This window comes from Bordetella ansorpii (assembly GCF_900078315.1).
Classification (GTDB): Bacteria; Pseudomonadota; Gammaproteobacteria; order Burkholderiales; family Burkholderiaceae_B; genus Bordetella; species Bordetella ansorpii.
Genome location: NZ_FKBS01000017.1, coordinates 55,649 through 167,336 on the forward strand (window position 1 = coordinate 55,649; position 111,688 = coordinate 167,336).

109 protein-coding genes and 1 tRNA gene are annotated in these 111,688 nt (G+C 68.2%); 57 read left to right on the top strand and 53 right to left on the bottom strand.

What is annotated here, in order from left to right:
- On the top strand, positions 1-495 hold a 495-nt coding region (locus tag A7W11_RS15210; protein ID WP_082887316.1), incomplete at its 5' end, for a chorismate--pyruvate lyase family protein.
- Between the two features lie 24 nt (positions 496-519).
- Positions 520-2,433 (top strand): B12-binding domain-containing radical SAM protein, encoded by a 1,914-nt coding sequence (locus A7W11_RS15215; protein ID WP_066414595.1) that lies wholly within the window; start codon positions 520-522, stop codon positions 2,431-2,433.
- A 40-nt stretch (positions 2,434-2,473) separates the two neighbouring features.
- On the opposite strand, the gene A7W11_RS15220 is transcribed toward A7W11_RS15215, so the two are convergent.
- Entirely contained in the window at positions 2,474-3,007 is a 534-nt protein-coding gene (locus A7W11_RS15220; protein WP_066129751.1) for a YaeQ family protein, read from the bottom strand.
- Positions 3,008-3,215: 208 nt separating this feature from the next.
- Here A7W11_RS15220 and A7W11_RS15225 point away from each other — a divergent pair, with 208 nt between their 5' ends.
- Positions 3,216-3,884, top strand: a complete 669-nt coding sequence (locus A7W11_RS15225) for a LysE family translocator (protein WP_066414598.1) — start codon at positions 3,216-3,218, stop codon at positions 3,882-3,884.
- 114 nt (positions 3,885-3,998) lie between these two features.
- On the opposite strand, the gene A7W11_RS15230 is transcribed toward A7W11_RS15225, so the two are convergent.
- From A7W11_RS15230 to A7W11_RS15250, 5 genes are all read right to left on the bottom strand, one after another.
- Positions 3,999-5,849, bottom strand: a complete 1,851-nt coding sequence (locus A7W11_RS15230) for a dipeptide ABC transporter ATP-binding protein (protein WP_066414601.1) — start codon at positions 5,847-5,849, stop codon at positions 3,999-4,001.
- Positions 5,850-5,866: 17 nt separating this feature from the next.
- On the bottom strand, positions 5,867-6,745 hold the full coding sequence (locus A7W11_RS15235) for an ABC transporter permease (RefSeq protein WP_066414604.1): 879 nt from the start codon (positions 6,743-6,745) through the stop codon (positions 5,867-5,869).
- A gap of 71 nt (positions 6,746-6,816) precedes the next feature.
- Positions 6,817-7,761 carry an ABC transporter permease gene (locus tag A7W11_RS15240; RefSeq protein ID WP_066414607.1) on the bottom strand — a complete coding sequence of 315 codons (945 nt, stop codon included), beginning with the start codon at positions 7,759-7,761 and terminating at the stop codon, positions 6,817-6,819.
- Between the two features lie 167 nt (positions 7,762-7,928).
- Positions 7,929-9,440: an ABC transporter substrate-binding protein gene (locus tag A7W11_RS15245; protein ID WP_066414609.1), complete on the bottom strand. Its 1,512-nt coding sequence runs from the start codon at positions 9,438-9,440 to the stop codon at positions 7,929-7,931.
- A 96-nt stretch (positions 9,441-9,536) separates the two neighbouring features.
- Positions 9,537-11,165, bottom strand: coding sequence for a gamma-glutamyltransferase family protein (locus A7W11_RS15250; protein ID WP_066414611.1), 1,629 nt, complete (start codon positions 11,163-11,165; stop codon positions 9,537-9,539).
- A 138-nt stretch (positions 11,166-11,303) separates the two neighbouring features.
- On the opposite strand from A7W11_RS15250, the gene A7W11_RS15255 reads away from it, so the two are divergent.
- A complete protein-coding gene (locus tag A7W11_RS15255) occupies positions 11,304-12,215 on the top strand; it encodes a LysR family transcriptional regulator (protein ID WP_066414612.1) in 912 nt (303 codons plus the stop codon).
- Between the two features lie 21 nt (positions 12,216-12,236).
- Here A7W11_RS15255 and A7W11_RS15260 read toward each other — a convergent pair whose 3' ends face one another.
- Genes A7W11_RS15260 through A7W11_RS15285 form a run of 6 tightly spaced genes read right to left on the bottom strand, consistent with a single transcriptional unit; the run spans position 12,237 to position 17,151 of the window.
- Positions 12,237-12,962: an amino acid ABC transporter ATP-binding protein gene (locus tag A7W11_RS15260; RefSeq protein WP_066414616.1), complete on the bottom strand. Its 726-nt coding sequence runs from the start codon at positions 12,960-12,962 to the stop codon at positions 12,237-12,239.
- Positions 12,959-13,669 carry an amino acid ABC transporter permease gene (locus tag A7W11_RS15265; RefSeq protein WP_066414618.1) on the bottom strand — a complete coding sequence of 237 codons (711 nt, stop codon included), beginning with the start codon at positions 13,667-13,669 and terminating at the stop codon, positions 12,959-12,961. Before A7W11_RS15265 ends, A7W11_RS15260 begins: the two co-directional genes overlap by 4 nt.
- A 1-nt stretch (position 13,670) precedes the next feature.
- Positions 13,671-14,372: an amino acid ABC transporter permease gene (locus A7W11_RS15270; RefSeq protein ID WP_066414622.1), complete on the bottom strand. Its 702-nt coding sequence runs from the start codon at positions 14,370-14,372 to the stop codon at positions 13,671-13,673.
- Between the two features lie 23 nt (positions 14,373-14,395).
- The gene (locus A7W11_RS15275) at positions 14,396-15,223 is read right to left on the bottom strand and encodes an ABC transporter substrate-binding protein (RefSeq protein WP_066414625.1); all 828 of its coding nucleotides are present in this window, start codon (positions 15,221-15,223) and stop codon (positions 14,396-14,398) included.
- Positions 15,224-15,265: 42 nt separating this feature from the next.
- Positions 15,266-16,480, bottom strand: a complete 1,215-nt coding sequence (locus tag A7W11_RS15280) for an aminotransferase class I/II-fold pyridoxal phosphate-dependent enzyme (RefSeq protein WP_066416011.1) — start codon at positions 16,478-16,480, stop codon at positions 15,266-15,268.
- Positions 16,477-17,151, bottom strand: coding sequence for an RraA family protein (locus A7W11_RS15285; RefSeq protein WP_066414628.1), 675 nt, complete (start codon positions 17,149-17,151; stop codon positions 16,477-16,479). Before A7W11_RS15285 ends, A7W11_RS15280 begins: the two co-directional genes overlap by 4 nt.
- A 120-nt stretch (positions 17,152-17,271) precedes the next feature.
- Here A7W11_RS15285 and A7W11_RS15290 point away from each other — a divergent pair, with 120 nt between their 5' ends.
- Positions 17,272-18,162, top strand: a complete 891-nt coding sequence (locus A7W11_RS15290; protein ID WP_066414629.1) for a LysR family transcriptional regulator — start codon at positions 17,272-17,274, stop codon at positions 18,160-18,162.
- 66 nt (positions 18,163-18,228) lie between these two features.
- Here A7W11_RS15290 and A7W11_RS15295 read toward each other — a convergent pair whose 3' ends face one another.
- The 3 genes from A7W11_RS15295 to A7W11_RS15305 are packed head-to-tail and all read right to left on the bottom strand — an operon-like array spanning position 18,229 to position 22,691.
- Positions 18,229-20,418 (bottom strand): phosphocholine-specific phospholipase C, encoded by a 2,190-nt coding sequence (locus tag A7W11_RS15295; RefSeq protein WP_066414637.1) that lies wholly within the window; start codon positions 20,416-20,418, stop codon positions 18,229-18,231.
- A 24-nt stretch (positions 20,419-20,442) separates the two neighbouring features.
- Positions 20,443-20,634, bottom strand: coding sequence for a hypothetical protein (locus A7W11_RS15300; RefSeq protein WP_066414641.1), 192 nt, complete (start codon positions 20,632-20,634; stop codon positions 20,443-20,445).
- Between the two features lie 38 nt (positions 20,635-20,672).
- Entirely contained in the window at positions 20,673-22,691 is a 2,019-nt protein-coding gene (locus A7W11_RS15305; protein WP_066414650.1) for a nucleotide pyrophosphatase, read from the bottom strand.
- A gap of 360 nt (positions 22,692-23,051) precedes the next feature.
- On the opposite strand from A7W11_RS15305, the gene A7W11_RS15310 reads away from it, so the two are divergent.
- From A7W11_RS15310 to gspN, 9 genes are all read left to right on the top strand, one after another.
- Entirely contained in the window at positions 23,052-23,495 is a 444-nt protein-coding gene (locus tag A7W11_RS15310) for a general secretion pathway protein GspC (protein ID WP_066414653.1), read from the top strand.
- A gap of 85 nt (positions 23,496-23,580) precedes the next feature.
- Complete coding sequence (gene gspG / locus A7W11_RS15315) at positions 23,581-24,045, top strand: type II secretion system major pseudopilin GspG (RefSeq protein WP_066414657.1); 465 nt, start codon at positions 23,581-23,583, stop codon at positions 24,043-24,045.
- Positions 24,017-24,508, top strand: a complete 492-nt coding sequence (locus A7W11_RS15320; RefSeq protein WP_066416017.1) for a GspH/FimT family pseudopilin — start codon at positions 24,017-24,019, stop codon at positions 24,506-24,508. Before gspG ends, A7W11_RS15320 begins: the two co-directional genes overlap by 29 nt.
- Entirely contained in the window at positions 24,495-24,878 is a 384-nt protein-coding gene (gene gspI / locus A7W11_RS15325; RefSeq protein WP_082887269.1) for a type II secretion system minor pseudopilin GspI, read from the top strand. Before A7W11_RS15320 ends, gspI begins: the two co-directional genes overlap by 14 nt.
- A complete protein-coding gene (locus A7W11_RS15330; RefSeq protein ID WP_066414667.1) occupies positions 24,875-25,489 on the top strand; it encodes a PulJ/GspJ family protein in 615 nt (204 codons plus the stop codon). Before gspI ends, A7W11_RS15330 begins: the two co-directional genes overlap by 4 nt.
- Entirely contained in the window at positions 25,486-26,478 is a 993-nt protein-coding gene (gene gspK / locus A7W11_RS15335) for a type II secretion system minor pseudopilin GspK (RefSeq protein ID WP_066414668.1), read from the top strand. The genes A7W11_RS15330 and gspK overlap by 4 nt, the downstream gene beginning before the upstream one ends.
- Positions 26,475-27,479, top strand: coding sequence for a type II secretion system protein GspL (gene gspL, locus A7W11_RS15340; RefSeq protein WP_066414675.1), 1,005 nt, complete (start codon positions 26,475-26,477; stop codon positions 27,477-27,479). The genes gspK and gspL overlap by 4 nt, the downstream gene beginning before the upstream one ends.
- A complete protein-coding gene (gspM, locus tag A7W11_RS15345; RefSeq protein ID WP_235816889.1) occupies positions 27,476-28,105 on the top strand; it encodes a type II secretion system protein GspM in 630 nt (209 codons plus the stop codon). Before gspL ends, gspM begins: the two co-directional genes overlap by 4 nt.
- Positions 28,102-28,848, top strand: a complete 747-nt coding sequence (gene gspN, locus A7W11_RS15350) for a type II secretion system protein N (RefSeq protein WP_066414677.1) — start codon at positions 28,102-28,104, stop codon at positions 28,846-28,848. The genes gspM and gspN overlap by 4 nt, the downstream gene beginning before the upstream one ends.
- A 106-nt stretch (positions 28,849-28,954) precedes the next feature.
- Here the strand turns inward: gspN and gspE are convergent, their stop codons facing one another.
- Both gspE and gspD read right to left on the bottom strand, forming a co-directional pair.
- On the bottom strand, positions 28,955-30,385 hold the full coding sequence (gene gspE, locus A7W11_RS15355; RefSeq protein WP_066414679.1) for a type II secretion system ATPase GspE: 1,431 nt from the start codon (positions 30,383-30,385) through the stop codon (positions 28,955-28,957).
- Between the two features lie 8 nt (positions 30,386-30,393).
- Entirely contained in the window at positions 30,394-33,033 is a 2,640-nt protein-coding gene (gspD, locus tag A7W11_RS15360) for a type II secretion system secretin GspD (RefSeq protein WP_066414681.1), read from the bottom strand.
- 125 nt (positions 33,034-33,158) lie between these two features.
- Here gspD and gspF point away from each other — a divergent pair, with 125 nt between their 5' ends.
- Positions 33,159-34,367: a type II secretion system inner membrane protein GspF gene (gene gspF / locus A7W11_RS15365; protein ID WP_066414697.1), complete on the top strand. Its 1,209-nt coding sequence runs from the start codon at positions 33,159-33,161 to the stop codon at positions 34,365-34,367.
- A 61-nt stretch (positions 34,368-34,428) separates the two neighbouring features.
- Here gspF and A7W11_RS15370 read toward each other — a convergent pair whose 3' ends face one another.
- Both A7W11_RS15370 and A7W11_RS15375 read right to left on the bottom strand, forming a co-directional pair.
- Positions 34,429-34,767 carry a P-II family nitrogen regulator gene (locus A7W11_RS15370; protein WP_066414701.1) on the bottom strand — a complete coding sequence of 113 codons (339 nt, stop codon included), beginning with the start codon at positions 34,765-34,767 and terminating at the stop codon, positions 34,429-34,431.
- 97 nt (positions 34,768-34,864) lie between these two features.
- Positions 34,865-36,505, bottom strand: a complete 1,641-nt coding sequence (locus A7W11_RS15375) for an NAD+ synthase (RefSeq protein WP_066414706.1) — start codon at positions 36,503-36,505, stop codon at positions 34,865-34,867.
- 199 nt (positions 36,506-36,704) lie between these two features.
- Here A7W11_RS15375 and argH point away from each other — a divergent pair, with 199 nt between their 5' ends.
- Positions 36,705-38,120 carry an argininosuccinate lyase gene (gene argH, locus A7W11_RS15380; RefSeq protein ID WP_066414710.1) on the top strand — a complete coding sequence of 472 codons (1,416 nt, stop codon included), beginning with the start codon at positions 36,705-36,707 and terminating at the stop codon, positions 38,118-38,120.
- Between the two features lie 181 nt (positions 38,121-38,301).
- On the opposite strand, the gene A7W11_RS15385 is transcribed toward argH, so the two are convergent.
- Positions 38,302-38,880, bottom strand: a complete 579-nt coding sequence (locus tag A7W11_RS15385; protein WP_066414717.1) for a nitroreductase family protein — start codon at positions 38,878-38,880, stop codon at positions 38,302-38,304.
- 161 nt (positions 38,881-39,041) lie between these two features.
- Positions 39,042-39,476, bottom strand: a complete 435-nt coding sequence (cadR, locus tag A7W11_RS15390) for a Cd(II)/Pb(II)-responsive transcriptional regulator (RefSeq protein ID WP_066414722.1) — start codon at positions 39,474-39,476, stop codon at positions 39,042-39,044.
- A gap of 118 nt (positions 39,477-39,594) precedes the next feature.
- Here cadR and A7W11_RS15395 point away from each other — a divergent pair, with 118 nt between their 5' ends.
- From A7W11_RS15395 to A7W11_RS15410, 4 genes are all read left to right on the top strand, one after another.
- A complete protein-coding gene (locus A7W11_RS15395; RefSeq protein WP_235816890.1) occupies positions 39,595-42,261 on the top strand; it encodes a heavy metal translocating P-type ATPase in 2,667 nt (888 codons plus the stop codon).
- Positions 42,262-42,397: 136 nt separating this feature from the next.
- Positions 42,398-43,183, top strand: a complete 786-nt coding sequence (locus A7W11_RS15400; protein ID WP_066414725.1) for an amino acid ABC transporter substrate-binding protein — start codon at positions 42,398-42,400, stop codon at positions 43,181-43,183.
- Positions 43,184-43,228: 45 nt separating this feature from the next.
- Positions 43,229-43,909, top strand: a complete 681-nt coding sequence (locus A7W11_RS15405) for an amino acid ABC transporter permease (protein ID WP_066416031.1) — start codon at positions 43,229-43,231, stop codon at positions 43,907-43,909.
- The gene (locus tag A7W11_RS15410) at positions 43,906-44,685 is read left to right on the top strand and encodes an amino acid ABC transporter ATP-binding protein (protein WP_066414728.1); all 780 of its coding nucleotides are present in this window, start codon (positions 43,906-43,908) and stop codon (positions 44,683-44,685) included. The genes A7W11_RS15405 and A7W11_RS15410 overlap by 4 nt, the downstream gene beginning before the upstream one ends.
- A gap of 23 nt (positions 44,686-44,708) precedes the next feature.
- On the opposite strand, the gene A7W11_RS15415 is transcribed toward A7W11_RS15410, so the two are convergent.
- A complete protein-coding gene (locus tag A7W11_RS15415; protein ID WP_066414731.1) occupies positions 44,709-45,038 on the bottom strand; it encodes an Rdx family protein in 330 nt (109 codons plus the stop codon).
- Positions 45,039-45,218: 180 nt separating this feature from the next.
- On the opposite strand from A7W11_RS15415, the gene A7W11_RS15420 reads away from it, so the two are divergent.
- Positions 45,219-46,124 carry a LysR substrate-binding domain-containing protein gene (locus A7W11_RS15420; protein WP_066416033.1) on the top strand — a complete coding sequence of 302 codons (906 nt, stop codon included), beginning with the start codon at positions 45,219-45,221 and terminating at the stop codon, positions 46,122-46,124.
- Between the two features lie 44 nt (positions 46,125-46,168).
- On the opposite strand, the gene A7W11_RS15425 is transcribed toward A7W11_RS15420, so the two are convergent.
- From A7W11_RS15425 to araD, 4 genes are all read right to left on the bottom strand, one after another.
- On the bottom strand, positions 46,169-47,659 hold the full coding sequence (locus tag A7W11_RS15425) for an EAL domain-containing protein (protein ID WP_218188603.1): 1,491 nt from the start codon (positions 47,657-47,659) through the stop codon (positions 46,169-46,171).
- A gap of 259 nt (positions 47,660-47,918) precedes the next feature.
- Entirely contained in the window at positions 47,919-48,905 is a 987-nt protein-coding gene (locus A7W11_RS15430; RefSeq protein ID WP_066414738.1) for a Bug family tripartite tricarboxylate transporter substrate binding protein, read from the bottom strand.
- Positions 48,906-49,031: 126 nt separating this feature from the next.
- Positions 49,032-49,751 (bottom strand): ribonuclease activity regulator RraA, encoded by a 720-nt coding sequence (locus A7W11_RS15435; RefSeq protein ID WP_066414743.1) that lies wholly within the window; start codon positions 49,749-49,751, stop codon positions 49,032-49,034.
- Between the two features lie 53 nt (positions 49,752-49,804).
- Positions 49,805-51,538 (bottom strand): L-arabinonate dehydratase, encoded by a 1,734-nt coding sequence (gene araD, locus A7W11_RS15440; RefSeq protein ID WP_066414751.1) that lies wholly within the window; start codon positions 51,536-51,538, stop codon positions 49,805-49,807.
- Positions 51,539-51,652: 114 nt separating this feature from the next.
- Between araD and A7W11_RS15445 the strand changes: the two genes are divergently transcribed.
- Positions 51,653-52,357: a GntR family transcriptional regulator gene (locus tag A7W11_RS15445; RefSeq protein WP_066416036.1), complete on the top strand. Its 705-nt coding sequence runs from the start codon at positions 51,653-51,655 to the stop codon at positions 52,355-52,357.
- A 12-nt stretch (positions 52,358-52,369) separates the two neighbouring features.
- Here the strand turns inward: A7W11_RS15445 and A7W11_RS15450 are convergent, their stop codons facing one another.
- Positions 52,370-53,923: a sensor domain-containing diguanylate cyclase gene (locus tag A7W11_RS15450; protein ID WP_066414755.1), complete on the bottom strand. Its 1,554-nt coding sequence runs from the start codon at positions 53,921-53,923 to the stop codon at positions 52,370-52,372.
- Positions 53,924-54,057: 134 nt separating this feature from the next.
- Between A7W11_RS15450 and A7W11_RS15455 the strand changes: the two genes are divergently transcribed.
- The gene (locus tag A7W11_RS15455) at positions 54,058-54,345 is read left to right on the top strand and encodes a diguanylate cyclase domain-containing protein (RefSeq protein ID WP_082887318.1); all 288 of its coding nucleotides are present in this window, start codon (positions 54,058-54,060) and stop codon (positions 54,343-54,345) included.
- Positions 54,346-54,399: 54 nt separating this feature from the next.
- Here A7W11_RS15455 and A7W11_RS15460 read toward each other — a convergent pair whose 3' ends face one another.
- Positions 54,400-54,714, bottom strand: a complete 315-nt coding sequence (locus A7W11_RS15460; RefSeq protein WP_066414763.1) for a DUF1488 family protein — start codon at positions 54,712-54,714, stop codon at positions 54,400-54,402.
- A gap of 235 nt (positions 54,715-54,949) precedes the next feature.
- On the opposite strand from A7W11_RS15460, the gene A7W11_RS15465 reads away from it, so the two are divergent.
- The 4 genes from A7W11_RS15465 to A7W11_RS15480 all read left to right on the top strand — a co-directional run bounded on the left by A7W11_RS15465 (position 54,950) and on the right by A7W11_RS15480 (position 57,161).
- Positions 54,950-55,459 carry a hypothetical protein gene (locus A7W11_RS15465; RefSeq protein ID WP_066414765.1) on the top strand — a complete coding sequence of 170 codons (510 nt, stop codon included), beginning with the start codon at positions 54,950-54,952 and terminating at the stop codon, positions 55,457-55,459.
- Positions 55,456-56,070, top strand: coding sequence for a TetR/AcrR family transcriptional regulator (locus A7W11_RS15470; protein ID WP_066414767.1), 615 nt, complete (start codon positions 55,456-55,458; stop codon positions 56,068-56,070). Before A7W11_RS15465 ends, A7W11_RS15470 begins: the two co-directional genes overlap by 4 nt.
- A 176-nt stretch (positions 56,071-56,246) precedes the next feature.
- Positions 56,247-57,035: an exodeoxyribonuclease III gene (xth, locus tag A7W11_RS15475; RefSeq protein ID WP_066414771.1), complete on the top strand. Its 789-nt coding sequence runs from the start codon at positions 56,247-56,249 to the stop codon at positions 57,033-57,035.
- 50 nt (positions 57,036-57,085) lie between these two features.
- Positions 57,086-57,161 (top strand) — tRNA-Ala (locus tag A7W11_RS15480).
- A 79-nt stretch (positions 57,162-57,240) separates the two neighbouring features.
- On the opposite strand, the gene A7W11_RS15485 is transcribed toward A7W11_RS15480, so the two are convergent.
- The 6 genes from A7W11_RS15485 to A7W11_RS15510 all read right to left on the bottom strand — a co-directional run bounded on the left by A7W11_RS15485 (position 57,241) and on the right by A7W11_RS15510 (position 64,639).
- Positions 57,241-59,433, bottom strand: a complete 2,193-nt coding sequence (locus A7W11_RS15485) for an acetate--CoA ligase family protein (protein ID WP_066414773.1) — start codon at positions 59,431-59,433, stop codon at positions 57,241-57,243.
- Positions 59,434-59,500: 67 nt separating this feature from the next.
- A complete protein-coding gene (locus tag A7W11_RS15490) occupies positions 59,501-60,592 on the bottom strand; it encodes an acyl-CoA dehydrogenase family protein (protein WP_066414776.1) in 1,092 nt (363 codons plus the stop codon).
- Between the two features lie 16 nt (positions 60,593-60,608).
- A complete protein-coding gene (locus tag A7W11_RS15495) occupies positions 60,609-61,820 on the bottom strand; it encodes an acyl-CoA dehydrogenase family protein (RefSeq protein ID WP_066414779.1) in 1,212 nt (403 codons plus the stop codon).
- Position 61,821: 1 nt separating this feature from the next.
- Positions 61,822-62,598, bottom strand: coding sequence for an enoyl-CoA hydratase/isomerase family protein (locus A7W11_RS15500; RefSeq protein ID WP_066414782.1), 777 nt, complete (start codon positions 62,596-62,598; stop codon positions 61,822-61,824).
- A gap of 66 nt (positions 62,599-62,664) precedes the next feature.
- The gene (locus A7W11_RS15505) at positions 62,665-63,627 is read right to left on the bottom strand and encodes a Bug family tripartite tricarboxylate transporter substrate binding protein (RefSeq protein ID WP_066414788.1); all 963 of its coding nucleotides are present in this window, start codon (positions 63,625-63,627) and stop codon (positions 62,665-62,667) included.
- Positions 63,628-63,658: 31 nt separating this feature from the next.
- Positions 63,659-64,639, bottom strand: coding sequence for a Bug family tripartite tricarboxylate transporter substrate binding protein (locus tag A7W11_RS15510; RefSeq protein WP_066414799.1), 981 nt, complete (start codon positions 64,637-64,639; stop codon positions 63,659-63,661).
- A gap of 185 nt (positions 64,640-64,824) precedes the next feature.
- Between A7W11_RS15510 and A7W11_RS15515 the strand changes: the two genes are divergently transcribed.
- Positions 64,825-65,421 (top strand): TetR/AcrR family transcriptional regulator, encoded by a 597-nt coding sequence (locus tag A7W11_RS15515; protein ID WP_066414801.1) that lies wholly within the window; start codon positions 64,825-64,827, stop codon positions 65,419-65,421.
- Positions 65,422-65,437: 16 nt separating this feature from the next.
- On the opposite strand, the gene A7W11_RS15520 is transcribed toward A7W11_RS15515, so the two are convergent.
- Both A7W11_RS15520 and A7W11_RS15525 read right to left on the bottom strand, forming a co-directional pair.
- Entirely contained in the window at positions 65,438-66,217 is a 780-nt protein-coding gene (locus A7W11_RS15520) for an SIR2 family NAD-dependent protein deacylase (protein WP_066414803.1), read from the bottom strand.
- A gap of 110 nt (positions 66,218-66,327) precedes the next feature.
- Complete coding sequence (locus A7W11_RS15525; protein ID WP_066414804.1) at positions 66,328-67,239, bottom strand: LysR family transcriptional regulator; 912 nt, start codon at positions 67,237-67,239, stop codon at positions 66,328-66,330.
- Between the two features lie 109 nt (positions 67,240-67,348).
- Here A7W11_RS15525 and A7W11_RS15530 point away from each other — a divergent pair, with 109 nt between their 5' ends.
- From A7W11_RS15530 to phnE, 6 genes are all read left to right on the top strand, one after another.
- Positions 67,349-68,791: a CoA transferase gene (locus A7W11_RS15530; RefSeq protein ID WP_066414805.1), complete on the top strand. Its 1,443-nt coding sequence runs from the start codon at positions 67,349-67,351 to the stop codon at positions 68,789-68,791.
- 68 nt (positions 68,792-68,859) lie between these two features.
- Positions 68,860-69,849 (top strand): Bug family tripartite tricarboxylate transporter substrate binding protein, encoded by a 990-nt coding sequence (locus A7W11_RS15535; RefSeq protein WP_066414806.1) that lies wholly within the window; start codon positions 68,860-68,862, stop codon positions 69,847-69,849.
- A gap of 284 nt (positions 69,850-70,133) precedes the next feature.
- A complete protein-coding gene (locus A7W11_RS15540) occupies positions 70,134-71,123 on the top strand; it encodes a Bug family tripartite tricarboxylate transporter substrate binding protein (RefSeq protein WP_066414809.1) in 990 nt (329 codons plus the stop codon).
- Between the two features lie 164 nt (positions 71,124-71,287).
- The gene (phnC, locus tag A7W11_RS15545; protein ID WP_066414816.1) at positions 71,288-72,127 is read left to right on the top strand and encodes a phosphonate ABC transporter ATP-binding protein; all 840 of its coding nucleotides are present in this window, start codon (positions 71,288-71,290) and stop codon (positions 72,125-72,127) included.
- Between the two features lie 46 nt (positions 72,128-72,173).
- The gene (gene phnD / locus A7W11_RS15550; RefSeq protein WP_066414819.1) at positions 72,174-73,160 is read left to right on the top strand and encodes a phosphonate ABC transporter substrate-binding protein; all 987 of its coding nucleotides are present in this window, start codon (positions 72,174-72,176) and stop codon (positions 73,158-73,160) included.
- 162 nt (positions 73,161-73,322) lie between these two features.
- Positions 73,323-74,078 carry a phosphonate ABC transporter, permease protein PhnE gene (phnE, locus tag A7W11_RS15555; RefSeq protein ID WP_066416041.1) on the top strand — a complete coding sequence of 252 codons (756 nt, stop codon included), beginning with the start codon at positions 73,323-73,325 and terminating at the stop codon, positions 74,076-74,078.
- A 429-nt stretch (positions 74,079-74,507) separates the two neighbouring features.
- On the opposite strand, the gene phnN is transcribed toward phnE, so the two are convergent.
- The 4 genes from phnN to phnF all read right to left on the bottom strand — a co-directional run bounded on the left by phnN (position 74,508) and on the right by phnF (position 77,874).
- Complete coding sequence (gene phnN, locus A7W11_RS15560) at positions 74,508-75,122, bottom strand: phosphonate metabolism protein/1,5-bisphosphokinase (PRPP-forming) PhnN (RefSeq protein WP_066414822.1); 615 nt, start codon at positions 75,120-75,122, stop codon at positions 74,508-74,510.
- Positions 75,119-75,859, bottom strand: coding sequence for a DUF1045 domain-containing protein (locus A7W11_RS15565; RefSeq protein ID WP_066414824.1), 741 nt, complete (start codon positions 75,857-75,859; stop codon positions 75,119-75,121). The genes phnN and A7W11_RS15565 overlap by 4 nt, the downstream gene beginning before the upstream one ends.
- Before the next feature lie 4 nt (positions 75,860-75,863).
- Complete coding sequence (locus A7W11_RS15570; RefSeq protein WP_066414826.1) at positions 75,864-77,057, bottom strand: alpha-D-ribose 1-methylphosphonate 5-triphosphate diphosphatase; 1,194 nt, start codon at positions 77,055-77,057, stop codon at positions 75,864-75,866.
- Positions 77,058-77,148: 91 nt separating this feature from the next.
- Positions 77,149-77,874 carry a phosphonate metabolism transcriptional regulator PhnF gene (phnF, locus tag A7W11_RS15575; protein ID WP_066416044.1) on the bottom strand — a complete coding sequence of 242 codons (726 nt, stop codon included), beginning with the start codon at positions 77,872-77,874 and terminating at the stop codon, positions 77,149-77,151.
- Between the two features lie 256 nt (positions 77,875-78,130).
- Here phnF and phnG point away from each other — a divergent pair, with 256 nt between their 5' ends.
- The 9 genes from phnG (at position 78,131) to A7W11_RS15620 (ending at position 85,391) form a co-directional block, all read left to right on the top strand.
- A complete protein-coding gene (gene phnG / locus A7W11_RS15580) occupies positions 78,131-78,598 on the top strand; it encodes a phosphonate C-P lyase system protein PhnG (RefSeq protein ID WP_066414827.1) in 468 nt (155 codons plus the stop codon).
- Positions 78,598-79,203, top strand: coding sequence for a phosphonate C-P lyase system protein PhnH (gene phnH / locus A7W11_RS15585; RefSeq protein WP_066414829.1), 606 nt, complete (start codon positions 78,598-78,600; stop codon positions 79,201-79,203). The genes phnG and phnH overlap by 1 nt, the downstream gene beginning before the upstream one ends.
- A 4-nt stretch (positions 79,204-79,207) precedes the next feature.
- Complete coding sequence (locus A7W11_RS15590; protein ID WP_066414830.1) at positions 79,208-80,332, top strand: carbon-phosphorus lyase complex subunit; 1,125 nt, start codon at positions 79,208-79,210, stop codon at positions 80,330-80,332.
- On the top strand, positions 80,329-81,201 hold the full coding sequence (locus A7W11_RS15595; protein ID WP_066414831.1) for an alpha-D-ribose 1-methylphosphonate 5-phosphate C-P-lyase PhnJ: 873 nt from the start codon (positions 80,329-80,331) through the stop codon (positions 81,199-81,201). Before A7W11_RS15590 ends, A7W11_RS15595 begins: the two co-directional genes overlap by 4 nt.
- Entirely contained in the window at positions 81,201-81,977 is a 777-nt protein-coding gene (phnK, locus tag A7W11_RS15600; protein ID WP_066414832.1) for a phosphonate C-P lyase system protein PhnK, read from the top strand. The genes A7W11_RS15595 and phnK overlap by 1 nt, the downstream gene beginning before the upstream one ends.
- A gap of 2 nt (positions 81,978-81,979) precedes the next feature.
- Positions 81,980-82,702, top strand: coding sequence for a phosphonate C-P lyase system protein PhnL (gene phnL / locus A7W11_RS15605; protein WP_066414833.1), 723 nt, complete (start codon positions 81,980-81,982; stop codon positions 82,700-82,702).
- A gap of 5 nt (positions 82,703-82,707) precedes the next feature.
- The gene (locus A7W11_RS15610; RefSeq protein WP_066414835.1) at positions 82,708-83,898 is read left to right on the top strand and encodes an alpha-D-ribose 1-methylphosphonate 5-triphosphate diphosphatase; all 1,191 of its coding nucleotides are present in this window, start codon (positions 82,708-82,710) and stop codon (positions 83,896-83,898) included.
- A gap of 60 nt (positions 83,899-83,958) precedes the next feature.
- Positions 83,959-84,597, top strand: coding sequence for a TetR/AcrR family transcriptional regulator (locus tag A7W11_RS15615; protein ID WP_066414837.1), 639 nt, complete (start codon positions 83,959-83,961; stop codon positions 84,595-84,597).
- A gap of 89 nt (positions 84,598-84,686) precedes the next feature.
- Positions 84,687-85,391 carry an SDR family oxidoreductase gene (locus tag A7W11_RS15620; protein WP_066414840.1) on the top strand — a complete coding sequence of 235 codons (705 nt, stop codon included), beginning with the start codon at positions 84,687-84,689 and terminating at the stop codon, positions 85,389-85,391.
- A gap of 134 nt (positions 85,392-85,525) precedes the next feature.
- Here the strand turns inward: A7W11_RS15620 and A7W11_RS29135 are convergent, their stop codons facing one another.
- Positions 85,526-85,690, bottom strand: coding sequence for a hypothetical protein (locus tag A7W11_RS29135; protein WP_162270280.1), 165 nt, complete (start codon positions 85,688-85,690; stop codon positions 85,526-85,528).
- Here A7W11_RS29135 and A7W11_RS15625 point away from each other — a divergent pair.
- Positions 85,689-86,495 carry an urease accessory protein UreE gene (locus A7W11_RS15625; protein ID WP_235816907.1) on the top strand — a complete coding sequence of 269 codons (807 nt, stop codon included), beginning with the start codon at positions 85,689-85,691 and terminating at the stop codon, positions 86,493-86,495. The two genes, A7W11_RS29135 and A7W11_RS15625, sit on opposite strands and share 2 nt — an antisense overlap.
- Before the next feature lie 152 nt (positions 86,496-86,647).
- Here the strand turns inward: A7W11_RS15625 and A7W11_RS28355 are convergent, their stop codons facing one another.
- From A7W11_RS28355 to A7W11_RS15640, 4 genes are all read right to left on the bottom strand, one after another.
- On the bottom strand, positions 86,648-86,812 hold the full coding sequence (locus A7W11_RS28355) for a hypothetical protein (protein ID WP_173678822.1): 165 nt from the start codon (positions 86,810-86,812) through the stop codon (positions 86,648-86,650).
- Positions 86,813-87,146: 334 nt separating this feature from the next.
- Positions 87,147-88,637: a monocarboxylate uptake permease MctP gene (gene mctP, locus A7W11_RS15630; protein WP_066416051.1), complete on the bottom strand. Its 1,491-nt coding sequence runs from the start codon at positions 88,635-88,637 to the stop codon at positions 87,147-87,149.
- Entirely contained in the window at positions 88,637-88,816 is a 180-nt protein-coding gene (locus A7W11_RS15635) for a DUF3311 domain-containing protein (RefSeq protein WP_066414842.1), read from the bottom strand. The genes mctP and A7W11_RS15635 overlap by 1 nt, the downstream gene beginning before the upstream one ends.
- Positions 88,817-89,040: 224 nt before the next feature.
- Positions 89,041-89,652 (bottom strand): YceI family protein, encoded by a 612-nt coding sequence (locus A7W11_RS15640; RefSeq protein WP_066414845.1) that lies wholly within the window; start codon positions 89,650-89,652, stop codon positions 89,041-89,043.
- A gap of 223 nt (positions 89,653-89,875) precedes the next feature.
- Between A7W11_RS15640 and loiP the strand changes: the two genes are divergently transcribed.
- Positions 89,876-90,646 carry a metalloprotease LoiP gene (gene loiP, locus A7W11_RS15645; RefSeq protein ID WP_066414848.1) on the top strand — a complete coding sequence of 257 codons (771 nt, stop codon included), beginning with the start codon at positions 89,876-89,878 and terminating at the stop codon, positions 90,644-90,646.
- 163 nt (positions 90,647-90,809) lie between these two features.
- On the opposite strand, the gene A7W11_RS15650 is transcribed toward loiP, so the two are convergent.
- A complete protein-coding gene (locus A7W11_RS15650; RefSeq protein WP_066414851.1) occupies positions 90,810-91,826 on the bottom strand; it encodes a Bug family tripartite tricarboxylate transporter substrate binding protein in 1,017 nt (338 codons plus the stop codon).
- A gap of 239 nt (positions 91,827-92,065) precedes the next feature.
- On the opposite strand from A7W11_RS15650, the gene A7W11_RS15655 reads away from it, so the two are divergent.
- Entirely contained in the window at positions 92,066-93,811 is a 1,746-nt protein-coding gene (locus tag A7W11_RS15655) for an IlvD/Edd family dehydratase (RefSeq protein ID WP_066414859.1), read from the top strand.
- A gap of 24 nt (positions 93,812-93,835) precedes the next feature.
- Here the strand turns inward: A7W11_RS15655 and A7W11_RS15660 are convergent, their stop codons facing one another.
- Together A7W11_RS15660 and A7W11_RS15665 are read right to left on the bottom strand one after the other, a co-directional pair.
- Positions 93,836-94,657, bottom strand: coding sequence for a protein phosphatase 2C domain-containing protein (locus A7W11_RS15660; protein WP_066414862.1), 822 nt, complete (start codon positions 94,655-94,657; stop codon positions 93,836-93,838).
- 132 nt (positions 94,658-94,789) lie between these two features.
- The gene (locus A7W11_RS15665) at positions 94,790-95,689 is read right to left on the bottom strand and encodes a LysR family transcriptional regulator (protein WP_066414865.1); all 900 of its coding nucleotides are present in this window, start codon (positions 95,687-95,689) and stop codon (positions 94,790-94,792) included.
- 117 nt (positions 95,690-95,806) lie between these two features.
- Between A7W11_RS15665 and A7W11_RS15670 the strand changes: the two genes are divergently transcribed.
- Both A7W11_RS15670 and A7W11_RS15675 read left to right on the top strand, forming a co-directional pair.
- Positions 95,807-96,769: a 3-hydroxyacyl-CoA dehydrogenase family protein gene (locus A7W11_RS15670; RefSeq protein WP_066414868.1), complete on the top strand. Its 963-nt coding sequence runs from the start codon at positions 95,807-95,809 to the stop codon at positions 96,767-96,769.
- Positions 96,770-96,899: 130 nt separating this feature from the next.
- Positions 96,900-97,751, top strand: coding sequence for a beta-keto acid cleavage family enzyme (locus A7W11_RS15675; RefSeq protein WP_066414872.1), 852 nt, complete (start codon positions 96,900-96,902; stop codon positions 97,749-97,751).
- On the opposite strand, the gene A7W11_RS15680 is transcribed toward A7W11_RS15675, so the two are convergent.
- Together A7W11_RS15680 and A7W11_RS15685 are read right to left on the bottom strand one after the other, a co-directional pair.
- Positions 97,733-98,299, bottom strand: coding sequence for a DNA-deoxyinosine glycosylase (locus A7W11_RS15680; protein ID WP_082887275.1), 567 nt, complete (start codon positions 98,297-98,299; stop codon positions 97,733-97,735). The two genes, A7W11_RS15675 and A7W11_RS15680, sit on opposite strands and share 19 nt — an antisense overlap.
- Positions 98,300-98,441: 142 nt before the next feature.
- A complete protein-coding gene (locus tag A7W11_RS15685; protein ID WP_066416058.1) occupies positions 98,442-100,292 on the bottom strand; it encodes a phosphoenolpyruvate carboxykinase (GTP) in 1,851 nt (616 codons plus the stop codon).
- A gap of 219 nt (positions 100,293-100,511) precedes the next feature.
- Here A7W11_RS15685 and A7W11_RS15690 point away from each other — a divergent pair, with 219 nt between their 5' ends.
- Genes A7W11_RS15690 through A7W11_RS15700 form a run of 3 tightly spaced genes read left to right on the top strand, consistent with a single transcriptional unit; the run spans position 100,512 to position 103,071 of the window.
- Positions 100,512-101,792: a Zn-dependent hydrolase gene (locus A7W11_RS15690; RefSeq protein WP_066414876.1), complete on the top strand. Its 1,281-nt coding sequence runs from the start codon at positions 100,512-100,514 to the stop codon at positions 101,790-101,792.
- A 2-nt stretch (positions 101,793-101,794) separates the two neighbouring features.
- Positions 101,795-102,133, top strand: a complete 339-nt coding sequence (locus A7W11_RS15695) for a thioredoxin family protein (protein ID WP_412778732.1) — start codon at positions 101,795-101,797, stop codon at positions 102,131-102,133.
- A 5-nt stretch (positions 102,134-102,138) separates the two neighbouring features.
- Complete coding sequence (locus A7W11_RS15700) at positions 102,139-103,071, top strand: DMT family transporter (RefSeq protein ID WP_066414879.1); 933 nt, start codon at positions 102,139-102,141, stop codon at positions 103,069-103,071.
- A gap of 24 nt (positions 103,072-103,095) precedes the next feature.
- Here the strand turns inward: A7W11_RS15700 and A7W11_RS15705 are convergent, their stop codons facing one another.
- Positions 103,096-103,806 carry a GNAT family N-acetyltransferase gene (locus A7W11_RS15705; protein WP_066414880.1) on the bottom strand — a complete coding sequence of 237 codons (711 nt, stop codon included), beginning with the start codon at positions 103,804-103,806 and terminating at the stop codon, positions 103,096-103,098.
- A 107-nt stretch (positions 103,807-103,913) separates the two neighbouring features.
- Between A7W11_RS15705 and pdxR the strand changes: the two genes are divergently transcribed.
- Together pdxR and A7W11_RS15715 are read left to right on the top strand one after the other, a co-directional pair.
- On the top strand, positions 103,914-105,497 hold the full coding sequence (gene pdxR, locus A7W11_RS15710; protein WP_066414883.1) for a MocR-like pyridoxine biosynthesis transcription factor PdxR: 1,584 nt from the start codon (positions 103,914-103,916) through the stop codon (positions 105,495-105,497).
- 244 nt (positions 105,498-105,741) lie between these two features.
- Positions 105,742-106,743 (top strand): hypothetical protein, encoded by a 1,002-nt coding sequence (locus A7W11_RS15715; protein WP_066414885.1) that lies wholly within the window; start codon positions 105,742-105,744, stop codon positions 106,741-106,743.
- A gap of 26 nt (positions 106,744-106,769) precedes the next feature.
- Here A7W11_RS15715 and A7W11_RS15720 read toward each other — a convergent pair whose 3' ends face one another.
- Positions 106,770-107,135: a DUF2784 domain-containing protein gene (locus A7W11_RS15720; RefSeq protein ID WP_066414889.1), complete on the bottom strand. Its 366-nt coding sequence runs from the start codon at positions 107,133-107,135 to the stop codon at positions 106,770-106,772.
- A 28-nt stretch (positions 107,136-107,163) separates the two neighbouring features.
- Positions 107,164-107,466, bottom strand: coding sequence for a hypothetical protein (locus A7W11_RS15725; RefSeq protein ID WP_066414891.1), 303 nt, complete (start codon positions 107,464-107,466; stop codon positions 107,164-107,166).
- A gap of 156 nt (positions 107,467-107,622) precedes the next feature.
- Between A7W11_RS15725 and gorA the strand changes: the two genes are divergently transcribed.
- From gorA to A7W11_RS15745, 4 genes are all read left to right on the top strand, one after another.
- Positions 107,623-108,978, top strand: coding sequence for a glutathione-disulfide reductase (gorA, locus tag A7W11_RS15730; RefSeq protein ID WP_066414892.1), 1,356 nt, complete (start codon positions 107,623-107,625; stop codon positions 108,976-108,978).
- 180 nt (positions 108,979-109,158) lie between these two features.
- Positions 109,159-109,791: a LysE family translocator gene (locus tag A7W11_RS15735; RefSeq protein ID WP_066416073.1), complete on the top strand. Its 633-nt coding sequence runs from the start codon at positions 109,159-109,161 to the stop codon at positions 109,789-109,791.
- Between the two features lie 37 nt (positions 109,792-109,828).
- Positions 109,829-110,449 carry a LysE family translocator gene (locus A7W11_RS15740; protein WP_066414893.1) on the top strand — a complete coding sequence of 207 codons (621 nt, stop codon included), beginning with the start codon at positions 109,829-109,831 and terminating at the stop codon, positions 110,447-110,449.
- Positions 110,450-110,563: 114 nt separating this feature from the next.
- The gene (locus tag A7W11_RS15745) at positions 110,564-111,688 is read left to right on the top strand and encodes a 3-deoxy-7-phosphoheptulonate synthase (protein ID WP_066414896.1); all 1,125 of its coding nucleotides are present in this window, start codon (positions 110,564-110,566) and stop codon (positions 111,686-111,688) included.

Below are 111,688 nucleotides of genomic sequence, written 5' to 3' on the forward strand. Positions count from 1 at the left end.
GCAGGCCTGCGCGCGCTGGGCGCGTTCCGCCTGCGGGTGCTCGCCGAATACGCGCAAGGCGTGCCGCCCGACGAGGCCCACGCCATGCAGTTGCCACCGGGCGCGCCCGTCTGGGTGCGGGAAATCGTGATGTCGGTCGACGGCGTGGACGCCGTGATGGCGCGCAGCCTGACGCCGCTGCGGGCCTCGCACGGCGTCTGGCAAGGCATGCGCAAGCTTCGTACCCGGCCGCTGGCCGACATGCTGTATAACGACCGCAGCATCCACCGCTCGGCCTTCGCCTGCAGCTCCGTCGCGCGCGGCACTGCCCTGTACGCCCCGGCGCGCGACACCCTGCCCGCGCAGGTCCGCGGTACGGCCATGCTGTGGGCGCGCCGCTCGGTGTTCTGGCGCATGGGCCAGCCCCTGCTGGTGACCGAGTGCTTCATGCCCGGGTTCTGGGCGGCCGCGGCCGCACGGCCGCAGGCCATCCATCATCAACACTACCGCCCCTGATACGAGGGCATTCCAGCAAGCCTCATGTCTTCCTTGCCTTTGCGCGTGCTCTCCGTCATCCCGCCGATGACGCAACTGAACACGCCCTACCCCTCCACCGCCTATCTCACCGGTTTTCTGCGTTCGCGGGGGGTCACGTCGTTCCAGGAAGACCTGGCGCTCGCGCTGGTGCTGCGCCTGCTGTCGGCCGACGGCCTGCGCGCCGTGGCCGAACGGATCACCGCGCTGCCCGCCGCCCGGCATACGCCCGCGATCCAGGCCTTCGTGGCCCAGCAGGCCCGCTACCTGGCCACGATCGGCCCTGCGATCGCGTACCTGCAGGGCCGCGACTCCACGCTGGCGCACCGCATCGCCAGCCGCAACTACCTGCCCGAGGGGCCGCGCTTCCGCTCGCTGGACGTGTACATCGACGAAGACGGCGGCGATCCCCTGGCCTGGGCCTTCGGCGCGCTGGGCCTGAACGACCGCGCCAAGCACCTGGCCACCCTCTATCTGAACGACCTGGCCGACGTGCTGCGCGACGCGGTGGACGAGCGTTTCGAATTCGTGCGCTATGCCGAGTCACTGGCCGGCAGCCAGCCGACCTTCGACCCTCTGGCCGACGCGCTGGCGGCCCCGCTGAACCTGGTCGACGAGACCCTGCGCGAACTGACGGAACAGGCGCTGGAGCGCCACGCGCCGACGATGGTGCTGCTGTCGGTGCCCTTCCCCGGCGCCGTCTATGCCGCCTTCCGCATCGCCCAGGCCATCAAGGCGCGCAATCCCGCCATCGTCACCGTGCTGGGCGGCGGCTTCGTCAACACCGAACTGCGCGAACTGAAAGACCCGCGCGTGTTCGACTATTTCGACTACGTCTCGCTGGATGCCGGCGAGCGCCCCTTGCTGGCGCTGCTGGAGCACGTGCAGGGCAAGCGCTCGCGCCAGCGCCTGGTGCGCACCTTCCTGCGCGATGCCGAGTCCGGCTGCGTGCGGTACGTGAACCTGGTCGAGCCCGACGTGCCGTTCGAGGAAGTCGGCACGCCCACCTGGGACGGCCTGCCGCTGGACCGCTACCTGTCGCTGCTGGACATGCTGAACCCCATGCACCGGCTCTGGAGCGACGGCCGCTGGAACAAGCTGACGATCGCGCACGGCTGTTACTGGAAGAAATGCAGCTTCTGCGACGTCAGCCTGGACTACATCGGCCGTTACGAAGGCGCGTCGGCGAAGATCCTGGCGGACCGCATCGAGGCCATCGTGCAGGAGACCGGACAGACCGGTTTCCATTTCGTGGACGAGGCCGCGCCGCCCAAGTCGCTGAAGGCGCTGGCCAACGAGCTGATCGAGCGCAACACCGGCATTTCATGGTGGGGCAACATCCGCTTCGAGAAGACGTTCACCCCCGAGCTGTGCCAGTTGCTGGCCGACAGCGGCTGCATCGCGGTGTCCGGCGGGCTGGAGGTGGCCTCGGACCGGCTGTTGAACCTGATGAAGAAAGGCGTTTCGGTGGATCAGGTTGCGCGGGTCACGCGGGCTTTCACCGACGCGGGCGTGCTGGTGCATGCCTACCTGATGTATGGATTTCCCACGCAGACGGTGCAGGACACCGTGGACGCCCTGGAATACGTGCGGCAGCTGTTCGCCAACGATTGCATCCAGAGCGGCTTCTTCCACCGCTTCGCCTGTACGGTGCATTCACCGGTGGGCAAGAACCCCGAGGAATACGGGGTGACGCTGCGCCCCTTGCCGGACGTGACCTTCGCCAAGAACGACGTGGGTTTCCACGATCCCACGGGCGTGGACCATGACGCCCTGGGCCGCGCGCTGAAGAAGGCCATCTACAACTACATGCACGGCATCGGCCTGGACGAGGACGTGCGCAGCTGGTTTCCGTTCAAGGTGCCGCGCACCACGGTGGCGCGGCATCGCATCAGCCGGGCGCTGGAATACGACAGCTAGGCCCGGCGGCGCCACGGGAGAGCGGCCAGTTGGACATCGCCTAGCGCCAGCTTTCCGGCTGCACCGTCACCTGGCCCGCGTCGCACGACACATATGCCTCGCCGTCCTGCACGTTGACGTGCATGCTGAACGTGCGTTGCGCCAGCTCGCCCAGGGCCTGGGTCTGTTCGTACGGCAGGTAGACCACGCGCAGGTTGCGGGCGCGCTCCAGCTTGTTGCGGATGCCGTCCCACCACAGCTTGCTGGCATGGGCATAGCAATACACGATCACTTCGCGCGCCCGGCCGCAGGCCTTCAGGATGCGGCGCTCGTCGGGCTGGCCGACCTCGATCCACAGCTGGATGTCGCCGGTCAGGTCCTTGAGCCACACGTCGGGTTCGTCGGTGTCGCTCAGGCCCTTGGTGAAGGCCAGGTTTTCGTCGCCGTGCAGGGCGAAGGCCAACAGGCGCACCATCATGCGCTCGTCCGTCTCGGAGGGATGGCGGGCGATGGTGAGCGAGTGGCTGCCGTAATAGTGACGGTCGCTGTCGGCGACGTGCAGGTCGGCCTTGTAGATGGTTGCGCGCAGGGCCATGGAATGTCGAAGGGAAATAGAGGAGTCGGACGCCCAGGGCGTCCGGTAGGCGATCCGAATGATACCTGCCCGGGCGCCGGGACGTTCGCCGCCCGCCTGGTCGCGGCCAGGCCAGGAGGCAACGGTGTTGCGCGGCACGGCCGATATGAGGAAGCGGGTTTCGTCCGCTTGCGCTAAGCTGGCGCAGCCCGCCTGAACCCGCCCTGCCATGACTACGCTCGCCGCTTTGCTGGCCTTCACGGCCGCCGCCACCATCCTCACGCTCACCCCCGGCCTGGATACCGCGCTGGTGTTGCGCACCGCCATGCGCGAAGGCACGCGCCGCGCGCTGCTGGCGGGCATGGGCATTTGCGCGGGCTGCCTGGTGTGGGGCGTACTGGTGGCGGCCGGTCTGGGCTCCTTGCTGGCCGCGTCCCAATTGGCATACGACATCCTGCGCCTCTGCGGCGCGGCCTACCTTTGCTACATGGGTGCACAGTTGCTGTGGCGCAGTCGGACGCGCCGCAAGGCGTCCACGCAGGCAGGCGCCCAGGCCGCCAGCGACATGGCGGGCTCGCTGGCCTCGGCGCGCGACCTGACGCCCCTGCAGTGGTTCCTGCGCGGCGGCCTGACCAATCTGCTCAATCCCAAGATCGGCGTTTTCTACGTCACTTTCATGCCGCAGTTCGTGCCGGCGGGCGTGGATGTCTTCACGTTCACCGTGCTGCTGGCGACCATCCACGCGGCACTGGGCGTCGCCTGGTTCGCGGTGCTGGCGGCGGCCACCCAGCCGCTGAACCGCTGGCTGGCTCGGCCTTCGGTGGCCCGTGGGCTGGACAGGCTGACGGGAGTGGTATTCATCGCCTTCGGACTGAAGCTGGAGCTGGAGCGGCGCTGAGGCAAGCCCCTCGGGCGGCCTGCCGACCGCCCACAAAAAAGCGCCAACTGATACAAGACCGTGGGCGCTGCGATGTTGCCCGGAAGACCCCGCGGGGTTTGCGGGCACGGCGTATCAATACACCCCGATCGAATGCCTGGCCACGAAATGGCCCTCGCCCACCTGCACCAGCGGCTGCACCACGGGCTCGTCGCCCACGTTGCGCACCGGGCTGGGGATCTCGTCGACCAGCAGGGAACGCTGTCGGTGGCGGCGCTGCGGATCGGCGATGGGCACGGCGGCCATCAGCTTCCTGGTGTAGGGATGCTGGGGATTCTCGAAGATGGCCTGGCGCGGGCCGATCTCGACGATCTGCCCCAGGTACATCACCGCCACGCGGTGGCTGACGCGCTCGACCACGGCCATGTCGTGCGAGATGAACAGGAACGACACGCCCAGCTCGCGCTGCAGGTCCAGCAGCAGGTTGACGATCTGCGCCTGGATCGACACGTCCAGCGCCGACACGGATTCGTCGGCGATCACCACCTTGGGGTTCAGCGCCAGGGCGCGCGCGATGCTGATGCGCTGGCGCTGGCCGCCGGAGAACTCGTGCGGATAGCGGTCGATCATGTCGGGCATCAGGCCGCACTTGTCCATCAGCCAGCGCACGCGCTCCTCGGCCTGCCTGCCGCGCGCCACGCGGTGGATCAGCAGCGGCTCCATGATGGAATAGCCGACCGTCATGCGCGGATCCAGCGACGCGAACGGATCCTGGAAGATGAACTGGATGTGCCGGCGCAGCGACTGCATGGCCGAGCCGCGCAGCGAACCGATGTTCTGGCCGTCGAACTCGATGCTGCCGCCCTGGCTCTTGACCAGTTGCAGCAACGAACGGCCGGTGGTGGTCTTGCCGCAGCCCGACTCGCCCACCAGCGACAGCGTTTCGCCGGAATACAGGTCGAAGCTGACCTGCTCGACGGCGTGCACGCGCTTCTTCACGTTGCCGAAGATGCCGCTGGCGATGTCGAAGCGCGTGGTCAGCCCGCGCACCTTCAGCAGCGGGCCTTGCTCGTGGCGCACGGTGGTGGCGCCCTCGGCCACCGTGGCGGGCTGTTCGGTGACGCCATCGACGCGCAGCAGCGGGAACGGCGCGGGCTGGCTGGTGCCCTGCATCGCGCCCAGGCGCGGCACGGCCGACAGCAGCGCGCGCGTGTAATTGTGGCGCGGCTCGGCGAACACCGCGTCCGAAGTGCCCTCTTCCACCTTGTCGCCGCGATACATGACCAGCACCCGGTCGGCCACCTCGGCCACCACGCCCATGTCATGGGTGATGAAGATCACGCCCATGTCCATTTCTTCCTGCAACTGGCGGATCAGTTGCAGGATCTGGGCCTGGATGGTCACGTCCAGCGCGGTGGTGGGCTCGTCGGCGATCAGCAGTTGCGGCTTGCACGACAGCGCCATCGCGATCATCACGCGCTGGCGCATGCCGCCCGATAGCTGGTGCGGATAGCGGTCGAGGATGGCGCGGGCCTCGGGAATGCGCACGCGTTCCAGCATGCGCAGGGTCTCGGCGCGGGCGGCGGCGGCGTCCAGGCCCTGGTGCAGTTGCAGGGCCTCGGCGATCTGCACCCCGGCGGTGAAGCTGGGGTTCAGCGAGGTCATGGGCTCCTGGAAGATCATGGCGACGTCGGCGCCGCGCACGCGCTGCAGGCTGGATTCCTCGGCGCGCGCCAGGTCGAAGACCTCGCCGCTGCGGCGGCGCAGCTGCATGTTGCCCGAGACGATCCTGCCGCCGCCGTATTCGACCAGGCGCATCAGCGACAGCGAGGTCACCGACTTGCCCGAGCCCGACTCGCCCACGATGGCCAGGGTCTCGCCGCGATCGACGTGGAACGACAGGTCGCGCACGGCATCGACCGTGCGCGTGGGGGTGTTGAAACGCACGCTCAGGTTCTCGACCTGGACGACGCGCTTGTCGTTCATGCTTGTGGTCATGTTGCTTACTTCTCCTGGCGCGGATCGAGGGCGTCACGCAGCCCGTCGCCCAGCAGGTTGAATCCGAGCACCGCCAGGAAGATCGCCGAGCCGGGGAAGATCGACATCCAGGGCGCCTGCGTCATGAAGTTCTTGGCCGTGTTGAGCATCGAGCCCCACGACGGATTGGGCGGCTGCAGGCCCAGGCCCAGGAATGACAGGCTGGCCTCGGCGATGATGGCCGTGGCGATGGTGATGGTGGCCTGCACGATCAGCGGCGGCATCACGTTGGGAAACACGTGCCGGCCGATGATGCGCAGGTCGGACGCGCCCAGCGCCCGGGCGCTCTGCACGTAGTCCTCGCTCTTCACCGCCAGCACCTGGCCGCGCGTGATCCGGATGAACTTGGGCGCGGCCGACACGCCGATGGCGATCATCGCATTGATCAGGCTGGGCCCCAGAAAAGCGGCCAGCGCGATCGCCAGGATCAGGAACGGGATGGCCAGCAGCGCCTCGGTGCAGCGCGAGATGATGCTGTCCGTCCAGCCGCCGAAATAACCGGCGGCCAGGCCGAACGGCACGCCGACGATCAGCGCGATGACGACCGACACCAGGCCCGCCATCAGCGAGGCGCGCGCGCCGAACATCAGGCGCGAGTAGATGTCGCGGCCCAGCTCGTCGGTGCCCAGCCAGAACGATGCCGACGGCGCCTTGCGGATGGTCATGAAGCTGGTCTGGAAGGGATCGTGGTTGGCCAGCAGCGGCGCGAACAGCGCCATCGCCACGAACAGCAGCACGATGATCGCGCCCAGCATGGCGACGCGGTTGCGCCGGAACTTGCCCCAGGCGCGATTGCCGGCGCGAGGAGGAACCGCCGCGGCGGTCACGGTTGCGGAATTAGTCATGTGTGCTCCCTAGGCGCTGCGCGCCGTCCCTCCGAGAGGGAATTCGTTCTTGAGGCGGCTCTGCGAACTCATCATGCATGCCTCAGTCGGGGATTGACCAGGATGTACAGCACGTCGGCCAGCAGGTTCATGATGATGAAGCCCACGGCGACGCACAGGACCACGCCCTGCACCACCGCGTAATCACGGTTGAAGACGGCGTCGACGACCAGCTTGCCGAAGCCCGGAATGGTGAACACCTGCTCGGTCAGCACGGCGCCGGCCAGCAGTTCGCCGAACAGCAGCGTCACCAGCGTGACGATGGGCATCAGCGCGTTGCGCAGCGCGTGGCGCAGCACGACCCTGCGCGGCGACACGCCCTTGGCGCGCGCGGTGCGCACGTAGTCGGCGCTGAGCGCCTCCAGCATCGACGACCGGGTATGCCGCATCAGGTAGGCGGCGATGGCCGTGGACAGCACCAGCGACGGCATCAGCAGCGTCTTGATGGACAGCCACAGGTCTTCGCCGGGCGACACGTAGCCTGAAGCCGGCAACAATTGCCACTGCACGGACACCACCATGATCAGGATGATGCCCAGCCAGAAGTTGGGGATGGACATGCCGGACAGCGCCGCCACGTTGGCGCCCATCTCGACCGCCGTCCCTTTTCGCACCGCGGCGATGATGCCCATGGGGATGCCCACGAGCACCGCCCAGAACATGGCCATCACCGCCAGTTGCAGCGTGACGGGCAGCTTCTGGGCGATCAGTTGCGACACCGGCACGTCGGTGCGCAGCGACTTGCCCAGGTCGCCCTGCAGCACCTGGCCGACCCAGGCGCCGTACTGCACGGGCAGCGGATCGTTCAGGTGGTACTTGTCGCGCAGATAGTCGAGGACGGCCGGGTCGCGCTCTTCGCCCGCCAGCGTCAGCACCGGATCGCCGGGCAGGATCTTCTGCAGCATGAAGACGAGCATCGACACCAGCACCAGGGTCGGAATGGCCACGACCACGCGGCGCAATATGAGTCTTAGCATAGTTGAAACCGAGAAAAAAAGCGGGCCGGGCCGCGCTCGGCGGGACCGCGCTCGACACGAGGCGATACCGGTTCCGCCACACCACACACTACCGCGCCGCCGGCCGTGCCGCCCCTAGGCGAAAACACCTATTCCGGGGCGTTGAGCCGACAGCGCGGCGCGGGGCGTCATTTTGCCAGGGTCACGCCCTTCAGGCGGATCATGCCGTCGGCGTAGGGCTTGAAACCCTGCAGCTTCTTCGTCATGGCGAAGGGCCAGGGCTGGTAGTACAGGTAGAAGTTGCGCACGTCCTTGTCGAGGATGGCCTCGGCCTGGTCGTACAGGGCGCGGCGCTTGACCTGGTCGGGCACCTGGCGCGCCTCGTTCAGCAGCTTGTCCACCGCGGGGTTGTCGTACTTGCCGTCGTTCAGCGAACCCTTGGCCGTGACGAAGGTGTAGAGGTTGCCGTCCGGATCCACGCGGCCCGACCAGCCACGGATCGAGGCCTCGAAGTTACCCGCCGTGTTACCCGCCAGCAGCGCGGCATAGTCGGTGGGACGCAGGCTGAGCTGGATGCCCGCCTCGGCCGCCATGGCCTGCACCATCTCGGCGATGGCGGAGGTGGTGGTGTTGTTGCCGTAGGACAGCTCGGCCTTCACGGTGGTGAGGCCGGCTTCCTTCAGCAGGGCACGGGCCTTCGCCACGTCGCGCTGCGGCACGGGCTTGTCGCTGTGATAAGGACTGGCCGGCGGGAACGGCTGGTTGGCCGGGGTGTAGATGCCGCCGCCGATCACTTCGTTGATGGCGTTGCGGTCGATCGACAGTTCCAGCGCCTTGCGGACGCGGGCGTCCTTGAACGCGCTGGTCTTGGCGCGCTCGCCGTTGCCGATGTTGAAGTAGATTTCCTGGAAGCCCAGGCCGTCCACCGACTCGAACCTCAGGTTGGCATCGCCCTTGACCTGGGCCACGTCCGAGGGGTTCACGCGCTCGATCAGTTGCAGGCCACCGGCGCGCAGGTTCGACAGGCGCACCGTGGTGTCGGGCACCGGCAGGAATACCAGGCGCGAGAAATGGAAGTCCTTGGCGTCGTAGTACTTGTCGAACTTGTCCAGCACGATGCGGTCGTTCTGGATGCGCTCGACGAACTTGTACGGACCCGAGCAGATGGGCGTGCGGGCCACCGACGCCGGGTCGGCGAAGGACTTGGGCGACAGCATCATGCCGGCGCGGTCGGACAGGTTGGCCAGCAGCGTGGCGTCCGGCGTCTTCAGCGTCAGCACCAGGGTCTCGGCGTCGGGCGCGTCCACTTTCTCGACCGAGGCCAGCTCGCTCTTGCGCATGCTGTCCTGCAGGGTCAGCGCGCGGTCCAGGTTGGCCTTCGCCGCGGCGGCGTCGAACTTGGTGCCGTCATGGAAGGTGGCGTCGGTGCGCAGCTTGAACGTCAGCACCTTGTTGTCCGGACTCCAGCTCCAGGACGTGGCCAGTTGCGGCACGAACTGCAGCTTGGCGTCGAGGTCGATCAGTTTGTCGCACAGCGAGGTGAACACCAGGCGGCTGACATAGGTGCGGGCCCGGTGCGGGTCCAGCACGTCCACTTCTTCCTGCAGGCCGATGCGCAGCTCTTGCGCGACGGCGGCGCCGGAGGCGGCGGCCAGCAGCAGGCCGCCCAGGATGACGCTTGCGCGTGTACGTTTACTCATTGAGAACTCCCCTCGTTTATCCACTCGTTCTGGCGACGGCGCCACCCGCCCCCGCCATGAGGCGGCAAGGCCAGGGATGGCGCGGGCACTGCACTATCAGAAGCCGACCGCCTGGCCATCGCGACGCGGATCGCTGGCGGCGACGTAGCCCTGTTCGTTGTCGTTGGCCGACATGCGCCAGATGAACTGGCCGGCGCCGAAGTCCATGTACGGATCGTCCACCGACTTCAAGCCGTGGCCCAGGTCTTTCAGGCCGGCGACGGTCTGCGCGTTCATGGTCGATTCCACGTCCAGCGTGAAATCGCGGTTGACCTTCCAGCGCGGCGCGTCGCATGCGGCCTGCGGTTGTTGATCGTAATCGACCATGCGGATCACCGTCTGCAGGTGGCCCTGGGGCTGCATGTCGCCGCCCATCACGCCGAAGCTCATCACCGGACGGCCGCCCTGCGTCAGGAAGCCGGGAATGATGGTGTGGAAGGGGCGCTTGCCGCCTTCGACCACATTGGCCGAGGCCGGGTCCATCGAGAAGCCCACGCCGCGGTTCTGCATGCTGATGCCGGTGCCCGGCACCACGATGCCCGAGCCGAAGCCCATGTAGTTGGACTGGATGAACGAGATCATCATGCCGCGCTCGTCGGCGGCCGTCAGGTAGACGGTGCCGCCGGCATGCGGACGGCCGGCCTTGAACGGCGAGGCCTGGTCCAGGCTGATCAGCCTGGCGCGGCTGTCCAGGTAGGCGTCGTCCAGCATCTGCTCGGGCGTGACTTCCATGCTGCGCGGGTCGGCCACGTAACGGTACAGGTCGGCGAAGGCCAGCTTCATGGCCTCGATCTGCACGTGCTGGGACTGCACTGAATCCACCGGCATCGAGGCCAGGTCGAAGCGCTCGCAGATGCCCAGCGCGATCAGCGCGGCGATGCCCTGCCCGTTCGGGGGAATCTCGTGCAGCTCGTAGCCGCGGTACGACTTGGAGATGGGGTCGACCCAGTCGGGACGGTAGTTGCGCAGGTCGTCCAGCGTCATCGCGCCGCCGTGCTCCTTGGCGAAGGCGGCGATGCGCTCGGCCAGTTCGCCTTCGTAGAAGTCGCAGCCACGGCTTTCGGCGATGCGGCGCAGCGCGAAGGCGGCGTCCTTGAAGCGGAAATGCTCGCCCACCGCCGGCGCGTGGCCGTTCGGCATGAAGGCCTGGGCGTAGCCCGGCTGCCCCGACAGCTCGGCGGCGGCGGCGGCCCACTTGTGCGCCACCACCGGCGGCACGGCGTAGCCGCGCTCGGCGATCTCGATGGCGGGTTCGAACAGTTGCTCGAAGGGCAGCTTGCCCAGTTTTTCGTGCAGCGTGGCCCAGCCGGCCACCACGCCCGGCACCGTGGCCGAGTCCCAGCCGCGCTTGGGGCGGTTGGCCAGGCCGGCGGCGTCGGTGCCGTACTTGCGCTTGAAGTATTCGACGTTCCAGGCGGCGGGCGCCACGCCCGAGGAATTCAGGCCGTGCAGGCGCTGGCCGTCCCAGACGATGGCGAAGCAGTCGCCGCCCAGGCCGCAGGACACGGGTTCGACCAGCGTGATCGTGGCGGCGGCCGCGATGGCCGCGTCGACCGCGTTGCCGCCCTTCAACAGCATGCGCAGGCCGGCCTGTGCCGCCAGGGGATGCGACGTGGACACCACGTTGCGGGCGAACAGCGGAATACGGTGCGACGGATAGGGATTGGCCCAGTCGAAGGTTTTCATGCGGCGGCTCTGCGTCTAGTCGATAGGAAACAGGCGACGTTACTCTCGTGATTTAATTAAATCAATTTGAATCTTTGTTCCGTCATTAAAGAATTTTTTGTAGATGACCGACCCGCGCCCCGACATGAGTTTCCCGCGATGAGCACCATCCGTTTCATGCGTACTTTCCTGGCGGTCGCCCACCACGGCTCGTTCTCCGAAGCGGCCGAACAGGTGGCGCTGACCCAGGCCGCCGTCAGCTTCCAGATGCGCGCCCTGGAAACCGAGCTGGGCCGCGAACTGTTCGACCGCAGCGGCCGGCTGGCGCTGCTGAATGCCGCCGGGCGCGAACTGGTTCCCGAGATCAAGCACCTGCTGGATTTATACGACCGCCTGCGCCAGCCGCGCAATGCGCCGGACGAACTGGCCGGCTCGGTGTCGGTGGGCGCCATCGTGTCCTGCATGGGCACGCTGTCGAAGGTGGTGTCGCGCATGAAGCGCGACCATCCCGCGCTGGACGTGCGGCTGTTCTCGGGCAAGGCCAGCGAACTGGCCGGCAAGGTCGAGGCGGGCGAACTGGACGCCGCCTTCATCGTCGAGGCCGGCCGCAAGATGGCCAGCACGCGCTGGGTCACGCTATATGAAGAGCCGCTGGTCGTGGTGGCCCCCGCATCCGCGCGCGGCGACGATGCCCGCGCGGTGCTGGCAAGCCACCCTTTCCTGCGCTTTGACCGCACCCAGCGCACCGGCCTGCAGATCGAACGGGTGCTGCGCCGGCTGGGGGTGTCGGTCAACGAGTTCCTGGAACTGAACGCCATCGAGACTCTGGTGGAGCTGGTGCGCCAGGAGGTGGGCGTGACGCTGCTGCCGATGTTGATCGGCGCGAACTGGCAGCACAGCCCGGACTTGCGGGTGCTGCCGCTGCCCGACGATCTGGGGCCGATCGCGCGCGGCATCGGCATGCTGGAGCGGCGCGAGCATGCGCGGCAGGTGATTACCGGCGAGATCTGCGCGCTGGTGGCGGCAGCGGTCCGCCGCCGCCACGGCGAGCAAGCCGCCGCGCCCGGCTGACGCCGCGCCGATGCGTGGCGCTCAATGCCGGATGTCGGCCAGGAATTTCTGCGCGCGTGCGCTCTGCGGCGTCGTGAAGAACGCGTCGGGTGCGCCGGTTTCGATGATCTTTCCCGCATCCATGAACCACACCGTGTCGGCCACTTCGCGCGCGAACCCCATCTCGTGCGTAACGCAGACCATGGTCATGCCTTCGCTGGCCAGGGTTTTCATGACCTGCAGCACCTCGCCCACCATCTCGGGATCCAGCGCGCTGGTCGGTTCGTCGAACAGCATCACGGGAGGCTTCATGGCGAGCGCCCGCGCGATGGCCACGCGCTGCTGCTGACCGCCTGAAAGCTGCGCGGGATAGGCCTCGGCCTTGTGGGCCAGGCCCACCTTTTCCAGCAGAACCATGGCCTGGCTGCGCACCTCGGCCTTGCTGGCACGACGCAGCATCACGGGCGCCAGCGTGATGTTTTCCATGACGCTCAGGTGCGGGAACAGGTTGAACTGCTGGAAGACGAAACCGATGTGGCTGCGCTGTTCGTCGATATCGGCCCCCTTGCGGGTGATATCCTGTCCATTGACCTCGATGCGCCCGCGCTGGATCGGCTCGAGCCGGTTGATCGTGCGGATCAGCGTGGACTTTCCGGACCCGGACGGGCCGCACACAACCAGCACCTCCCCACGCCTGACAGTGGCGTTGATATCCGACAGCGCGTGATAATCGCCATACCATTTATTGACATCGATGAACGTAATCATGCGGGAGCAGCCTGTACGGGTTTGGCGTAGCGGCGTCGCGCCACGCGGATGTCGACCAGGCGCGCCAGGCCGGTCAGAATAAAATTGAGCGAGAAGTACGTCAGGGCCAGCAAGGCGAACACCTCGAACGGCCGCACCAGCAGCACGCTGTTCAACTGGTTCGCCGCATAGGTCAGCTCCTGAACGCTGATCACGTAGGCGAGCGACGTTTCCTTCACGGTCGAGACGAACTGGCTCATCATGCTGGGCAGCATGTTGTAGAGCGCCTGCGGCAGGATGATGCGGCGCATGGTCTGGCCGTACGACAGGCCCAACGCCCGGCCCGCCTCCATCTGCCCGGCGGGCAAGGCCTGGATGCCCGCGCGGATGATCTCGGCCAGATACGCGCTTTCATAGCACACCAGGGCAACCACCATCGTCGTGAACCCCGCCACCGGACGCCCGATCAGCAAGGGCACGAAAAAGTACGCCCAGAAAATGAACATCAGCAGCGGCAATCCGCGCACCATGTACACCAGGGCCGTGGCGGGATAGCGGAAGACGCGTCTCGAACTCAGGCGCCCCAGCGCCAACAGCAGCCCGCAAGGCAATGCCAGCAGCAGGCTGAACGCGGCCAGCGACAGCGTGGCCACCAGGCCGCCCATCGGGCCGTTCGGATACTGCCCGACCAGCAGCAGCAGCCAGTTATCGGAAAGAATGTCCCACATGTCAGCGCACTCCCGTCAATCGGCTGCGGCGCGCCAGGGTATCGCCGCCCCACATGATCAGCAGAGACAGCGCCAGGTAGATCAGCGTGACCACCGCGTAAGCCTCGAACACCTTGAACGTCACGTTCTCGATCTCGCGCGCGGCCTTGGTCAACTCGGCCACGCCGATCGCCATGGCCAGGCTCGTATTCTTGAACAGCAGCAGTGTCTGGTTGACCAGGGGAGGAATGGCGATCCGGAAGGCCTGGGGCATCATGACCCGGCGCATCGCCTGCAGATAGGACAGCCCCAGGGCGCGGGCCGCCTCCAGTTGCCCGGCGGGAATCGAACGCAAGGCGCTGCGCAGATCCTCCGCCACGTAGGCGGCCATGACCAGCGCGATGGCGATCATGGCCATCAGGAACTCACCGCCGATGGCATTGATCCGGTCACCCCAGGAAACGGGCAATATGGCCGGTACGCCGAAATACCAGAAAAGGATGTGAACCAGCATCGGCACATTGCGGTGAAAGGCAATGTAGGCCGAAATCAAGGTATTGAGGGGACGGACGCCGGCCAGACGCATGACGGCCAGCAGCGTCCCCACGAAGAACGCCAGCACCCAGGCCAGGCCGGTCAGCGCCAGGGTCGTCAACAGACCCTGGATCAGCCAATCGGCATACTGGCCCTGGAGGATGGCGCCGAAGTCAAAAACGTATTGCATCGACGTCTCGTGTCAGGCCGGGCTCAGCCCTTGATGGCTTCGATCTTGAAGTCACGCTTCATTTTGTAGGGCGATTGGTCGCCGAGCCATTTGCCGAAGATCTTGTCGATCTCGCCGCTGGCCTGCAGACCGTCGAGCACCTTGTTGACCTGGTCCAGCAAGGCCGTCTCGCCCTTGCGGACACCCACGCCCCAGGGCTCGACGAACAGGGCAGGCTCGAGGATCTTGACGGGCACCGGGCTGCTGGCCGCCTGCGTGCGGAATTTGGCCAGCATGAGCTCGGAAGCCACGAAGCCGTCGACCTTGCGCTGCTGCAGCGCCATGAAGGCACCCGGAGGGTCCTTGAACGAGATGGCGGTCACGTTCGGAATGTGCTCGCGCGCGCCCTGTTCGGAAGAGGATCCAGCGGTGGCGCTGACACGCTTGCCGGCCAGGTCGGCGGGCGACTTCAAGCCGGTGTCGGCCTCGCGCGCAAGCACTTTCTGAGGGCTGACGAAATGCTGATGCGAGAAGTCGATCTGCTGAGCCCGGGCGGGCGACCAGCCCAGGTTCGCGGCGACCACGTCGACACGGCCGGCTACCAGCTCGGGGATGCGAGCCTCGACGGCGATCAGTTTGAGTTCCATCGGCACACCCAGGCTGTCGGCGATCTTCTGGCACAGATCGACCTCATAGCCCACGACAGCGCGGGTCTTGGTGTCCTGGAAGCTGAACGGCTCGGCCGTGCCCAGCGTGCCGCAGATGAACTTTCCACGCGCCTTGATGTCCTGCAACTGGTCGGCGTGCGCCGTGCCGGGCATGACGCACGCCATGGCGATCAATACGGCAGGAGCGGTGAACAACGCTTTCATGGTTTCCCCTTATAAAGAACTACGGATGGTAGTGCCGGCGGCTCAGCGCAATGCTGCGCAAGCCTCGGCGATGCGATCGCACCCCGCGTCGATCTGCTGCATCGAGGTGGCGAAACTCAGGCGGACATAGGGCGACAGGCCATAGGCCGCGCCGTCGAGCACGGCCACGCCGGCCGCATCGAGCCAGTACATGACCACGTCCAGATCGGTCGACAACTTCGTGCCCGCCGGCGTCACGCGGCCCAGCAGCCCCGCGACGCAGGCATAAACGTAGAACGCGCCGTCCGGTACGCCGCAGCGGATCCCGTCCATGCCATTGAGGCGGCCGACGATCCGGTCACGGCGCTCGCGGTACACGTCGCGAGACTGCGCCACGCTTTGCTGGTCCCCAGTCAGTGCCACGACGGCGGCGGCCTGGCTGACCGCGCTGACGCAACTGGTGTTCTGCGAGATGAGCGTGCTCATGGCGCGAATCAGCGTCCGGGGGCCGCCAGCAAACCCGACACGCCACCCCGTCATGGCGTAGGCCTTCGAGACGCCGTTGACCGTGAGAACGCGACCGGCCAATTCCGGCGCGACCTGCGCCAGGCTGGCCATTGCGGTATCGCTATAGCACAAGTGCTCGTAGATTTCGTCCGTCAGCACTGCCACCTGGGGATGGCGAGCCAGCACCTCGGCCAGGGCCTTCAGTTCCGCAGCGCCGTACACAGCTCCCGTGGGATTCGACGGCGTGTTCAGGATGAGCCACTTGGTGCGCGGCGTGATCGCCGCTTCCAGCGACGACGGCGTCAGCTTGAAACCCTGGTCCTGCCCGCAGACCACCACCACGGGCGTGCCTTCGTTGGCCAGCACCATGTCGGGGTAGGACACCCAGAACGGCGCGGGCACGATGACTTCGTCGCCGGCCTGGACGGTGGCCGCCAGCGCGGTGAAGATCAACTGCTTGGCGCCGACGCCGGCGATCAGTTGGTCCAGGCCGTAGGCCAGGCCATTTTCCCTCTCGAACTTGGCCTGCACCGCCTTGAGCAGGGACTGCGTGCCTGCCGCGGCCGTGTAGCGGGTCTGCCCCTGGCGGATGGCCGTGATGGCTCCCTCCACGATGTGCGCCGGCGTGTCGAAGTCCGGCTCGCCCACGGTAAAGTCGACGATGTCCTTGCCTTGGGCGCGCAGTTGGTCGACGCGTTGCTTGGCCGCCATGCTGGGCGAGGGCTTGATGGCCAACGCCCGCGCGGCCAGGAATGCCTGATCGATGCTCATGCCATCCCCTTCGCCGCGAAAGCCGCCTGCATCCAACTCTGTTTCCGCTGGCCGGTGGCGATTTCCGCCATGATTCTTTCCTCTTTCGCCGCATGAGCGCGGGCAGCCTCGATCAGCGCACAAGCATGGTCCGGCGCGAAAGACACCAGCCCGTCCTCGTCGCCCACCACCCAGTCGCCGGGCTCGATGACCTGGCCGCCGATCGTGACGGGCACGTTGACTTCGCCTGGCCCGTCCTTGAAGGGCCCCCGATGCGTCACGCCGCGCGCATAGCAAGGAAAATCGTCCTGGGAAAAAGCGCCGACGTCGCGGATCGCGCCATCGACCACCACGCCTGCGCAACCGTGCCGCTGCAGGTAGCGCTTCATGATTTCGCCCAGCACGGCGTTGTTCAGCGCGCCGCCCGCGTCGATCACCAACACGTGGCCAGGTTGCACCTGCATCATGGCCTGGTAGATGAACAGGTTGTCGCCGGGACGCGTGCGCACCGTCAAGGCAGTGCCCACCAACTTGCCCGTGCGGTGATACGGCTGCAGACCCACGATGCCGACCTGGCGGCCCAGGTTGTCGCTCAGGTGCGCGGTCACGATGCCGGACAGCGCCTCACGGACCGAAGCATCGCCGGTGCAGGCCGCCGGAAGGATACGCGCGCCGGGAAGGGGTGTGTTCATGTGTGAAATCGGGTACGAAGTGTGAGTGGGCCCTCATCATCGGCGCAGCGAATCACAAAAAAAAGTGATTTATCCTCACGCCGCTATATTCCAAAAAATAATTAAAGGGATTACCCGAATATGTTCACGTTCAAGCAAATCGAGGCGTTGTACTGGACCGTGCGGCTGGGCACCCTGCATGCGGCGGCGCGCAAACTGCACACGTCGCAGTCCGCTATCACCAAGCGGATCCAGGACATGGAAGGAGAGTTCGACCTGGCCCTGTTCGACCGGACGGGGCACAAGGCCGTGCTGACCTCGCGAGGCCACGAGATCTTCGGCATGGCGCGGGACCTGCTCGCGCAACGCGACAAGATGCTGACGCGCATGCAGGGCCTGCACGTGCATACGGGCACGCTGCGTCTGGGCATCACGGAGATCACCGCGATGACGTGGCTGCCGGCCTTCATCCGCGAGCTGCGCAACCAGTATCCACGGGTGACGCTCGAACCGAGCATCGACATGGGGGCCGACCTGCTGCAGAAGCTGATCGCCGGCCGCATCGACCTGGCCATCGTCCATGAGGAACTCATCACGGCGGAACTGGACTCGGTGCGGCTGCGCCCGCTGGAATTCGTCTGGACAGGCGCCGCGGACCAGATCGACGACACGCGCATCCACACCCCGGCAGACATTGCCGCGATGCCGCTGCTGCGGCAGTCGCGCGAGTCCGGCCTCAATCGCATCTACGACCTGTGGTTGGACCCGCATGTCTCGACCAACAACATTTTCACGATCAACAGCCTGATCGCGATGGCGGGCCTGACGTCGGCGGGTTTCGGCATCTCCTGCCTGCCGCGCGACTTTTTCAGCGAGTGGATCCGGCACCGCCGGCTGAGCATTCTGCGCACCAGCATCGCCCCGCCGCAGTCGGTCTACCGCGCCGCTTATCGCCGCGATGCGGATGCGTCGTTCTATCACGACCTGGCGATGCTGGCGCAGCAATGCTGCGATTTTTCGGATCCGGTGTGACGGCGCTTGCGTTCGCGCGCCACCGCAGGCGGCGCGCTTCAGAACGGAACGAGGCGCGAGTGGGGCCTACCGCCCCATCGCCGGATCGCTGACGGACGGTTTGCCCGTCTCGATGCGGCCGGCGTAGCGGCGCTCGTAGTCGGGGTCTTCGCGCACGGTCACCGTGAAGTCGTACCAGCTGCCGCTGTTCTGCAGCGGCCAGTGCTGCTCTGCCCTGCCCTGCGCGTCGACCGCGACCGTCCAGCTCTGGCCCGCCGTGTAGTAGGCATTCGGCGTGATCTCGAACGTGCAGGCCGTGTCGCCGGTGTTCATGAAGGTGACGTACACGTCGCCGTTGGCCACGTCGTAGCAGACGCGGATCTCGGGCACGGCCGCGCTGGCGGCGCGCAGCGTGTTCACGTTGCCCTTGAAATGGCGATGGAAGCCGTTGGGGCCCAGCACCCACAGATCGTAGGCGCCGCTGTCGTCCACCACGTTCCAGCTGTCGTCCAATTGCTTGTCCGGCTCCACCGTGTAGCGACGCGGCTTGCGGTCCAGGTGCAGGCGGTCGTAGACGTGGAACACCGCGCCCGCCGTGCCGGTGTTGGAGAAGATCAGCCACATCTTCATGCCCGACACGTCGGCGCGGCCGCTGGTGTGCAGTTCGTAGGGCAGCGCGCGCGAGAAGCGCATGCCGGCGGCCTGGCGCGGCGCCGACTGGTCGGCCACGGCCGGCACCGCCACCTGGGCCAGCGCCTCCTGGGACGCGCGCACGCTGTCGGCCTGGGTCTTGGTCAGCAGCGTCAGGTCGGGCAGTGCCTCGTCGTTGGGATTGGCGAAATTGAAAGCCGAGGTCATGTCGCCCAGCACGGCACGGCGCCACGGGCTGATGTTCTCTTCCTTCACGCCGAAGCGGGCCTCCAGGAAACGCAGCACCGACGTGTGATCGAAGGCTTGCGAGTTGACCCACCCGCCGCGGCTCCACGGCGAGATCACGTACATCGGCACGCGCGGGCCGGGCCCGTACACGTCGTTGTCCGGAGGATCCACGGTGGTGGACTGCACGGTGTGGTGCTCGGCCAGCGTATCCACGGTGGACGCGCCCGCCATGCTGCCGTCGCTGTTGTACGAGGGCGCGCAAGGCGGCGGCAGGTGGTCGAAGTAACCGTCGTTCTCGTCGAAATTGACGAACAGCACGGTCTTGCTCCACACGTCCGGGTTGGCGGTGAGCGCATCCAGCACTTCCTGGATGTACCACGCGCCCTGGATGGGGCTGGACGGGCCCGGATGCTCGGAATACGTGGCGGGCGCCACGACCCACGACACCTGGGGCAGCGTGCCGGCGACCACGTCGTCGCGCAAGGCCTGCAGCATGCCGCCGTCGGGCATCGTGTTGCCCACGCCCTTGAACAGCGGCTGGGCCACGTCGATGGCGGGCGTCCAGGCCGGGTACGGCGAACCGTCGTTGCTGCCGGTGACCGCCGTGCTGACCGCGCGATACTGCTTGAAGCCGGCCAGCGGATTGTCGCCGAAGTTTTCAGGCAGGTTCTGGTAGACGCGCCAGGTGACATTGGCCTGTTGCAGGCGCTCGGGATACGTCGTCCACGACCAGCCCTGGGCGGGGTCGCCCAGGCTGTCCCAGCCGCCGTTGCGGGTGGACGGGCCGCCATGCGTGCCGGCCGGATCGTTGGTGCCGCTCCACAGGAACAGGCGATTGGTGTTGGTGCCGCCGTGGGTCGAACAGTGATAGGCGTCGCAGATCGTGAACGCATCGGCCAGGGCGAACTGGAAGCCGACCTCGGCCTCGCGGTAGAAACCCATCGAGGCGTTGTTCTTGTATTGCGGCCAATTGGTCATGCGGCCGCCATCCCAGGCCCGGTGGGCATCCACGTAGTCGTGCGGCGTGCCGCTGACGCGCTGGGCGTTGCCGGTACTGCTGTCCAGGTGGTAAGGCATCACCACGCGGGTGCCGTTGGACTGCTCCCACACGCTGCGGCCATCGGGCAGCGGAATGGTGAAGCGGTCGCCGAAGCCGCGCACGCCGTTCAGCGTACCGAAGTACTGGTCGAACGAGCGGTTCTCCTGCATCAGGATGATCACGTGCTCGACGTCGTTGATGGTGCCCGTGCGGTTGTTGGCGGGAATCGCCAGCGCGCGGCGGATGCTGGGCGGAAACAGCGACAGCGCGGTCATGCCGCCGGCGGCCAGCGCGGTGTTGCGCAGGAAGCGGCGCTTGCCGGCGTTGGCCGGGCCGAAGGAATCGTCGTGTTGGGACATGTCGGAGGGTTCCTCAGTGATCGGTCAGGGCGCGCAGCGCAGTTGCGGCTGCTGGGCGGGAGGCGTGCCGGGTTCGGTGGGCGTCTCGCCGCCACCGTCGCCGTTGTCCGAGTCGGAATCGTGGTCGCCGCCGCAGGCGGACAAGGCCAGGGTCGCAGCCAGCAGCAGGCCGGCGCCCAGGCGCCGCCAGAGTCGTGCATCGCGTTCGATAGGCATGGTTACTCTCTCGTATTGCGGGGGAAAATCCGTCGGGATCACTGCAGCAGCTCGGCCACGGAATGGCCGGACAGCGCCAGCGAGCGCACCTCGGTCTCGGTCAGGGCGCGATTCCAGAACGCCAGGTCGTCGAAGTCCATGGTGTAGGCGCGGCGGTCGTAGCTGCGCAGCTTGTTGTAGTTGCCCAGCGCGTCTTCATTGAGACCCAGGTGCGCGCCGATCACGCCCTCGATCCTGCTCAGGTCGACGCTGCCGGTGGACGTGCTGTTCTTCGAGAAGCCCTTTTCCAGGTCATAGACGTAGGCCGTCATGGTCTTGGCGGTTTTGTCGATGCTCAGGGCCACATAGACGGGCTGGTTGGCCGTATAGGGAATGCTGTTGATGTCCACGCGGCGCGAGCCATCGGCCAGGTTGAAGCGGAACTCGGCGCGCGCGGGGTCGTAGTTCGGACGCGTGGTGTTCCACTGCGCGATGGTGATGCCGGCGTAGGTGCCCGAGTTGTAGTCCTTGTTGGTCAGCACGGGTTTGTCGTCGGACATGCCGTCCGAGCGGAACCAGAAGCCGATGGTGAAGGCCGTGGGCGTGGCCAGCATGCCGGCCGGATGATCCAGCTTGAACGAACTGAAGTCCGCGGTGGTGCGCTGGGCCCGGAACATGCGGCCGAAGGGGCCATCGGTGAACTCGGGCGTCTGCGTGCCGTCGTACGGCGTGATGCCGGTGGTGCCCTGCGAGACGTCCTGCAACTGGTTCTCGAAGGTGTACAGCATGGTCAGGCCATTGCGCAGCGAGGACTCCAGCAGCACCGGCGGGGTGTACAGCACCTTGGCCTGCACCGCGCTGCCCGCGTCGCCGGCCTGCACCGTGTAGTTCAAGGTGTGCAGCCCGCCCTCCTCGAACGTGAAACCGGTGTCCTGGTACTGGGAGGCATCCCCCGGCAGGCGGGCGATTTCCGCGCCGTCGCGCAGCACGATCACCTGGGCCGGCGCCTGGCCGACGAGCGACCAGCTCAGCATCACGCTGGCGTTGTCGGCGGCAGTCACGGCGGCCAGGCGGCGCACGGCCACGGCGTGGGTCAGCGCGGCGCCCGCCATGCCGGTCTGGGCGCCGGCCTGCATGTGCGCCAGCGCGGTCGGCGCCACGTCGGCGGCGCTGGGCAGCGCATACCAGGCATCGTCCCAGGCGGCCGACAGGTCCACGGCGGCGCGGTCGGCGCCCAGCAGGTCGGCCCGGTTGGCCGCCACGAAGACCGTCTTGTTGGCGGTCAGCGGCAGGCCATCGCTGGCGCCGGTGGGCGACAGGCCGTGGCTGGCGGTCACCAGCACCAGCCAATCTTCCTCGGGGTGCGCCTGGCGTCGCGTGGCCACGGCGGCCAGCAATTGGCCCAGGCGGGCGTCGGCCTGGCGCAGCACGGCGCTGTAATCGCCGCCGAAGCCGCCCGACTGCGCACTGCGCTGCACGGCGCCGAACTGCGCCACCACGGCGTCGTAGCCGTCGCCGATGCGCGCCTGCGCATCGCCGGCCACGCAGGCATCGTCGCCCGCGCAATCGGTCAGGGCGGACAGGTAGCCGGCATCGCGGTCGGCGGTCTCGATCTGGGCGACCACGCTGGCATGGAACGCCGCGGCGGTGCGGGCCGTGGGCTGCGCGCTCTTCAGGCGCTTGAACAGCGTGTCGGCATGCAGGGCCTGGCCCGTGGCGTTGGAGCGCACCTGATGCGTGTCGGCCCAGACACCGGTCAGCACGGTGGCCCAGCCCGGCGCATCCAGGGTGGCCTGCTGGGTGGGGGTGCTGGTGACGCCGCCCGTCCAGCCGCGCGTCAGCGTCAGTTGGGCCAGATTGGGCAGCGTGCCGCCGGCCGCGCCGGCCTGCACCGCGTCGTAGGTAGCGCCGTCCAGGCCGATCAGCAGCATCTTCTGCACGGCAGGCTGGCCCGCGGGCGGGGTCACGGGAGGCTGCGCCGCCGCCTCGTCGCCGTCATCACCGCCGCCGCCACAGGCCGCCAGCACCGTGCAGACGAAGAAGGGGGCAACCCACCGACACCATTTCGTATTTTTCATTCTTCGAGCTTCTCGTTGTTGTGGCCGCGAAACGGCGGCCCGGTCAGCTCGACATGCTGGAGACGCGAAGTGAATGGGGGATGAAGCAAAGCGGAAATCGGCTGATCCCAGAATCAGGAAATCTTTGCAATCCCCGGGATCATCATTGCGGCCACCCTGCGAATCTTTGCAACCGAATGCTGCCGACACGTCATTCGAAGGTCGTGCAAGCGTGGATACGACAATCCGCCGACGCCACGCAGGACGCGTGGAAACCCACCGGCGCGGCGGCGCAGCCTGTAAACTGCGGCGTCGCTGTCCATAAACTGTCATGCGCCGCGGGTATGGTCCGCCATTCCTGAACGCCGCCGTCCCGTAGTCATGCGCTTCACCGCCCGCTCCTTCCGCCCCACCCTGCCCGGCGCCGCCCGCCTGGCCGCGATCCTCGCGGCCGCCGCGGCCATCGGCGTCTGGGGCGCGATCCTGCTGGCGCCCAGCCCCGACCGGCTGCCGCCCGCCGTCGCGTCGGCGCCGGTGCGGCAGGCCAACGTCGAGCCGGTCGCCTTGTGGTTCGGACGCGATGGCGTGCTGCAGACGCAGATCGCCGTATTGGGGCTGATCGCCCAGGGCGCCAACGGCGCGGCGGTCATCAGCGTCAACGGCGGCCCGCCCGCCGCCCTGGCCGTCGGCCAGACGGCCGCGCCCGGCATCGTGCTGGCCGCGGTCGATTCGCAGGGGGTGGTGCTCGACGCCAACGGCACGCGTACCCGCGTGGCGGCGCCGCCTTACGAAGCGGCGCCGGGCGGCATCACCACCGTGCGCTGACGCGCCCGGCCGCGCGCCAATCAATTCTTGCAATTCAATTACATTTCAAGCAGGCTACGCTGTTTTGTCATATTCGGACGCGAAAATGCCGGGCTTGACTGATTTCTCCGAGGATTCCCACGTGCACAGGTACCCCCTGAAGGCTCGCCGCCAGCAAGGCTTCACGCTGATCGAGATCATGGTGGTCGTCGTGATCATGGGCATTCTTGCCGCCCTGGTCGTGCCGCGCGTGCTGGATCGTCCCGACCAGGCCCGCCAGGTCGCCGCCAAGCAGGACATCTCCGGCCTGATGCAGGCGCTGAAGCTGTACCGCCTCGATAACGGCCGCTATCCCACCACCCAGCAAGGCCTGCGCGCCCTGGTCGAACGCCCCGAGGGCGCCAAGGCCTGGCGCCCCTACCTCGAGCGCCTGCCCAACGATCCGTGGGGCGCGCCCTACCAGTACCTCAACCCGGGCGTGAAGGGCGAGATCGACGTGTTCTCGTTCGGCGCCGACGGCAAACCGGGCGGAGAACAAGGCGATGCTGACATCGGCTCGTGGGAGCTCTGAGCGCGGCTTCACGCTCGTTGAAGTCCTGGTAGTCCTGGTCATCATCGGCATCGGCGCATCCCTGGTCAGCCTGGCCGCCTTCTCCGGCCCCGACCGCAGCCTGCGCAGCGATGCCGAACGGCTGGTGGATGCCTTCTCGGCGGCGCAAAGCGAGGCCCGCAGCGACGGGCGCGTCATCCGTTGGCGCGCCGACAGCGCCAACTGGTCCTTCGAACGCCGTGGCCGCTCCGATCAGCTCTCCGCACAGGACGACGGCCCGTCCCGGCCCGACCGCTTCGAGCAGGACGACCTGCTGGGCGAGCGCGGCTGGACCAAACCGCCCGTCACCGTGCGCACCGATCCCGCCATGCCGCTGGTGTTCGGCACCGAATGGATCGCGCCGCCCATGACGCTGCAGCTGCAAGCCAACGGCGACACCCTCACCATCACGCGCGATGCCGCCGGCCGCTATGACATCCAGTAGCGCGCGCCGCGAACGCGGCTTCACCCTGATCGAGGTGCTGGTGGCGCTGGCCATCATCGCCGTGGCGATGGGCGCCGCCATGCGCGCCACCAGCGTGATGATCAGCAACAACCGCGCGCTGCAGGACAAGACCCTGGCGCTGATGGCCGCCGAGAACGCGCTGGCGCAGATGCGCCTGGAACAGACCCTGCCCGCGCCGGGCAAGCGCATGGTGGCCTGCCCGCAAGGTGGCCAGGCCATGCAGTGCGAGTTGGTCACCACCAGCTCTCTGAACCGCGGCTTCCGCCAGGTCACGGTGCGCGTGCACCCGGCCGGCGACAACGATGCCGTCATCACCCAGTTGAGCGGCCTGGTGTCGAACCTGCGATGAGCGCACGCCCTCTCCAACCGCCCCGCTGCCGGCGGCAACGCGGCTTCACGCTGATCGAAGTGCTGGTGGCCATCGCGCTGATGGCCCTGGTCAGCCTGATGGCCTGGCGCGGCCTGGCGCAGGTCTCCGACGCCCGCGAGTGGATCGACGCCGAGGCGCAGGACAACGACATGGTCGTGCGCGTGCTGGGCCAGATCGAACGCGACGTCAACCAGGCCTACGTGGGCCCGCGCTCCGCCGCGCCCGAGGGCGCGCTGCCCGACGGCGTGAACGTGCTGCGTGGCAACGGCGCCGCGCCCCTGCTGGACATCGTGCGCGCGGCGCCCGACCAGCAAGGCATGTGGCAACGCGTGGTGTGGCAACTGCGGCCCGACGGGCTGTGGCGCTACGTGGGCGCCGCGGGCACCCGCTACCCCCTGCCCCCGCCCGACACCGGCGCGCTGGTGATGCCGCAGGTCACCGCGCTGCGCCTGCGCGCCTGGGTGCCGGGCAGCGGCTGGGCCAACCTGCCCGCCGCCCTGCCCGCGCAGGCCACCGGCCTGGACATCGCGCTGGAGCGCCGCCACCGCGAGGTCCTGCAGCAGTTCAACCGCATCCTGGTGCTGCAATGACGCCACGCCATCCTTCCCGCCAGCGCGGCGCCGCGGTCATCGGCGCGCTGATCATCGTGGCCATCGTGGCCGCGCTCAGCACCAGCCTGTTCCTGCGGCAGACGGCCACCATGCGCCAGGTCGAGAACGAAGAAGCGCGCGTGCAGGCGCGCTGGCTGCTGATGGGCGGCATCGACTGGGCGCGCCTGATGCTGCGCGACCACGCGCGCCGCGAAGCCACCACGCAAGGCGACCAGGTCTGGGCCACGCCGGTGCAGGACACCCGCATCGAACAGCCGGGCGATGATCGCGTGGCCGTGTTCTCGGGTTTCCTCGAAGACGAGCAAGGCAAGTACAACCTGTACAACGTGGCCATCGGCGGCAAGGTCTCGGAGGCGCAGCTCGAAATACTGACGCGCCTGCTGTCCAACCTGAACCAGCCGGCCTCGCTGGCGCCGCAGATGGCCAACCTGATCGCGCAGGCCCAGCCGCCCGCGCCGGTCAGTTCCTCCGAGCAGACCTCCTCCACCGGCACCACCACCTCGTCGGCCAGCGAGGCCGCCGAAGAAGCCCTGCTGGCCAAGGCCCAGACCGATGCGCCGCTGCCGCGCGGCATCGACGACATCGCCAACCTGCTGGGCGTCGACCAGGTGTCGCGCCAGGCCCTGCGGCGTACCATGACGGTGCTGCCCGCCCGCACCACCGTCAACGTCAACACCGCGCCGCCCGAAGTCATCGCCGCGCTGGTGCCCGGCCTGTCGCTGGGCCAGGCGCGCAGCCTGGCCGGCGACCGCGACCGCGGCCGCTGGTTCCTGAACAGCGGCGACTTCGGCAACCGCGTCACCGGCACCGGATCCGAAGTACAAGTGCCTACCGTGGTCACCACCAGCACCTGGTTCATGGCCACGGGCACCGTGGTCTACGAGCGCGCCCGCGTCACCATGCGCGCGCTCATGCAAAGCTCCACCGGAGGGGCGCCTCGCACCCTCTGGACACAGGAAGTCATGTGAAGAATATCCTGCGCATCGCCCTCCCCCCGCTGGCCGATCTCACGGCCACGTCGCTGCTGGACTACGCCTGGTTCGACCGGCGCGGCCAGCGCGCCCGCCACGGCACCCTGGCGCCCGCCGGCCTGGCCGGCGCCTTCCCCAACATTCCGGTGCAGGCCGTGCTGCATCCTCACGATGCCATCCTGGCCAGCGTGCAGGTGCCCGCCGTGGCCGCCGCGCGCTTCGACGCCGCCGTCAACGGCGCGCTCGAAGCCCTGGTGCTCAGCGACCTGTCCACCCTGGCCGTAGGCCACGGACCGCGCGCCGCCGACGGCGCCGTGGCGGTGGCCTGGGCCGACAGCGCCGCGCTGCAGCGCGCCTGGATGCTGCTGTCGCAAGCCGGCCTGCAGGTGCGCGCGCTGGTGCCGGTGCAGGTGCTGGCCGGCGACGCGGCCGACGCCGACGCTGCGCTGGGTTCGCACGAAGACCCCCGCTGGAACCACGACGCGCCGTCGTGGTCGCTGGCGCTGCCGCACCTGGCGCCGCAGCGCCCCTCGCGCTGGAAGCCGGCGCTGCGCTGGGCTGCCGTCGCCGCGGTGCTGTGGATCGTCGGCCTGAATTTCTACGCCTCTCAGTTGCGCGGGGAAGCCACCCGCCTGCGCGAGACCATGGTCTCGCAGGTGCGCGACACCTTTCCCGGCACGCCGGTCGTGCTCGATGCGGTGCGCCAGGCCGAGCAAGGCTACAACGCATTGCTGGCCGGCAACGGCGCCGGCAGCGCAGGCGACTTCATGACGCTGGCGCGCGGCGCAGCCCAGGTGCTGCCGTTCGCCGCGGACAACGTCGACAAGCTGACCTACAAGGATCAGGCGCTGCTGCTGGAACTGGCGCCGGCCAAGGACGGCAACGACGACCGCGTGGGCGACGTGCCCGCCATCATGGCCAAGGCCACGGCGCTGGGCCTGCGCATCGAGCGCGAAGAGAACGCCCCGCATTGGCGCATCCTGCAGGCGCAACCATGACCACGAGAACCTCCACCTTCCTGCCGATGTGGCACAAGCTGCGCGACCGCTATGCGCAGACCCAGCGCCGGGGGCAGGCCTGGCTGGCCCGCCTGGCCCCGCGCGAACGCCGCCTGCTGGGCATCGCCGCGGCGGTCGTCGGGCTGGCGCTGGCCTGGCTGATCTTCATCGAACCGGCCATGAAATCGGTACGGGACCTGGGCGTCGAATTGCCCAAGCTGCGCGCCCAGGCCGCCACCGTGGCCGACCTGACTGCTCGCGCGCGCGGCCTGCGCCGGGGCGGCGAACATACCGCCGGCACCCTGCCCACCGATGCCGAACTGCGCGCCAGCCTGCACCAAGCGGGGCTGTCCGAGAACCAATGGTCGGCGGCGCCGGCCCAGCCCGCAGCGGGCACCGGCGCGGCCGCCGACGCCAAGCCCGGCCTCACGCTCACCTTCACCGAAGCCTCTTCCGTCGCCGCCCTGCGCTGGCTCGATGGCGCCCCGCGCGACTGGCGGCTGGTGGTCACCGACGTGACGCTCACCCGCCCGCGCGACGCCGACGACCGGCGCCTGCCCGGCCGCCTGAGCGGCACCGCCACCCTGGTCCCCTACGACGCTGCACCGAAGGCCCAGGCACGATGATCGAATTGCTACGCAAGTTCCGCATCGGCACCGTCGTGCTGGCGGTGGCCGTCGCCCTGGCGGCGGCGCTCACGGTGTTGCCGGCCCGCTGGCTGCTGTGGCTGATGCCCTCCGATGCGCCCATCACGGTCGTCGAGGCCAGCGGCACCCTGTGGTCGGGCACCGCCTGGATCGCGCTGGGCAGCCCGCAGTCGCGCCGCATGCTGACCGAGCCGGTGCAATGGCGCTGGAACGGCGCCTCGGTCGACGTGCGCCACCCCTATCTGCGCGGCCCCGTCAAGCTGTCCTTCGGACTGGGTGGCGTGTCGGTCTCGGCACAGCAGGCCACCCTGCCCGCCGCCGTGCTGGCCGGCATGGGCACGCCCTGGAACACCATGTCGCCCGGCGGCCAGATCGACGTGCAATGGCGCGCGTTCACCCCGGGCACCCTGGCGCAAGGCACGCTGGCCGACATCTACTGGCGCAACGCCAGCGCCGCCATGGCGCCCATCGCGCCCATCGGCGACTACCACGTACGCCTGGAAGGCAGCGGCCGCAACATCAAGATCACGCTGTCCACCGACAAGGGCGCGCTGCAACTGACGGGCCAGGGGGAATGGACCGGCCGCCGCCTGAATTTCCAGGGCCGCGCCAAGGCCTCGGACAAGGCCAGCGACACCGAACAGGCCGCGCTGACCGGACTGCTGACGGCGATCGGGCCCGAGCGCGACGACGGGCACGCATTCGGAACGGGCAAGCTGTAGGACGCTGGCCCGGCAATTCATTGGGGCCGAATACGGCAACGCCGCCCTGGGGCGGCGTTGCCGTGTCGGCCGGCCAGGCACCGGCCAAAAAAGCCCCCACGCCGCGCTAGTCGTCGCGCGTCACCCGCACGATTTCCTCCGGCGAGGTCACGCCCGCCTCGATCCAGCGCTGGCCGTCTTCACGCATGTTGTGCATGCCCGATGCGGCGGCAGCCTGGCGCAACGCCTGCTCGTCGCGGCCTTCATGAATCAGTGTGCGCGCCGTGTCGTCCACCACGAACAGCTCGTGGATGCCCGAACGGCCGCTGTAGCCCGTGTGGTTGCAATGCGGGCAGCCCACGGCGCGGTACACGGTGGAGCCATCGGCCAGCAGTTCCGGCTTGCGGCACTCGGGGCACAGCTTGCGCACCAGCCGCTGCGCCAGCACGCCCAGCAGCGACGAGGCCAGCAGGAAGGGCTCGACGCCCATGTCCGTCAGGCGCGTCACCGCCGACACCGAGTCGTTGGTGTGCAGCGTGGCCAGCACCAGGTGGCCCGTCAGCGAAGCCTGGACCGCGATCTGCGCGGTTTCCAGGTCGCGGATTTCGCCGATCATGATGACGTCCGGATCCTGGCGCAGGATCGCGCGCAGGGCCATGGCGAAACTCATGTCGATCTTGGCGTTGACCTGCGTCTGGCCGATGCCGGGCAGGTCGTATTCGATCGGGTCTTCCACCGTCAGGATGTTGCTGGTGGAGGCGTCCAGGCGCGACAGCGCGGCGTACAGCGTGGTGGTCTTGCCGCTGCCGGTCGGGCCCGTGACCAGCACGATGCCGTGCGGCTGGCGGATCAGCTTGTCCAGCCGGCCGAGCACGACGGGGCTCATACCCAGCTTCTCCAGCTGCAGGCGGCCGGCTTCCTTGTCCAGCAGGCGCAGCACCGCGCGTTCGCCGTGGCCCGTGGGCAGCGTCGAGACCCGCACGTCGATGGGGCGGCCACCCACGCGCAGCGCGATACGGCCGTCCTGCGGCAGGCGTTTCTCGGCGATGTCCAGGTGCGCCATGATCTTGATCCGCGAGATCAGCGCGGAATGCAGCGCCTTGCGCGGCGACACCACGTCGCGCAGCGTGCCGTCCACGCGGTAGCGCACCACCGAGTGGGTTTCGAAGGGCTCGATGTGGATGTCGCTGGCGTTGTCGCGCGCGGCCTGGGCGAACAAGGCGTTGATCATCCGGATCACCGGCGCGTCGTCCTGCGCTTCCAGCAGGTCGGCCACTTCGGGCATGTCCTGCAGCAGGCGGTCCAGGTCGATCTCGTTCTCGGCCACGCCCATCACGGACGCGGCGTCCTCGGTATCGCTGTAGGCGGCCGTGAGCATGGTCTCCAGCGCGCTGTCCTCCACGCTGACCACCGGCACCTCGCCGTGGCAACGCAGGATCTCGCGCACCGCCCAGGCGGGCGTGCGCGGGCTGACCGTCAGTTGCACGGCGCCCGGCCGCATCGACAACATGGCCCGGTGCGCGCGCGCCCAGGCATAAGGCAAGGGATGAGGATTCATCTCCCCCCCTACATATTCGTCACGAGTTCGGGCTTGAAGCCCAACTGCCGCAGCAGGTTCAGCGAGGTATCCACCGTGGTGGCGTCGCGCGCCACGGCTGCCCGCACCACCGCGCCCTGGCCGCCGGGGCCCACACGGGAATAGGCGTTCAGGCCGCTGATCTGCACGCGCTTGACGATCTGGTCGGCCTCTTCCTGGGTGTCCACCGAGGCAATCTGCAGCGTGGTGGTCGAGGTATCTGCCTGGCCGTAGATGGCCGAAGGGTCGCGCGCCACGCTCACGCCCAGCGGCAGGCTGGCGCGGATCGGCTGATTGCTTTCGTCCTGGTCCGGACGCTGCGGCAACTGCCGCACCGCGGTCGATTGGGTCGAGGCCGGGCCGGGACGGCGCATGGTCGCGTCCGCGTGCTCGGGACGCAGGTCGTACGGGCGCTCGCCCACCACCGGCACGTTGGCCGGCGGCAGTTGCGCGCCCTGCATGTCGGGCAACAGCCAGTGTTGGCCCGGCTGCGCGTTGCTCTGGGCGCGGCGCATGTAGTCGTAGCGGTCCAGCGTGACGTTGGCGCTGCTGCGCGAATCGCGCAGCACGTACGGACGCAGGAACACCATCAGGTTGGTCTTGGTGCGCTGGCGCGAGTCGTAGCGGAACAGCGCGCCCAGCAGCGGAATGTTGCTCAGGCCGGGAATGTTCTTGGACGAGATCGTCATGCTGTCTTCCAGCAGGCCGCCCAGCACGATGATCTGGCCGTCGTCGATCAGCACGCTGGTGTCGATGGCGCGCTTGTTGGTGACGATGCCGGTGGTGGCGTTGGAACGCGCGTCGTCGATACTGCTGACTTCCTGGTAGATGTCCAGCTTGACCGCGCCGCCTTCCGAGATCTGCGGACGGATGTTCAGCTTCAGGCCGATGTCCTCGCGTTCGACGGTCTGGAACGGGTTGCTGGTGCTGTCGCTGCCGGACGTCACGTACGAGCCCGTGACGAACGGCACGGTCTGGCCGACCAGGATGCTGGCCTGTTCGTTGTCGAGCGTCAGCAGGTTCGGCGTGGACAGGATGTTGGCCTGGCCGGAATCCTGCAGCGCGCGGGCCAGCACGCCCAGGTTGATGACCTCGTTGCCCAGCACGTCGACCGTGCCCTTGACCAGGCCCAGGCTCAGGCCGCTGCCCAGCGAATCCAGCGTGGTGGCGCCGCCGGCAGTAATGCCGCTGCCGCCCAGGTTGGTGCCGCCGATGAAGCTGGTGCGGCCGCTGCTCAGGCCGTTGCCGCCGGTCATCCACTGGATGCCGAACTCGGAGCCCGAGTTGGCGTTGACCTCGACGATCATGCTTTCCACCAGCACCTGCGCGCGGCGCTGGTCGAGCTGGTCGATGACTTCGCGCAGACTGCGGTACAGCGGCTCGGGCGCGGAGATGATCAGGGTATTGGTGGACGGGTCGGCCTGGATGACCGCGCCGCCGGCCGCGTAGGACACCGGTTCCGATGCGTCGCTGGGGTCTTCGCGGGAAATCTGCTGGGTATTGCTGCCCAGGCCGCCCGAGCTGCTGCTGCCCACGCCGCTGCTGGAACTGCTGCCGAAGCTGCGCGACGAACTGCTGCTGGAACGGGTCGAGCTGGAGGACGTGCTGCGGCCGCTCAGGCCGGTGCCGGCGCCGCCCACCGAACCCGCCGTGCCCGACGTGCCGCCCACGCTCTGCGTCTGGCTCTGGCCATTGAGCAGGCCGCCCAGCACGTGGGCCATGCGCGTGGCCTGTGCGTTGCGCAGATACACCACGTGCAGGTTGCCGGCATCCTTCTGGCGGGCGTCCAGCTTGGCGATCAGGTCGCGGGCCAGGCGCGTGCGCGCCGGATTGCCCGAACGGATCAGCACGCTGTTGCTGCGCGGATCGGCCACGATGGCCATGCGCGACGCGTCGGCGCCCGCGCCCTGGCCCGCCCCCCCCTGCCCGTCCATCAGTTGCGAGGCCAGGGCCGCGATATCGGACGCGATGCCGTACTGGATCGGAACGATGTCGGTATCCAGCGAAGACGGCACATCGATGCGCGCGATCACCTGGGCGATACGCTCCAGGTTGTCGGCATAATCGGTGATGACCAGGGTATTGTTGCCCGGATAGGCGTTGATGGGATTGTTCGGCGGCACCATCGGGCGCAGCACCGGCACCAGGTTGGCGGCATTCTCGTATTTCAGCGAGAACACGCGCGTCACCATCTGGCTGCCGCGGGCGAAGTCTTCCATCGACATCGCGCCATTGGCCGCGCGACCGGTGCCGGGGCTGCGGGCGCCGTCGCTGACGACCGGGCTGCCCTGCAGTTTGCCGTCGGCCTCGGGCACCACGCGCGTCACGCCGTCGACGTCGACAATGGCGAAGCCCTGCAGGCGCAGCGCGCCGGTCAGCATGGACAAGGCCTGTTCACGGCTGACCGGACGCTCGGACACCAGGGTAATCTTGCCCTTGACGCGCGGGTCGACCAGGAAATTGCGTTGAGTGAACACCGACAAGGCACGCAGGACGGCGGGAATATCGGTGTCGACGAAATTCAGGCTGACCCGATTGTCGCTCTGTTGCGCTTGCGCGCTCTGAACCGGCAAGGCGCAACTACTGGCGGCGATGACGGCGGCCAAGCCGAACGACAGGATTTGACGCATGAAAATCTACACCACTGGGCTGGAAAATTTGCCGAGTATACGAGGTGATAACGAAACACTACAGTCATAATTCGCCTGCATGGTGTGAGCCCAACGCCTCGCACTGAAACCTGATCTTTATTGACATGCCCTCTTATCGTTACGAAGCCACCGACGCCCTGGGCAAGATCGTGCACGGCACGATCGAAGCCGAAACCGAGCGCGGGGCCCGCAACCAGTTGCGGGGCCGTGGCCTGCTGCCACTGTCCACCGCCCCCACGGCCGCCGCCAGCGGATCCCTGTCCGGCATGTTCCGTCCTCGCCTGTCGGACGCCGACCTGGCCTGGATGACGCGCCAGCTGTCCAGCCTGCTGGCCGCCAGCCTGCCGCTGGACGCCGCGCTCAGCGCCACCCTTGACCAGTCCGAGAACAAGCACATGGCAGCCCTGCTGGCCGAAGTGCGCGCCGACGTTCGCGCCGGCCATCGCCTGTCGGTCGCCTTGGCCTCGCGCCCCCGTGATTTCCCGGAGATCTATCGCGCGCTGGTCGGCGCCGGCGAAGAGTCCGGCGACCTGGCGCAGGTCATGGACAAGCTGGCCACCTACATCGAAGAACGCAACGCCCTGCGCAGCAAGGTGCTCACGGCCTTCATCTATCCCGCCGTCGTGGCCTGTGTCTCGGTCATCATCGTCATCTTCCTGCTGGGCTACGTGGTGCCGCAGGTGGTCACGGCGTTCAGCCACGCCAAACAGCAGTTGCCATTGCTCACCCGCATCATGCTGGGCGCCAGCGACTACGTGCGGCAGTGGGGCTGGCTGACGGCCCTGGCCATCGGCTTCCTGGTCGCGCTGTGGCGCTACACGCTGCGGGCACCCGCGGCGCGCATGGCCTGGCATAGCCGCATGCTGCGGCTGCCGCTGGTCGGACGCTTCGTGCTGGGCGTGGACGCGGCGCGCTTCGCCTCCACGCTGGCCATCCTGACCGGCAGCGGCGTGGCGCTGCTGACCTCGCTGGACGCCGCGCGCCGCACGCTGGGCAACGACCGCCTGCGCGCCGCGGTGGACGACGCCAGTGCCCGGGTGCGTGAAGGCGCCTCGCTGTCGGCCTCGTTGGGGGCGCAGAAGTGCTTTCCATCGCTGCTGGTGCACCTGATCGCCAGCGGCGAGAAGACGGGCCGGCTGCCCGAACTGCTGGAGCGCGGCGCAAACAACCTGTCGCGCGACCTGGAGCGCCGCGCCATGGCCATGACCGCGCTGCTCGAGCCGCTGCTGATCGTCGTGATGGGCGGCATCGTACTGATGATCGTGCTGGCGGTGATGATGCCGATCCTGGAGATGAACCAGCTGGTGCGCTGAACGGCGCGGGTTCGGATAGGCGCCGCACGGAACATGTCCGACCCGGCGGACCCGATGACGTTTACAGCGCCTCTTCGTCGCTTTCGCCGGTACGGATGCGGATGGCCTGTTCGATCGGGGTGACGAAGATCTTGCCGTCGCCGATCTTGCCAGTGCGCGCCACCTTGAGGATGGCGTCGATGGCGGGCTCGACCATGTCGTCGGACAGCACTACGTCGATGCGGATCTTGGGCAGGAAATCGACCACGTACTCGGCGCCGCGATACAGCTCGGTGTGCCCTTTCTGGCGCCCGAAACCCTTGACCTCGGCGACCGTCAGGCCGCTGACGCCGACCTCGGCCAGCGCTTCGCGCACTTCGTCGAGTTTGAACGGCTTGATGATGGCGGTGACTTGTTTCACGTGCGTTTTCCCTGGTTTTGCTTGGAGATGATGACTGCGGGGCTGCGGGATGACTGTGGGCGCCGGCTGCGTTGCGTGCCGGATTCAGGACAAAGCGTCAGGACGACAGCGGTTCGCGAAAGCCGTTGGTGACAGGATAGCGCCAATCCCGTCCAAACGCGCGTGGCGTGATGCGCGGCCCGGGGGGAGCCTGGCGGCGTTTGTATTCGTTGATGCGGATCAGCCGCACCACCTGCTCGACCGCGGCCGGCGGATAGCCCGCGGCGACGATGTCGGCAGGCGACTCGTTGTCTTCCAGGTAGCGCGCCATGATGCCGTCCAGCACGTCGTAGGGCGGCAGGCTGTCCTGGTCGGTCTGGTCGGGACGCAGCTCGGCCGACGGCGGACGGGTGATGATGCGTTCCGGGATGATTTCCTGCCGCGTGTTGCGCCATTGCGCCAGGCGGTACACCAGCGTCTTGGGCACGTCCTTGATGACGGCGAAGCCGCCCGCCATGTCGCCGTACAGGGTGCAATAGCCGGTGCTCATCTCGGACTTGTTGCCGGTGGTCAGCACCAGGCGGCCGGTTTTGTTGGACAAGGCCATCAGCAAGGTGCCGCGCACGCGGGCCTGGATGTTCTCTTCGGTGGCATCCACCGGCAGGCCTTCGAACTGGGCCGCCAGCATCTGCTCGAATGCGCCGATCGCGGGCGCGATGGCGATGTCGTCGTACTTCACGCCCAGGCGCTGCGCCATGTCGGCCGCGTCGATCTGCGAGATGTCGGCCGTGTAGCGCGACGGCATCATCACGGCGCGCACGTTCTCGGCGCCCAGGGCATCGACCGCCACGGCCAGCACCACGGCGGAGTCGATGCCGCCCGACAGGCCGATGATGGCGCCGGGGAAGCCGTTCTTGCCCAGGTAGTCGCGCACGCCCAGCACCAGGGCGTTCCAGACCTGCTCTTCCAGGCAATACGGCGCCACGTCGGCCTGGCGCGTGACCGGACGGACGCCGCCCTTGTCGTCGACCTCGACCACATTCACGCCTTCGGTGAAATCGGGCAGGCGCGCGGCGCGCCGGCCGTGGGCGTCGATGGCGAACGAGGCGCCGTCGAACACCAGTTCATCCTGGCCGCCGACCAGGTTGGCGTAGATCACGGCGCAGCCGGTATCGCTTACGCAACGCTCGGCCACGGACTGGCGCAGCACCTGCTTGCCGGTGTTGTACGGCGAGGCGTTGGGAACCAGCAGCACGCGGGCGCCGGCGGCGGCGGCGGCGCGGGGCGCATGCTCGAACCAGATGTCTTCGCAGATGGTGACGCCGAAGGGCACGCCCTTGACGTCGAACACCAGCGGCGCGCCATCGGCCGCGAAGTAACGCTGCTCGTCGAAGACGGCGTAATTGGGCAGTTCGCGCTTGCGGTAGACGCCGATCTCGGACCCGCCGCACAGCACCGTCGCGGCGTTGTACAGCCGGTCGTCGCGCCGCTGCACATGGCCCACCACGACGTGCAGTCCGTCGAGCGCGGACAGGTCACGGGCCAGCTCGCGCAGGACTTCTTCCTGCTTCTGCACGAAAGAGGGGCGCAGCAACAGGTCTTCGGGCGGGTAACCGGTCAGCACCAGTTCGGGCGTGACCAGCACGTCCGCCCCCTGCTCGTGCGCCGCGCGGGCGGCCTTCAGCACTTTGGCGGCATTGCCGGCCAAGTCGCCGACGATGGCGTTGATTTGCGCAATTGCTACCCGGGCGACGCTCATGGGGGACGGTTCCAGAATCCGTGAAAAGAAACGGAAAAAATTATCGCACGGCCAGAGCGGAGACATCCCCCTGCCAGAATCGGCAGGTGCCGGTTACGCCGCACCTCGGGTACCTTACGGGCTTGCCACACGTCGCCCCAATCGATGCGCCATGTGGCGCTTAGCAGCCCGTCCCCCCGCAGCCTATAATTCCGCCACCATGGCAAATACCCCTTCTTCCTCGCAAGACCAGTTCGCCAACAAGGCGCAAGCCTGGTCCGCCCGGTTCTCCGAACCCGTCTCCGATCTCGTCAAGCGCTACACCGCCTCGGTCGACTTCGACCAACGCCTGGCCCGCCACGACATCCAAGGCTCCCTGGCCCACGCCGAGATGCTGGCCGCGCAGGGCATCATCCCCTCGCAAGACCTGGCCGACATCCAGCGCGGCATGCAGCAGATCCTGTCCGAGATCGACGCCGGCACCTTCCAATGGCTGCTCGACCTGGAAGACGTCCACCTCAACATCGAAAAGCGCCTGGTCGAGCTGGTCGGCGATGCCGGCAAGCGCCTGCACACCGGCCGTTCGCGCAACGACCAGGTCGCCACCGACATCCGGCTGTGGCTGCGAGATGAAATCGACAACCTGATCGACCTGCTGCGCCAGTTGCGCCGTGCGCTGGCCACCGTTGCGCTGGAAAACGCCGGCACCATCATGCCGGGCTTCACGCACTTGCAAGTCGCCCAGCCCGTCACCTTCGGCCACCACCTGCTGGCCTACGCCGAGATGTTCGGCCGCGACGCCGAGCGCCTGGCCGACTGCCGCAAGCGCGTCAATCGCCTGCCGCTGGGCGCTGCCGCCCTGGCCGGCACGTCCTACCCCATCGACCGCGAACGCGTCGCCGCCACCCTGGGCTTCGACGGCGTGTGCCGCAACTCGCTGGACGCCGTGTCCGACCGCGACTTCGCCATCGAATTCTGCGCCGCCGCCGCCCTGGTCATGACGCACGTGTCGCGCCTGTCAGAAGAACTGGTGCTGTGGATGAGCCCGCGCGTGGGCTTCATCGACCTGGCCGACCGCTTCTGCACGGGCAGTTCGATCATGCCGCAGAAGAAGAATCCCGACGTGCCCGAACTGGCCCGTGGCAAGACCGGCCGCGTCAACGGCCACCTGGTCGCCCTGCTCACCCTGATGAAGGGCCAGCCCCTGGCCTACAACAAGGACAACCAGGAAGACAAGGAAGGCCTGTTCGACACCGTCGACACGCTGCGCGACACGCTCACCCTCTTCGCCGACATGGCCGGCGGCATCCGCGTCAAGGCCGACAACATGCGTGCCGCCGCGCTGCAGGGCTTCGCCACCGCCACCGACCTGGCCGACTACCTGGTCAAGCGCGGCCTGCCGTTCCGCGACGCCCACGAAGTCGTGGCCCATGCCGTGCGCGACTGCGAGCAGCGTGGCATCGACCTGGCCGACCTGTCCTTGCAGGAACTGCAGGGCTATCACGCCGCCATCGAAGCCGACATCCACCAGGTGCTGACGCTGGAAGGCTCCGTGGCCGCCCGCAAGCACATCGGCGGCACCGCCCCCGAGCGCGTGCGCGAGGAAGCGCAACGCGTGCTGGCCGAGACGGCCTGACCTCCCTGCCAGCGCACAGGCCCGCCACGGCGAGTCAGTCCGGCGCCAATAAAAAAGGGCCACATGAACTGCCCCCGAAAGTTGGACGTAGATCCAACCTTCGGGGGCAGTTCACAGCGGCCCTTTTTCATGAAACCCGTCGTTGCAGGCCCGACCTTCAGGCCGTCCTTACAGGCCGTCCTTACAGCCCGTTCCACTCCGACACGAACTGCTTGTAATCCGGACGCTGCAACGGCGGCAATGGCATCGACAGCTTGCCCACGGCCAGAAAGCCCAGGAAACGGTGATCCAGCGCGTCCAGGCCCAACTTGTCCTGCACTTCCTCCACGTAGGTCCCCAGGCCGGTGCTCCAGAACGCCGCGTAGCCCGACATGTGAATGGCATTGAGCAGGTTCATCACCGATGCGCCCGTGGCCAGCAACTGCTCGTGCTCGGGAATCTTGGTGTTGTCGTGGTCGATTTTCTGCGCCACGGCGATCACCAGCGGCACCTGGGCCAGCCACTCGCGAGTGGCCTTTTCCTTTTCCGGCGTCATGCGCTTGTCGCCGCTGCGCTTGACCGCATCCAGCGCCATGTCCGCCAGACGCCCGATGGCCTCGCCGCGGATCAGCACATAGCGCCACGGGCGCATCGCGCCGTGATCGGGCGCGGACATGCCGGCCTGCAGGATCTGCGCGAGTTCGGCATCGCTGGGCGCGGGGCCCGTCAGCATCTTGGTGGAACGGCGGGTAAGCAGAGCGTCGATCGGGGTGGCGGTCATTGAATGAAGCGGAAGCTAGTCGAGAAGAATTCTCATCATACGCCAGGCGGATGGCGCGGCGCGCCATGCCCTGGCCCGACGTACGGATTTGGCGCGCACGTCATCCCGGTGGGCAACCGGTCCGCGCACGTCAACCTGATCGGCAACCTGTCCGTGCTCGATCAACCCAGATGCGTATGCCGTTCGGGCCGTTCGTCGGCCTCCATCTCGGCCAACCCATGCAGGATGCCGCAGTCTTCCGCGTCCTCGTGCGCCGACCGGCACCGCTGCCGCAGTTCGGTCAACTGTCCCCGCAACTGGGTCAGTTCGGCAATGCGAGCGTCCACGTGGGAGATGTGCTCGTCGAACAGGTCGTTGATCGGCGCGCATCCCGACTCATGGTTGTCCGCCAGGGCCAGGATGGCGCGGATTTCCTCCTGCGTCATGTCCAGCGCGCGGCAATTACGGATCAACTTCAGCCGTTCCAGATGCGGCTGCCCGTAAGTCCGGTAGTTGTTCAAGCCACGGTCCGGCGCGGGCAGCAGGCCCTCTTTCTCGTAATAGCGCACCGTTTCCACGGTGGTGCCGGCCGCGCGGGCCAATTCACCGATCTTCATGGCGGGTCTCCTGGAGACGTCAAAGCCGTTGTTTGCCTGTTGACCCTATAGTAACTCCAGGGTGTGCAATGCAGGCTATCGCTGACACTCCGGGCCCGTCGCCCGACCGGAAAACGCCATGTCCCGCAACATTCCGCCCTCTGAAGACACGCTGTCGTCGTCCTCCTCGCCAGGCCCCGGCCATGACGCGGGCTGCGGCGGGCATGCGCAGGAAGATATGCGGCTCATCAAACGCTTCAACACCGAGCACGCCGCCTCGAGAAATCGCCGTCACGGCGATGCAAACAAGCGGATCGCCCCCGTCCAGGACGGCGAGCATGGCCAGCAACGGCCAGGGCAACCGGAAACTCATGACCAGGCCCACCGCCACGGCGGCGATCCTGCCGCCGGCCTCACGCAGCAGGACGACGCCAGCCGTGCCGCCCATCAGCCGCCGCACGATCATGACCGCCATAGCCATGCCCCCGCGAGCGGCCACCACCACGAGCATGGCGACGCCTGCCAAGGCCATGCCCATGCCCTCGCCGCCAAGGCCGAAGACCATGCCGGCTGCGGCCACGCCCACGCCTGCGGGGACGACACCGCCGCCTCGCCCGCCTCCCGCCCCGCATCGCCCGCGCTGCAAGCCGGCCCCGGCCAACGCGTCGCGCGCCTGCGCATCGGCCAGATGGATTGCCCCACCGAGGAAACGCTGATCCGCCGCAAGCTCGGCAACCTGCCCGAGGTCCACGCGCTGGACTTCAACCTGATGCAGCGCATCCTCACCGTCGTGCACGCCGAGGACGCGCTGGACACGGTCACCGCGGCCATCCGCTCATTGGACATGACGCCCGAGCCCCTGCAGGACGATGCCCCCGCCACCACGGCGCCGCCAGCGCCCGGCCGGGGCTGGCGCATGCTGGCCACCGCCGGCGTGCTGGCCACCGCCGGCGTGCTGGCCGCCGCCGCCGAGGCTGCGCACTTCGCCGCCCTGCCGCTGGCCGTCACGGCGGTGCTGGCGGTGCTGTCCATCCTGGCCTGCGGCATCTCCACCTACCGCAAGGGCTGGATCGCGGTGCGCAACGGCAATCTCAACATCAATGCCCTGATGAGCATCGCCGTCACCGGCGCCGTGCTGATCGGCCAATGGCCCGAAGCCGCCATGGTGATGTTCCTGTTCAACGTGGCCGAACTGATCGAAGCCCGCGCGCTGGACCGCGCCCGCAATGCCGTGCGCGGCCTGATGGACCTGGCGCCGCAGACCGCCACGGCCCGCCAGCCCGACGGCGGCTGGGCCGAGATCCCGGCCGCGCGGTTGCAGCCCGGCGACGTCGTGCGCGTGCGGCCCGGCGAGCGCATCGCCGCCGACGGCGCGGTGTCCGAAGGCCGCTCGGCCGTGGACCAATCCCCCATCACCGGTGAAAGCCTGCCAGTGGACAAGGGGCCGGGCGACCCGGTCTACGCCGGCACGGTCAATGCGTCGGGCAGCTTCGAATACCGCGTCACCGCCGCGGCCGGCAACACCACACTGGACCGCATCATCCACGCCGTCGAACAGGCCCAGGGCGTCCGCGCGCCGACCCAGCGCTTCATCGACCGCTTCTCGCGCGTCTACACGCCCGCCGTGGTCGGCCTGGCGGTGCTGGTGGCCGTCGTGCCGCCATTGCTGCTGGACCACGCGTGGCTGGCTTCCATCTACCAGGCGCTGGCCCTGCTGATCATCGCCTGCCCCTGCGCGCTGGTGATTTCCACGCCGGTCAGCGTGGTCAGCGGGCTGACGGCCGCCGCGCGGCGCGGCATCCTGATAAAGGGCGGCGTCTATCTGGAAGAAGGCCGCAAGCTGGCCTGGCTGGCCCTGGACAAGACCGGCACGCTGACCCGCGGCACGCCCGGACAGACCGACCTCGTGACGCTGCAGACCGCCAGCGCCGCCGGCACGCCCGCCGTGCAGGCCGCCGTCAGCCTGGCCTCGCGTTCCGACCACCCCGTGTCCCGGGCGCTGGCCCGGGCCGCGAACGCTCCCCAGCCGTTGCAAGTGGAGGATTTCGCCGCCCTGCCCGGCCGCGGCGTCAGTGGCCGCATCGGCGCCGAGACCTTCCATCTGGGCAATCGCCGCCTGCTGAATGAACTGGGCGCGGACGATGCCGACGTGCGGGCACGCATCGACGCCCTGGAAAGCCAGGGCAAGACCGCCGTGGCGCTGGCCTGCGGCGAACAGGTGCTGCTGCTGGCCGCGGTGGCCGACACGCTGCGTCCCGGCAGCGCCGACGCCATCGTCGACCTGCACCGGTTGGGCGTGCGCACCCTGATGCTCAGTGGCGACAACGCCCGCACCGCGCGCGCCGTGGCCGACGAGGCGGGCATCGACGAGGCGCGCGGCGACCTGTTGCCCGAGGACAAGCTGACCGCCATCGAAAGCAAGCTGAGCCAGGACGGCGCGGTCGGCATGGTGGGCGACGGCATCAACGACGCCCCGGCGCTGGCGCGCGCCGACATCGGCTTCGCCATGGGCGCGGCCGGCACGGGCACCGCCATCGAGACCGCCGACGTCGCCCTGATGGACGACGACCTGCGCAAGATCGGCACCTTCGTGCGCCTGTCGCGCGCCACGCATCGGGTGCTGATGCAGAACATCGCGCTGGCGCTGGGCATCAAGGCCCTGTTCCTGCTGCTGGCCCTGACCGGCCAGGCCACGCTCTGGATGGCGGTATTCGCCGACGTGGGCGCGGCGCTGCTGGTGGTGGCGAACGGGCTGCGCCTGTTGCGGGCGGGCGGCCGCTTCACGGGACGGGGCGGATGGATTTAAGCTCGGGAAAAGCCGCCCTCCTTCAAATAACCAGAAGTCATCATTTCATCCATACTTATTCTTTGTGGAAAAATGACGCCCTGGTTACAGTGAGCGTCCTACCCCCGTCCTGTGAACGTCCACGCGGAGCTCCACGATGAAACTGTCTTTCCGTACCTTGCTCGTTGCCGGCGTCATGCAACTGGCCGCCCTGGGCGCCGCGCATGCCCAATCCGAACTGGACGCCATCAAGCAGGCCGGCGCCATCAAGATCGGCACCGAGGGCACCTACGCCCCCTTCACCTTCCATGACGCCTCTGGCCTGACCGGCTTCGACGTCGAGATCGGCCGCGCCATCGCCCGGCAATTGGGCGTGAAGGCCGAATTCGTCGAAGGCAAGTGGGACGGCCTGATCGCCGGCCTGGACGCCAAACGCTACGACGTGGTCATCAACCAGGTCGGCATCACCGAGGCCCGCCAGGCCAAGTACGACTTCTCCGATCCCTACATCTCGTCGCCGGCCGCGCTGGTCGTGCGCAACGACAACAAAGACATCAAGACGTTCGCCGACCTGAAGGGCAAGCGCTCGGCCAACACCCTGACCAGCAACTTCGGCAAGCTGGCGCAAAGCTACGGCGCCGAGATCGTGCCGGTGCAGGGCTTCAATGAATCCGTCGACCTGCTGCTGTCGCGCCGCGTGGACGCCACCGTCAACGACAAGCTGTCCTTCCTCGACTTCAAGAAGCAGAAGCCCAACGCGCCGCTGGTTGCGGTGGCCTACGCCGACGGCCGCGATCTGAACGCCTCGGGCGTGCTGCTGCGCAAGAACAATCCCGAGCTGCGCGACGCCATCAACAAGGCGCTGTCCACCATCAAGGCCGACGGCACCTACAAGAAAATCTCCGAGAAGTACTTCGGCACCGACTTGTCGGCCGCCCAGTAACCCGACCAGGCCGCCCCCTCGATGATCGCCGAGTACGCCGCGCTGCTGCCTCCGTGGCTGCGGCTGATGGCCGAATCGTTCTGGCCGCTGCTGAAGGCCGGCCTGACGTTCACCGTCCCGCTGACCCTGCTGTCCTTTGCCGCGGGGCTGGTGCTGGCCTTCGTGGTGGCGCTGATCCGGCTGTTCGGGCCGGCGCCGCTGGTGGCGCTGGTGCGCTTCTACGTCTGGCTGATCCGGGGCACGCCGCTGCTGGTGCAACTGTTCGTGATCTTCTACGGCCTGCCCAGCGCGGGCATCGTGCTGGATCCGCTGCTGGCCGCCACGATCGGCTTCACACTGAACGTCGGCGCCTACAACTCGGAAGTCATCCGCGCGGCCATCGAGTCCATCTCGAAGGGCCAATGGGAAGCCGCCTATTCGCTGAGCATGACGCGCGGCCAGGCCATGCGCCGCACCATCCTGCCGCAGGCGGCCCGCGTGGCGGTGCCGCCGCTGTCGAATTCCTTCATCTCGCTGGTGAAGGACACCTCGCTGGCCGCGGTGATCACCGTGCCCGAGATCTTCCAGGCGGCCCAGCGCATCGCCGCGGTCACCTACGAACCGCTGATCCTGTACGTGGAAGCGGCCATCATCTACCTGGCCTTCAGCTCGGTGCTGTCGGCGCTGCAAACCCGCCTGGAGCGGCGCTACGGCCAGCACGCGGCCTTCTCGGGGACCCTGCGATGATCCGGCTGGAAGGCATCGACAAGACGTTCGATGGCAACCGCGTGCTGCATGGCGTGGACGTCACCATTGCCGAAGGCAGCGTCACCGCATTGATCGGCCCGTCGGGCAGCGGCAAGAGCACCCTGCTGCGCTGCGTGAACCTGCTGGAAGTGCCCGAGGCCGGCGTGCTGACGCTGGGCGAGGAAACGCTGCGCTTCAGCGCGCAGCGTCCGTCCGACGTCGCCGTGCAGCGCATCCGGCGCCAGACCGGCATGGTGTTCCAGAACTTCCAGCTGTTTCCGCACCAGACGGCGGTGGCCAACGTGATGGAAGGCCTGGTCACCGTGCAGAAGTGGGACAAGTCCCGCGCCCGTGACCGCGCCCTGGAGCTGCTGGAGAAGGTCGGCCTGGCCGCCAAGGCCGATGCCTGGCCCGCCACGCTGTCCGGCGGCCAGCAACAGCGCGTGGCGATCGCCCGCGCGCTGGCGCCCTCGCCTCGCGTGCTGTTGTGCGACGAGCCGACCTCGGCGCTGGACCCGTCCCTGGCCGGCGAAGTGGTGGACGTGCTGCGCCGCCTGGCCGCCGAAGGGATGACCATGCTGATGGCCACCCACGACCTGCGCCTGGCCGCGGCCATCGCCAATCAGGTCATCTACCTGGAGGCCGGCCAGGTGGTCGAATCGGGCGCGCCGCGCCAGTTGTTCACCCAGCCCGCCGATCCGCGCACCGCGGCGTTCGTGTCTACATTGACGCAGAGCAGCCTGCCCGAGGAATGGTCGCAGCCGGCGGCCGGATAGACTGCACCCGGCGACGGGCCGAGTCAGCCGCCCGCCTGCCCGTCCGGCTTCTTGCGGTCGATGTGCCCCAGATCGCGATCCGGATCCAGGCGATCGCGCACCCGCTGCTTGAGCACCTTGGCATCGGGGAAACCGCCGTCCGTCACCCGGTCCCAGATCAGGTGGCCGTCGTAGTGGATGCGGAACACGCCTCCCGTGCCCGGCACCAGCGCGACCTCGCCCAGATCGGTCGAGAACGTGGACAGCAGTTCCTGCGCCATCCACGCCGCGCGCAGCAGCCACTGGCATTGGGTGCAGAATTGAATGGAGATGCGCGGGCCGGCGGCCGGCGCGGGAGAAACGGAAGTATTCATACGGTTCCGGCCGCAAGGCGGCAAATGAATCCGGGCGGACAGGCTCGTCGGGCATGGACGGCAGGCCAACCGGACTCGGATAGCCAGATCCTGCCGGGCGCCATGAAGAAGCCTCCTCGCCCGCCACGCCACGACGTGCGGCGCGATCCCGACCGATTTTGCCATGCTACGCTGCCCGCCATGCGCTTCGACCTGACCGACCTGCGGCTGTGCCTGGATGTCCAGGAGACCGGCACCATCACGGCGGCCGCCGCGCGCTCGCACATGACGCTGGCCGCTGCCAGCGAACGCATCCGCGGCATGGAGGACGCGCTGGGCGTGCCCTTGATGACGCGCAACCGGCGCGGCGTCGCCCTGACCCCCGCTGGCCGCACGTTGGCGCACCATGCACGCACGGTACTGCTGCAGATGGACCGCCTGCGCGGCGACCTGCAACAGTACGGCCACGGCCTGAAGGGACACGTGCGCCTGCAATGCAATACTTCGGCGCTCAGCGAATACCTGCCCGAGGCGCTGGCCGCCTTCCTGGCGCGCCACCCGGCCATCTCGATCGACCTCGAGGAACGCGTCAGCCGCGACATCGCCGACGCCCTGCGCGCCGGGCTGTGCGACCTGGGCGTGATCGCCGACACCGCCGACCTGTCCGGCCTGCAGATCCATCCCTACCGCCCCGATCCCCTGACCCTGATCGTGCCGCGGGGCCACGAGCTGGCGGCACGGGCGCGCGTCAACCTGGCCGAGGTGGCGCACCTGGATTTCGTGGGGCTGGAAGAAAGCAGCGCGCTGCAATCGCACATTGCCGGCCATGCGCGCCGGGCCGGCAAGCCGCTGGCCTACCGCATCCGCCTGCGCAGCTTCGAGGCGGTGTGCCGCATGGTGGGCCAGGGCATCGGCATCGGCGTGGTGCCCCAGGCGGCGGCGCTGCGCTACGGCCGCGCCGCCGGCATCCGCCGCGTGGCGCTGGCCGACACCTGGGCCCACCGCTCGCTGGTGCTGGGCGTGCGCGACGACGACGACCTGCCCGGCTACATCCGCGAACTGATGCTGCACATCCTGGCCGGCGCGGCGCCGGCAGCAAGGACCTGATCCGGCGCGGGTTTCCGATGGGGGTATCGTCCCGCGCAGGCGCACTAGTCCGAAGCCCGCTCACCACTGTTGCGCCGGTCGTAGAAATCGATGAATTCCTTGGGGGCCAAAGCCTTGGCGTACAGCCAGCCCTGCGCGTAGTCGACCCCCGCCCCACGCAGATAGGCCTCTTGCTCGACCGTCTCGACGCCCTCGGCGACGATGCGCAGCCGCAGGCCCTGCGCCATTTCGATGATGTACGGCGTGACCACGCTGGTGGCGGCTTCCTTGCCGATGGCGTCCACGAAGGTCTTGTCGATCTTCAGCGTGTCCAGCGGCAGTTGTTCCAGCATCGACAGGCTGGAATAGCCCGTGCCGAAATCGTCGATGGCGACCACGTGCCCCGCCGCGCGCGCCGACTCGATCGTCTTGCGCGCCGCCTTGGCATGCATGAAGCCGCGCTCGGTGGCCTCCAGCCAGATCTGTTCGGGGTCGATGCCGTAGCGGTGCAGTGTGCGGGCCAGCACCGGCAGGAAGCGTCCGCTCTCGATGTCGCTGGACGAAATGTTGATCGAGACGTGCATGCCCGGTTCTTGCGCCAGCGTCCTGGCCAGGTCTTGCGCCACGCGTTCGATCACCAGGTCGGTGATGCGCGCGATCAGGCCCACCTGCTCGGCCATCGGAATGAAGACGTTGGGCGGCACCATGCTGCCATCCGGCTTCTGCCAGCGCACCAGCGCCTCGCCGCCCACGCACAGGCCGGTGGAGAGCTCGATGATGGGTTGGTAATGCGCCACGAATTCGCGCTTCTTGATGGCGATGGCCAGTTCGCCGCGCGTCGACAGGCGCTGCCGCGACATCCACAGCACCAGCGCCAGCAGGGCCCCGGAGGCCAGCAAGCCGACGGGCACCAGTGTCCACAGCTCGCTGTCCAGGCGCTGCTGGATGGCCGAACGCTCGGACATCGCGAACACGGTCAGGCCACGGCTGGTCTCGCTGGCGTACAGGTGGTGGTCGTCCATGCCGCTGCCCGGATGCGCCAGCAATCGGCTGACCAGCTCGGGATCCGCCTCGCCGGACATGGCGATCAGCTTGCCGTTCTCGGTGGCGATGCCCAGCGTCATGTGCGTGTCCCGCAGGACATCGACCAATTGCTGCGGCCGGATCAGCACATTGTGGCTGCCCTTGCTGAGCGCCAGCATCGGACCCGCCTTGGTCACCAGGGCATCGTGGCCCACGTGCAGGCCGAAGCCGTCGGGCAGCGTGGCATCGACCGTGCCGAACGGGATGCGCTGCATGACCACGCCCCAACTGGTGCAGGCCAGCAGGTCGTTCTGGAAATAGCCGACTTCGGCGATGTAGGGGGACGCGACGGCGAGCTGCCGCATGCGGCCGATGTGCTCGGGCGAACATTCCGCCCAATTCTCTTTCTCGATTTCTTCGAGCAGCTTGCGCCCTTGGCCCAGGTTGGCGTCGGCCCGCAGGGCGGTCCAGGAGGCGTACTCGGACAGGTGGCGCAATTCGGCTTCGGTGGCGCGCATCCGGGAGACTTGCACCGCGGCCACCAATGGAAGGATTGCCGCGCAGACGGCCAGGCACCCCGCGACGATAAATACCTTTCGGCGCATGCGGGAAGGGCTCCGGACACAGGCATGCAACGCATGGGCCGGCAACCTAGCGCCGATGCGGGTTACCGGAATGAGCGCAAATCGTAACGGGTGATGACGGCGCGAGCAATGGGCAGAAACACTTTACCTGCAACATTTGCCCGCGTCATGCCCAGGTCACATATGTGGCCTAAACACGCCCTGCCGTTCAATCCACGCTGGCGCCCGACTGCTTCACCACGTCCGCCCAGCGCGGAATCTCGGTGGCCATCAGGTCACGCAGCTGCTCCGGCGTGCTGCCCACCAGCTCCATGCCCATGGTCTTGCCCAGCTTCTCCTGCACGTCGGGCTCTTTCAGGATCGCGGCGATCTCGCGCGACAGGCGGTCGACGATGGGCTTGGGCGTGCCCTTGGGCGCATACACGGCCTGCCACGACGCCACGTCGAAGCCCGGCACGCCCGCCTGCGCCATCGTCGGCGTCTCGGGCGACAGCTTGATGCGGTTCTTCGTGGTCACCGCCAACAGCTTCAGCTTGCCGGTCTGCAGCAGCGGCAGCGCGGCCGTCATCTGGTCGAACATGAAGGTGACGGCGCCGGACGACACGTCCACCATCGCGGGCGGCGTGCCCTTGTACGGCACGTGCGTCAGCGGCACGCCGATCATGCCGGCGAACAGTTCACCCGTCAGGTGCGTGGACGTGCCCGCGCCCGAAGAGGCGAAGGTGCGCTTGGCCGGATCGCGCTTGAGCAGGGCGATCAGGTCGGCCACCGAGTTCACGCCCAGATTGGGATCGACCAGCAGCACGTTGGGCAGCGTGGCCACCAGCGAGACGGGCTCGAAGTCCTTCACAGGGTCGTACTTCAGGCTCTTGTACAGGCTGGCGTTGATGGCGTGCGTGCTGATCGTGCCGCCGAACAGCGTATAGCCGTCGGGCGTGGCCTTGGCCACATAGGCGGCGCCGATGCCGCCAGCCGCGCCGGGCTTGTTCTCGACCACGACGTTCTGGTGCAGGCGCTCGCCCAGCTTCTGGGCGATGACGCGGCCCACCACGTCGGTCGAGCCGCCCACGGTGAACGGCACGACGTAGCTGATGGGTTTCTGGCTGGGCCAGTCGGCGGCCTGCGCGGACAGCGCGGGCGCGCCCAGGGCAGCCGCCAGTACGCCGGCCAGCAGGATGCGGCGGGTGGATTGCATGGTTTTGTCTCCGGTTTTTCTGGATATGGGTGTGGCCGGCCGATCCGGCGCATCGCCGTCCGGTACTGCTGCGAAACTGCCCATGTGGCGGGCCGGCCGGCCCGCCACATGGGATTCATCGCGCCCTCAGCGCCCCTGCTGCTTGCGCCATGCGGCGAATCGGTCGCGCGTGCCCGGATCGGTGGGCGGATACAGGCCCAGCACCGAGGCGCCCTGCTGCACTTCGGTGGTCACGAAGTCTTCGAACGCAGTCATCTCCACGGCCTCCACCGCGATCTCGTCCGCGATCGCGGCCGGGATCACGACCACGCCCTCGCCGTCGCCCACCACCACGTCGCCCGGGAACACCGCCACGTCGCCGCAGGCGATAGGCAGGTTCATGTCCATCGCCTGGTGCAACGTCAGGTTGGTCGGGGCCGAGGGACGGTTGTGATACGCGGGAATCTGCAGGGTGGAGATTTCGGGCGAATCGCGAAAGCCGCCGTCGGTGACGACGCCGGCCACGCCACGCTTCATCAGGCGCGTGACCAGGATGCCGCCGGCCGACGCGGCCCGCGCGTCCTTGCGGCTGTCGATCACCAGCACGGCGCCCTCGGGGCAGGTTTCGACGGCCACCCGTTGCGGATGCGCGCGGTCCTCGAACACCTTGATGGTGTTCAGGTCTTCGCGCGCCGGGATGTAGCGCAGCGTGAAGGCCGGCCCCACCATGTTGGGCAGCGAGCGGTTCAGCGGGTGCACGTCCTGGATGAACTGGTTGCGCAGGCCGCGCTTGAACAGCGCGGTGCACAGCGTGGCGGTGCTGACGCCCAGCAGCCGGGCGCGGGTTTCGGGGTTGAGCTGGGACACGGTGTCTCCGGATAGGCGTAGCTGCACGGACCCGCGGGCCCGCGCCAGGGGGATCAGAAAATCGAGGGTTCGGGCACGGGCGCGCCGAAGCCGGTTTCAAGGAAATCGAAGTCGCAGCCGTCGTTGGCCTGCAGGATGTGCTGGCTGTACATCCATCCGTAGCCTCGCTCGTAGCGGCGCGGCGGCGGCGTCCAGGCCGCGCGGCGGGCCGCCAGCTCTTCGTCGCTGACGTTCAGGTGGATGCGGCGCGCCGGCACGTCGACGGTGATGAGGTCGCCCGTGCGCACCAGCGCCAGCGGGCCGCCCACGTACGATTCGGGCGCGGCGTGCAGGATGCAGGCGCCGTAGCTGGTGCCGCTCATGCGGGCATCGGACAACCGCAGCATGTCGCGCACGCCCTGCTTGACCAGCTTGGTGGGGATGGGCAGCATGCCCCACTCGGGCATGCCCGGCCCGCCCTGCGGCCCGGCGTTGCGCAGGATCATGATGTGGTCCGCCGTGACGTCCAGGTTCTCGTCGTCCACCGCGGCCTTCATGCTGGGATAGTCGTCGAATACCAGGGCCGGCCCCGTGTGCCGCAGGTACTGCGGCGCGCAGGCGCTGGGCTTGATCACGCAGCCATCCGGCGCCAGGTTGCCGCGCAGCACCGCCAGCGCGCCCTCGTCGTAGATGGCGTTGTCCAGCGGGCGGATCACGTCGTCGTTGTAGACCTCGGCGCCCTGGATGTTCTCGCCCAGCGTGCGGCCGGTGACCGTCATGGTCGACAGGTCCAGGTGCCTGTCGGCCAGCCGCGTCATCAGGCCGGGCAGTCCGCCCGCATAGAAGAAATCTTCCATCAGATATGTGCTGCCGCTGGGACGGATGTTGGCGATCACCGGCACCTTGCGGCTGGCGGCGTCGAAATCGTCCAGGTCGACCGCGCAGCCGGCGCGGCGCGACATGGCCACCAGGTGCACGATGGCGTTGGTCGAACAGCCCATGGCCATGGCCACGTTGATGGCGTTGTGGAACGAAGCCGGCGTCAGGATGCGCTGCGGCGTCAGGTCTTCCCACACCATCTGCACCGCGCGCCGGCCGCATTCGGCCGACATGCGCATGTGATTGACGTCGGCGGCCGGAATGGACGAGGCGCCCGGCAGCGTCATGCCGATGGCTTCGGCGATGGCGGTCATGGTGCTGGCCGTGCCCATCGTCATGCAGGTGCCGTAGCTGCGCGCGATGCCGCCCTCGACTTCGGTCCATTCGGCGGTGGTCAGGTTGCCGGCGCGGCGCTCGTCCCACAGTTTCCAGGCGTCCGACCCCGAACCCAGGATCTTGCCCTTCCAGTTGCCGCGCAGCATGGGACCGGCGGGCACGTACACGCACGGCAGGTTGGCGCTGATGGCGCCCATGATGAGGCCCGGCGTGGTCTTGTCGCAGCCGCCCATCAGCACCGCGCCGTCCACCGGGTGGCTGCGCAGCAGTTCCTCGGTCTCCATGGCCAGGAAGTTCCGGTACAACATGGTGGTGGGCTTGACCATGGACTCGGACACCGAGATGGCCGGCAGCTCCACCGGAAAGCCGCCTGCCTGGAATACGCCGCGCTTGACGTCTTCCACGCGCTGTTTGAAGTGGCTGTGACAGGGATTGAGGTCGGACCAGGTGTTGACAATGGCGATGACCGGCCGGCCGGCCCAGTCCTGCGGGCCATACCCCATCTGCATCATGCGCGAACGGTGGCCGAAAGAACGCAGGTCGTCATGGGCCATCCAGCGGGCGCTGCGCAGGTCTTCGTAGGAACGTGTCATGGCGGAAGCAAGTGGGTTGGTCAACGATGCGAAAGATTGAAACACTAATATATTAGTACGTCAATGCGAGGCCGCCTGGGTACAATCCGGGCATTCAACGCCCTGCCCTTGCCCATGACTTTGCTGGACACCCTGCCCGCCGACCTGCGCCTCGATCGCTCGCGCCATGCCGCCCCGCAGGTGTTCCAAAAGCTGCGCGACCTGATCATGTCGCTGGAGCTGGCGCCCGGCACGGTGCTGTCGCGCGGCGAACTGGCCGATGCGTTCGGCCTGAGCCAGACCCCCATCCGCGACGCCCTGAGCCAACTGCGCGACGAAGGCCTGGTCGACATCTTTCCGCAGCACACCACCGCCGTCAGCCGCATCGACATCGCGGCGGCGCGCCAGGCGCATTTCCTGCGCCGTTCGCTGGAACTGGAGATCGTGCATCAGTTGGCCGGCCAGGCCGACGCCGCTCTGATCGACCGCCTGCAGGCCCACATCGACGTGCAGCGCGCCAACCTGGGCCCCGAGCGCTACCAGCGCTTCATCGCGGCCGACCAGGCCTTCCACCGCGAGATGCATGACGCGGCCGGCGTGGGCCACCTATGGGAACTGGAGCAGCGCTACAGCGGCCACGTCGACCGGCTGCGCCGCCTGCACCTGCCCGAAGCCGGCAAGGCCGACCGCATCCTGCGCGACCACCAGCGCATCGTGGACGCCATCGCCGCGCAGGACGTGGCGGGCGCGCAGCAGGCGCTGCGCGAACATCTGTCGGGAACCCTGAGCCAGGTCGACGAGATCTGCCGGCGTTACCCGGATTACGTCGTGCCGGCCTGAGACAAGCCTTCCCTACGGCGCGCTGTGCACGCGGTTCTTGCCCGCGCGCTTGGCCTCGTACATGGCCTGGTCGGCCTGCGCGATGACGGCGTCCATGGTCGAGCCGTGGTCGGGCCACCGCGCGACACCGATCGACACGGTGACGCCGGCCAATCCGGCCTCGACCGCGTGGCGCAGGCGCTGTGCGAACGCCAGGCCATCTTCGCGATCCACGCCGGGCACGAACACCGCCAGCTCTTCGCCGCCCATGCGCGCGGCGATATCGTCCTCGCGCACCTGCGCCCGCACCACGTTGGCCAGGCCACGCAGCACTTCGTCGCCGGCCGCGTGGCCCTGCGTGTCGTTGATCTTCTTGAAATTGTCGACGTCCATCAGGACCACCGACATCGACGCGTGCTGGTGGTGCGTGTCGGCCAATGCCTCGTCCGCGCCGCGCCGGTTGAGCAGGCCCGTCAGGGGATCCGAGGCCCGCTCGCGCTTCAAGCGGCCGATCCGGCCCGCCACCGCGCTGGCCGCACGCAGCATGGCGCCCCGCAGTTCCTCGACCTCGAAATACCAGCCGTTGACGCCGCGGATCTGGTCGGTGGCCTGGTTGGATCCCAGGTCGCCGGCCGCATCCGCCAGCGTGCGCAAGGGCACCGACACGAATTGCGCCAGCCACCAGATGCCGGCCAGGCACAGGACGATGATGGGCACCGAGAACAGGAACATGCGGCCGAACTGCTCCTGGACCACGTCCAGGGCGACCGCCGTCGGCCGTTGCGCGATCACCGTCCATCCCGTCGAGTTCACGCGCGAATATCCCGCCAGTTCGTCGATGTCGTCCTCGTCGCGCACCCGCGCCGAGCCGGTCCTGGCCGCGCGCGCCACCAGCACGGCCGGGTTCTTGCCGACCTGCTCGCCGATCTTGGCATTATCCGGGTGATAGAGAATGCGGCCGCTCTTGTCGACGACATACAGCGCAGAGCCGTCGGTGAAATCGTGCTCGGCCAGCACCGCATGCAGCGCGTTGCGCTCGTGCAGGTAGATCGTGCCGAACAGCGCCCCGGCGTACCGGCCTTCGGCGTCGAACACGGGATGCGAAATCGTCACGATCCAGCGCCCCGTGACCGCCCGGTAGGGCTCGGACGTCATCGGCGTGCGCGAACTGAGCACGCGCCGGATCTCGTCGCTTTCCAGCACGGTGCCGACCAGGCGCAGCGTGGCCGGGATGGTGGCCAGCACCAGGCCGCGCCGATCGACGACGACCAGCGAGTTGAAGGTGTCGGTGACGCGGGACAGCCGGTCGACCACCAGCTTGGCCGACTGCCCGTTGATGTCGCTCTTGCCGCTCAGCTCGTCCGCCCCCGCGCCCAGCAACTGGCGCGCGCCATCCAGGAACACGTCAGTGGCCTGCGCCACCTTGTTGGCGTAGACGCGGTTCAATTCCAGCGTATTGGCCAGCAACGCGCTTTGCTGGACCCGGTAAGCCGCAATGAAGGTATTGGCCAGCGCCAGCACGAAAATGATCAACGACGCCCACAGAATGAGATGGCGCAGATCGGGGCGGAGAAGGATTCGGTTCATCTTCTTTGACATCATGCGCAACCTGCCCCGTGCGAGGGAAACGCCCGGCAGGTTGGTGGCGAATTGTATGTCGCCCGAGGCCGGCCACCTACCTTAAAGCACGCCCCGTCCAAGGGGTGTATATCTTCCACGGCATGACGAAAGCCGCGATCGCCGAGCTTCTGCCTGCGGATGGGGAAATCGGCCACGCCGTGGGCGACAGGGCGCTGGCGACCTTCGCGGCGGTGCTGCGCACGTTCCTGCGGAACAGGGACGTGATCGCCCGGTTGGGCGGGGGTGAATTCGTGGTGCTGCTGACGGACGCCAGTGGAGACGACGCAGCGCGGATCGACCCGCAGCGGGATGCGTCGGTGCAGGCGCTGCGGGCGGACGCGGATGCGTCGATGTACGGGCAGAAGCGGCTGGGGAAGGCGGGGCGGTAAATCTCCGGGCGCGCCGTTCACCCCGTTCGATATCCGGCTCGCAGCCGGGAATCGCTAGATCGCCCCCGCGTCGTCCTCCCCGATCCCGCGCAACACCTCTTTCTTCGCTCCCGGCAGATTTCTTGGGGCAAGGTCTTCCTCTTTGACCAGCGGCTCCAGCCCCTCGTCCAGCAACTGTTCGGCGCGGTTACGGATCTGCTGTTCGTGGTCGGCGAAGGCCTTCAGGCGCGCGGCCTCGCCCGCTTCACAACCGTAAGCCCGCGCCAGCGCCTGCCCCGTCACGGCGGCCTCGACCCATTCGCTGGTTTCTCCCGCCAGGCTGAAGACGACCAGGTCCTGCCTGCTGTCGTAATGCACGTGCTTGTCCATGTTGGTTCTCCTGTATTCCGGTACTGATCGGCGGTGGCGTGGATACCGAGCCCACGCCACATAGGGACGCTCAGCCCCAAGCAAGGACGTCCAGCGTATCGCGCAGCATGTGGCATTCCTGTAGGTGGGAGCGGCCGCGCCACGTGCCTATAAATAAGAATTAATCTTGTTTTCCTTGATGACTGACCGTTAGTCAGTTTAATATTCCTCATCCCAAGTCAAGGACAACCCACCCATGACCCTGCACGAACTCGAAAACCTGCCGCTGGCCATCAGCGTCGCCCGCCATCCCCGCACGGCGGGCGAACGGGCCGGCGCCTGGATGCCTGCGACCCAGTGGCCCACAGGGGGGGAACGCCTGGCCGTGCTGCACGTGCTGGCCGGCGGCGACCAGGCGATCGGTGAGCCCGAAGACGCCCTGCGCGACATCAAGACCTGGCTGCAGGCCTACGCCGTCCAGGCTGGACGGCAGATTCTGTGCATAGCCATCGTCGCGCCGCCCGCGCATGTGGACCGGATGATGGGCGCCGATGCCGAACACCTGCTCGGCATGCCCGCGGAGGTGTTTGCGGACGTGCCCTCCGCGCTGGCGTTCATGGGATGGTTCATCGCCCCGGCGGAAGATGCCGCCTGGGACGCCGCCGCCATCCAGACGCGGGTCCAGCAGGCTTTACGCGATAATCCGGGATTATCCGCCCTGCCCATGCCGCCGCGCGCTGCCCGCCGGCCCTCTCTCATTCGATGACCTTCTCACCCGACGCCAAGCGCCCGCGCACCAAGCCCGCCGAGACCCGCCGCGGCGAGCTCATGGATGCCGCGCTGGCGCTCTTCCTGGACAAGGGATTCGATGGCGCCAGCGTCGACGAGATCGTCAACCGGGCCGACGTCGCCAAGGGCACCTTCTACCTGTACTTCAAGACGAAGGACGACGTGCTGCAGGCGCTGCGGGAACGCTTCGTCGAGCAGTTCCTGGCTTGTCTGGAGGACGCCGTGGCGGGCTGCGCGGCGGACGACTGGGCGGGACGGCTGGATGCCTGGATCGAGGCCGGCATCGCTCTCTACCTGAAGGAATTCGCGCTGCACGATCTGGTGTTCCACGAGTTTCGGCCATCGCATCGGCATGCGCGCAACGACAATGTCGTCATTGCGCACCTGGCGCGGCTGATCGAAGGCGGCGTGCGGGCCGGCGCGTGGCGTTCACGCAATCCCCGCCAGACCGCCGCCATGGTGTTCAGCGCCGTGCACGGCGCCGTCGACGAGGAGATCATCTCGGCTACCAGGATGGGCAAGGAAGCGTTGACCAGAGAGGTGCTGACCTTCTGTAGAAGCGCGGTCGGGCTGCCCCTGCGCGTGTAGGCGCATCGGGGATTGCGCAGGAGCCTCGCCCACGGAGGCCTGTTACCATCCCGGCACATCCCACCATTGGCCTGTACGACGTGCGGGCTGCTTTCCCGGGCTGCCAGGCCCGCCGCAGCGCGCGCCACCCGCTGGCACGATGGCCGCAACCCGCCGATATCAAGAGATCCCCAACGATGCGTATCGCCACCTGGAACGTCAATTCCCTGAACGTCCGCCTGCCCCAGGTGCTGGACTGGCTGGCCGCCAACCCTGTCGACGCCCTGTGCCTGCAGGAACTGAAGCTGACGGACGACAAGTTCCCCACGGCGGCCTTCACCGAGATCGGCTATCACGCGGCCTTCACCGGCCAGAAGACCTACAACGGCGTGGCCATCCTGTCGCGCGAACCCGCGCGCGACGTGGTGCGCAACATCCCCGGCTATGAAGACCTGCAGCAGCGCGTGATCGCCGTGACGCTGCCCAGCCCCGCCGGCGACGTGCGCGTGATCTGCGCGTACTGTCCCAACGGCCAGTCGCTGGAATCGGAAAAGTACATCTACAAGCTGGAGTGGTTCTCGGAACTGAAACGCTGGCTGCAGGAGGAAATGGCCGTGCATCCGCGCCTAGCCATCCTGGGCGACTACAACGTGGCGCCGGCCGACGAGGACGTGCACAACCCCGAGAAATGGGAAGGCCAGGTGCTGGTCTCCGAACCCGAACGCTCGGCCTTCAAGGCCCTGCTGGCGCTGGGCCTGACCGACTCGTTCCGCCAGTTCGAGCAGCCCGAGAAGTCGTTCAGCTGGTGGGACTACCGCCAGTTCGCGTTCCGCCGCAACGCCGGGCTGCGCATCGACCACATCCTGCTGACCGACTCGCTGATGAAGGCCTGCACGGCCTGTGTCATCGACAAGGAGCCGCGCCGCAACGAGCAGCCGTCGGACCATACTCCCGTGGTGGCCACGCTCGATCTCGTGGGGGCCTGAGCCTTCGAGATTTACATCGTCTCGGGAAATCAGGTATATTTGCCGTCTTTGGGGCGGTAGCTCAGCTGGGAGAGCGTCGCGTTCGCAATGCGAAGGTCGGGAGTTCGATCCTCCTCCGCTCCACCAAATTCCCAGCCAGAAGGCACACCATTTCGCGATGGTGTGCCTTTTGCATTTCCGGGGGTGGCCGGCGGTCTGCCACGGATCAGCCGCCCTCTTTCAGCGTGATCAACGCATCCAGGCAAACCCCGCCGTCCTGGCGCAGCACGAACGGATTCACATCCACCCCGGCCAGCACGTCGCGCCAGTCGTAGGCCAACTCGGATAGCGCCACCAGCGCCCGCACCAACGCGGGAACGTCCAGCGCCGCCTGCCCGCGCCACCCATCCAGCAGGCGGGACGCCCGCACCGAACCGACCAGGGCCTTCGCCCGCGCCTCGCTCAACGGCGCCGTGGCGAAGGCCACGTCCTGGTACAGCTCGACGGCCACCCCGCCCAGGCCGAACATCACCATCGGCCCGAACAGCGGGTCGACGTGCACGCCCAGGATGGTCTCCGTGCCCGGCGCGCACATCGGCGCAATCAGCACGCCCGAAACCGGCGCCTGTCCTGCCCGCTGGCGCAGCAACGCGTAGGCCGAGCGCACGGCATCCTCGTCCTTCAGGTTCAGCAGCACGCCACCGATCTCGGTCTTGTGCGGGATGTCGGCGGAAACGATCTTGGCGACCACGGGAAAGCCGACGCGCCGGGCCGCGGCAACGGCCGTGTCCGCGTCCGTGCACAGCGTTTCGTCCAGCATGGGCAGGCCGTATTGGGCCAGCACCTGCTTGGCCTGGACCTCGTCCAGGCGCGTACCCAGGAACGGCGGCGCCACCTTGGGGTCGGCGGACGCCTTGCGCCCCCCACTGCCCGCCTGCGACGCCGAACCGCCGGCGCCCGCACGTACCGCTTCATCGCTGTCCGTCGGCACCGGCGCATGCGCGTCCGCCCCGCACTCATCCAGATCCATCGCGCACCGCCGCGCCACCATCCCGCACGCCGCACCGACCGCCGCCATCGCGCGCCCGGGATCCGAGAAGATCACCAACCCCTCCGCCTCGATGTCCGTCCGCATGCGTTCGCTGTACGGCCCCACCAGCACGATCAGGCGGTCCGGATAGCGCCTGCGCAGGTCCGCCAGCCCTTCCAGCATCGCCGGAAAACGTTTCTCGTCGCACGGGATCTGCGCCAGGTAGATGCACAGCGTCGACCAATCGGTATCCTGAAGCAGCACTTCGGCCAACCTGGGCACGCCATTCTTCACCGCGCCGATCTGGGCGGTGGTGTCCAGCGGGTTCTCGCCGATGGCGAAGGGCACCAGCTCGTGCGCGCGGCGCCGCACATCCGCGGCCAGCACGGGGATGTCCACGCCCAGGCGCTCGGCGTCGTCGGTCATCAGCACGCCGATGCCGCCCGACACCGTCAGGATGCCGGCGCGGTTGTTAGCTGGCTTGGCCAACTGCGTGCACACATAGGCGATGTCCAGCATCTGCTCGATGGTGGTGGCGCGCCAGGCGCCGCACTCGCGCACCACCGCATCGAAGATGCGGTCGTTGCCCGCCACCGCGCCGGTATGCGTAGCCGCCGCCACCTGGCCGCGCGACGACGTGCCCACCTTCATCAGGATCACCGGCTTGCCGGCTGCCGCGGCCCGGCGCAAGGCGCGGCGCAGCGCGTCGCCATCGCGGCAACCCTCGATGGCCGCGCAGATGACGCGGGTCTTCTCATCCGCGGCCAGGAAATCGATGCACTGCGCCACGTCCACGTCGGCCTCGTTGCCGGTGGCCACGATGCGGGCGATGCCCAGCCCGCGCTGGATCGCCTGGGCATAGGCGCACGAGCCGAAGGCGCCGCTCTGCGTGGCGAAGCTGATGCCGCCCTCCCGCGGCTCCAGGGCCTCCAGCGCGGTGGAGAAAGTGGCGTAGAAGCGGTTGTGCACGCTGACGATGCCCAGGCAGTTGGGACCGATCAGGCGCACGCCATGCGCGGCGGCCAGCTCGGCCAGCGCCCGCTGGCGTTCGCGGCCCTCGTCGTCCTCTTCGGCAAAACCGGAGCTGAGCACCTGCACGTGGCGGATGCCCTTGGCGATGCAGGCCTGCAAGGCGTCCAGCGCGCCCGGCGCGGGCACGATGATGAGCGCCTGGTCGATGGCCTGCGGCACGTCGGCCAGGGTGGGATAGGCCTTCAGGCCCTGCACGGTATCCGACTTGGGGTTGATGGGAAAAATCCGGCCCGTGTAGCCCGCGTCGCGCAGGAAGCGGATGGGCCGGCCGCCCAGCTTGTCGGGATCGGACGATGCGCCGATGATCGCGACCGAACGCGGGTCGAAGAACGGCTGCAAGGGATGACCGGCGTTCATCGTACAGCCTCCTTGCCACGCACGCCGAGACAGGCGGGATGTACCTTCATGCAAGACATCGGCAGGCTCATGCGGTCCTCATCTGGTGCAGGCGCTGGCGGTGGGCCAGCGGGTCGCCGTGGCGCACGGCATTGGCCAGCATGCGCACGGCCAGCCGGGCGGCGGGCATCTCGCGCGTCATGCCCATGCCGCCGTGCAGCTGGATGATGGTCTCGGCGAACGGCACGGCCTGCTGGCCCACGTGCATGCCCAGCAGGTCGAGGGCGGCGTCTGTGGCCGGGCCTGGCCGTTCGGCCTCCAGTGAGCGCAACGACGCCTGCAACAGATTCCGGGCAATCTCGTATTCGATGTACAGCCTGGCTGCGTCGTGGCGCAAGGCCTGGAATTCCGCCAGGGCCTGGCCGAACTGCTTGCGTTCCAACAGGTAGGCGATGGCGCGCGACAGCGACGCGCCCATGCAGGCGACGGTGTCGGCGGCCACGGCGGCCACCGCCACGCGCCAGCCCGCGCGCAAGGCCTCCTGCGCCTGCGGCCCATTGGCCAGCACGGTATCGGGCGGCAACGGCCAGTCGTCCAGTGCATGGGACTGCACCGGCAGGTCTTCCATGGTGCGATAGGCGGTGACGGGTTGCCCGGCGAGCGCCGCGCGCGGCACGGCGGCCAGCACCGGGCCACGGCCTTCTTCTTCGCAGACCAGCAGCACGTGTGTGCAATCGCCGGTCAACGCAGCCTCGGCCGTGGCGCCCGACACGCGCCAGGCATTGCCGTGCAGGCGTGCGGCAAGGGGCCGCACCGGCTCCGACGCCGACAGCGGGCCGGCCAGTTCGATCACCGCCTCGCCCTCGGCGCAGGCGTTCGACAACGACGACGCCAATGCGCAGCCGGGCAACGCGGACAGCACGGTCGGCACGATGCCGCAGCGGGTGATCACGGGCAGGTCCACCGCATGCCGGGCCAGCGCCTCGACGATGGAAGCCAGGTCCGCAAAGCCGCCGCCCACGCCGCCCTGCGCCTCGGGCACCAGCACGCCGCTCCAACCCATGTCGCCGATCAACGTCGCATCCGGCCGTTGCGGATAGCGGCCCGCCTGGTCTTGCGCCACTCGCGCGGCGCTGTCGGACAGCATGCCGGCGAAGGCAATCGAAGGTTCAAAAGACATCTCTGCAAGCTCCGTATCAACTACCGAACAAGGACCGCGCCACGACGTTCAGCTGCACCTCGGTGGTGCCGCCGGCAATCGTCTTGGACCGCGCGAACAGGTAGTTCTGCACCCACGTGCCATCGGGCGAATCGCCCTCGTCTTCACGCAACAGGCGTTGCGTGCCCCGGTCCCCCACGGCCATGAAAGCGATCCGCGTCAGCGACTGCGAGATCACGCTGCACGCCTGCTTCAGCGCCGAGGGCCTGGCGTCCAGGGGCTCCTTGCGCATCATGGCATCGATGGCCTGCGCCAGCATCTCGCGCGCGCCTTTGATGCGCGCGGCCAGGGCCAGCATCTCATCGTCCAGCGCGGCGTAGTCGCGCAACGGCGCGGCCTGGCGGCGCTCGTTCAGCAGGCGCGCCACGCGGCGCCATTGCCGCATCAACTGCGCCACGCTGGCCGGCGGCAGGCGTTCGCGCTCCAGCAGGTACTTGGCGCAAGTCCAGCCCTTGCCCTCTTCGCCCAGCAGGCGGTCGGCGGGCACGCGCACGTCGTCCAGGAACACCTCGTTGACGTGATGCCAGCCGTCGATGGTGGGAATCGGCCGCACGCGGATGCCCGGGGTGTCCATGTCGATCAGGAACAGCGAGATGCCCTCCTGCTTGCGGCCCTCGCGCGAGGTGCGCGCCAGCAGGTAGATGCGGTCGGCCTCGTGGGCATGCGAGGTCCAGATCTTCTGGCCGTTGATGACGTAGTGGTCGCCGTCGCGCACGGCGGGCGTGGACAGCGAGGCCAGGTCCGATCCCGAACCCGGCTCGGAATAGCCCTGGCACCACCAGTCGGTGGTGTCCAGGATGCGCGGCAGGAATTGCGCCTTCTGCCGCGCGGTGCCGAACTGCATGATGACCGGGCCGATGTGGCCCAGGCCGTGGTGGTACAGCGGCGGGCAGTCCTGGTCGGCCATGACTTCCTCGAAGATCATGCGGCGGCGCAGGTCCCAGCCGGTGCCGCCGTGCTCGACCGGCCAGTTGGGCGCGGCCCAGCCGCGCGTGTTCAGCACCTGCTGCCAGCGGCTGTAGACCGGGCGGGTAATCTTGTCGCCGGCGGCCACCACGGCGCGGATGTCCGCCGGGCAGTGTTCGCGCGCGAAGGCCTGCAGTTCCTCGCGGAAGGCGGCGTCCTCGGCGGTTTCGTGGTGGCCGCTGCTGGGCAGGGCCAGGAAGTCGGGATTCAATGCCGCGGCCATCTCAACGCCCCTTGTAGACGGGCGCGCGCTTTTCCAGGAAGGCGCTCTGGGCCTCGCGCGAGTCCTCGGTGTTGGACAGCGCGACCGTGATGTTCTGCTCGAAGCGGTAGCCCTCGCGCGGGGGCATGGAGGCCGTCACCTGCGAGGCCTCTTTCGCGTAGCGCAGCGCGATGGGCGCCTTGCTGGCGATCTCGCGCGCCAGGTCCATCACATAGGGCATCAGTTGGTCGGGCGGCAGGCTGGCCTCGACCAGGCCCAGGCGGTACAGCTCGTCGGCCGACACCTTCATGCCGGTGAAGAACATGCGGCGCGCCCGCGACTTGCCGAACACGCGCTGCAGCAGCGCCGTGCCGCCCGCCAGGCCCACGTTGATCTCGGGCATGGACACATAGGCCTCGTTGGACGCGACCCAGATGTCGCAGGACGTCATCAGCCCGAAGCCCGCGCCCAGCGCCGCGCCGTTCACCGCGGCGATCACGGGCTTGTTGCACTCGGCGATGGCCAGCGACGATTCGCGCACCAGGCGGTTGTGGTGCCAGTAGGCGCCCGGCCCCTTCTGCTTGATGGCCGGCCGCTCGCTCACGTCCGCGCCGGCCGAAAACACCTTCAGCTTGCTGGCCAGCACCACGCAACGCACGTCGTCGTCATCGTTGAAACTGTCGAACACTTGGATGATTTCCGCCCGCATCTGCGCGTTCTGCGCGTTCACCGGGGCGCGGTTCAGGTACACGATGGCCACGTGGCCCTCGCGTTCGACTTGCAGGCATTCAAAGGACATCGTTGACTCCAAAAGTTGCCGCCGCGCAGGCGGACGAAAGATGGCGAGGGATGGGGTCATGCACGGTCATTGCGTGCTGAGATCCGCGCCGCTCTTGACCAGCGCCTTCAGCCGTTCGGACTCGAAATCCAGGAACCTGGCGAAGTCCTGCGGCGAGCCGCCCTCCACCAGCAGGGACGTACGGTCGATGGCGGCGCGCGTGCCGGGGTCTTGCAGCGACCGGCGCAGGTCGGTGTTCAACTGGTTCACGATGGCGTCGGGCGTGTCCTTGGGCACGAAGAAGCCGAACCAGCTGCCGAAGACCAGGTCCACGCCCAGTTCGCGGAAAGTGGGCACGCCGGGCGCGCCGGGATGCCGCTGTTCGCTGGCGATGGCGATCGCATGCAGCCGGCCGGCCCGCACGTTGGGCATGGCCGAGGCGCCGTCGAAGATGCCATCCACCTGGCCCGCGAACACGTCGTTCATGGCCGGCGACGTGCCGCGATACGGCACATGGGTGATCTTCACGCCCTCGGCCCGGGCCCACAGCTCGGCGGCGATGTGCGGGCTGGACGCCATCCCCGACGAGGCCAGCCGCAGATTGCCGGGCGACTTGCGCGCCTTGGCCAGCACCGCGTCCAGCGTCGTCAGGTCGGACTTGCCGGAAGTCACCAGCAGGTTGCGGCTGTTGCCCAGCAGCATGACGGGGCGCAGGGCGTCCTTGTCGTAGCTCATGTCGCGGCGCAGGATCGGGTTCGACGTATAGGCATAGCTGGTCAGCAGGATCGTCAGGCCGTCCGGCTCGGCGCGGGCCACCGCCTGCGTGCCTATCATGGTGGCGCCGCCGCTCTCGTTCTTCACGATCACCGGCACCTTCCATTGCCGTCCCAGGTACTCGCCGATGGCGCGGCCGTACACGTCGGTCACGCCGCCCGGCGCATACGGCACGATGATGGTGACCGGCTGGCTCGGGTACTTCGGGCCGGCCGCCACGGCCGCCGGCAGCGCGAACGCCGCGGCCACCGCGCAGGCGCGCAGCAGTTGTCTCATCTGATGTCTCCTCTGTGCGGCTTGATTGCCGCTATTCGGGCTTGATGCCTGCGTTGTCGATCAGGCGTTTCCACTTCTTCTGTTCCGACGTCACCAGCGCGTCCATTTCCTGCGGCGTGCTGCCGTCCAGCTCCGTGCCGGGCGGGATGCTCTTCTTGACCTGAGGGTCGGCCAGCACCTGGTTCAGCGTGCTGTTCAGCTTCGCCAGCACGTCGGGCGGCGTGCCCGCCGGCGCGGTGACGTAGTTGATGGGCGCGGCCTCGAAGCCGGGCAGCGTGTCGGCGATGGCCGGGATATCGGGCGCGGCCGGATTGCGCTGCAGGGTCGAGACGCCCAGGGCGCGCACCTCGCCCGCCTGGATCTGCGGCAGGTAGACGCTTAGCGTGTCGATGGTCATGGGCACCTGCCCGCCGATGATGTCGTTGCGCGCCAGGCCCGTGCCCCGGTACGGCACGTGGAAGATGTCGACGCCGGCTTCCTGCTTGAACAGTTCGCCCGCCAGATGGCTGGTCGATCCCACGCCCGAACTGGCGAAGCCCAGCTTGCCGGGATGCGCTTTCGCGTAATCGATCAGCTCGCGCACGCTGTTCACGGGCAGGCTCTTGGTGACCACCAGCACGTTGGCGCCTTCCAGCATCTTGCCCACCGATACCAGGCCCTTGTAGGGGTCGTACGGCAGGTTCTTGAACAGATAGGGCGCGGTCATCTGCTGCCCCGGCGTGGTGAACAGCAGCGTGTAGCCGTCGGGCCTGGATTGGGCCACGAAGCCCGCACCCAGGGTGCCGCCCGCCCCCGGCCGGTTCTCGACCACGATGGACTGGCCCAGGGCCTTCGCCCAGGGCACCGCCACCACGCGGGCCGCCGCGTCCGCGCCGCCGCCCGGGGCGAACGGCACGATCAGGCGTATGGGTTGCCGGCTGGGGAAAGGCTCTGCGGCGCGTACGGGCGGCATCGCCCCCAACAGCGCGCAGCAAGCGCCCATCGCCAGCAAAACTCGCGTTCCGCTGCGCATGTCGTCTCCACCTATCTGGTTGTTTTGCTTGGGCAAAACTTGTTTTTCCGGTCGATCTGGCGGATGATTCACACATCTTACCGACCGGTCGGTAAGTTCAGATGATAGGCCGTTCCACGGGAAATTCAAACGCTGATTTCCCTTTATCATCGGCCTCGGCTTTTACGACACAGGACTTTCCGCCCATGACCGCTCGGGACCCCGGACGCTACGACCAGATCATCGATGTTGCCCGCCGCCTGTTCGCGCGGCACGGGTATCAGGGCACGTCGCTGAACATGATCGCGGCCGAGGTCGGCGTGTCCAAGGCGGCGCTGTATCACCACTTCCCGGACAAGGACACGCTGTACCGCAGTCTGGTGGCCACGGGCATGCGGGTGCTGTTCGAGTACGTGCAGAAGGACGTGCTGGCCAGCGACGGCACGCCGCGTGGCCGGCTGTATGCGTTCATGCGCTCGTCGGTGGCGTACTACGAGCAATACCACGACAGTTGGGTGTCGGGATCGCTGCTGTTCTGGCGGTCAGAGAACCCGGAACACCGCGCGCTGGTGCTGGAATGGCGCGATGCGTACGAAGGCCTGCTGAAGGATGCGATCCGCGATGGCGTGGGCCAAGGCCTGTTCCGGCCCGATACCAACGTCAGCCTGGCCAGCAAGTTTCTGCTGTCGTCGCTGAATCAGCTGTCGCGCTGGTACCGGCCGGATGGCGAGAAGACGGCGCCGGAGATCATGGATTGTTTCGTGGGGATGTTCCTGAACGGGATCGAGATGCCTCGGGGTTGAAGCCCGGTCGCGCGGCTCATGCCGGCCCGCGCCCCCACACTCGCTCGTACAGCGCCGGCAGGATCTCCCCCGCCGGACCGGCCAGGTTGTACTTCACGACGCCATCGAGCGGCGTGGGCTGCGGGTTGACCTGCACCACGCAGGCGCCGCGCCGGGCCGCCTGGGCCGACAGCCCCGCCGCGGGCTGCACGGCGGCCGAGGTGCCGATACTGAACAGCACGTCGCTCTGGTCGCACGCCTGCACCGCGGCTTCCCATTCGGTCTCGGGCAGCGACTCGCCGAACCACACCACGCCTGGCCGGATGGCGCCGCCGCAATGCGCGCAGCGCGGCGGCGCCAGGCGGCGGCCCCCCGCGGGCTCGTCCGGAATGCCCGCCGTGAAGGTGTGATCGCGCCGGCAGTCGAAGCAGAACGGCCGGTCCAGGCGGCCATGCAGATGCAGCACGCCGCGGCTGCCCGCCCGTTCGTGAAGATCATCCACGTTCTGCGTGACCACCGTGGCGTTCGGCACCCGCGTGGCCATGGCCGCGATGGCGAGGTGCGCGCCATTGGGCCGCGCGCGCAGCACCCCCATGCGGCGCCATTCGTACCAGCCCCAGACCAGTTCGCGGTCACGGCGGTACGCCTGCGCGCAGGCCAGCGACATGGGGTCGTACTGCGCCCACAGGCCCGTCATCGGGTCTCGAAAAGTGGGGATGCCGCTTTCGGCGGACACGCCCGCGCCCGTCAGGAAGACCACGTTGGAGGCGCGGCGCAGCATGTCGACCAGCGCGTCGGGAAAATCGGCAATGCTCATCGGATATCCATGTCTGCGGTGCCCAGTCCAACTACATGGACACCGGATCGCGCTGACAGTTTCCCATGCCGCCGCAGTGCGGGTCGCCATGGGACGCGGCGGCAAGCGGATCAACGCAGCGGCGATGGATTCTCCAACTGCCGCGCCACGTCCAGAAAAGACGCCAGCGCCGGATTGTCGTCATTCCTGCGCCATGCGATCGCCACTTCCTGCTCCAGCAGCGGCAACCGATCCGCCAGCGGCACGTACTGCACCTTGGGATGGATCAGCGAGGTCAGGTTGCCCGACACCAGCGCCACCGTCAGGCCCGCGGCGATCACGCAGATCACGCTGGCGATCTGCGAGCACTCCTGCTCGATGGCCGGATAGAAACCCGCCGTGGCGCACGCCGCGATCAACTGCGCATGCGCCGCCGGGACCTTCTCGCGCGAGAACGCCACGAAGGACTCGCCCGCCAACTGCTTCAGTTCGATGCTGGCCCGTCCCGCCAGGGGATGGCTCCTGGACAGCGCCACCATCAGCACGTCGCGCTGATACGGCCGGGTCTCGATCTGCGGCGCCTCGACGGGCAACGGCGTGCGCAGCAGGCCCACGTCCAGCGCACGGCCGCGCAACTGTTCCAGCTGATCCTTGGTCGTCATCTCGGACAGCCGCAGCCGCACCTGCGGATAGTCGTGACGGAAGCGGCTGATCAGCTCGGGCATGAAGCCATAGCCCACGCTGCCGATGAAGCCCACCGACAACTGCCCCGCCCCGCCGCCCGCCGCGCCCAGCGTGCGCTGCAGCGCGACCTGCTCGTAGCGCAGCCACTGGTAGGCCTCTTCCAGGAAAACCTTGCCCGCGGGCGTCAGCGCGACCGAACGCTTGTTGCGCACGAACAGCGGCGTGCCGACCTGCGCCTCGAGTTTCTGGATGGCCTGGCTGAGCGGTGACTGCGCGATGCCGACGCGCACGGCGGCGCGGCCGTAGTGCAGTTCCTCGGCCACGGCGATGAATTGCTTGAGCAGTCGGCTGTTCAACATAAAGATGTTTTTCGTCTTACAGACCGAGAAATTATATGTTGGACGAGGTTTTAGCCGCTTTATAGACTGATTTCAAAAGCACGACACCACAACGACGGAGACAAGCAAGATGGATGCATCCCATCCCAAGCCCGAACACGCCTATCAGGCCATCGCCGACATCCTGGGCGCGCAGGTGCCCTGGAAAGAATCGCCTTCCAGCCGCTTGCGCTTCTACGGCAGCGCGCCCGCCTTCGACTCGCCGCACCGGCTCACGCTGTCCGCTGGCGCCGCCATCGGCGCGTATGCCCTGGCGGTCGAGAAATGGTGGCACCTGGCCACCGGCCAGCGCCAGAACGTGGGCATCGACTGGATGCAGGCGGCCAGTTCGCTCAATCCCGGCCACTTCCAGACCCAGAGCGGCTACAGCCTGCCCGCGCTGTCGTTGCTGACGGAATTGAAGGCCGACTTCTACCGCACCGCCGACGACCGCTGGTTCTTCCCGATTGGTTCGTACCCGCACCTGCGCGACGGCGTGCTGGACCTGCTGGACTGCGCCAACAACCCGGCCGCGCTGGCCAAGGGCATCGGGCGCTGGGAAGGCGATGCGCTGGAAGCGGCCTTCGAGGAACGCCGCCTGCCCGGCGTCTATGCGCGCACGACGAAAGAATGGCTCGCGCATCCGCAGGGCGAGCTGCTCGCCCGGCTGCCCGTGGTGGAAGTCATCAAGATCGCCGACGGCGAACCCGAGCCGGCGCAAGCCCGGAACCGCCCGCTGGACGGCCTGCGCGTGCTGGACCTGGGCCACGTCATCGCCGGTCCGGTGGTGGCGCGCTCCCTGGCGGAACACGGCGCCGAGGTGCTGCGCATCGCACCGCCCGCCATGCAGGATCCGTTTCGCCAGACGGTAGACACCAACATCGGCAAGCGCTCGGCCTTCCTGGACCTGGACCGCGAGGAAGACCGCCTGCGTGCCCGCGAGCTGGTCAGCGGCGCGGACGTGGTGGTGCAGTCGTGGCGGCCCGGCAGCCTGGCCAGGCGTGGCCTGGGACCGGAAGACGCCGCCGCGCTGCGTCCCGGCGTGGTGTACGTCAGCGTCAGCGCGTTCGGCGACGCGGGGCCGTGGCAGCGCCGCGGCGGCTTCGAGCAGCTGGGCCAGGTGGTCAGCGGCATCGCGATGGCCGAGGCGGCGGGCGGCCGCCCGCGCGTGGTGCCCACCTATCTGCTGAACGACTACCTGACGGGCTATCTGGGCGCGGCCGGGGCGATGCTGGCGCTGATCCGCCGCGCCACCGAAGGCGGCAGCTATCACGTGAAGGTGTCGCTGACGCAGACCTCGATGTGGGTGCAGCGCCTGGGCCTGGAACCCGGTTTCGAGCCGCGCGAGGAACGCCGGCATTTCGCGGAAGGTCTGGCGCCGCTGCTGGAGACGCGGCCGTCCGCCTATGGGCCGCTGCAGCAGTTGCCGCCGGTGGCCCAGTTCTCGCGCACGCGCGCCCATTGGAGCCTGCCGCCCGCCCCCAACGGCGCGCATCTTCCGGTCTGGCTGGACAACCTGGGACGCGAGGCCTGACCGCCGCAGCCTGAACGACGACACAGCGGCACCAAGCCGCGAGAAGCACCAACAGAGGAGACGACATCATGACCCACAAGCACGCCGTGCTGGCCCTGGCCCTGGCCTTGGCCGGGCTGGCGGCGGGCGCCCTGCCCGCCCGCGCCGCCGACACCTATCCCAGCAAGCCCATCACGCTGATCATCGGCTTCGCGCCCGGCGGCCCCACCGACGCCATCGGGCGGGTGCTGTTCAAGCGCGTCTCCGAAGAGCTGAAGACGCCCATCGTGATCGAGAACCGTCCCGGCGCGGGCGGCAACATCGGCACACAGGACCTGGTGCGCGCCAAACCCGACGGCTACACGCTGCTGTACGGCACCTCGTCGCTGACCACCGCGCCCGCTCTGTTCAACCGCGTCGACCTGGATCCGACCAAGGCCTTCGACGTGGCCAGTTGCTCGGTGGCGGTGCCGATGATCCTGCTGGTGTCCAAAAAGAACACGGCCGACAGCCCGCAGGCGCTGTACCAGGCCATGAAGGCGGATCCGACCAGATTCTTCCTGGGCTCGTCGGGCAACGGCTCGGTCGACCATCTGGTGGCGATGGACGTGGCGGCCAGGCTGGGCTTGACCTTCCAGCACGTGCCCTACAAGGGCAACGGGCCGGCGCTGACGGACCTGGCGGCCGGCAACGTCAACTTCATGTATTCGGGCTCGTTCAACAGCGCCATGCCGTTCATCCAGAATGGCCAGGTGCGGGCCCTCGCGGTGACATCCGACCACCGGTCGTCCGCCTTGCCCAAGGTGCCCTCGCTGAGCGAAAGCGTGCCCGAACTCAAGGGCTTCGACGCCGCCACCGCGCAGGTGCTGGCCGCGCCCAAGGGCACCCCGCCCGCCATCCTGGCCCGGCTGGACCAGGCGATCCAGATCGCGATCAAGGATCCCAAGGTGAAGGAAAGCCTGGACTTCCAGGGCGCGGAACCCATGAACCTGTCGCCCGCGCAATGCAAGGCGCACATCGCGGACGAATTCAAGCGCTGGACCGGCACCATCGAGCGGCTGGGGCTGAAGGCGCAGTGAGCGGCGGCGATCCATCAATTCTGTTTGCGGCAGCGACAAACAGAGTCGATTGATCCCGCCCGGCCGGCGGCGTATCTTTCAGTGTCCTGTGCGCGGCTGCGCGCAGGGCCAGCGGGCGCAGACCCGCGGCGGGCCGGGTCCGAGACCCCGCTGCCGATTCCCCGGAGGGCGTGGAGACAGCACGCCAGTGGAGTGCCCCATCGATCCGTCGCATGGCGAAACCTGCCTGCGGATCCTTGGGACACCGCGCTGGACAACAACCACACTCCAAGGGAATTCCTCGCATGAACGCTGCACCCGCTTTTCGATCCTTCCGGCGCCTGGGCGCACTGCTGCTGCTGGCCGGCCTGGGCATTGCGCCCGCCGTGCACGCGGCCTATCCCGAAAAGCCCATCCAGGTGATCATCTCGTTCCCGCCGGCCGGCGCCACCGACGTGCTGGCACGCGCGGTCGGCCAGAAGCTGTCGGCCGAACTGAACCAGTCGGTCGTGGTGCAGAACCGCCCCGGCGCCGGCGGCGCCATCGGCCTGGTGGCCGCGGCGCGCGCGCCCGCCGACGGCTACACCCTGTACCTGGCGGCAGTCACCAACGTGCAGATCGCCCGTGCCATCTACAAGGACTGGAAGGCCGACCTGGAAACCGATTTCGTGCCGATCGCCGGCGTGGGCGCCGTGCCGCACGCACTGGTGGTGCCCACCTCGCTGGGCATCAACGACGTGGCTGGCCTGGTGTCCTACGTGAAATCCTCGCCCGGCAAATACAATTTCGCTTCGCAGGGCACGGGCACGCTGTCGCACCTGGAATCCGAGCTGTTCGCGGCCAAGGCGGGGTTGAAGATGGTGCACATTCCGTACAAGGGCAGCGTCGAGGCCCTGCCCGACGTGGCCAGCGGCAGTTCCGCCATGATGTTCGACAGCCTGCCGTCGTCCATGCCGCTGGTGACGGGCGGCAAGCTGAAGTACCTGGCAGTGGCCTCGAAGACGCGGGTGTCCCTGCTGCCCGACGTGCCCACGCTGGCCGAAGCCGGCGTGCAGGGCGTGGCGGCCGACAACCTGTTCGGCTTCGTGGCGCCCAAGGGCACGCCGCCGGAGGCCGTGCAGACCATCGCCCGCGCGCTGCAGAAGGTGCTGGCCCAACCCGACCTGAAGTCCGCATTGGCGCAGCAAGGCGCCGAACTGCACTACACCAGCGCCGAGGACTTCCGCAAGGCCATCGCGCAGGAGCGCGAGGTGTGGGGCGGCGTCGTGAAGGAATTCAACGTGCAGCCGCAGTGATCGCCTGAACGGCAAACACCCCGAGGGGCGGCGATAGATGTCGGTTTCATGACACATCTCCGTCCCTTTTCTTTACTTACCATCGGTTTTTTACGATCCTGCTTCATGGGCCGGTCATTTGCGGTGCCCATACTTCCGCCAGCCATCTCAAGCGGGAGACCCTCATGACCGATGCCATCGACGTACGCGGATTGTCCAAGACGTTCAAGCCGGGCAGCAAGGCGCTGGACAACGTCGACCTGCGTGTCGCGCCCGGCGAGATGGTCGCGCTGCTGGGCGCGTCGGGCTCGGGCAAGTCCACCCTGCTGCGCCACCTGGCCGGCTTCGTGCCGGGCGACCGCGGCACGGGCGAAGTCCACGTCAACGGCGAGCTGATCCAGCGCGATGGCCGCATCAGCCGCTCGGTGCGCCGCTCGCGCGCCGGCATCGGCTTCGTTTTCCAGCAATTCAATCTGGTGGGCCGCCTTCCCGTCATCACCAACGTGCTGACCGGCCTGCTGCCGCGCGTGCCGCTGTGGCGCAGCCTGACGCGCACCTTCACGCGCCATGAAGTGGCCGCCGGCATGGACGCCTTGGCCCAGGTTGGTATAGACGGCTACGCCTTCCAGCGCGCCTCCACGCTGTCGGGCGGCCAGCAGCAACGCGCGGCCATCGCCCGCACGCTGGTGCAGAACGCCCGCGTCATCCTGGCCGACGAGCCCATCGCCTCGCTCGATCCCGAATCCTCGCGCCGCGTGATGGACACGCTGGCCCATATCAACCGCACCCGCCAGGTGGCCGTCGTGGTGTCGCTGCACCAGGTCGACGTGGCGCTGCGCTACTGCCCGCGCGTGGTCGCGCTGCGGCATGGCCGCGTGGTGTACGACGGCCCCGCTTCGGCACTGACGCCCGCCATGCAGCAGGCGCTGTACGGCGCGGACCTGGCCGAACTGCGCGGCTCGGCGCCCGCAGCCGCGCCCGTGCGCGCCCGCGGCCTGCAGGTGGCGCTGGACGCCGCCGTCTGAGCCCTCTTTCGTTGCTTTCCCCCTGCACTCCCTGATCGGAGCCTTCATGTTCGTCAAGACCCTTTCCGCCCTCTTCGCCAGCGCCGTCGTGCTCAGCGCCCCCGCCCTGGCGCAGGACGCCAGGACGCTGAACTTCGGCATCATCTCGACCGAATCGTCGACCAACCTGAAATCCGCCTGGGGTCCCGTCATCAGCGACCTGAGCCGCGCGATCGGCGTGCCGGTCAAGCCGTTCTTCGCCTCGGACTACGCCGGCATCATCGAAGGCATGCGCTTCAACAAGGTGCAGATGGCCTGGTACGGCAACAAGTCGGCCATCGAGGCCGTGGACCGCGCCCAGGGCGAAGTGTTCGCCGCGGTGATCGACAAGGACGGCAACCCCGGCTACTGGTCGCTGCTGCTGACCCACAAAAGCAGCCCGCTGCAAAGCGTGCAGGACGTCATCGAGAACGGCAAGACGCTGAGCTACGGCGCTGGCGACCCGAACTCGACCTCGGGCACCGCCGTGCCGAATTTCTACCTGTGGCTGGCCAACAAGGTCGAGCCCAAGACGCTGTTCAAGAACGTACGCATCGCCAACCACGAGACCAACCTGCTGTCGGTGATCAACAAGCAGACGGACGTGGCCATCACCAACACCGAGGCCGTCGAACGCTACCGCCTGTCCACCGGCAAGAACGCCATGGACGACGTGCGCGTGCTGTGGAAATCGCCGCTGATCCCGGCCGATCCGCTGGTGTACCGCAGCGACCTGCCGCCCGAGCTGAAGCAGAAGATCCGCGGCTTCTTCGTCAACTACGGCAAGGGTTCGCAGGAGGAACTGGAGAACCTGAAACGCCTGACCTACAAGGGCTTCCGCGTATCGGACAACAACCAGTTGATCCCCATCCGCCAGATGGACCTGGCCGGCGCGCGCGGCCGCCTGGAGAACGACGCCAACCTGTCGGCCGACGACAAGCAGAAGCGCATCGCCGAGATCGACGCCAAGCTGGACGCCCTGGACAAGCAGGCCGCCGCCCTGGCGAAGCAGTAAGTCCTGCAGCGCGGTCCATCGTGCGATGGACCGCCTGCTGCTTGACCTCGACACCCTCAACAGAACACCGCCGGGCGGGACCATGCGCCCGCCCGGCATACCTGCCCCGCGAGCCCGCTCTTGAGCCAATCCCTCACCCCCGCCGCCGCGCCGTCCGCACAACTGCGTACGCCGATCTCCACGCTGCTGGCCTGGGCCGCCGTCTTCCTGCTGCTGGGCCTGTCCTGGCAAGGCGCGGACATGCGCCCCCTGGACCTGCTGCGCGACAGCGGCAACATGGGCCAGTTCGCCGCGGACTTCTTCCCTCCCGATTTCCGCGACTGGCGCAACTACCTCTCGGAAATGCTGGTCACGGTGCAGATCGCGCTGTGGGGCACCTTCCTGGCCATCGTCGTCGCCGTCCCGGCCGGCCTGATGTGCTCGTCGAACATCGTTCCCCCCTGGATCTACCAGCCCATGCGCCGCCTGATGGACGCCTGCCGCGCCATCAACGAAATGGTCTTCGCCATGCTGTTCATCGTGGCGGTGGGCCTGGGCCCGTTCGCGGGCGTCCTCGCCCTGTGGGTGCACACCACGGGCGTCCTGGCCAAGCTGTTCGCCGAAGCCGTGGAAGCCATCGACCCCCGACCGGTCGAGGGCGTGCGCGCCACGGGCGCCAATGCGCTGGAAGAAATCGTCTACGGCGTGATTCCGCAGGTGATGCCGCTGTGGATCTCCTACTCGCTGTACCGGTTCGAATCGAACGTCCGCTCGGCCTCGGTGGTGGGCATCGTGGGCGCCGGCGGCATCGGCATGGTGCTGTGGGAGATCATCCGCAGCTTCCAGTACGCACAGACGTGCGCGGTGATGCTCATCATCATCGGCTTCGTGATCGTGACGGACATGCTGTCTTCGCGGATCCGGAAGGCGTTTATCTGATTCTTTTTGCGAGTGGCTTCTGTCTTCATGCGGCGGGTGGCGTTCTTCTGGCCGCCGCAGCCGCACCTGCGAAGTCTCGTCCTCGCGCTTTCGCGCTGCGGGCGCGACTTCTCCGGTACATCTGCGGCTATCAGAGACGTCATTCGGCGGGTTGAAAACCCTTCCCCTCCCCCCACGATGAAATAGCGTGCATCCGGAATGCCGCGAGGCTACCTGCCAATTCGCCGTCGCACCCATTCGCGAATCAGCGTCACGGTGATTGCGGACGTACGAGATACATTGCAGTGAGTCCTTGGCGGGGCTTGGGGCAGCCGTGACGGCCAATTGGAGGGCGGGAAGCCCCGCGTAGCGGGGCCGAGGGCGCCTGGTGGCGCGCCCGAGCCAACCGACTTGGCCGGCGCGGCTGCCCCAAGCCCCGCCAAGGACGCCTCAAGAACTCAAATCTCCCACCACACCTGGCCCCGCCATCAGCCTACGAACCAACGCCATCAACTCCCCCGCGGCCTTTTCAGGAACATCATTGTTCCCGATCCGATGCAGCGTGACGCCTGCGGGCAGATCCAAAGGCATCCCCGCGTCGGCCAGACGCCCTGCGATCTGCACGGCGTCCTCCCTTCCTCGCCGCTGCAACCGCTCCAGCAGCACCGATGCATCCACCGTGATCTGCACCGCCTGCAACGCCGGATAGCGTGCGCATGCCTGCGGCAGGCAGCGGCGCGCCCCGTTCACCACCACGACGCGCCCCTCGGCCAGATAGTTGTCGAGCCGCGCCCCGATGCCGTAGCCGAACCCGTGGCTGCGCCAGTGCAGCGCGAAGCCGCCGGCGGCGGCCATGCGGGCGTAGTGATCTTCGGAAAGCTCGATCGAGCCTTCGTCCGCGCTGCTGGGGCGCGTGATGTAGCGCTGCGCGATCCAGACCGGATCGGCCAGGCCGAGCGAAGCCCGCAGCAGGCGCAGCAACGTATCCTTGCCGCTGCCCGACGGGCCCATCAGATAGATCAGGCGGGCGCCGTCGTTACGGGCGGGCGACCTGTCCGTGCTCATGGCGCGGCCGGGCCTTGCAGGTAGTCGGCGGCGGCGCCGTCGGCCACCGTGCCGTCGAAGCCGTAATGCCGCGCCACCAGGAACGGCGCGTCGGGCTCGGGCTGCACGTACAGGCTGATGTCCCGGACCGGCATGGGCGCCCGGCACAGCGGATCGCTGAAGGCGCGTATGCGCGCCTGGGCGTCCTGCATCTCGGCGCCTTCCAGCATGCCCGTCAGCGTGATGTGGAAGACGAAGTGCTCGAACACGTACGGATAGCCCCAACGCGCCAGCATGGCTTCGTGCTGCGGGCTCAACGGCGATCTGCGGCGGCGAGCCAGTTCTGCTTCGGTGGGCGGCGCGCGCCAGTCGTCCAGTTGGCGTACCGATTCGGCCGCCAGCGAAAGCATCGGCGCCTGCTCGAGCGCGTCGCCCGCCAGGCGCCAGGCCAGGAAGCCGCGCAGGGCCTGGCATTCCAACCGCACCGAGAACGGCTCGGCGATGGCCGCCAGGCACAGCACGGCATCGTCCAGGCTTTCGGGAGTGCGGCCCGCGCGCAGGCGGAACGGCGGTTTCAGCGTGGCATGCAGGCCGTAGTGGCGCGGCGCGGCCGTCCAATCGGGCTGGCGCGGATCGGCGTCGGCCGCGGGCGGCACCAGGATGCCCGTGTCGGGGCAGCGGCCCAGCCACTGCGCGCCGGCGCGGCGCCAGGGCTCGGCCGGCGCCAGGTACAGCGCGTATCGATAGGCCAGCGGCATGGCGTCAGGCCACGGCGGCCGTGGCGGCCTGGCCCGCGTGCCTGAACGGACGGTTGGCGTAGCGCAGGCGGCCGGCCACGACGGCCGCGCAGACGCGCGGCTGCTGCGGATCGCTGTCGTCGACCAGGATCAGGTCGGCCATCATGCCGGGCAGCAGTTCGCCGTAGCCCGCCAGGCCCGCGGCGCGCGCGGGATTGCGCGACACCAGATTCCAGGCCTGCGGCAGCGGCAGCACGCCGTCGCACACCAGGCGCATCGCGGCGGCCAGCGGCGCGGGATAGTAATAGTCGGACGTCAGCACGTCGCACAGCCCGGCGCGGATCATCTCGGTGGCGTTCAGCGCGCCGTTGTGGCTGCCGCCGCGCACCACGTTCGGACCACCCAGCACGATGGCGTCGCCCTGCTCGCGCGCGATCTGCGCAGCCTCGCGCTTGAGCGGAAACTCGGCCACGCTGCAGCCCAACTGATGATAGTAGCGGCGGGTCGAGGCATCGGGATCGTCGTGCGAGGCGATGCGCAGCCCGGCTTCGCGCGCGGTGTCGGTCAATGCGCGCAGGGCGCCCGAGACCGAGTCGGCCGAACGCATGGCCTGGCGGATGCGCTCCTGGAAGGTATCCAGGTCGCACTCGGCACGCTCGGCGTACTGCAGCAGCTTGCGGTCGTCGCCCAGGCGCTTGACCATGCTGGGCAGGTGATCGTTCAACGCCAGGAAGCGCACGCGGCCCTCGCGGATCCACGCCTGCGCGGTTTCCACGCCGGCCACGTGGTGCGTCTCGAAACGCAGGTGCACATGGTGGTTGGCGCCCAGCGCGGGACGCATGCGCTCCAGCGTGTCGAACATGCGCTCGGCGTAAGGCTGGCCGCGCAGGCCGCCTTCCCAGGACAGGGTGACGCCATGGAATTCGGTGGTGATGCCGTTGGACAGCAACTGGCAATCCACGTCGCGCAATGCGCCCTCGTAGGGAAAGGCGACGCCGGGGCGCGGCATCACCGCGCGCTCGAAGGCGTCGCCATGCAGGTCGACGATGCCGGGCAGCACCAGCAGCCCGCCCGCGTCCAGGCGCGCCGCGCCCGCGCTGGCCGGAGCCAGGCGGCCATCGGCGAAATCGAATGCCGCGGCCTGCAAACCGGACGGCGTCAGCACCCTGGCGCCGGCGATGCCGCCCAGGACGTCGGAAAGGTCGGTAGTGTTCTGCATGATGCTCGAATGCTAGTGCTGCTTGATGACGACCAGATGTCTAGACGATTCAAATGAAACCAAGGCAGGAGCCCACCTGCCCCGCCCGGCTTCAGCTTTCGTCGTCGGACACCACCAGTTGTACGAAATCGCCGCCGAAACGCGTCACGCTGTACTGCAGCGGCGCCTGCTTCTCGTCGACGTTCAGGGCCTCGACCTGCAGGATCGGCCGGGTCTTGGGCTGGCCCAGCAGGCGCGCCACGTCGGGATCGGGAATGGCCGCCGTGATGCGCGACCATTTGCGGGTGTAGTCGGCGATGCCGTACTCGGCATAGGCTTTGGAGACCGAACCCAGCGCGTCCAGCTTCTCGGCCAGGTCGGGAAAGCGCTGCGCGTCGAAATAGTGCTCGGACACGTCGATGACGCGCGTGCCCGACTTGCCCAGCATCTGCACGCGCAGCAGCTCGGCATTGCGCGGCAGCTTCAGTTGGGCGGCGGCGTCGGCGTGGCGCAGCACCTGCTTGCCCAGGAATTCCAGGTGGGCCGGCAGCCCCTGGCGGCGCAGGTTCTCGGAAAAGCGCGTGCGCTTGCCGATGGCGTAGTCGATGGCATGTTCCTGCACGAACGTGCCCCGGCCCTGCTCGATGCGCACCAGCCCGCTCTGCTCCAGCTCGCCCATGGCGCGGCGGATGGTGTGGCGGTTGACGCCGTAGCGCGCCGCCAGCTCGGGCTCGGGCGGCAGTTGCTCGCCCGGCGCGTAGAGTTTCTTGCGTATGTCGGTGGCCAGCAATTCGCCTATCTGGCGCCAGACTGCAACCCCGGAACCTCGCTCGACCATCATGCCTGATACGTCCTGGTGAATGGTGTCTCGTCGACGTGTTGTGTTCGCACCGCGATTTTGCCGCGATATCCGCCATTGTGCCTGCAAGGGACAACACCGTGCAGACGTCTGCATGAGGATACGTATCGACGTATCTATGGGACAGCACACTAGGCCTGCTTACGCAATGTCATCATAATTTCACGCCCTGGCGCTTGAATCACGGCTTGGCAAGGATCATACTACGCCAATCGTCTAGACGTTTAGAGGAAACATGGCCGAAATCGAAAACGCCCCGGATGCCGCGCGCCGCGGCTGGATGCGCGTGCTGGCGCTGGCCGACACCGCCGAACTGGACCGCGCCTTTGCCGCGCTGGGCCCCTTGCCCGCCCGGCGCTGGCTGCGCAAGCCCGAGACCGGCATGGCCATGGTGCGCGCCCGCAGCGGCGGCACCGGCGCCCAGTTCAACCTGGGCGAAATCACCGTCACCCGCTGCGCCGTGGCCCTGGGCGACGAGGACGGCGTGATGGGCGTGGCCTATGTGCGCGGCCGCGCCATCCGGCATGCCGAACAGGCGGCGGTGGCCGACGCGCTGTTGCAAATGCCGCACTGGCGCCAGCGCGTGCAGGCCGAATTGATAGACCCCTTGGCCCGCGCCCATGCCGAGCGCCGCGCCGCGCGCGCCAGCCTGGCCGCGCAGACCAAGGTCGACTTTTTCACCCTGGTCCGGGGAGAAGACTGATGAGTACCCTCGCCTCCACGCCGGCCGCCATGCTGCCGGGTTTCGATGATCCCGTCGCCGGCGCGCAGGCCGTGTTCCGCGGCGTGCTGCACGCGCTGTCGCATCCCGGCCGCGTGGTCGAACTGGATGCGCCTTGCGGCGTGCCGGCTGGCCTGTCGCCCGCCATGACCGCAGTGCTGCTGACGCTGGCCGACGGCGACGCGCCGCTGTGGCTGCCGCCCGGCGTCAGCGGCGACGTGGCGCGCTTCCTGCGCTTCCATACCGGCAGCCGCGTCATGGGCCGGCCAGGCACGGCGGTGTTCGTCGCCATCCCGGCGGGACTGGAAATGCCCGGTATGGCCGACCTGCACCCGGGCGACCCGGCCTACCCCGACCGTTCGGCCACGGTGGTGCTGGAAGTGCAGTCGCTGCGTGACGGGTTCGCCTACGAACTCAGCGGCCCTGGCATCCAGGACAGGCAGGCCTTGCGCGTGCGCGGCCTGCCGGCCGGTTTCGTCGCCCAGTGGCAGGCCAACCACCAGCGTTTCCCGCTGGGCGTGGACGTGCTGCTGACCTGCGGCAACCTGCTGTGCGGCCTGCCGCGCACCTGCCGTATGGAGGCATAGGGCCATGTATGTCGCCGTCAAAGGTGGCGAACGCGCCATCCTCAACTCCTACCGCCTGCTCGACCAGTACCGGCGCGGCGATACCGCCCTGCCCGAGCTGACCCTGGCGCAGATCCAGCAGCAGTTGCCGCTGGCCGTCTCGCGCGTCATGGCCGAGGGCGCCCTGTACGATCCGCACCTGGCCGCGCTGGCCATCAAGCAGGCGGCGGGCGATACGCTGGAAGCGATCTTCCTGTTGCGCGCCTACCGCACCACGCTGCCGCGCCTGGGCTACACCGAGGCCATCGATACCGGCAGCATGCAGTTGCAGCGCCGCATCTCGTCGACCTTCAAGGACGTGCCGGGTGGCCAGATGCTGGGCCCGACCTACGACTACACGCAGCGCCTGCTGGATTTCAGCCTGGAAGAACCCGGCGCGGCCGATCCGCTGCCCGCGGGCGAACCCATCGAGCAAGCCCCCACGCCGCGCGTGACCGACCTGCTGCAGCGGGACGCCCTGATCGACAGCGACGCGCCGCCGGCCGGCGACCCCGCGCCCTTCGACCTGACGCGCCAGCCGCTGACCTTTCCCGCCGACCGCCCCGCGCGGCTGCAGAACCTGGCGCGCGCCGACGAAGGGTTCCTGCTGTCCATGGGCTATTCCACGCAGCGCGGCTACGGCAACACCCACCCCTTCGCCGCCGAGATCCGCTACGGCACGCTCGAGGTGGAGATGATTCTGGAAGAGCTGGACGCGCCCGTGGTGATCGGCGAGATCGACGTCACCGAATGCCAGATGGTCAGCCAGTTCGCCGGCACGGCGCAGGAAGGCCCGAAGTTCACGCGCGGCTACGGCCTGACCTTCGGCTATGGCGAGCGCAAGGCCATGTCGATGGCGCTGGTGGACCGCGCGCTGCGCGCCGCCGAACTGGGCGAACCCGCGCAGTCGCCGGCCAACGACCAGGAGTTCGTGCTGTACCACAGCGACAACGTCGAGGCCTCCGGCTTCGTCCAGCACCTGAAACTGCCGCACTACGTCGACTTCCAGGCCAATCTGGAGCTGCTGCGGCGCCTGCGCGCCGAGCACGATCAGGCCAAAACCGCATCGCAGCAACCGCCGGCCGACGCCGGCACGGAGGCCCAGGCATGAACGCGACATCCCCCCTTCCCGAGCGCGATCCCCACTACAACTTCGGCTACCTGGACGAATCCACCAAGCGCATGCTGCGCCGTGCGCTGCTCAAGGCGGTGGCCATCCCGGGCTACCAGGTGCCTTTCGGCAGCCGCGAGATGCCGCTGCCCTATGGCTGGGGCACGGGCGGCATCCAGGTGACCGCCTCGATCATCGGCCACGACGACGTGCTCAAGGTGATCGACCAGGGCTCGGACGACACCACCAACGCCATCAACATCCGCCGCTTCTTCGGCCGGGTGACGGGCGTGCGGACCACCGAATCGACGCGCGAGGCCACCATCATCCAGACCCGCCACCGCGTGCCCGAGACGCCGCTGTCCGAAGGCCAGGTGATGGTCTTCCAGGTGCCGATCTCCGAGCCGCTGCGCTGGCTCGAACCCAGCGAGGTCGAGACGCGCACCATGCACTCGCTGGCCGAGTACGGCGCCATGCACGTGCGGCTGTACGAGGACATCGCGCGCTACGGGCACATCGCCACCACCTACGACTACCCGGTCACCGTGAACGGACGCTACATGATGCGGCCCTCGCCCATCCCCAAGTTCGACAATCCCAAGCTGGACATGAACCCCGCGCTGATGCTGTTCGGCGCCGGCCGCGAGAAGCGCGTGTACGCCGTGCCGCCCTACACCCGCGTGGCCAGCCTCGATTTCGAGGACCATCCGTTCACCATCGAGAAATGGTCGGAAAGCTGCGCGCTGTGCGGCTCGCACGACAGCTTCCTGGACGAGATCATCCTGGACGACCAGGGATCGCGCCGCTTCGTGTGCTCGGACACCGAGTACTGCGGACAACGCCGGCAATCGGCCACGGAGGCATCGTGATGGAGCAACGCGCCCTGCTGTCGGTGCGCAATCTGACGCGCACCTGGGACGGCGTGCATGGCTGCCGCGACGTCAGCTTCGATCTGTACCCGGGCGAAGTGCTGTGCGTGGTGGGGGAATCCGGCTCGGGCAAGAGCACGTTGCTGCAGGCGCTGTCCTGGCAGGTCGAGCCCGAGGCCGGCAGCATCTGGTATGACGTGGACAGCCAAGGCCTGGTGAACCTGGCGAACCTGTCGGGCGCGCGGCGCCGGCTGCTGTCGCGCACCGACTGGGGCTTCGTGCGCCAGCATGCGCGCGACGGGCTGCGCATGCAGGTCAGCGCGGGCGCCAACATCGCCGAGCGCCTGATGGCCGTGGGCCAGCGCCACTACGGCTCGCTGCGCGGCACGGCCGCCAGTTGGCTGGCCAAGATGGAGATCGATGCGAACCGCCTGGACGAGGCCCCCGCCGCGTTCTCGGGCGGCATGCAGCAGCGCCTGCAGATCGCCCGCAACCTGGTCACGCATCCGCGCATGGTGCTGATGGACGAACCCACCGCCTCGCTGGACGTGTCGGTGCAGGCGCGCCTGCTGGACCTGCTGCGCCAGCTGGTGACGGACCTGCGGCTGGCCGCGGTGATCGTCACGCACGACCTGGCCGTGGCGCGCCTGCTGGCGCAGCGCACGCTGGTGATGCGCGGCGGCAACGTAGTCGAGAGCGGGCTGACCGACCAGATCCTGGACGATCCGCAGCATCCCTATACGCAATTGCTGGTCTCTTCCATCCTGCAGAGCTGAGCATGACGACCCGAGAATCCATGATCGAAGTGCGCGGCCTGCGCAAGCTGTTCACCCTGCACAACCAGGGCGGCATCCGCCTGCCGGTGCTCGACGAGATCAGCTTCGACGCCGCGGGCGGCGACTGCCTGGTGTTGTCCGGCCCCTCGGGCGCGGGCAAGAGCACGCTGCTGCGCTGCCTGTACGGCAACTATCTGGCGACGGCGGGCAGCATCCGCATCCGCAGCCACGGCCGTTCGCACTGGACCGTCCTGACCGGCGCCAGCGAACAGGACATCCTGGCGCTGCGGCGCGATACGGTGGCCTACGTCAGCCAGTTCCTGCGCGTGATTCCGCGCGTCACGACGCTGGACGTGGTGGCCGAGCCGCTGCGCCAGCGTGGCGTTTCGGCCGAAGAGGCCCGCGAGCGCGCCGCGCACCTGCTGGCGCGCCTGAACGTGCCCGAACGGCTGTGGTCGCTGGCGCCCGCCACCTTCTCGGGCGGCGAGCAGCAGCGCGTCAACATTGCGCGCGGCTTCATCGGTGGGCATCCCGTACTGCTGCTGGACGAACCCACGGCCTCGCTGGACGCCGGCAACCGCGCCGTGGTGGTCGAGCTGATCCAGGAGGCCCTGTCGGCCGGGCGCTGCCTGGTCGGCATCTTCCACGACGAGGCGGTGCGCGACGCGGTCGCCACGCGCCTGCTGCCCCTGCATGCCGCCACGCCCGCGGCCCTGATGGAATAAAGGCCATGTCCGCCACCTACCTGACCCACGCCCGCATCGTCATGCCCGACCGCGTGATCGAGCGCGGCGCCCTGCTGATCGAAGACGGCCTCATCGCGGCGATCGAGCCGGAGGGCGCGCCGCATGGCGTGCAGACCATCGACCTGGACGGCCAGACGCTGCTCCCCGGCCTGATCGACCTGCACTGCGATGCCATCGAGAAAGAAGCCGAACCGCGCTCGCGGGTGCAGTTCCCGATGGACTTCGCGGTGGCGCAGGTGGACCGCCGCAATGCGGCGGCCGGCATCACCACGCCCTATCACGCGCTGTCGTTCGCCAACAATGAATGGGGCGTGCGCAACAACCTGACGGCCGCCCAGCTGGTGCGCACGATCCGCGATTTTCGCGGACAAGGCCTGGTCGACAACCGGGTGCACTGCCGTTACGAGATCACCGATCCGCAGGCCATGGAGGTGCTGGCGGCGCTGATCGACGAAGGCGCGGTGGACCTGCTGTCGGTGATGGACCATTCGCCCGGCCAGGGCCAGTTCAAGACCATGGAGGCCTACCTGCAGTACATGATGGGCAATCACGGCATGGACCGCGTGCAGGCCGAGGCGGCCGCCGAGACCAAGCTGCGCGCGGCAACCGGCGCCGGCGCGCGGGTGGAAAAGCTGGTGGCGCACGCGCAGCGCGCCGGCGTGCCGACAGCCAGCCACGACGACGACTCGGTGCACCGCATCGCGACGATGCGAAACCTGGGCGTGACGATCAGCGAGTTTCCCATCACGCTGGATACGGCCAAGGCGGCGGTGTCGTGCGGACTGGCGACCATCATGGGCGCGCCGAATATCCTGCGCGGCGGCAGCCAGAGCGGTTCGATGCGGGCCATCGACGCGATCCGCGCCGGGGTGGCCACCTGCCTGTGCTCGGATTACCAGCCGTCCGCGCTGATCGCGGCGGTGTACCTGGCGGTGGCCCAGGCGGGGTTGTCATGGCCGCAGGCGGTGGCGCTGGCAACGTCGAATCCCGCGCAGGCATGCGGGTTGAACGATCGCGGCCGCATCGCCGAGGGCTTGCGCGCCGACCTGATCGCCGTGACGCAGGTGGCCGGCATGCCCTTGGTCAGCCGGACCTGGTCGCAAGGACGGCTGGTGTTCGCCACGCAGTATCCGGGGGGATCGGGCCCCGCCCGGGCACACGCCATCGCCGCCTGAGCTTGCCACGGTATTGGGAAAAATATATGATGAATATCATATTAAATACCGAAGCCGTCCATGGCACCTGCTGCGTCCACGCGCCCACCGCACCTCCCTGACAAGAAGCAGGCGACTCACGACCGCATCCTGGCCGCCGCGTCACGCACCCTGCGGCGGCGCGGCCTGGACAAGGTGGGCGTCGCGGAGGTCATGACGGAAGCGGGCCTGACGCATGGCGGCTTCTATGCGCACTTCGCCTCGCGCGAGGCGCTGCTGGCCGAAGCGCTGGAGTGTGCGCGGCGCGATATGGCGCAGGTGCTGGCGCAGCGCATCGCCCTGCAGCGGCAACGCGGCGCAAGCGCGTTCCGGGCGCTGGTGCAAGCCTATCTGGCCGACGCGAACCTTCCTGCCTTCGAAACGGCCTGCCCCGTATCGGCCCTGGCGTCGGACCTGGCGCGCTGCGCGCATGCGGCGGATGACGCCGCGCCCGGCGCGCTGCAGGCGGCGGCGCGCGCACTCGTGTCGCACCTTATCGCCGGGGTGCGCGATGCCTTGCCCCCGATCCATCGCCAAGCCGCACCGGCGGTCGCCGGCATGCTCGTCGGCGCCTTGCAACTGGCACGAACACTCGGCGATGGCCCGCAAGCGCAGGCCGTCCTGGCAGCGGCCCGCACCGCGCTACTGAACCAATACGATCCGGGCCCAGGCAACGCCTGACGCCCCAGACGCGTGGCAGCCCACAAGGCGCCGCGCATTTTTTTGACCATTAATATGATGGCCATCATATTAAAAACAAGGAGTTCCTCATGAAAATCCAGGACGCCATCGTTCTCGTCACCGGCGCCAATCGCGGCATCGGCGCTGCCTTCACGCGGGCGCTGCTTGCACGGGGCGCAGGAAAGGTCTATGCGGCGGCACGCAACCCCGCCAGCGTCGTTCAGGCGGGCGTGACGCCGGTGCGGCTCGATGTCACGCAGGCCGATGACGCCGCGGCCCTCGCGGCGCAATGCGGCGATGTCACGCTGGTCATCAACAATGCCGGCATCGCCCGGGAAGGCGCTTTCCTCGCGGCCGCCATGGACGACATCCGTGAGCAGATGGAGACCAACTTCTTCGGCATGCTGCGGGTCAGCCAGGCGTTCGCGCCGGTGCTGGCCGCCCATGGCGGCGGCGCCCTGCTCAACGTGCTGTCGGTGGCGTCGTGGATCAACCGGCCCCAACTGGCGGGCTATGGGGCGACGAAGTCGGCGGCCTGGGCGCTGACCAACGGGCTGCGCCACGAATTGCAGGCCCAGGGCACCCAGGTGCTGGGCCTGCACATGGGCTTCGTCGACACCGACCTGACCCGGGGGCTGGACGTGCCCAAGCAGTCCGCCGACGCCGTGGTCGCGGCCGCGCTCGATGCGCTGGAGGCCGGGGCGAGCGAGGTCATGGCCGATGAACTGACCCGCATGGTCAAGGCAGGTCTTTCGGCCGATCCGGCCAGCTACATGCCGCCGCCGCAGGGCTGAGAGACCCTGGTTCCAGACTTCGCTCGCCCATGGCCGACCCCGCAGTGAGCGGTCCATAGGCGAACGCGGCAGTCTTTGGACGGGCCGGACACCCGTCTGGCGTCGCCGAGCACGGACCTGAACGGGCAGCACGGTCAATAACCGCGCCGCAGGGAACGGTGCTCGGCATACGCGAAGGCGGCAAGGCAGATATGATGATCAATGACTGGCAACCGCGTATCGAAGTCGATCCCGAAACCCACCGCGTCCTCGCCGACGGCCAGTTGCTGATATGCGAACCGGCGCGGGTGCTGCTCCATGGCGCAGCGCTATTTCCTGTTCCAGAAAATGATCCGTATCGAAAAAGTCCTTGGTGACGAATCCAGCATCGCGGCGCCGCTGCGCCGCCGCGCCGCCGCCCTGACGCTGGCCTATGAACACCGCTGCCGCAGCCGCCTGGATGTCACGCTGGACGATGGCCGCGAGGCCGCCCTGTCTCTGCCGCCAGACACGCTCCTGCGCGACGGCGCCATCCTGATCGCCACGGACGGCACCCTGGTACGCGTGGCGGCGGCGCAGCAGCCGGTGCTGCGCGTCACCAGCCCCGATCCGCTGCTGCTGGCGCGCGCGGCCTATCAGCTGGGTAAACGGCACACGCCGGTACAGGTGCAAGCGGATGCGCTGTATCTGGAGGACGCACCGGCGCTGCGCGACCTGCTCAGGCGCTTAGGCGTGCGGGTGGAAGAGGCGCAGGTCGCATTCGAGCCGGAGCCGGACGCCGACCTCGGCGGACACGGGCATGGGCACGATCATGCCCATGAAGGACACGTGCACGGACCGCAGTGCGGCCATGGGCATGGGCACGACCACACGCATGCCCACGAAAAGCACGTGCATGGGCCGGGGTGCGGTCACGACCACGGCCACGATCACCCGCAGCATGTGCACGGCCCCGGCTGCGGACACGATCACGGCCATGAGCACTCTCACGACCACTCGCACGGCCATGACGATCATGTCCACGGGCACGATCACAAGCCTGCGCAGGCCCACGATCACAGGCATGACCACGTCCATGCCCACGAGCATGGCAATGACCCCAAGCACGATCACCGCCGCAAATAATCCTGCCTTACCGCAACGCCGCCCCTGCTGCCTGCACAGGCAAGTTCCAGCAGGCCTTGCCAGCAAAGCCAGGCTGCACGGCTGGCTTTGAAATCGCGAGGCTCGCGGCCTGGCGCCGACGCATGAAGCGGGGCGTCAGGCCGCGGCAACGGTCAACCCGCCGCGCTGCGGTAGTCGGCGTCGGTGAAATCCGGCGCGGTGGACGCCTGCGCGGGCGTGGCCGGGGCCACGGGGCTGCTTTCGGCGTCCCGGTCGGCAATGCCGAACAGCGACAGCTCGGCGGTGACCAGCGCATCCAGGAAGTTCGTCTTTTCCATCGTATGGGCTCCTGCTTTCTTCGGACATGAACAAGCACGCGCGGCCCCGGCAAGTCCGCCTGATCGCCCGACGGGCGAATCGGCGGAAAAAAGCATGCCGTTCCGAGGCGAATGTCTCGCCAGGGAAAGACCGGCGGCAAAACGAAAATGCCTGGCCGCCATCCCCAAGGGGCACCCGAGAAAGGCGGCAAGGCATGGCCCATGTTGCACCCGCACAAACGGGGCCGTCAATTCGATTTGCTTAATTCGTTCGATAAAAAACGCGAATCAGCCTGCTTTATCAGCCCATCGTCAGCTATCCATACCCGAACCTGAATGAATGAGCCTCGCCGCCTCATACGCCGGGCTGCGCCACGGCCCGCGAGCGCGATCCCAGCAGCAATTGCGCCACCACGGCCACGACGATGTTCACCGCCAGGGCCAGCAGGCCCGTATACATCGTGTAGGTCGTGCCGCCGATGACCATCGAATGCACCGGCTTCACACCGTCCGCGAACACCAGCGCCGTGCCGCCGCCCAGCCCCACGGCCCAGCCGATCAGCAAGGCGGTGCCGCCGAACCAGCGCGAGAACAGGCCGAACACCACCGCCGGGAAGGTCTGCAGGATCCACACGCCGCCCAGCAGTTGCAGGTCCAGCGCGTACTGCGTCGGGATGAACAGGATGAACACCAGGGCGCCCACCTTGACCACCAGCGACACCAGCTTGGCCACCTTGCCCTCGCCTTCCGGCGTGACGTTCGGGTTGACGTAGGCCTTCCAGAAGTTGCGGGTGAACAGGTTGGCCGCGCCGATCGACATCACCGCCGCCGGCACCAGCGCGCCGATGGCGATGGCCGAGAAGGCGAAGCCCGCGAACCAGCTGGGGAACAGCGTGTTGAACAGCATCGGCACCACGTCGTTGTTGGTGCCCGGCTTGATGCCGGCGGCGTAGGCCATGTAGCCCAGCAGCGCGATCAGGCCCAGCAACAGCGTGTAGGCCGGCAGGAAGATCGCGTTCTTGCGGATCGTGTCCGCGCTCTTGGCCGCGAAGATGCCGGTCAGGGTGTGCGGATACATGAAGGCCGCCAGCGCCGAGCCCAGCGCCAGCGTGGCGTACGGCAGGAACTGCGCGGGCGCCAGCGTCAGGCCGCCGCTGCCCTTGGCCGTGTACGCCTTGCCGGCGGCATCGAACACCGCCGCGTAGCCGCCCAGCTTCAGAGGCACCAGCACCACCGCCACCAGCACCACGATGTAGATCATCAGGTCCTTCACGAAGGCGATCAGCGCGGGCGCGCGCAGGCCGGCCGAATACGTGTACAGCGCCAGGATGATGAAGGCGGCGGCCAGCGGCAGTTCGCCCGTCAGGCCCAGGGCCTTGATCACCACCTCCATGCCCACCAGTTGCAGCGCGATGTAGGGCATGGTGGCCAGCACGCCGGTCACGGCCACGGCCAGCTCCAGCGGACGCGACCCATAGCGGCCGTAGACCACGTCGCCCGCGGTCACGTGGCCTTGCTTGTGCGCCACGTTCCACAGCTTGGGCATGATGGCGAACACGATGGGATACACCAGGATGGTGTACGGCAGCGCGAAGAAGCCATAGGCGCCCACCGCGTAGACCAGCGCGGGCACGGCGATGACGGTATAGGCGGTATAGAAATCGCCGCCCACCAGAAACCAGGTGATCCAGGTGCCGAAACGGCGGCCGCCCAGGCCCCACTCATCGAGATTGGCGTGGCTCCCGCCGCGCTGCCAGCGCGACGCCGCGAAGCCCATCACCGTGACCAGCAGGAAGAAAAAAATAAAGACCGACAAGGCGGCCCAGTTCAAGTGACTGCTTTCCATCATTCTTCCCCATTCTTGCGGTAATGGCGGTAGACGATCCAGGTCAGGAACGCCGTGATCGGCACCCACAGCAACTGATACCAGTAGAAGAAAGGAAAGCCCATGAAATCGGGCAGCGCCTGATTATAGAAAGGCACCCATAGCAAGCCCAGGAAGGGTAATAGAAGCAGTATCCACATGATGATGCGCGCTCGTGTCTCGTGTAGGTTGGTGTCGTTGCAGAGCCTTGCGGCCCGCGGATGTGCGGGACTTGAACGAGGGCGCGGGATCGGCCGCTCCCTCGGATGCAACGATACGCCTGTCGCATTAACACCACTAAATAGCCCATTTTGCAATCAAGGGTATTGACGCGCCGGGATGCCGCGCGCCCGCAACGGGTATGGACGCTGTCAGGATCCGGCGCTCAGGGCTCGATATAGGGCTTGGGTTCAGGCGGCCGCAGGTCGGCAATGGCGTTTTGATCCAGCGCCACCTTGATGGTCAATCCGATCTCGTCGCCGACCAGCCGGTGATCGGCCACCATCCCGAAATCGCTGCGGCGGATCTTGCCGGTCGCCTCGAAGGCCGCCAGGCCCTTGTCGCCCGGCACCAGCGAGACATCCAGCGTCTGCGGACGCGTCACGCCGCGGATGGTCAACAGGCCCGTCATGGTCAGGTGCCCGTCCTCGCCCGCCGTCAGGCCCGTGCTGTGGTAATCGATCTCGGGATAACGGACGGCATCGAAATAATCGACCGAGCGCAGCTTGTTGGCGCCGCCCGGCATGCCCACCCGGATCAGGCTGGCGCTCATGCGTACGGTGGCCTGGCTTTGCGCCGGCTGTTCGGCATCCAGCGACAGGTTGCCCTGGAACTGCTGGAACTCGCCCGTGGGCCGCAGGATCCCACCCACCCGGGGAAAGAACTCGATCACCGCGTTGCGCTGATCGAAGGGATACGAAACAGGCTGGGCATCGGCGCGCGCCATGCCGCACAGGCTGGCCAGAAGCAGGGGGATGCAGGCAAGGCGGGAAGGCATCCGGAGCGCTCGTCTTTCGTTTTCGATGCGGCAACACTATAGACGGCAACCTTTGCGGAAATATTCCCGAAATGCTGCCGTTGGTATTTGTTGCAGTCTGATAATCAAAAACACCCGACGACATCGAGCGCCTCATTAAAGTCTAGCCCGCGCCACTTCAGTCTTTTTTAAGACGAAAAGCCCCGGCCGCTGCACAAAATCAAACTTCAGAAAGAGGACTTCCATGCGTAAGATCACGTTCGGCACGACGGCTGTGGCCGCGGCCCTGCTGCTGGCAGGCTGCAACAACATGGGTAGCATGTCAAATACCGATGGCCTGATGTCGGCGGGCGCCAGCGCCTACCAGGCCGCCACGCTGTCCGACGCCGACATCGTCCAGATGTCGGATGCGGCCTGCAAGCAAAGCGACGCGGAATCGAAGATTGCCACGCCCAAGAGCAAGTACGGTGCTCGCCTGACCAGGGTGATGAAGGGCTTCGGCGACATGGACCTGAACGGCAACAAGATCGACTACAAGGTCTACCTGACCAAGGACGTCAATGCCTGGGCCATGGGCAACGGCTGCGTGCGCGTGTACAGCGGCCTGATGGACATGATGAACGACGACGAACTGCGCGGCGTGATCGGCCATGAAATGGGCCACGTCGCCCTGGGCCACAGCAAGAAGGCCATGCAGACCGCCTATGGCGTGAGCGCCGCCCGCAACGCCGCGGCTGCCGCCGGCGGCAGCGCCGTCGCGGCCCTGTCGGCCTCGCAACTGGGCGACCTGACCGAGAAGTTCATCAACGCGCAGTTCTCTCAGTCGCAGGAAACCGCGGCCGACGACTACTCGTTCGATCTGCTGACCCAGAAGAAGATGAACCGCAAGGGCCTGGTCACGGCTTTCCAGAAGCTGGCCAAGCTGGATGGCGGCAAGAGCGACATGTTCAGCTCGCACCCCTCCTCGCCCGACCGTGCCGCGCGCATGGAAGCCCGCCTGAAGAACGGCAAGTAAGCACGCGGCGTCCTCGGGCGCCAGGTGCCAGGCAAAACGGGGCGCATTGCGAAATGCGCCCCGTTTTTTGCCTCGATGGGGGAATGACACCGTCCCTGCAGGGCAGGCCCGGGCGGCCCGCAAGCCCGGCCAGGCGCGGGCTATGGGATACCCTGCCCCCGCATCACTCGCCCACGACGTTGCCTTCGCGGATCACGTCCGCCCACTGCTTGCGCTCGGCGCGGATGCGCTTGGCCGCGTCGGCGGGCGTGGTCCAGGTGGCGATGGCGCCCTGCTTGAGCAGCGCCTCGCGCGTCGACGGCTTGGCCAGGATGGTCTTCAGGGTGCCATTGAGCTTGTCGATCACCGGCGCGGGCGTGCCGGCCGGGGCGACGATGCCGAACATCGAGCTGACCTCGAAGCCTTTCAGGCCGGCCTCGGCGGCGGTCGGGACATCGGGCAGCGCCTCGGCGCGCGTGGCCGCCGTGACAGCCAGCGCGCGCAGCTTGCCCGCCTTCACATGGGCCTGGGCCGCGGGCACGGTCTCGATCATGCCCAGCACCTGCCCGCCCATCAGGTCGGTCATGGCCGGGCCGCTGCCCTTGTAGGGCACGTGCAGCACGTCCACGCCGGCCACGCGCTTGAACATCTCGGTCGCCAGATGCTGCGGCGAGCCGTTGCCCGACGAGGCCATGGTCATGGCGCCCGGCTTGGCCTTGACCAGCGCGATGAACTCCTGCAGCGTGTTGGCCTTCACCGTCGGATTCACCACGAACACCAGCGGCACCGTGCCCACGATGGACACAGGCGAGAAACTCTTCTCGATGTCGTAGGGCACGCGGCCCTTGTACAGCTCGGCGTTGATGGAATGGCTGGTCAGCGCGCCCAGCAGCAGCGTATAGCCATCGGGCGCGGCCTTGGCGACCTGGTCCGCGCCGATGTTGCCGGCCGCGCCGGCGCGGTTCTCGACCACCACGCTCTGGCCCAGCGCGCCCGTCAGTTCCTGCGCCATGACGCGGCCGATCACGTCGGTGGCGCCGCCGGGCGGGTAAGGCACGATCAGGCGCACGGGGCGGTCGGGGTAGTTGTCCTGGGCCTGGACGGCCGGCGCAAAGGCCGCACCGATGGCCAGCGCCATCAACGAACAGACGAACGCGCGGCGGGGCACGCGCCCGGCCCCGGTGTAGCGGGATGCGGACATGGCTTGTCTCCTATCCGGAACCGGGCTATTGATGGATGGGCTTTGCTGTTGTGCCCGGTTCTCATGCCGGGCAGTGTAGGCGGCGTGGCTTGATTGATTAATCAGTATTTTTCTATCGACTGATCCTTGAAATCGATCAATTTCCATACATCATGGAAAGTGCTTGCGGCTGCCGAGCAGGGCTGGCTATGATGGCCGGCTTAATTATCAATAATATTATCGAAGGGTAGGAAGACGACATGAGCCAGAAAAAACAGCCGCCCGCCGCCGCGACCGGCCTGTCCAAGGGGCTGACCAACTACGGGGACACGGGCTTCTCGCTGTTCCTGCGCAAGGCCTTCATCAAGGGCGCCGGCTACACCGACGACGCGCTGTCGCGCCCCGTCATCGGCATCGTCAACACCGGCAGCAGCTACAACCCCTGTCATGGCAACGCGCCCCAACTGATCGAGGCGGTCAAGCGCGGCGTGATGCTGGCCGGCGGCCTGCCCGTGGACTTTCCCACCATCTCGGTGCACGAAAGCTTCTCGCATCCCACCAGTATGTACCTGCGCAACCTGATGTCCATGGACACGGAAGAAATGATCCGCGCCCAGCCCATGGATGCGGTGGTGCTGATCGGCGGCTGCGACAAGACCGTGCCCGCCCAGTTGATGGGCGCGGCCTCGGCCAACGTGCCGGCCATCCAACTGGTGACGGGTTCCATGCTGACCGGCGCGCACCGTGGCGAGCGTGTCGGCGCCTGCACCGACTGCCGCCGTTACTGGGGCCGCTATCGCGCCGACGAGATCGACGCGGCCGAGATCAGCGACGTCAACAACCAGTTGGTGGCCAGCGTGGGTACCTGTTCGGTGATGGGCACGGCCAGCACCATGGCCTGCGTCACCGAAGCCCTGGGCATGATGGTGTTCGGCGGCGGCTCGGCCCCGGCGGTCACGGCGGACCGCGTGCGCGTGGCCGAGCAGACCGGCACCACGGCGGTCGCCATGGCCAAGTCCGGCCTCACGCCCGGCCGCATCCTCAACGGCAAGTCGATCGAGAACGCGCTGCGCGTGCTGCTGGCCATCGGCGGCTCGACCAACGGCATCGTGCACATCACGGCCATCGCCGGCCGCCTGGGCATCGACATCGACCTGGCCGGGCTGGACGCCATGAGCAAGGAAACCCCCGTGCTGGTCGACCTCAAGCCCTCGGGCCAGCACTACATGGAAGACTTCCACAAGGCGGGCGGCATGCCCGCCCTGCTGCGCGAACTGCGTCCGCTGCTGCACCTGGACACCCTGACCGTCAGCGGCCGCACGCTGGGCGAGATGCTGGACGAGGCGCCCGCCCCGTTCGTGCAGGACGTGATCCGCCCCTTCGACAAGCCCATCTACCCGCTGGGCGGCCTGGCCGTGCTGCGCGGCAACCTGGCCCCGGGCGGCGCCATCATCAAGCAGTCGGCCGCCAACCCCAAGCTGATGGAGCACGAAGGCCGCGCCGTGGTGTTCGAGAACGCCGAGGACATGGCGCTGCGCATCGACAACGACGATCTGGACGTCACCGCCGAAGACATCCTGGTGCTCAAGCGCATCGGCCCCACGGGTGCGCCGGGCATGCCCGAGGCCGGCTACATGCCGATCCCGCGCAAGCTGGCGCGCGCCGGCGTGAAGGACATGGTGCGGATCTCCGACGGCCGCATGAGCGGCACGGCGGCGGGCACCATCGTGCTGCACGTCACGCCCGAGTCCGCCATCGGCGGCCCGCTGGCGCACGTGCGCAGCGGCGACCGCATCCGCCTGTCGGTGGCCAACCGCGAAATCTCGCTGTTGATCAGCGACGAGGAACTGGCCCGGCGCGCCGCCGAGGTGCAGATCGAACGTCCGTCGGCCGAGCGCGGCTATCGCAAGCTCTTCCTGCAGACCGTCACGCAGGCCGACCAGGGCGTCGACTTCGACTTCCTGCGCGCCACGGAAACCACCGACAAGGTGCCGCGCCCGCGTTGATGCCCGCGCCGCCGGGGATGGCGTTCAGCCGACGCGCAGCCAGAGGGCCGTCGCGTCGTCGCTGGCCTTGAAGCGCGGATAGCGCAGGCAGGCCGCGTCGTCCCGTTCGATCTGGCGCAATTCGCGCCCCAGGGCCGCCAGGCCGGCCTCGGCCATGCGCGACACCAACGCGGGCGCGTCGTATACGGCATACGCATCGATCAACGCGGCGAAGCCATCGCTCATCAGCAGGATGTCGTCGCCCCGGCGCACGGGCGCGCGGGCGTGGCGCGTGCCCTGCTTCGCCTGTGCCGCGTCCACGCCGAGCACCGGTTTCGGCCTTTCGCGCGCGGCGCGGCGGTCGGCCAATACCTCGGGCGTGCGCACGTTGCCCGCGCCTGCCCCCGGGCCCAGCGCGGCGGCCTCGGCCGATTCCGCCCCCCGGTCCGGCGCCGGGGTCAGGAACGCCACGCCGCCGGCGCCGCGGTGGATCACCGTGCAATCGCCCAGCCAGGCGCAGGCCACTTCGTCGTCCTGCAGGGCCACGGCCGCGAACGCGGCGCGCGGCAACTCCCAGGAAGACACGGGATCCCGGCGCCGTTCGCGGGCATAGGCGTCGGAGAGCGCATCGAACACCTGGCCGCAGATCGCTTCCAATGATCCGCTGCCGCTGGCTGCGCAGAAGGCCGCTTGCGCGCGCATGGCCAGCCAAGCGGCCCCGCCCCGCTCGCCCAGCAGGCCCGGATCGCCCAGATCGGTCGCGCCGTCGATCACCCAGGCATGCCGGTCGGCGCTGCCGGCGCGGTCGTCGTTGGGCACGCTGGCCCTGCCGGCCAGGCTGAGGCTTTCAATCAGGTCGAAATGCATGATGAGAGTGGAACTCCGGAATCGCGGTCAGGATAGTGGAAGAGCCCGTCTCGCCAGCCCCTGGGTGGCGCCGGTGGGACCGGCCGGCCCGGTGTGGCGTGCGGACCCTGGCCAGGAACGGCACGCCGGGCTTCAGGACGACAGACTGTCCCGCAGCATCTGCACCAGCGTAGCAGCCGCCGGCGACAGGCTGCGGTTGCGCAGCGTCACCAAGCCGATCGACCGTTCGGCCACCGGCGCGATCAGCTTGCGCTCGACGATGCCGGGATGGGCCACGGCTTCGGCCGCCGTTTCCGGCAACGCCGCCACGCCGAATCCGCATTCCACCATGGCCACGATGGTGGCCAGGTGCTCGGCCTCGAAGGCCGGCTGGAAACGGATGCGGTTCTGCAGGAAAGCCCACTCCGTGTACTGCCGCACGCTGCTGGGATGCACCATGGACACATGCGACATCTCGGCCGTGTCCGCCCAGCGCACCGGCCCCTTGCCGCCGGCCAGCGCATGGCCCTGCGGAATCAGCAGGATGAAGCTGTCCGACATCATCGGCACGTAGTGCAGGTCGGCGTGCTGGGGATCCGCGGCCGTCAGCGCGAAATCGACCTGTCCCGCCCGCACCAGGTCGAAGGCCGGCCCCGACAGCGTGTCGTGCACCTTCAGCGCCACGCCCGGATGGTTCTGCCGGTAGGCCATCAGCACGCGGGGCAGCCAGCGCGCGGCCAGCGAAGGCAAGGCGGCCACGGCCACCTGGCCATGCTCGGCGCCGGCAATGCCGCTGACCGCCGCGATGGCCTCGCGAAACGCCACCTGCAGCGTGGCCGCCTGCTGCAGGAAGACCTCGCCCGCGGCCGTCAGGCGCACCGAACGCGTGGTGCGGTCGAACAGCCGCACGCCCAGGCTGTCCTCGATGCGCAGGATCTGCGTGGACAGCGCCGACTGCGACAGGTGCAGCTGCGCGGCGGCCTGGCGGAAATTGAGCATGCGGCCCAGCATCAACACGGTGTCGATGTCGCGCATGGACAGATTGATCTGCATGGAATGTCTCGGGGATTTATTGATCTTTATTTCAGATCATTCTATCCAAAAAATCTGATTCATCTATCAAATCCGCTTCTCTACACTGGCCGCAACTTTGTAGAAGGAACGTACGCCATGAACGCAGCAACTCCCCGCCTGGATGCCCCCGGCGCCTCGCATGCCGTCGTCGTGGGCGGCGGCACCATGGGCGCCGACGTGGCCGTGGTGCTGGCGCGCGCGCTGTGCCGCACCACCTTGATCGAACCCGATGCCGGCCGCGCCCAGGCCCTGCCCGCCCGCGCCCGCGCCAATCTGCAAGCCATCGGCCGCGAAGCCGGCGCGGACCGCATCGCCGTCGTGCCGACGCTGGACGACGTGGACTGGGCCTCGGTGGACCTGGTGATCGAATGCATTCCCGAGCGCCTGGACATCAAGCAGTCGCTGTTCGCCGAGCTGGCGCGCCGCGCGCGGCCCGATGCCATCCTGGCCAGCAACAGCTCCAGCTTTCCGATCAGCGCCATCGGCGAGAGCCTGGACACGCGTGGCCGCATGCTGGGCCTGCACTTCTTCATGCCCGCGCACCTGGTGCCGCTGGTCGAGGTGGTGCTGGGCGAAGCCAGCGACGGCGCCAGCGCCGATGCCCTGATCGCCTTCATGCGCCGCTGCGGCATGGTGCCGGTGCGCGTGGCGAAGGATCTGCCCGGCTTCCTGGCCAATCGCCTGCAGCATGCGCTGTCGCGCGAGGCCTTCGACCTGATCGACCGCGGCATCGCCACCCCCGAGGACGTGGACGCGGCGGTGCGCTTCGGCTTCGGCTTCCGCTTCCTGGCCGCGGGCCCCGTGATGCAGCGCGATCACGCCGGCATCGACGTGCATGCGGCGGCGGGCGCCACCATGTATCCGACGTTCTGCAATGCGGACACGCCGGCGCGCTGCCTGACCGAACGCGCCCTGGACGGACGCCACGGCATGAAGGCGGGCGCAGGGTTCTACGAATGGACGCCCGAGACCGTCCAGGCAGAACGGGCGCGCTACGACCGGCTGCTGCGCGCGGGGCTGGATCTGGTGTCGGCGGAGCTGCCCGAGATCAAGCCCTGAAAGCAAGGGGTGAGCACGGCCATGCCGCCGGCGCCTGGCCGCACGACAGGCATCGACGCCCTCCCAGAACACCCAGCACCGCGCGCCATCGAGACGCGCGGCCTTGATACCGAGACAAGCACAAGCCGATATGACCGACATTTCCACTCCCGCCAGCCTGGCCGACTCCCCCGTCATCGTCACCGTCGCGCCCAACGGCGCCTACAAGACGGCCAAGGAACATCCGGCCGTGCCGATGACGCCCGCCACGCTGGCCGCCGAGGCGCGCGCCTGCCTGGAAGCCGGCTCGGCCATGATGCACATGCACGTGCGCAAGCCCGACGGCAAGCACCTGCTGGACGCCCAGGCCTATCGCGACGCCCTGAAGGCGGTGCATGACGAGGTGGGCGACCGCGTGCTGGTGCAGGTGACCAGCGAAGCCGCGGGCGTCTACCGCGCGCCCGAACAGATCGCCGTGGTGCGCGAGCTGCGTCCGCAAGCCGTGTCCATCGGCCTGCGCGAGATCGCCGTGCCCGAGGTGCCCGAGAAGGAACTTGCCGGCTTCCTGGGCTGGCTGGCCGACGAGCGCATCATGACGCAGATCATCCTGTACGACGCGGCCGACCTGGCGCGCTGGCAGGACCTGCGCGCGCGCGGCCTGGCGCCCGCCGGCGCGTGGTCGGTGCTGTTCGTGCTGGGCCGGTACAGCGCCGGGCAGACCTCGTCGCCGCGCGATCTGCTGCCCTTCCTGCAAGGCTATGACTTCAGCCTGCCCTGGGCGGTATGCGCGTTCGGCCGCGAGGAGAACGCCTGCGTGACCACCGCGGCGGCCTTTGGCGGGCACATGCGCGTGGGCTTCGAGAACAACCTGCTGCTGCGCGACGGCACCGTGGCGCCGGGCAACGCGGCATTGGTGGCGCAGGCGGCGGAAGGCGGGCGCGTGCTGGGCCGGCCGATCGCGGATGCCGACCAGGCGAGGGAGATCTACGGCGCGGTGCGTTGATTCGGGCGGCGCGATCCGGCGCTTGCGCCGGGTACGACCGCCCGCCAGGCATCCAGCTTGGCGGCAAACGGCATCGCCGCATGGGCGGGGCTGGTGGACGGCAAGGCGGCGTATTCCATCGCGGGATGGGTTCGGGACAGGACCGGCAGCACATGCCGGCGAAACAGCGCCTGCGCGCTGCCGCCGTTGAAGCAGATGCGGGTGATGCGCGGATGCGCCGCCAGGAAACCCGCGAAATCATTGGCTTGGGCCGACCGCGCATCGATGGCCGCGTCCAGGCTGCCCGGACGTTCGCAGGCGGCCAGGACGTCCCATAGCGCCACGCCGGCGTCATTCAAGGCATCGATGCGGGACGCATAAGGCAGCGCCGCGTCGAATCCCAGCAAGGCAGCGGCGATGGGCCAGAACGCATTGCGCGGATGCGCGTAGTAGCGCACGGCCTTCAACGATGCCACGCCAGGCATGGTGCCCAGCACCAGCACGCGCGCGTCGGGACGCGATGCGGGCGGAAAACCCGAAACGCAATGCGGGGAAACGGACTCGGTCATGGCGGCATTGTGCCGTATCGAGCGCGGCGACGGCCTGACATCGACCCGGGTGCGCCGCGCAGCAACGCCACGCAGTCCCGCCCGCCGCGAAAAAAAGCCGAGACGGTCTGCCTCGGCTTCCGGTCATTCAGGCAGGATCGCGTCAGGCCGCCAGCCGGCCTTCGATCTCGGCCTTGGTCTTGGGCAGGTCCGCCGGCAGGCCCTGCTTCAGTTGCTGGAACAGTTCGTCATGCAGCGACAGCTCTTCCTTCCAGGAAGGCAGGTCGACCGAGATGACCTGCTGGAACTTCTCCTGGCTGAAATCCAGGCCGGTCCAGTCGATGTCGCCATAGGTGGGCGACACGCCGAACAGCTGCTCGGCGCCGCCCGCCTTGCCTTCCAGGCGGCCCAGGATCCACTGCAGCACGCGCATGTTCTCGCCGTAGCCCGGCCACACGAACTTGCCGTCCGGACCCTTGCGGAACCAGTTCACGCAGTAGATGCCCGGCAGCGTGGCGCCCGCCGATTGCAGCTTCTCGCCCAGCTTCAGCCAGTGGTTGAAGTAGTCGGCCATGTTGTAGCCGCAGAACGGCAGCATGGCGAACGGATCGCGGCGCACCACGCCTTGCTGACCGGCGGCCGCGGCGGTGGTTTCCGAACCCATGGTGGCGGCCATGTAGACGCCTTCGCGCCAGTTGCGCGCCTCGGTCACCAGCGGCACCGTGTTAGAACGGCGGCCGCCGAAGATGAAGGCATCGATGGCCACGCCCTTCGGGTTCTCCCAGTCGGGGTCGATGGACGGGCACTGCTGCGCCGACACCGTGAAGCGCGCGTTGGGGTGCGCGGCCTTGCGGCCGGAATCGGGCGTCCAGTCCTTGCCCTGCCAGTCGATCAGGTGCGCGGGCGCCTCGTCGGTCATGCCTTCCCACCAGACGTCGCCGTCGTCGGTCAGGGCGACGTTGGTGAAGATGACGTTGGCCTTCAGGGTGGCCATGGCGTTGGGGTTGGTCTTCTCGCCGGTGCCCGGCGCCACGCCGAAATAGCCGGCCTCGGGGTTGATGGCGTACAGGCGGCCATCGGCGGCCGGCTTGATCCAGGCGATGTCGTCGCCGATGGTGCTGACCTTCCAGCCGTTCATGCCCTGCGGCGGGATCAGCATGGCGAAGTTGGTCTTGCCGCACGCCGAGGGGAAGGCGGCGGCCACGTGGAACTTGCGGCCCCCGGGCGAGGTGACGCCCAGGATCAGCATGTGTTCGGCCAGCCAGCCCTGGTCGCGGCCCATGGTCGAGGCGATGCGCAGCGCGAAGCACTTCTTGCCCAGCAGCGCGTTGCCGCCATAGCCCGAACCGTAGCTCCAGATTTCGCGCGTTTCCGGGAAATGCACGATGTACTTGGTGTCGTTGCAGGGCCATGCCACGTCGGCCTGGCCGTCGCGCAACGGCGCGCCGACGCTGTGCACGCAGGGCACGAACTCGCCGTCGGTGCCCAGCACGTCGTATACCGCACGGCCCATGCGGGTCATGATGCGCATGTTGACGGCCACGTAGGGGCTGTCGGACAGTTCGACGCCGATATGGGCGATGGGCGAACCCAGCGGACCCATCGAGAACGGCACCACGTACAGCGTGCGGCCTTCCATCGCGCCCTCGAACAGGCCGCCCAGGGTGTCGCGCATCTCGTCGGGCGCGGCCCAGTTGTTGGTGGGGCCGGCGTCTTCCTGGCGCTCGGAGCAGATGAAGGTGCGGTCTTCGACCCGCGCCACGTCCGAGGGATCGGACCAGGCCAGGTAGGAATTGGGACGCTTGGCCGGATTCAGGCGGCGCATGGTGCCTGCCTGGACCATCAGGTCGCACAACTGGTCGTACTCTTCCTGCGAGCCGTCGCACCAGACCACGCGTGCCGGACGGGTCAGCGCCACCACGTTGGTCACCCAGGCGATCAAACGCGTGTGCTTGACGTAGGACGGGACGTTGAGGTCGACGGGCTGGACCGTGTCGGATGCGGTGTGGGACATCATATGGAGGCTCTCCTGGATTTATAGTCAACACGGCGTCCGGGAAACCCGGCACCGTGCAGTGAAACCGAATCATCATACTTTGGTGCGGGGCCGCTCCCAAATCGGGTTGAAAGCAAAAGCAACGCCGCGCGCCGTGTCCGGCCCGTCATCCAGGGCGGCCGCCGCCAGGGCCTTGTGACATAATCGTCGGCCAATTCCTGCTTTTCTGGCCGTGCAATGCCCGCCTTTCCGCCGCTGAACGCCGACCGCCTCTGGTCACGCGTCGAAACGCTGTCCCGCCACACCCTGCCCGACGTACCCTGGACACGCCGCGCCTTCTCGCCGCAGTTTCTGGCCGCCCGCCAATGGCTGCAAGGCGAGTTCGCCGCCGCCGGCCTGGCCGTGACGCTGGATGCCGGCGGCAATCTGGTGGGACGGCGCGCGGGCACCGGCGACGGACAGGATGCCCGGCGCAAACCCATCGTTACCGGCTCGCACTGCGACACCGTGCCCAGCGGCGGCCGCTTCGACGGCATCATCGGCGTGCTGGCCGGCATCGAGGTCGCCCATGCGCTGCATGAGCAAGGCGTGCAATTGCGACACCCGTTCGAAGTCATCGACTTCCTGTCGGAAGAGCCCAGCGACTACGACGGCGTGTCCTGTATCGGCAGCCGCGCCATCGCCGGCACGCTGGACGCGCAGATGCTGGCCAAGTCCAATCCGGCCGGCGAAAGCCTGGCCGGCGCGCTGAGCCGCATCGGCGCCGATCCGCGCGCGCTGGCCCGGCCGCTGCGCGGGGCCGACGCCACGGCGGCGTTCGTCGAATTGCACATCGAACAGGGCCCCGTACTGGAAACCCGCGGCCTGCCCATCGGCGTGGTCACGCACATCGTCGGTATCCGCCGGGCGCGCATCCGCGTCACCGGCCAACCCGACCATGCCGGCACCACGCCCATGGACATCCGCCGCGACGCGCTGGTGGGGGCCGCGCGCGTGATCGACGCCGCGCACCGCCGCGCCAGCGAACTGACCGGCCCGCAACATTACGTCGTGGCCACCATCGGCCGCATCGCGGTCACGCCCAACGCCACCAATGCCGTGCCCGGCAGTGCCGACATGATCCTGGAGGTCCGCAGCGACAGCCAGGCCGTGCTGGACAGCTTCGTCGAAGACCTGGCGCACGGCGTGGCGGGCGACATGGCCGCGCTGCGCCTGGAACTGGCCTGGGACGAGGTCTCGCGCGCCAGGCCCACCCATTGCTCCCCGGTGGTGATGGACGCCGTGCAGGCCGCTTCCGAGCGGCTGGGCTACGCCTCGATGCGCCTGCCCAGCGGCGCCGGCCACGATGCCGTGCAGATGGCGCACACCGGCCCCATGGGCATGATCTTCATCCCCTGCCTGAACGGACGCAGCCACTGCCCCGAGGAATGGATCGACCCCGCGCAACTGCTGGACGGCACGCGGGTGCTGTACGAAACCGTACTGGAACTGGACGCCCGGCTGGCGCGTGCATCCTGACCATGATCGAGCAACACGACCTGGACGACGGCACCGCGGACCGTTTCCTGCTGGATGCCAAGGGCATTTCGCTTCTGGTGTTCCATAGCCGCACCTGCGGCACCTGCCGCGTCGCGCGCGAGCAACTGCCCGCCTTCGACCTGCCGGTGCAACGCCTGTGCTGGATCGACGCCGGCGACAACGGCGGCCTGGTCGAGCGCTACGAAGTCTTCCACCTGCCCGCGATGTTCGTGGTGCGCGACGGCACCTTCTACGGCGCGATCGCCGCGCAGCTGGCCCAATGGGACATCGAGCAGCAGATCGCGCTGGCGCTGGACAACTACCCCGCCGAGTTGCCCTGATTCCCATGCCGCCCGCCACCCGCCGCCCACTGGACACCACCGCCACCGGCATCATGCTGCTGCTGTGCGTGTGCTGGGCCTTCCAGCAGGTCGCGATCAAGCTGGTGGCGGCGGACATCACCCCCACGCTGCAGATCGGGCTGCGCTCGGTGTTCGCCGCCGTGGTGCTGGGCATCGTCGTGCTGCGCCGCGAAGGCCTGGGCCTGTTGCGCGACGGCACGCTGCCCGCCGGCCTGCTGGTGGGCCTGCTGTTCGCGGCGGAATTCCTGCTGATCGCGCTGGCCTTGCGGTTCACCACGGCCTCGCACGTAGCGGTGTTCCTGTACACCGCCCCCATCTTCACCGCGCTGGGCCTGCACCTGCGCCTGCCCGAAGAACGCCTGCTGCCCCTGCAATGGGTGGGCGTGCTGCTGGCTTTCGTCGGCATCGCCGTGGCGTTCCTGGGCAAGCGCGACGTGGCGCTGCCGTCCGCGCCAGACATGCTGCTGGGCGATTTCCTGGCCTTGCTGGCCGGCCTGTCGTGGGGCGCCACCACCGTGGCGCTGCGCGGTTCGGCCCTGTCCGAAGCGCCGCCGACCAAGACGCTGTTCTATCAGATGGCGGTGGCCGCGGGGCTGCTGACGGCCTGGCATGCCGCCTCGGGCGACCCCGCGCCGGTCTGGAGCGCACCGGCCGTGGCCAGCATGGCGTTCCAGACCCTGGGAGTGGCGCTGGCCAGCCTGCTGACCTGGTTCTGGCTGCTGCGCCGCTACCTGGCCACCCGGCTGTCGGTGCTGTCGTTCGCCACGCCGCTGTTCGGCGTGACGTTCGGCGTGCTGATCCTGCACGAGCCCATTGCCCCGGGCTTCGCCCTGGGCGCCCTGCTGGTGCTGGGCGGCATCCTGCTGGTCAGCGGCGCGGGCTTGATCAGCGAGAAGCTGAGGCGGCCGGGCCGCTGAGGCGCGGGCGCGCCCGCGACACCGTCACGCCATCTCGCCCAGCCGGCGCCGCTGCACGCCGTTCTCGTCGAAGTTCTCCGGCGCCAGCCAGCGCTCGAACGCCGCCCGGCGGGCGGGCCATTCGCTGTCGATGATCGAGAACCACGCGGTATCGCGCGTACGCCCCTTGTACACCACCGCCTGCCGGAAAATGCCCTCGAACTGGAACCCCAGCCGCTGCGCCGTGGCCCGCGACGGCGCGTTCAGGCTGTCGCACTTCCATTCGTAGCGGCGGTAACCCAGCTCGTCGAACACGCGGCGCATCAGCAGGTATTGCGCCTCGGTGGACAGCGCGGTGCGCTGCAACTTGGGCGAGAACGTCACGTGGCCGACTTCGATCACGCCGTTGCCCGGATCCATGCGCATCAGCGCCAGCGTGCCCACCACCTTGCCGGTGGCCTGATCGACCACGGCGTGGTGCAGCGTGTCCTGGCTGGCGGCCTGCTGCGCCACATAGGCCAGATGCTCTTGGCGGTTGGCGAACGGTCCCTTGAACAGATAGGTCCAGGCGCGGCCGTCGGGCGCCTGGCCGAACACGTCGGCCAGGTCTTCCGCATGCCGCGCGGCGTCCAGCGGTTCGAGCCGGCACAGGCGGCCCTGGATCGGCGTACGCGGCGGCAGCGGGCGCGGCTGCCAGTCGGGCAACGGCGCCCCGATGGGTTGGCCGAAGGTATTGCTGAAGGAAGGTGCGGACATCCTGGCGTTCCGGGTTGAATGAGCCGCCGCGGATCGGCGGCATGGCTGTACGATAGGCGCATCGTGGCATGGTTAGAAGCGCCACAACAACCACAAATCATAGAGCCATGACGCCGCCGCCCACCCTGCTCGATGCGCCATTGCGGCCGGCGTCCGCCGGCGGCCCGCTGCAACGCCAGCTGCTGCACCGGCTGAAGCCGTCCATCCTGGATGGCTGCCTGCCGCCCGGCGCACGCCTGCCGGCCTCCCGCGAACTGGCCGCGCAGCTGGGCATCTCGCGCAATACGGTGCTGATCGTCTACGAACACCTGGCAGCCGAAGGATATGTGCTGGCCGACCGCCAGGGCACGCGCGTGGCGCAACTGGCGGCGTCGCCGGCCACAGCCGGACGAGCGGCGGCCTCGACCGCGCAGGCAGGCGCCAGGAAGGAAATGGCGCAGCCGCCCTGGGCGGCTTCTGCCGGCCGCCAGGCCGACCGGGAGGTCGCCGCGCCCGGCGCGGGCCTCTCGTCCCGCGCGGCGGCTGCGCCCGACAGCCCGACGCCGCGCATGGCCGCGCGCGTGGCCAAGCTCTCGCCCTCCTTTGCCGCCGGCGAAAGCGGTCTGCCGCTGCGACCGGGCACCCCCGCCCTGTCGCGCTTTCCCGCCGCCGCGTGGCGCCGTTCGCTGGATCGCGCCTTGCGCGCCGCCCCCACCGCCACGCTGGGCTATGGCCCGCCGGCGGGCGAACCGGCGCTGCGCGCGGCCATCGCCACCCACCTGAGCGTGTCGCGCGGCGTACGCTGCCTGCCCGACCAGGTGGTCATCACCGACGGCGCGCAGGAAGCCATCAACCTGTGCGTGCGGTTGCTGGCCGACCCTGGCGAGACCGGCTGGATCGAGAATCCCGGCTATCGCGGCGCCAGAAGCGCTTTCCGGGCGGCGGACCTGCGCATCGTGCCGGTGCCCGTCGACGCCGAGGGCCTGGCCGCCCACCCGGCGCTATGGCGCGACGTCCCGCCCCGGCTGATCTACACCAGTCCTTCGCACCAGTATCCGACCGGCGCCGTACTGAGCGCCGCGCGGCGGCTCGACCTGATCGCCCGCGCCGCCGCGCACGATGCCTGGATCATCGAGGACGACTACGACAGCGAGTTCCGCCATCACGGCGAACCCATCGCCGCCATGCAGGGCATGGTGTCGGACGCCCCCGTGCTGTACGTGGGCACCTTCAGCAAGACCCTGTTTCCCGCGCTGCGGCTGGGCTTTGCCGTCCTGCCGCCGGCCATCGCGCGGCAGGCCGAGGCGGCGCTGGGCGAGCTGCTGCGCGGCGGCCACCGGCATGCCCAGCTGGCCCTGGCCGACTTCATCGACAGCGGCCAGTTCGCACGGCACCTGGGACGGATGCGGCGCCTGTACCGCCAGCGGCAGCAGGCCTTGCGCGCGGCGCTGAGCGCGCACCTGCCGGTGGAGCACGAGGTGCTCGGCGGTCATGGCGGCCTGCACCTGACGCTGCGCCTGCCGGCGGGCTATCCTGACCAGGAGATCGCGCGGGCGGCGCAGCGGCTGGGGATGGCGCCGACGCCGCTGTCGGCGTTCGCGCTGGAAGAAGGCACGGCCGGCAACGGGCTGGTGCTGGGGTATGGGAATACGCCGATCGAGCGCATCGACGCGCTGGTGAAGCAGCTGGCGGCGCTGATCCGGCCGCGATGACATGCGCGGTCCGAAGCCACGGCGCGATTCTCCGTCACGGAGAAGGAAGGGCTCGCCTTGAGGAGGACGGCCGGCATGAGCGGCACGCGAGTCTTGGGGAATGGGCCGGTGAACGCGGCACGCCCGCATCACCGCGGTTTCAGCGCGTTTCCGGCCGTGCGCGGGACGGCGCGCTGTCAGCTTCAGCGCCCTAAGATCGATGCCATGCCGGGCGCCGTGCCCGCCAGATTTCTGGAAATCCATCATGCGTCTGCTGCTGTGCTGCGCCCTCTTCATCACCGCCCTGGGTGCCGCGCAGGCCGAGGGCGTGGGCCGTATCGCGCCAGGCCGCCTGGCCATCGACGGCCCCCAGGGCCAGGGCACCGCCGCGCTGCAGTTGTCCGCCGACTGGGACCAGCCGCATCCGGAAATCGAGCGCGCCGTCATCATCGTGCACGGCAAGCTGCGCAATGCCAGGACCTACTTCGACTCCGGATTGCAGGCTGCCCGCGCGGCCGGCGCCCAATCGAGCACCCTGCTGATCGCCCCGCAGTTCCTGGCCACGCCCGACGTGGCGCGTCACCACCTGCCCGACACGCTGCTGCGCTGGACGCCGCGCGGCTGGATGAGCGGCCTGCCCGCGCAAGGCCCCGCGCCGCTGAGCAGCTTCGCCGTGTTCGACGCCATCCTGGCCCGCCTGGCCGACCGGACGCATCTGCCCAATCTGCGCGAAGTCGTCATCGCCGGCCATTCGGGCGGCGGCCAGGTGGTGCAGCGCTATGCGGTGCTCGGCCAGGGCGGACAGGCGCTGGCGGACGCGGGCATCGCGCTGCGCTACGTGGTGGCCAATCCCTCTTCGTATGCCTACTTCAACGCGGACCGGCCACAGGCGGTGGATGCGAAATCCTGCCCCGGCTTCGATACCTGGAAGTACGGCATGCGGCACCTGCCGCCCTACGCCGGCCACGCCGACGCCGCTGCGCTGGAGCAGCGCTATGCGCAGCGGCGCGTCACCTATCTGCTGGGCGAGAAGGACACCGACCCCGACCATCCGGCGCTGGACAAGGGTTGCGAGGCCGAGGCGCAGGGGCCTTTCCGGCTGGCGCGTGGCCAGAGCTACTTCCAGTATCTGCAGAAGCGGCATCCCCAGGGGCTGGCGCAGCGGGTGGTGACCGTGCCCGGCGTGGGGCACAGCGGCAAGGGGATGTTCAATTCGCCGCAGGGCCAGGCGGCCTTGTTCGGCGAGCCGGTGCAATCGGGCCCGTAGCAGCGGCGAGCCAACGCCACGCCCCACTACCCTCTGCGCCGCCGGCGCCACAGCACGGCATACACGACGGCATTCCCCGCCACCACCAGCGCGCCCAGCACCGCCTGCACGCTGCGCGTGATGCCCTGCGGATAGACGAAACCCAGCAGGTAATGCGCGATGAAGCCGTCCGGGTAGCCCTGCTGGCCGGCCAGCACGCGGAAGTGGTTTTCCAGGTAGGTCAGCGGGCAGATCGCGCCCAGGAACATGATGCCCGCGCCCCACGCCGCGGCCGGCAGGTGCAGCCAGGCCACCCTGGGCCAGCGCAGCGCCAGCAGGCCGCCCAGCGCCACGAACAGGATGAACGCCGCATGCACGGCCAGGGTCAGGTCCGCCAGCAGCCGGTAGTCCATGACGCCTGGGCCGTGGGCGAGACCGCCCTCAGCCCCCTCCGATCAGCCCGCCCAGCAGCAGCAGGGCCAGGAACAGCCAGAAGATGCCGGCGATGATGGAACGCCGCATGAAGGCCCGCAGCGCCGTCCACAGCAGCAGCAGGCCCAGCAGCAACAGGGCGAAGTTGAAGACCGACGGTCCCATGCCCAAGGCCCGGGCCATGCCCGCGAAAAAATCGGCCAGGGCCGTGCCCAGCCCACCGAACACCGCCTGCAAGGCGTCGACGATGACGCGGATGGCGCCACCCAGGAAAGCGCCGAGGGTTCCGAAAAAACTGTCTTCCGTCTGCATGCTGCTCCGTCGAGGCGGTCGTGAATCCGGTCTTTATATCCCATCCGGCCTGTCATGCCGACCAGCGGCCACGGCGAAACGGGGTTTAATACGCAAGTCTGATACGTTTTGCAGAACAATCACGCATCACGGCGCCGCAGCGCCGGAAGGATCACCATGGATTTCGATTTCGACCTGTATGTCATCGGCGCCGGCTCGGGCGGTGTGCGCGCCTCGCGCTTCGCGGCCGGTTACGGCGCGCGCGTGGCGGTCGCCGAGAGCCGCTACCTGGGCGGCACCTGCGTCAACGTGGGCTGCGTGCCCAAGAAGCTGCTGGTCTACGGCTCGTCGTACGCCGACGACTTCGACAATGCCCCGGGCTTCGGCTGGACGCTGGACAAGCCCTCGTTCGACTGGGCAACGCTGATCGCCAACAAGAACCGCGAGATCGAACGCCTGAACGGCATCTACCGCAACCTGCTGGTCAACAGCGGCGTGGCGCTGCACGAGGGCCATGCCCGCATCGTCGACCCGCATACAGTAGAGATCAACGGCGCCCGCCACACCGCCGCCAACATCCTGGTCGGCACCGGCGGCTGGCCCATCGTGCCCGACCTGCCGGGCAAGGAACACATCATCACCTCGAACGAGGCCTTCTACCTGAAGGAGCTGCCGCGCCGCGTGGCGGTGGTGGGCGGCGGCTACATCGCCGTCGAATTCGCCTCGATCTTCCACGGCATGGGCGCGCAGGTCACGCAGCTGTACCGGGGCGAACTGTTCCTGCGCGGCTTCGACGGCGGCATCCGCGAGCACCTGCGCGACGAACTGCGCAGGAAGGGCCTGGACCTGCGCTTCAACGCCGATCCGGCCCGCATCGACCGCCAGCAAGACGGCTCGCTGCGCGTCACGCTGAAGACGGGCGAACACATCGACACCGACTGCGTGTTCTACGCCACCGGCCGCCGCGCCATGGTCGACGGCCTGGGCCTGGAGAACACCGGCGTCGAACTGGACGAGCAGGGTTTCATCAAGGTCGACGAGGAATACCGCACCACCGAGCCGTCCATCTACGCGCTGGGCGACGTGATCAACCGCGTGCCGCTGACGCCGGTGGCGCTGGCCGAGGGCATGGCCATCGCGCGCCGCCTGTTCCGCCCCGAGGAATACCGCAAGGTCGACTACAGCCTGATCCCCACGGCCGTGTTCAGCCTGCCCAACATCGGCACCGTGGGCCTGACGACGGAAGACGCGCAGGCGGCCGGCTACAAGGTGCGCCTGTTCGAAAGCCGCTTCCGCCCCATGAAGCTGACGCTGACCGGCTCGCAGGAGAAGACCCTGATGAAGCTGGTCGTGGACGCCGACACCGACCGCGTGCTGGGCTGCCACATGGTCGGGCCGGACGCGGGCGAGATCGTGCAGGGCATCGCCATTGCGCTGAAGGCGGGCGCCACCAAGCGCGTGTTCGACGAGACCATCGGCATCCATCCCACGGCGGCCGAGGAGTTCGTCACGATGCGCACGGCGGTGGCCTAAGGCGCGAACGCGTGGCGCCTGGGCGCCGGGACAACTTTCCCGTCCGGCAGCAAAACCGCCACGGGCGGGCGCATACTGGCGGGCAGCGCCGCGGCGGCGCCATCGGAACAGAATCCGTCGCCGTGGCCGATACAGTTCGCGGCTATCGTCGCGCCTATCCGTCCGTCGCTCTTGCCCGCCATGCCCGACCTCACCACCCTGCTCACCTTCGCCCTGCTGGCCTTCGGCCTGGTCATCACGCCCGGCCCCAACATGATCTACCTGGTCTCGCGCTCGCTGTCGCAGGGACCGCGCGCCGGACTGGTCTCGCTGGGCGGCGTGGCGCTGGGCTTCCTGTTCTACGTGCTGTGCACGGCCTTCGGCCTGACCGCCCTGCTGCTGTCGGTGCCCTATGCCTACGACGCCCTGCGCATCGGCGGCGCCCTCTACCTGCTCTACCTGGCCTGGCAGGCGGTGCGCAGCGGCGGGCATTCGCCCTTCGAGGTGCGCCAACTGCCGCACAGCAACGTGCGCCAGTTGTTCGGCATGGGGCTGGTCACCAGCCTGCTCAATCCCAAGATCGCCATGTTCTACGTGTCGCTGTTGCCGCAGTTCATCGATCCCTCGCGCGGCAGCGTGCTGGGCCAGGCGCTGACGCTGGGCTTCACGCAGGTCACCATCAGCGTGTGCGTCAACGGCATGATCGCCCTCAGCGCGGGCAGCATCGCCGGTTTCCTGTCGCGCCGCCCCCTGTGGCTGGCCACCCAGCGCTGGCTGATGGGCACGGTGCTGGCCGGCCTGGCGGTGCGGCTGGCGCTGGATTCGCGCCGTTGAGGCCGCCCGGCATCATTTCCAAGAAAAGGAGACATCCATGTCGTTCGAAACCTGGCTTGCCTTCGTGGCCGCCTCGGCCGTGCTGCTCGTCATTCCGGGGCCGACCCTTCTGACCGTCATCAGCTATTCCACCACCCATGGCAGACGCGCCCGGCTGCCGCTGGTGGCCGGCGTGGCGCTCGGCGACGCCACCGCCCTGTTGCTGTCGCTGCTGGGGGTGGGCGCGCTGCTGGCCGCCTCGGCGTTCTGGTTCACCGTCGTCAAGACCGTGGGCGGCCTGTATCTGCTGTATCTGGGCATCAAGCTGCTGCGCGCCGGCGCGGCCCCCATCGAGTCGCGGGCACCGGCCGTCCTGGCGTCCCGCTGGAAAGTGTTCGGCAGCACCTACCTGGTGACGGCGCTCAATCCCAAGGGCATCATTTTCTTCATCGCCTTCCTGCCGCAGTTCATCCGGCCGGAGGCGCCCGCCGCCCCGCAGCTCTGGGTGCTCTCGCTGACGTTCGTGGCGATGGGCACGCTCAACGCCACGCTGTACGCCGCCTTCGCTGCCCAGGCAAGGCGCCTGCTGGCGTCGCCGAGCGCGCAGCGTCGTTTCCACCTGGCAGGCGGCTCGCTGCTGAGCGTGGCGGGGCTATGGGCGTTGGCCGCCAGGCGCTGAGGCAAGGGCCGCGGTCCCCATGACCCGTCCCTGGCAAGGACCCCGTCCGGTCCCACGCGCCCGCAATGCGATAATCCCGGCGATGCGCGCGCGCCGCGCGCCGGAGACATTGCCGTGACCCGTATCGACGATCCCACCCGCGACCACGAAGTCGGCCAAGCCGACGCCACCCAGGACACCACCCGCATCGACGACGTGCGCATCGGCGCCGTGCGTCCCTTGATCTCGCCCGCCCTGCTGCTGGACGAACTGCCCGTGTCCGACGCGCTGCTGGCGCAGGTGGAGGCCGGCCGCGCCCGCATCGCCGACGTGCTGCATGGCCGCGACGACCGCCTGATCGCCGTGGTGGGCCCCTGTTCCATTCACGATCACGCGCAGGCCATGGAATACGCGCGCCACCTGAAGCAGGCGGCCGAGGCCCTGTCGCGGGACCTGCTGATCGTGATGCGGGTGTACTTCGAGAAGCCCCGCACCACTGTGGGCTGGAAGGGCTACATCAACGATCCGCGCCTGGACGGCAGCTTCCGCATCAACGAGGGCCTGCGCCGCGCCCGCGAACTGCTGCTGGAGATCGGCGGCCTGGGCCTGCCGGTGGGCACCGAATTCCTCGACCTGCTCAGCCCGCAGTTCATCGCCGACCTGGTCGCCTGGGGCGCCATCGGTGCACGCACCACCGAAAGCCAGAGCCACCGCCAGTTGGCCTCGGGCCTGAGCTGCCCGCTGGGCTTCAAGAACGGCACCGACGGCGGCATCCAGGTAGCGGCCGACGCCATCGTGGCCTCGCGCGCCAGCCACGCCTTCATGGGCATGACCAAGATGGGCATGGCCGCCATCTTCGAAACCCGAGGTAACGACGACACGCACGTCATCCTGCGCGGCGGCAAGCAAGGCACCAACTACGACCGCGCCAGCATCGACGCCTGCTGCGCCGCGCTCCAGAAGGCCGGCCTGCCCCCGCAGGTCATGGTCGACTGCTCGCACGCCAACTCCAACAAGTCGCACGAGCGCCAGGTGGACGTGGCGCGCGACCTGGCCGGCCAGATTTCGGCGGGCGACCGCCGTATCGTCGGCGTGATGATCGAGAGCCACCTGGAAGGCGGCCGCCAGGACCTGAAGCCGGGCGTGCCGCTGCGCCACGGCGTGTCCATCACCGACGCCTGCCTGGGCTGGACGCAGACCGAGCCGGTGCTGCACGAGCTGGCCGCCGCCGTGCGTGCGCGCCGCGGCGCGGCAGGCTGA

Coding starts and splice junctions, on each gene's coding strand:
- A7W11_RS15595 (WP_066414831.1), top strand. CDS start 80,329: ATGAACGCGACATCCCCCCTTCCCGAGCGCGATCCCCACTACAACTTC.
- A7W11_RS15565 (WP_066414824.1), bottom strand. CDS start 75,859: ATGCCGCTGGCCTATCGATACGCGCTGTACCTGGCGCCGGCCGAGCCC.
- A7W11_RS15495 (WP_066414779.1), bottom strand. CDS start 61,820: ATGGCCGCGGCATTGAATCCCGACTTCCTGGCCCTGCCCAGCAGCGGC.
- A7W11_RS15520 (WP_066414803.1), bottom strand. CDS start 66,217: ATGAGCATTGCCGATTTTCCCGACGCGCTGGTCGACATGCTGCGCCGC.
- A7W11_RS15265 (WP_066414618.1), bottom strand. CDS start 13,669: ATGTGGGACATTCTTTCCGATAACTGGCTGCTGCTGCTGGTCGGGCAG.
- gspK (WP_066414668.1), top strand. CDS start 25,486: ATGACGCCACGCCATCCTTCCCGCCAGCGCGGCGCCGCGGTCATCGGC.
- loiP (WP_066414848.1), top strand. CDS start 89,876: ATGCGTAAGATCACGTTCGGCACGACGGCTGTGGCCGCGGCCCTGCTG.
- A7W11_RS15240 (WP_066414607.1), bottom strand. CDS start 7,761: ATGCTAAGACTCATATTGCGCCGCGTGGTCGTGGCCATTCCGACCCTG.
- A7W11_RS15470 (WP_066414767.1), top strand. CDS start 55,456: ATGACCTTCTCACCCGACGCCAAGCGCCCGCGCACCAAGCCCGCCGAG.
- argH (WP_066414710.1), top strand. CDS start 36,705: ATGGCAAATACCCCTTCTTCCTCGCAAGACCAGTTCGCCAACAAGGCG.
- A7W11_RS15625 (WP_235816907.1), top strand. CDS start 85,689: ATGGCGCAGCGCTATTTCCTGTTCCAGAAAATGATCCGTATCGAAAAA.
- A7W11_RS15330 (WP_066414667.1), top strand. CDS start 24,875: ATGAGCGCACGCCCTCTCCAACCGCCCCGCTGCCGGCGGCAACGCGGC.
- gspF (WP_066414697.1), top strand. CDS start 33,159: ATGCCCTCTTATCGTTACGAAGCCACCGACGCCCTGGGCAAGATCGTG.
- A7W11_RS15505 (WP_066414788.1), bottom strand. CDS start 63,627: ATGAGACAACTGCTGCGCGCCTGCGCGGTGGCCGCGGCGTTCGCGCTG.
- A7W11_RS15415 (WP_066414731.1), bottom strand. CDS start 45,038: ATGAATACTTCCGTTTCTCCCGCGCCGGCCGCCGGCCCGCGCATCTCC.
- A7W11_RS15295 (WP_066414637.1), bottom strand. CDS start 20,418: ATGTCCCAACACGACGATTCCTTCGGCCCGGCCAACGCCGGCAAGCGC.
- A7W11_RS15275 (WP_066414625.1), bottom strand. CDS start 15,223: ATGAAAGCGTTGTTCACCGCTCCTGCCGTATTGATCGCCATGGCGTGC.
- gspD (WP_066414681.1), bottom strand. CDS start 33,033: ATGCGTCAAATCCTGTCGTTCGGCTTGGCCGCCGTCATCGCCGCCAGT.
- A7W11_RS15445 (WP_066416036.1), top strand. CDS start 51,653: ATGACTTTGCTGGACACCCTGCCCGCCGACCTGCGCCTCGATCGCTCG.
- A7W11_RS15700 (WP_066414879.1), top strand. CDS start 102,139: ATGCCGCCCGCCACCCGCCGCCCACTGGACACCACCGCCACCGGCATC.
- A7W11_RS15720 (WP_066414889.1), bottom strand. CDS start 107,135: ATGGACTACCGGCTGCTGGCGGACCTGACCCTGGCCGTGCATGCGGCG.
- xth (WP_066414771.1), top strand. CDS start 56,247: ATGCGTATCGCCACCTGGAACGTCAATTCCCTGAACGTCCGCCTGCCC.
- cadR (WP_066414722.1), bottom strand. CDS start 39,476: ATGAAGATCGGTGAATTGGCCCGCGCGGCCGGCACCACCGTGGAAACG.
- A7W11_RS15735 (WP_066416073.1), top strand. CDS start 109,159: ATGCCCGACCTCACCACCCTGCTCACCTTCGCCCTGCTGGCCTTCGGC.
- A7W11_RS15490 (WP_066414776.1), bottom strand. CDS start 60,592: ATGTCTTTTGAACCTTCGATTGCCTTCGCCGGCATGCTGTCCGACAGC.
- A7W11_RS15650 (WP_066414851.1), bottom strand. CDS start 91,826: ATGTCCGCATCCCGCTACACCGGGGCCGGGCGCGTGCCCCGCCGCGCG.
- A7W11_RS15220 (WP_066129751.1), bottom strand. CDS start 3,007: ATGGCCCTGCGCGCAACCATCTACAAGGCCGACCTGCACGTCGCCGAC.
- A7W11_RS15430 (WP_066414738.1), bottom strand. CDS start 48,905: ATGCAATCCACCCGCCGCATCCTGCTGGCCGGCGTACTGGCGGCTGCC.
- A7W11_RS15665 (WP_066414865.1), bottom strand. CDS start 95,689: ATGCAGATCAATCTGTCCATGCGCGACATCGACACCGTGTTGATGCTG.
- A7W11_RS15400 (WP_066414725.1), top strand. CDS start 42,398: ATGAAACTGTCTTTCCGTACCTTGCTCGTTGCCGGCGTCATGCAACTG.
- A7W11_RS15320 (WP_066416017.1), top strand. CDS start 24,017: ATGCTGACATCGGCTCGTGGGAGCTCTGAGCGCGGCTTCACGCTCGTT.
- A7W11_RS15640 (WP_066414845.1), bottom strand. CDS start 89,652: ATGCCTTCCCGCCTTGCCTGCATCCCCCTGCTTCTGGCCAGCCTGTGC.
- gorA (WP_066414892.1), top strand. CDS start 107,623: ATGGATTTCGATTTCGACCTGTATGTCATCGGCGCCGGCTCGGGCGGT.
- A7W11_RS15260 (WP_066414616.1), bottom strand. CDS start 12,962: ATGATTACGTTCATCGATGTCAATAAATGGTATGGCGATTATCACGCG.
- A7W11_RS15675 (WP_066414872.1), top strand. CDS start 96,900: ATGACCGACATTTCCACTCCCGCCAGCCTGGCCGACTCCCCCGTCATC.
- A7W11_RS15285 (WP_066414628.1), bottom strand. CDS start 17,151: ATGAACACACCCCTTCCCGGCGCGCGTATCCTTCCGGCGGCCTGCACC.
- A7W11_RS15540 (WP_066414809.1), top strand. CDS start 70,134: ATGAACGCTGCACCCGCTTTTCGATCCTTCCGGCGCCTGGGCGCACTG.
- gspI (WP_082887269.1), top strand. CDS start 24,495: ATGACATCCAGTAGCGCGCGCCGCGAACGCGGCTTCACCCTGATCGAG.
- A7W11_RS15300 (WP_066414641.1), bottom strand. CDS start 20,634: ATGCCTATCGAACGCGATGCACGACTCTGGCGGCGCCTGGGCGCCGGC.
- A7W11_RS15690 (WP_066414876.1), top strand. CDS start 100,512: ATGCCCGCCTTTCCGCCGCTGAACGCCGACCGCCTCTGGTCACGCGTC.
- A7W11_RS15725 (WP_066414891.1), bottom strand. CDS start 107,466: ATGCAGACGGAAGACAGTTTTTTCGGAACCCTCGGCGCTTTCCTGGGT.
- araD (WP_066414751.1), bottom strand. CDS start 51,538: ATGACACGTTCCTACGAAGACCTGCGCAGCGCCCGCTGGATGGCCCAT.
- A7W11_RS15660 (WP_066414862.1), bottom strand. CDS start 94,657: ATGCATTTCGACCTGATTGAAAGCCTCAGCCTGGCCGGCAGGGCCAGC.
- A7W11_RS15385 (WP_066414717.1), bottom strand. CDS start 38,880: ATGACCGCCACCCCGATCGACGCTCTGCTTACCCGCCGTTCCACCAAG.
- A7W11_RS15420 (WP_066416033.1), top strand. CDS start 45,219: ATGCGCTTCGACCTGACCGACCTGCGGCTGTGCCTGGATGTCCAGGAG.
- A7W11_RS15590 (WP_066414830.1), top strand. CDS start 79,208: ATGTATGTCGCCGTCAAAGGTGGCGAACGCGCCATCCTCAACTCCTAC.
- phnN (WP_066414822.1), bottom strand. CDS start 75,122: ATGAGCACGGACAGGTCGCCCGCCCGTAACGACGGCGCCCGCCTGATC.
- A7W11_RS15395 (WP_235816890.1), top strand. CDS start 39,595: ATGTCCCGCAACATTCCGCCCTCTGAAGACACGCTGTCGTCGTCCTCC.
- phnL (WP_066414833.1), top strand. CDS start 81,980: ATGACGACCCGAGAATCCATGATCGAAGTGCGCGGCCTGCGCAAGCTG.
- A7W11_RS15305 (WP_066414650.1), bottom strand. CDS start 22,691: ATGAAAAATACGAAATGGTGTCGGTGGGTTGCCCCCTTCTTCGTCTGC.
- A7W11_RS15215 (WP_066414595.1), top strand. CDS start 520: ATGTCTTCCTTGCCTTTGCGCGTGCTCTCCGTCATCCCGCCGATGACG.
- mctP (WP_066416051.1), bottom strand. CDS start 88,637: ATGGAAAGCAGTCACTTGAACTGGGCCGCCTTGTCGGTCTTTATTTTT.
- A7W11_RS15680 (WP_082887275.1), bottom strand. CDS start 98,299: ATGACCGAGTCCGTTTCCCCGCATTGCGTTTCGGGTTTTCCGCCCGCA.
- A7W11_RS15455 (WP_082887318.1), top strand. CDS start 54,058: ATGACGAAAGCCGCGATCGCCGAGCTTCTGCCTGCGGATGGGGAAATC.
- A7W11_RS15255 (WP_066414612.1), top strand. CDS start 11,304: ATGAGCACCATCCGTTTCATGCGTACTTTCCTGGCGGTCGCCCACCAC.
- A7W11_RS15670 (WP_066414868.1), top strand. CDS start 95,807: ATGAACGCAGCAACTCCCCGCCTGGATGCCCCCGGCGCCTCGCATGCC.
- A7W11_RS15245 (WP_066414609.1), bottom strand. CDS start 9,440: ATGAGTAAACGTACACGCGCAAGCGTCATCCTGGGCGGCCTGCTGCTG.
- A7W11_RS15280 (WP_066416011.1), bottom strand. CDS start 16,480: ATGAGCATCGATCAGGCATTCCTGGCCGCGCGGGCGTTGGCCATCAAG.
- A7W11_RS15705 (WP_066414880.1), bottom strand. CDS start 103,806: ATGTCCGCACCTTCCTTCAGCAATACCTTCGGCCAACCCATCGGGGCG.
- phnK (WP_066414832.1), top strand. CDS start 81,201: ATGGAGCAACGCGCCCTGCTGTCGGTGCGCAATCTGACGCGCACCTGG.
- A7W11_RS15740 (WP_066414893.1), top strand. CDS start 109,829: ATGTCGTTCGAAACCTGGCTTGCCTTCGTGGCCGCCTCGGCCGTGCTG.
- A7W11_RS29135 (WP_162270280.1), bottom strand. CDS start 85,690: ATGGAGCAGCACCCGCGCCGGTTCGCATATCAGCAACTGGCCGTCGGC.
- A7W11_RS15485 (WP_066414773.1), bottom strand. CDS start 59,433: ATGAACGCCGGTCATCCCTTGCAGCCGTTCTTCGACCCGCGTTCGGTC.
- A7W11_RS15310 (WP_066414653.1), top strand. CDS start 23,052: ATGCGCTTCACCGCCCGCTCCTTCCGCCCCACCCTGCCCGGCGCCGCC.
- A7W11_RS15715 (WP_066414885.1), top strand. CDS start 105,742: ATGCGTCTGCTGCTGTGCTGCGCCCTCTTCATCACCGCCCTGGGTGCC.
- gspN (WP_066414677.1), top strand. CDS start 28,102: ATGATCGAATTGCTACGCAAGTTCCGCATCGGCACCGTCGTGCTGGCG.
- A7W11_RS15535 (WP_066414806.1), top strand. CDS start 68,860: ATGACCCACAAGCACGCCGTGCTGGCCCTGGCCCTGGCCTTGGCCGGG.
- A7W11_RS15615 (WP_066414837.1), top strand. CDS start 83,959: ATGGCACCTGCTGCGTCCACGCGCCCACCGCACCTCCCTGACAAGAAG.
- phnG (WP_066414827.1), top strand. CDS start 78,131: ATGGCCGAAATCGAAAACGCCCCGGATGCCGCGCGCCGCGGCTGGATG.
- A7W11_RS15410 (WP_066414728.1), top strand. CDS start 43,906: ATGATCCGGCTGGAAGGCATCGACAAGACGTTCGATGGCAACCGCGTG.
- A7W11_RS15530 (WP_066414805.1), top strand. CDS start 67,349: ATGGATGCATCCCATCCCAAGCCCGAACACGCCTATCAGGCCATCGCC.
- A7W11_RS15465 (WP_066414765.1), top strand. CDS start 54,950: ATGACCCTGCACGAACTCGAAAACCTGCCGCTGGCCATCAGCGTCGCC.
- A7W11_RS15510 (WP_066414799.1), bottom strand. CDS start 64,639: ATGCGCAGCGGAACGCGAGTTTTGCTGGCGATGGGCGCTTGCTGCGCG.
- A7W11_RS15620 (WP_066414840.1), top strand. CDS start 84,687: ATGAAAATCCAGGACGCCATCGTTCTCGTCACCGGCGCCAATCGCGGC.
- pdxR (WP_066414883.1), top strand. CDS start 103,914: ATGACGCCGCCGCCCACCCTGCTCGATGCGCCATTGCGGCCGGCGTCC.
- A7W11_RS15460 (WP_066414763.1), bottom strand. CDS start 54,714: ATGGACAAGCACGTGCATTACGACAGCAGGCAGGACCTGGTCGTCTTC.
- A7W11_RS28355 (WP_173678822.1), bottom strand. CDS start 86,812: ATGGAAAAGACGAACTTCCTGGATGCGCTGGTCACCGCCGAGCTGTCG.
- A7W11_RS15515 (WP_066414801.1), top strand. CDS start 64,825: ATGACCGCTCGGGACCCCGGACGCTACGACCAGATCATCGATGTTGCC.
- gspE (WP_066414679.1), bottom strand. CDS start 30,385: ATGAATCCTCATCCCTTGCCTTATGCCTGGGCGCGCGCGCACCGGGCC.
- A7W11_RS15450 (WP_066414755.1), bottom strand. CDS start 53,923: ATGAACCGAATCCTTCTCCGCCCCGATCTGCGCCATCTCATTCTGTGG.
- A7W11_RS15635 (WP_066414842.1), bottom strand. CDS start 88,816: ATGTGGATACTGCTTCTATTACCCTTCCTGGGCTTGCTATGGGTGCCT.
- gspM (WP_235816889.1), top strand. CDS start 27,476: ATGACCACGAGAACCTCCACCTTCCTGCCGATGTGGCACAAGCTGCGC.
- A7W11_RS15685 (WP_066416058.1), bottom strand. CDS start 100,292: ATGTCCCACACCGCATCCGACACGGTCCAGCCCGTCGACCTCAACGTC.
- gspG (WP_066414657.1), top strand. CDS start 23,581: ATGCCGGGCTTGACTGATTTCTCCGAGGATTCCCACGTGCACAGGTAC.
- phnH (WP_066414829.1), top strand. CDS start 78,598: ATGAGTACCCTCGCCTCCACGCCGGCCGCCATGCTGCCGGGTTTCGAT.
- phnF (WP_066416044.1), bottom strand. CDS start 77,874: ATGGTCGAGCGAGGTTCCGGGGTTGCAGTCTGGCGCCAGATAGGCGAA.
- A7W11_RS15655 (WP_066414859.1), top strand. CDS start 92,066: ATGAGCCAGAAAAAACAGCCGCCCGCCGCCGCGACCGGCCTGTCCAAG.
- A7W11_RS15235 (WP_066414604.1), bottom strand. CDS start 6,745: ATGACTAATTCCGCAACCGTGACCGCCGCGGCGGTTCCTCCTCGCGCC.
- A7W11_RS15695 (WP_412778732.1), top strand. CDS start 101,795: ATGATCGAGCAACACGACCTGGACGACGGCACCGCGGACCGTTTCCTG.
- A7W11_RS15290 (WP_066414629.1), top strand. CDS start 17,272: ATGTTCACGTTCAAGCAAATCGAGGCGTTGTACTGGACCGTGCGGCTG.
- A7W11_RS15570 (WP_066414826.1), bottom strand. CDS start 77,057: ATGCAGAACACTACCGACCTTTCCGACGTCCTGGGCGGCATCGCCGGC.
- A7W11_RS15225 (WP_066414598.1), top strand. CDS start 3,216: ATGACTACGCTCGCCGCTTTGCTGGCCTTCACGGCCGCCGCCACCATC.
- A7W11_RS15500 (WP_066414782.1), bottom strand. CDS start 62,598: ATGTCCTTTGAATGCCTGCAAGTCGAACGCGAGGGCCACGTGGCCATC.
- phnC (WP_066414816.1), top strand. CDS start 71,288: ATGACCGATGCCATCGACGTACGCGGATTGTCCAAGACGTTCAAGCCG.
- A7W11_RS15375 (WP_066414706.1), bottom strand. CDS start 36,505: ATGAGCGTCGCCCGGGTAGCAATTGCGCAAATCAACGCCATCGTCGGC.
- phnD (WP_066414819.1), top strand. CDS start 72,174: ATGTTCGTCAAGACCCTTTCCGCCCTCTTCGCCAGCGCCGTCGTGCTC.
- A7W11_RS15525 (WP_066414804.1), bottom strand. CDS start 67,239: ATGTTGAACAGCCGACTGCTCAAGCAATTCATCGCCGTGGCCGAGGAA.
- A7W11_RS15270 (WP_066414622.1), bottom strand. CDS start 14,372: ATGCAATACGTTTTTGACTTCGGCGCCATCCTCCAGGGCCAGTATGCC.
- A7W11_RS15250 (WP_066414611.1), bottom strand. CDS start 11,165: ATGAAAACCTTCGACTGGGCCAATCCCTATCCGTCGCACCGTATTCCG.
- A7W11_RS15230 (WP_066414601.1), bottom strand. CDS start 5,849: ATGAACGACAAGCGCGTCGTCCAGGTCGAGAACCTGAGCGTGCGTTTC.
- A7W11_RS15610 (WP_066414835.1), top strand. CDS start 82,708: ATGTCCGCCACCTACCTGACCCACGCCCGCATCGTCATGCCCGACCGC.